The organism is Paenibacillus auburnensis (assembly GCF_927798115.1).
GTDB classification, from domain to species: Bacteria; Bacillota; Bacilli; order Paenibacillales; family Paenibacillaceae; genus Paenibacillus_AQ; species Paenibacillus_AQ auburnensis.
On the sequence record NZ_CAKMMG010000001.1, the window covers coordinates 1384118 to 1499460 of the forward strand.

121 protein-coding genes, 1 tRNA gene and 1 pseudogene (1 of these 123 cut by a window edge) are annotated in these 115343 nt (G+C 47.9%); 21 read left to right on the forward strand and 102 right to left on the reverse strand.

Annotated elements, in window-relative coordinates; translation table 11 throughout:
• From fliY to L6H70_RS06450, 25 genes are all read right to left on the reverse strand, one after another.
• Positions 1 to 829: the 5' portion of a flagellar motor switch phosphatase FliY gene (gene fliY / locus L6H70_RS06330; RefSeq protein WP_236331027.1), read on the reverse strand. It extends 482 nt beyond the left edge of the window; only the first 829 of its 1311 coding nucleotides appear in the window; its start codon is at positions 827 to 829; its stop codon lies beyond the left edge, outside the window.
• A complete protein-coding gene (fliM, locus tag L6H70_RS06335) occupies positions 819 to 1817 on the reverse strand; it encodes a flagellar motor switch protein FliM (protein ID WP_206100590.1) in 999 nt (332 codons plus the stop codon). The genes fliY and fliM overlap by 11 nt, the downstream gene beginning before the upstream one ends.
• Positions 1818 to 1856: 39 nt before the next feature.
• Positions 1857 to 2324, reverse strand: coding sequence for a flagellar basal body-associated FliL family protein (locus tag L6H70_RS06340; protein ID WP_054941073.1), 468 nt, complete (start codon positions 2322 to 2324; stop codon positions 1857 to 1859).
• On the reverse strand, positions 2321 to 2545 hold the full coding sequence (locus L6H70_RS06345; RefSeq protein ID WP_206100591.1) for a flagellar FlbD family protein: 225 nt from the start codon (positions 2543 to 2545) through the stop codon (positions 2321 to 2323). Before L6H70_RS06345 ends, L6H70_RS06340 begins: the two co-directional genes overlap by 4 nt.
• 119 nt (positions 2546 to 2664) lie before the next feature.
• The gene (gene flgG / locus L6H70_RS06350; protein ID WP_236331030.1) at positions 2665 to 3483 is read right to left on the reverse strand and encodes a flagellar basal body rod protein FlgG; all 819 of its coding nucleotides are present in this window, start codon (positions 3481 to 3483) and stop codon (positions 2665 to 2667) included.
• 124 nt (positions 3484 to 3607) lie between these two features.
• On the reverse strand, positions 3608 to 3991 hold the full coding sequence (locus tag L6H70_RS06355) for a TIGR02530 family flagellar biosynthesis protein (RefSeq protein ID WP_236331032.1): 384 nt from the start codon (positions 3989 to 3991) through the stop codon (positions 3608 to 3610).
• A complete protein-coding gene (gene flgD, locus L6H70_RS06360; protein ID WP_236331035.1) occupies positions 3988 to 4482 on the reverse strand; it encodes a flagellar hook assembly protein FlgD in 495 nt (164 codons plus the stop codon). Before flgD ends, L6H70_RS06355 begins: the two co-directional genes overlap by 4 nt.
• Positions 4483 to 4508: 26 nt before the next feature.
• A complete protein-coding gene (locus L6H70_RS06365; protein ID WP_236331038.1) occupies positions 4509 to 6017 on the reverse strand; it encodes a flagellar hook-length control protein FliK in 1509 nt (502 codons plus the stop codon).
• Between the two features lie 24 nt (positions 6018 to 6041).
• A complete protein-coding gene (locus L6H70_RS06370) occupies positions 6042 to 6989 on the reverse strand; it encodes a MotE family protein (protein ID WP_236331041.1) in 948 nt (315 codons plus the stop codon).
• Positions 6990 to 7007: 18 nt separating this feature from the next.
• Positions 7008 to 7451, reverse strand: coding sequence for a flagellar export protein FliJ (gene fliJ / locus L6H70_RS06375; protein ID WP_054941080.1), 444 nt, complete (start codon positions 7449 to 7451; stop codon positions 7008 to 7010).
• Positions 7452 to 7457: 6 nt separating this feature from the next.
• Positions 7458 to 8771, reverse strand: a complete 1314-nt coding sequence (fliI, locus tag L6H70_RS06380; RefSeq protein ID WP_054942108.1) for a flagellar protein export ATPase FliI — start codon at positions 8769 to 8771, stop codon at positions 7458 to 7460.
• Positions 8764 to 9612 carry a FliH/SctL family protein gene (locus tag L6H70_RS06385; RefSeq protein ID WP_236331044.1) on the reverse strand — a complete coding sequence of 283 codons (849 nt, stop codon included), beginning with the start codon at positions 9610 to 9612 and terminating at the stop codon, positions 8764 to 8766. The genes fliI and L6H70_RS06385 overlap by 8 nt, the downstream gene beginning before the upstream one ends.
• The gene (gene fliG / locus L6H70_RS06390; RefSeq protein WP_206100600.1) at positions 9605 to 10621 is read right to left on the reverse strand and encodes a flagellar motor switch protein FliG; all 1017 of its coding nucleotides are present in this window, start codon (positions 10619 to 10621) and stop codon (positions 9605 to 9607) included. Before fliG ends, L6H70_RS06385 begins: the two co-directional genes overlap by 8 nt.
• A gap of 4 nt (positions 10622 to 10625) precedes the next feature.
• Entirely contained in the window at positions 10626 to 12215 is a 1590-nt protein-coding gene (gene fliF / locus L6H70_RS06395; RefSeq protein WP_236331047.1) for a flagellar basal-body MS-ring/collar protein FliF, read from the reverse strand.
• Positions 12216 to 12249: 34 nt separating this feature from the next.
• The gene (fliE, locus tag L6H70_RS06400; protein ID WP_423802775.1) at positions 12250 to 12558 is read right to left on the reverse strand and encodes a flagellar hook-basal body complex protein FliE; all 309 of its coding nucleotides are present in this window, start codon (positions 12556 to 12558) and stop codon (positions 12250 to 12252) included.
• Positions 12559 to 12587: 29 nt separating this feature from the next.
• The gene (gene flgC, locus L6H70_RS06405; RefSeq protein ID WP_236331049.1) at positions 12588 to 13040 is read right to left on the reverse strand and encodes a flagellar basal body rod protein FlgC; all 453 of its coding nucleotides are present in this window, start codon (positions 13038 to 13040) and stop codon (positions 12588 to 12590) included.
• Between the two features lie 6 nt (positions 13041 to 13046).
• Entirely contained in the window at positions 13047 to 13454 is a 408-nt protein-coding gene (gene flgB, locus L6H70_RS06410) for a flagellar basal body rod protein FlgB (protein WP_236331052.1), read from the reverse strand.
• 380 nt (positions 13455 to 13834) lie between these two features.
• Entirely contained in the window at positions 13835 to 15235 is a 1401-nt protein-coding gene (gene hslU, locus L6H70_RS06415) for an ATP-dependent protease ATPase subunit HslU (RefSeq protein ID WP_236331054.1), read from the reverse strand.
• Between the two features lie 33 nt (positions 15236 to 15268).
• Positions 15269 to 15811 carry an ATP-dependent protease subunit HslV gene (gene hslV / locus L6H70_RS06420; RefSeq protein ID WP_236331057.1) on the reverse strand — a complete coding sequence of 181 codons (543 nt, stop codon included), beginning with the start codon at positions 15809 to 15811 and terminating at the stop codon, positions 15269 to 15271.
• A 126-nt stretch (positions 15812 to 15937) separates the two neighbouring features.
• Positions 15938 to 17296, reverse strand: a complete 1359-nt coding sequence (trmFO, locus tag L6H70_RS06425; protein ID WP_236331059.1) for an FADH(2)-oxidizing methylenetetrahydrofolate--tRNA-(uracil(54)-C(5))-methyltransferase TrmFO — start codon at positions 17294 to 17296, stop codon at positions 15938 to 15940.
• 23 nt (positions 17297 to 17319) lie between these two features.
• Positions 17320 to 19416: a type I DNA topoisomerase gene (topA, locus tag L6H70_RS06430; protein ID WP_236331063.1), complete on the reverse strand. Its 2097-nt coding sequence runs from the start codon at positions 19414 to 19416 to the stop codon at positions 17320 to 17322.
• 114 nt (positions 19417 to 19530) lie between these two features.
• The gene (gene dprA, locus L6H70_RS06435; protein ID WP_236331066.1) at positions 19531 to 20649 is read right to left on the reverse strand and encodes a DNA-processing protein DprA; all 1119 of its coding nucleotides are present in this window, start codon (positions 20647 to 20649) and stop codon (positions 19531 to 19533) included.
• Positions 20650 to 20875: 226 nt separating this feature from the next.
• Positions 20876 to 21805, reverse strand: a complete 930-nt coding sequence (gene sucD / locus L6H70_RS06440) for a succinate--CoA ligase subunit alpha (protein ID WP_236331069.1) — start codon at positions 21803 to 21805, stop codon at positions 20876 to 20878.
• A 48-nt stretch (positions 21806 to 21853) separates the two neighbouring features.
• Complete coding sequence (gene sucC, locus L6H70_RS06445; protein WP_236331072.1) at positions 21854 to 23011, reverse strand: ADP-forming succinate--CoA ligase subunit beta; 1158 nt, start codon at positions 23009 to 23011, stop codon at positions 21854 to 21856.
• Between the two features lie 349 nt (positions 23012 to 23360).
• A complete protein-coding gene (locus L6H70_RS06450) occupies positions 23361 to 23825 on the reverse strand; it encodes a MarR family winged helix-turn-helix transcriptional regulator (RefSeq protein ID WP_236331075.1) in 465 nt (154 codons plus the stop codon).
• 148 nt (positions 23826 to 23973) lie between these two features.
• Here L6H70_RS06450 and L6H70_RS06455 point away from each other — a divergent pair, with 148 nt between their 5' ends.
• Entirely contained in the window at positions 23974 to 24402 is a 429-nt protein-coding gene (locus L6H70_RS06455; RefSeq protein ID WP_054941094.1) for an organic hydroperoxide resistance protein, read from the forward strand.
• Between the two features lie 149 nt (positions 24403 to 24551).
• Here L6H70_RS06455 and L6H70_RS06460 read toward each other — a convergent pair whose 3' ends face one another.
• The 11 genes from L6H70_RS06460 to L6H70_RS06510 all read right to left on the reverse strand — a co-directional run bounded on the left by L6H70_RS06460 (position 24552) and on the right by L6H70_RS06510 (position 34165).
• Positions 24552 to 26243, reverse strand: a complete 1692-nt coding sequence (locus L6H70_RS06460) for a YifB family Mg chelatase-like AAA ATPase (protein ID WP_236331076.1) — start codon at positions 26241 to 26243, stop codon at positions 24552 to 24554.
• Positions 26244 to 26433: 190 nt separating this feature from the next.
• Entirely contained in the window at positions 26434 to 26943 is a 510-nt protein-coding gene (locus tag L6H70_RS06465; RefSeq protein WP_236331079.1) for a metallophosphoesterase, read from the reverse strand.
• Positions 26944 to 27047: 104 nt separating this feature from the next.
• Complete coding sequence (locus L6H70_RS06470) at positions 27048 to 27461, reverse strand: hypothetical protein (protein ID WP_054941097.1); 414 nt, start codon at positions 27459 to 27461, stop codon at positions 27048 to 27050.
• Between the two features lie 136 nt (positions 27462 to 27597).
• The gene (locus tag L6H70_RS06475) at positions 27598 to 27984 is read right to left on the reverse strand and encodes a YraN family protein (RefSeq protein ID WP_236331081.1); all 387 of its coding nucleotides are present in this window, start codon (positions 27982 to 27984) and stop codon (positions 27598 to 27600) included.
• On the reverse strand, positions 27981 to 28286 hold the full coding sequence (locus L6H70_RS06480; protein WP_236331083.1) for an EscU/YscU/HrcU family type III secretion system export apparatus switch protein: 306 nt from the start codon (positions 28284 to 28286) through the stop codon (positions 27981 to 27983). The genes L6H70_RS06475 and L6H70_RS06480 overlap by 4 nt, the downstream gene beginning before the upstream one ends.
• On the reverse strand, positions 28283 to 30493 hold the full coding sequence (locus L6H70_RS06485; RefSeq protein ID WP_236331086.1) for a DNA ligase: 2211 nt from the start codon (positions 30491 to 30493) through the stop codon (positions 28283 to 28285). The genes L6H70_RS06480 and L6H70_RS06485 overlap by 4 nt, the downstream gene beginning before the upstream one ends.
• Before the next feature lie 334 nt (positions 30494 to 30827).
• Positions 30828 to 31454: a ribonuclease HII gene (locus tag L6H70_RS06490; RefSeq protein ID WP_082451855.1), complete on the reverse strand. Its 627-nt coding sequence runs from the start codon at positions 31452 to 31454 to the stop codon at positions 30828 to 30830.
• Positions 31455 to 31634: 180 nt separating this feature from the next.
• On the reverse strand, positions 31635 to 32495 hold the full coding sequence (gene ylqF / locus L6H70_RS06495; protein ID WP_236331089.1) for a ribosome biogenesis GTPase YlqF: 861 nt from the start codon (positions 32493 to 32495) through the stop codon (positions 31635 to 31637).
• Between the two features lie 35 nt (positions 32496 to 32530).
• Complete coding sequence (gene lepB, locus L6H70_RS06500; RefSeq protein ID WP_054941103.1) at positions 32531 to 33151, reverse strand: signal peptidase I; 621 nt, start codon at positions 33149 to 33151, stop codon at positions 32531 to 32533.
• Positions 33152 to 33378: 227 nt separating this feature from the next.
• On the reverse strand, positions 33379 to 33723 hold the full coding sequence (rplS, locus tag L6H70_RS06505) for a 50S ribosomal protein L19 (protein WP_036688590.1): 345 nt from the start codon (positions 33721 to 33723) through the stop codon (positions 33379 to 33381).
• Positions 33724 to 33868: 145 nt separating this feature from the next.
• Positions 33869 to 34165 carry a hypothetical protein gene (locus L6H70_RS06510; RefSeq protein ID WP_236331092.1) on the reverse strand — a complete coding sequence of 99 codons (297 nt, stop codon included), beginning with the start codon at positions 34163 to 34165 and terminating at the stop codon, positions 33869 to 33871.
• Positions 34166 to 34447: 282 nt separating this feature from the next.
• Here L6H70_RS06510 and L6H70_RS06515 point away from each other — a divergent pair, with 282 nt between their 5' ends.
• Positions 34448 to 35449, forward strand: a complete 1002-nt coding sequence (locus L6H70_RS06515) for a hypothetical protein (RefSeq protein WP_236331096.1) — start codon at positions 34448 to 34450, stop codon at positions 35447 to 35449.
• Positions 35450 to 35511: 62 nt separating this feature from the next.
• Here L6H70_RS06515 and L6H70_RS06520 read toward each other — a convergent pair whose 3' ends face one another.
• A complete protein-coding gene (locus tag L6H70_RS06520; RefSeq protein ID WP_206100624.1) occupies positions 35512 to 35760 on the reverse strand; it encodes an LSm family protein in 249 nt (82 codons plus the stop codon).
• Positions 35761 to 36041: 281 nt separating this feature from the next.
• Here L6H70_RS06520 and L6H70_RS06525 point away from each other — a divergent pair, with 281 nt between their 5' ends.
• Positions 36042 to 36230, forward strand: a complete 189-nt coding sequence (locus tag L6H70_RS06525) for a hypothetical protein (RefSeq protein WP_206100626.1) — start codon at positions 36042 to 36044, stop codon at positions 36228 to 36230.
• A gap of 74 nt (positions 36231 to 36304) precedes the next feature.
• Here the strand turns inward: L6H70_RS06525 and L6H70_RS06530 are convergent.
• The 9 genes from L6H70_RS06530 to L6H70_RS06570 all read right to left on the reverse strand — a co-directional run bounded on the left by L6H70_RS06530 (position 36305) and on the right by L6H70_RS06570 (position 43743).
• Positions 36305 to 36378: transfer RNA gene (locus L6H70_RS06530), tRNA-Pro, on the reverse strand.
• An 840-nt stretch (positions 36379 to 37218) separates the two neighbouring features.
• Complete coding sequence (gene trmD, locus L6H70_RS06535) at positions 37219 to 38025, reverse strand: tRNA (guanosine(37)-N1)-methyltransferase TrmD (protein WP_236333173.1); 807 nt, start codon at positions 38023 to 38025, stop codon at positions 37219 to 37221.
• Entirely contained in the window at positions 38025 to 38549 is a 525-nt protein-coding gene (gene rimM / locus L6H70_RS06540; protein ID WP_236331099.1) for a ribosome maturation factor RimM, read from the reverse strand. Before rimM ends, trmD begins: the two co-directional genes overlap by 1 nt.
• Positions 38550 to 38640: 91 nt before the next feature.
• Positions 38641 to 38871: a KH domain-containing protein gene (locus L6H70_RS06545; protein ID WP_019910364.1), complete on the reverse strand. Its 231-nt coding sequence runs from the start codon at positions 38869 to 38871 to the stop codon at positions 38641 to 38643.
• 22 nt (positions 38872 to 38893) lie between these two features.
• Entirely contained in the window at positions 38894 to 39166 is a 273-nt protein-coding gene (gene rpsP, locus L6H70_RS06550; protein WP_054941109.1) for a 30S ribosomal protein S16, read from the reverse strand.
• Positions 39167 to 39608: 442 nt separating this feature from the next.
• The gene (ffh, locus tag L6H70_RS06555; RefSeq protein ID WP_236331102.1) at positions 39609 to 40997 is read right to left on the reverse strand and encodes a signal recognition particle protein; all 1389 of its coding nucleotides are present in this window, start codon (positions 40995 to 40997) and stop codon (positions 39609 to 39611) included.
• A gap of 21 nt (positions 40998 to 41018) precedes the next feature.
• Entirely contained in the window at positions 41019 to 41375 is a 357-nt protein-coding gene (locus L6H70_RS06560; RefSeq protein WP_236331104.1) for a putative DNA-binding protein, read from the reverse strand.
• Positions 41376 to 41522: 147 nt separating this feature from the next.
• On the reverse strand, positions 41523 to 42170 hold the full coding sequence (gene trhA, locus L6H70_RS06565; RefSeq protein WP_236331107.1) for a PAQR family membrane homeostasis protein TrhA: 648 nt from the start codon (positions 42168 to 42170) through the stop codon (positions 41523 to 41525).
• 55 nt (positions 42171 to 42225) lie between these two features.
• Positions 42226 to 43743, reverse strand: a complete 1518-nt coding sequence (locus L6H70_RS06570; RefSeq protein WP_236331110.1) for a carboxypeptidase M32 — start codon at positions 43741 to 43743, stop codon at positions 42226 to 42228.
• 209 nt (positions 43744 to 43952) lie between these two features.
• On the opposite strand from L6H70_RS06570, the gene L6H70_RS06575 reads away from it, so the two are divergent.
• From L6H70_RS06575 to L6H70_RS06595, 5 genes are all read left to right on the forward strand, one after another.
• On the forward strand, positions 43953 to 44372 hold the full coding sequence (locus tag L6H70_RS06575; protein ID WP_236331111.1) for a GNAT family N-acetyltransferase: 420 nt from the start codon (positions 43953 to 43955) through the stop codon (positions 44370 to 44372).
• A gap of 142 nt (positions 44373 to 44514) precedes the next feature.
• On the forward strand, positions 44515 to 44691 hold the full coding sequence (locus L6H70_RS06580) for a hypothetical protein (protein WP_236331115.1): 177 nt from the start codon (positions 44515 to 44517) through the stop codon (positions 44689 to 44691).
• Positions 44692 to 44831: 140 nt separating this feature from the next.
• Positions 44832 to 45410, forward strand: coding sequence for a beta-class carbonic anhydrase (locus L6H70_RS06585; protein ID WP_236331117.1), 579 nt, complete (start codon positions 44832 to 44834; stop codon positions 45408 to 45410).
• Positions 45411 to 45583: 173 nt separating this feature from the next.
• Entirely contained in the window at positions 45584 to 46018 is a 435-nt protein-coding gene (locus tag L6H70_RS06590) for a hypothetical protein (RefSeq protein WP_236331120.1), read from the forward strand.
• A complete protein-coding gene (locus L6H70_RS06595; RefSeq protein ID WP_236331123.1) occupies positions 46018 to 46305 on the forward strand; it encodes a YxcD family protein in 288 nt (95 codons plus the stop codon). Before L6H70_RS06590 ends, L6H70_RS06595 begins: the two co-directional genes overlap by 1 nt.
• A 59-nt stretch (positions 46306 to 46364) precedes the next feature.
• Here L6H70_RS06595 and L6H70_RS06600 read toward each other — a convergent pair whose 3' ends face one another.
• The 3 genes from L6H70_RS06600 to L6H70_RS06610 form a co-directional block, all read right to left on the reverse strand.
• Positions 46365 to 47381, reverse strand: coding sequence for a S66 family peptidase (locus L6H70_RS06600; RefSeq protein WP_236331126.1), 1017 nt, complete (start codon positions 47379 to 47381; stop codon positions 46365 to 46367).
• A 191-nt stretch (positions 47382 to 47572) separates the two neighbouring features.
• Positions 47573 to 47926: a hypothetical protein gene (locus L6H70_RS06605; RefSeq protein WP_236331129.1), complete on the reverse strand. Its 354-nt coding sequence runs from the start codon at positions 47924 to 47926 to the stop codon at positions 47573 to 47575.
• Positions 47927 to 48061: 135 nt separating this feature from the next.
• Positions 48062 to 48901, reverse strand: coding sequence for a DegV family protein (locus L6H70_RS06610; RefSeq protein WP_236331132.1), 840 nt, complete (start codon positions 48899 to 48901; stop codon positions 48062 to 48064).
• 240 nt (positions 48902 to 49141) lie between these two features.
• On the opposite strand from L6H70_RS06610, the gene L6H70_RS06615 reads away from it, so the two are divergent.
• On the forward strand, positions 49142 to 49363 hold the full coding sequence (locus L6H70_RS06615) for a hypothetical protein (RefSeq protein ID WP_236331135.1): 222 nt from the start codon (positions 49142 to 49144) through the stop codon (positions 49361 to 49363).
• 155 nt (positions 49364 to 49518) lie between these two features.
• Here the strand turns inward: L6H70_RS06615 and L6H70_RS06620 are convergent, their stop codons facing one another.
• From L6H70_RS06620 to L6H70_RS06655, 8 genes are all read right to left on the reverse strand, one after another.
• A complete protein-coding gene (locus L6H70_RS06620; protein ID WP_236331137.1) occupies positions 49519 to 50505 on the reverse strand; it encodes an aldo/keto reductase in 987 nt (328 codons plus the stop codon).
• Between the two features lie 133 nt (positions 50506 to 50638).
• Entirely contained in the window at positions 50639 to 52204 is a 1566-nt protein-coding gene (locus tag L6H70_RS06625) for a glycoside hydrolase family 43 protein (RefSeq protein ID WP_423802807.1), read from the reverse strand.
• 292 nt (positions 52205 to 52496) lie between these two features.
• Positions 52497 to 53399: a dienelactone hydrolase family protein gene (locus L6H70_RS06630; protein ID WP_236331143.1), complete on the reverse strand. Its 903-nt coding sequence runs from the start codon at positions 53397 to 53399 to the stop codon at positions 52497 to 52499.
• A 19-nt stretch (positions 53400 to 53418) separates the two neighbouring features.
• Positions 53419 to 54777, reverse strand: coding sequence for a glycoside hydrolase family 28 protein (locus L6H70_RS06635; RefSeq protein ID WP_236331146.1), 1359 nt, complete (start codon positions 54775 to 54777; stop codon positions 53419 to 53421).
• Complete coding sequence (locus L6H70_RS06640) at positions 54761 to 55918, reverse strand: glycoside hydrolase family 88/105 protein (protein WP_236331149.1); 1158 nt, start codon at positions 55916 to 55918, stop codon at positions 54761 to 54763. The genes L6H70_RS06635 and L6H70_RS06640 overlap by 17 nt, the downstream gene beginning before the upstream one ends.
• A 38-nt stretch (positions 55919 to 55956) precedes the next feature.
• Entirely contained in the window at positions 55957 to 56883 is a 927-nt protein-coding gene (locus L6H70_RS06645) for a pectinesterase family protein (RefSeq protein ID WP_236331152.1), read from the reverse strand.
• A 90-nt stretch (positions 56884 to 56973) separates the two neighbouring features.
• Positions 56974 to 58476, reverse strand: coding sequence for an extracellular solute-binding protein (locus tag L6H70_RS06650; RefSeq protein WP_236331155.1), 1503 nt, complete (start codon positions 58474 to 58476; stop codon positions 56974 to 56976).
• A 43-nt stretch (positions 58477 to 58519) separates the two neighbouring features.
• On the reverse strand, positions 58520 to 59377 hold the full coding sequence (locus tag L6H70_RS06655; protein ID WP_236333176.1) for an ABC transporter permease: 858 nt from the start codon (positions 59375 to 59377) through the stop codon (positions 58520 to 58522).
• Positions 59378 to 59760: 383 nt separating this feature from the next.
• On the opposite strand from L6H70_RS06655, the gene L6H70_RS06660 reads away from it, so the two are divergent.
• Positions 59761 to 60645: a carbohydrate ABC transporter permease gene (locus L6H70_RS06660; protein WP_236331156.1), complete on the forward strand. Its 885-nt coding sequence runs from the start codon at positions 59761 to 59763 to the stop codon at positions 60643 to 60645.
• 135 nt (positions 60646 to 60780) lie between these two features.
• Here L6H70_RS06660 and L6H70_RS06665 read toward each other — a convergent pair whose 3' ends face one another.
• From L6H70_RS06665 to L6H70_RS06685, 5 genes are all read right to left on the reverse strand, one after another.
• Positions 60781 to 63027 (reverse strand): AraC family transcriptional regulator, encoded by a 2247-nt coding sequence (locus L6H70_RS06665; RefSeq protein WP_236331159.1) that lies wholly within the window; start codon positions 63025 to 63027, stop codon positions 60781 to 60783.
• A gap of 500 nt (positions 63028 to 63527) precedes the next feature.
• Positions 63528 to 64319, reverse strand: coding sequence for a PHP domain-containing protein (locus L6H70_RS06670; protein WP_236331162.1), 792 nt, complete (start codon positions 64317 to 64319; stop codon positions 63528 to 63530).
• A gap of 28 nt (positions 64320 to 64347) precedes the next feature.
• Complete coding sequence (locus L6H70_RS06675; RefSeq protein ID WP_341482705.1) at positions 64348 to 65184, reverse strand: energy-coupling factor transporter transmembrane component T family protein; 837 nt, start codon at positions 65182 to 65184, stop codon at positions 64348 to 64350.
• A complete protein-coding gene (locus L6H70_RS06680) occupies positions 65168 to 66919 on the reverse strand; it encodes an ABC transporter ATP-binding protein (protein ID WP_236331165.1) in 1752 nt (583 codons plus the stop codon). The genes L6H70_RS06675 and L6H70_RS06680 overlap by 17 nt, the downstream gene beginning before the upstream one ends.
• The gene (locus L6H70_RS06685; protein WP_236331168.1) at positions 66912 to 67796 is read right to left on the reverse strand and encodes a DUF8171 family membrane protein; all 885 of its coding nucleotides are present in this window, start codon (positions 67794 to 67796) and stop codon (positions 66912 to 66914) included. Before L6H70_RS06685 ends, L6H70_RS06680 begins: the two co-directional genes overlap by 8 nt.
• A 181-nt stretch (positions 67797 to 67977) precedes the next feature.
• Here L6H70_RS06685 and L6H70_RS06690 point away from each other — a divergent pair, with 181 nt between their 5' ends.
• Positions 67978 to 68811 carry a MurR/RpiR family transcriptional regulator gene (locus L6H70_RS06690; protein ID WP_236331171.1) on the forward strand — a complete coding sequence of 278 codons (834 nt, stop codon included), beginning with the start codon at positions 67978 to 67980 and terminating at the stop codon, positions 68809 to 68811.
• A 100-nt stretch (positions 68812 to 68911) separates the two neighbouring features.
• Here L6H70_RS06690 and L6H70_RS06695 read toward each other — a convergent pair whose 3' ends face one another.
• Positions 68912 to 69601 carry a metal-dependent hydrolase gene (locus L6H70_RS06695; protein ID WP_236331173.1) on the reverse strand — a complete coding sequence of 230 codons (690 nt, stop codon included), beginning with the start codon at positions 69599 to 69601 and terminating at the stop codon, positions 68912 to 68914.
• A gap of 262 nt (positions 69602 to 69863) precedes the next feature.
• Between L6H70_RS06695 and L6H70_RS06700 the strand changes: the two genes are divergently transcribed.
• On the forward strand, positions 69864 to 70598 hold the full coding sequence (locus L6H70_RS06700; RefSeq protein WP_236333179.1) for a PaaX family transcriptional regulator C-terminal domain-containing protein: 735 nt from the start codon (positions 69864 to 69866) through the stop codon (positions 70596 to 70598).
• A 77-nt stretch (positions 70599 to 70675) separates the two neighbouring features.
• Here L6H70_RS06700 and L6H70_RS06705 read toward each other — a convergent pair whose 3' ends face one another.
• The 11 genes from L6H70_RS06705 to L6H70_RS06745 form a co-directional block, all read right to left on the reverse strand.
• A complete protein-coding gene (locus L6H70_RS06705) occupies positions 70676 to 72787 on the reverse strand; it encodes a thioredoxin domain-containing protein (protein WP_423802808.1) in 2112 nt (703 codons plus the stop codon).
• Positions 72788 to 73080: 293 nt separating this feature from the next.
• The gene (locus L6H70_RS06710) at positions 73081 to 73755 is read right to left on the reverse strand and encodes a DUF1648 domain-containing protein (RefSeq protein ID WP_236331179.1); all 675 of its coding nucleotides are present in this window, start codon (positions 73753 to 73755) and stop codon (positions 73081 to 73083) included.
• Positions 73756 to 74619: 864 nt separating this feature from the next.
• The gene (locus L6H70_RS06715; RefSeq protein WP_236331183.1) at positions 74620 to 74922 is read right to left on the reverse strand and encodes a hypothetical protein; all 303 of its coding nucleotides are present in this window, start codon (positions 74920 to 74922) and stop codon (positions 74620 to 74622) included.
• A 51-nt stretch (positions 74923 to 74973) separates the two neighbouring features.
• Positions 74974 to 75672 carry a hypothetical protein gene (locus L6H70_RS06720; RefSeq protein ID WP_236331186.1) on the reverse strand — a complete coding sequence of 233 codons (699 nt, stop codon included), beginning with the start codon at positions 75670 to 75672 and terminating at the stop codon, positions 74974 to 74976.
• A 144-nt stretch (positions 75673 to 75816) separates the two neighbouring features.
• On the reverse strand, positions 75817 to 76143 hold the full coding sequence (locus L6H70_RS06725; protein ID WP_236331189.1) for a hypothetical protein: 327 nt from the start codon (positions 76141 to 76143) through the stop codon (positions 75817 to 75819).
• A gap of 47 nt (positions 76144 to 76190) precedes the next feature.
• Complete coding sequence (locus tag L6H70_RS28895; protein WP_423802776.1) at positions 76191 to 76421, reverse strand: DUF4435 domain-containing protein; 231 nt, start codon at positions 76419 to 76421, stop codon at positions 76191 to 76193.
• Positions 76366 to 76500: a hypothetical protein gene (locus L6H70_RS28680; protein WP_279306738.1), complete on the reverse strand. Its 135-nt coding sequence runs from the start codon at positions 76498 to 76500 to the stop codon at positions 76366 to 76368. Before L6H70_RS28680 ends, L6H70_RS28895 begins: the two co-directional genes overlap by 56 nt.
• A 183-nt stretch (positions 76501 to 76683) precedes the next feature.
• Positions 76684 to 77097 (reverse strand): DUF4279 domain-containing protein, encoded by a 414-nt coding sequence (locus L6H70_RS06730; RefSeq protein WP_236331190.1) that lies wholly within the window; start codon positions 77095 to 77097, stop codon positions 76684 to 76686.
• 136 nt (positions 77098 to 77233) lie between these two features.
• Complete coding sequence (locus L6H70_RS06735; RefSeq protein WP_236331193.1) at positions 77234 to 77569, reverse strand: hypothetical protein; 336 nt, start codon at positions 77567 to 77569, stop codon at positions 77234 to 77236.
• Positions 77570 to 77611: 42 nt separating this feature from the next.
• A complete protein-coding gene (locus L6H70_RS06740; RefSeq protein ID WP_236331196.1) occupies positions 77612 to 77920 on the reverse strand; it encodes a lysozyme inhibitor LprI family protein in 309 nt (102 codons plus the stop codon).
• 6 nt (positions 77921 to 77926) lie between these two features.
• Positions 77927 to 78262, reverse strand: coding sequence for a hypothetical protein (locus L6H70_RS06745; RefSeq protein WP_236331199.1), 336 nt, complete (start codon positions 78260 to 78262; stop codon positions 77927 to 77929).
• Positions 78263 to 78440: 178 nt separating this feature from the next.
• Between L6H70_RS06745 and L6H70_RS06750 the strand changes: the two genes are divergently transcribed.
• Positions 78441 to 79160 carry a class I SAM-dependent methyltransferase gene (locus L6H70_RS06750; protein WP_236331202.1) on the forward strand — a complete coding sequence of 240 codons (720 nt, stop codon included), beginning with the start codon at positions 78441 to 78443 and terminating at the stop codon, positions 79158 to 79160.
• An 85-nt stretch (positions 79161 to 79245) separates the two neighbouring features.
• Here L6H70_RS06750 and L6H70_RS06755 read toward each other — a convergent pair whose 3' ends face one another.
• Complete coding sequence (locus L6H70_RS06755) at positions 79246 to 79347, reverse strand: YjcZ family sporulation protein (RefSeq protein WP_236331204.1); 102 nt, start codon at positions 79345 to 79347, stop codon at positions 79246 to 79248.
• A gap of 203 nt (positions 79348 to 79550) precedes the next feature.
• Here L6H70_RS06755 and L6H70_RS06760 point away from each other — a divergent pair, with 203 nt between their 5' ends.
• On the forward strand, positions 79551 to 80252 hold the full coding sequence (locus tag L6H70_RS06760; protein ID WP_236331207.1) for a VCBS repeat-containing protein: 702 nt from the start codon (positions 79551 to 79553) through the stop codon (positions 80250 to 80252).
• 189 nt (positions 80253 to 80441) lie between these two features.
• On the opposite strand, the gene L6H70_RS06765 is transcribed toward L6H70_RS06760, so the two are convergent.
• The gene (locus L6H70_RS06765; protein WP_236331209.1) at positions 80442 to 80996 is read right to left on the reverse strand and encodes a GNAT family N-acetyltransferase; all 555 of its coding nucleotides are present in this window, start codon (positions 80994 to 80996) and stop codon (positions 80442 to 80444) included.
• Positions 80997 to 81295: 299 nt separating this feature from the next.
• Between L6H70_RS06765 and L6H70_RS06770 the strand changes: the two genes are divergently transcribed.
• Entirely contained in the window at positions 81296 to 83182 is a 1887-nt protein-coding gene (locus L6H70_RS06770) for a PAS domain S-box protein (RefSeq protein WP_236331212.1), read from the forward strand.
• A gap of 144 nt (positions 83183 to 83326) precedes the next feature.
• Positions 83327 to 83785 (forward strand): hypothetical protein, encoded by a 459-nt coding sequence (locus L6H70_RS06775; RefSeq protein ID WP_236331215.1) that lies wholly within the window; start codon positions 83327 to 83329, stop codon positions 83783 to 83785.
• A 107-nt stretch (positions 83786 to 83892) separates the two neighbouring features.
• On the opposite strand, the gene L6H70_RS06780 is transcribed toward L6H70_RS06775, so the two are convergent.
• The 4 genes from L6H70_RS06780 to L6H70_RS06795 form a co-directional block, all read right to left on the reverse strand.
• Complete coding sequence (locus L6H70_RS06780) at positions 83893 to 85266, reverse strand: WD40 repeat domain-containing protein (RefSeq protein WP_236331219.1); 1374 nt, start codon at positions 85264 to 85266, stop codon at positions 83893 to 83895.
• A 220-nt stretch (positions 85267 to 85486) separates the two neighbouring features.
• A complete protein-coding gene (locus L6H70_RS06785) occupies positions 85487 to 85945 on the reverse strand; it encodes an OsmC family protein (protein WP_236333181.1) in 459 nt (152 codons plus the stop codon).
• 70 nt (positions 85946 to 86015) lie between these two features.
• Complete coding sequence (locus tag L6H70_RS06790; protein WP_236331222.1) at positions 86016 to 86465, reverse strand: oxidoreductase; 450 nt, start codon at positions 86463 to 86465, stop codon at positions 86016 to 86018.
• Between the two features lie 33 nt (positions 86466 to 86498).
• Complete coding sequence (locus L6H70_RS06795) at positions 86499 to 87998, reverse strand: serine hydrolase domain-containing protein (RefSeq protein WP_236331225.1); 1500 nt, start codon at positions 87996 to 87998, stop codon at positions 86499 to 86501.
• Between the two features lie 290 nt (positions 87999 to 88288).
• Here L6H70_RS06795 and L6H70_RS06800 point away from each other — a divergent pair, with 290 nt between their 5' ends.
• A complete protein-coding gene (locus L6H70_RS06800; RefSeq protein WP_236331228.1) occupies positions 88289 to 88804 on the forward strand; it encodes a GNAT family N-acetyltransferase in 516 nt (171 codons plus the stop codon).
• Between the two features lie 33 nt (positions 88805 to 88837).
• Here the strand turns inward: L6H70_RS06800 and L6H70_RS06805 are convergent.
• From L6H70_RS06805 to L6H70_RS06835, 7 genes and pseudogenes are all read right to left on the reverse strand, one after another.
• Positions 88838 to 89180: pseudogene (locus tag L6H70_RS06805) on the reverse strand (DUF2691 family protein).
• A 40-nt stretch (positions 89181 to 89220) separates the two neighbouring features.
• Positions 89221 to 89604: a hypothetical protein gene (locus tag L6H70_RS06810; protein WP_236331229.1), complete on the reverse strand. Its 384-nt coding sequence runs from the start codon at positions 89602 to 89604 to the stop codon at positions 89221 to 89223.
• Positions 89605 to 89628: 24 nt separating this feature from the next.
• Positions 89629 to 90642 (reverse strand): phosphotransferase enzyme family protein, encoded by a 1014-nt coding sequence (locus tag L6H70_RS06815; protein ID WP_236331234.1) that lies wholly within the window; start codon positions 90640 to 90642, stop codon positions 89629 to 89631.
• Positions 90643 to 90662: 20 nt separating this feature from the next.
• Positions 90663 to 91499 carry a type II pantothenate kinase gene (gene coaW / locus L6H70_RS06820; protein ID WP_341482736.1) on the reverse strand — a complete coding sequence of 279 codons (837 nt, stop codon included), beginning with the start codon at positions 91497 to 91499 and terminating at the stop codon, positions 90663 to 90665.
• A 5-nt stretch (positions 91500 to 91504) separates the two neighbouring features.
• On the reverse strand, positions 91505 to 91984 hold the full coding sequence (locus L6H70_RS06825; protein ID WP_236331237.1) for a DinB family protein: 480 nt from the start codon (positions 91982 to 91984) through the stop codon (positions 91505 to 91507).
• A gap of 4 nt (positions 91985 to 91988) precedes the next feature.
• Entirely contained in the window at positions 91989 to 92630 is a 642-nt protein-coding gene (locus tag L6H70_RS06830; protein ID WP_236331240.1) for a hypothetical protein, read from the reverse strand.
• Between the two features lie 20 nt (positions 92631 to 92650).
• Complete coding sequence (locus L6H70_RS06835; RefSeq protein ID WP_236331243.1) at positions 92651 to 93271, reverse strand: HAD family hydrolase; 621 nt, start codon at positions 93269 to 93271, stop codon at positions 92651 to 92653.
• 150 nt (positions 93272 to 93421) lie between these two features.
• On the opposite strand from L6H70_RS06835, the gene L6H70_RS06840 reads away from it, so the two are divergent.
• Complete coding sequence (locus tag L6H70_RS06840) at positions 93422 to 94213, forward strand: hypothetical protein (RefSeq protein ID WP_236331245.1); 792 nt, start codon at positions 93422 to 93424, stop codon at positions 94211 to 94213.
• Positions 94214 to 94291: 78 nt separating this feature from the next.
• Here the strand turns inward: L6H70_RS06840 and L6H70_RS06845 are convergent, their stop codons facing one another.
• Together L6H70_RS06845 and L6H70_RS06850 are read right to left on the reverse strand one after the other, a co-directional pair.
• The gene (locus L6H70_RS06845; protein WP_236331249.1) at positions 94292 to 95848 is read right to left on the reverse strand and encodes an ABC-F family ATP-binding cassette domain-containing protein; all 1557 of its coding nucleotides are present in this window, start codon (positions 95846 to 95848) and stop codon (positions 94292 to 94294) included.
• A 281-nt stretch (positions 95849 to 96129) separates the two neighbouring features.
• A complete protein-coding gene (locus L6H70_RS06850; RefSeq protein ID WP_236331251.1) occupies positions 96130 to 97164 on the reverse strand; it encodes a zinc-binding alcohol dehydrogenase family protein in 1035 nt (344 codons plus the stop codon).
• A gap of 504 nt (positions 97165 to 97668) precedes the next feature.
• Here L6H70_RS06850 and L6H70_RS06855 point away from each other — a divergent pair.
• Together L6H70_RS06855 and L6H70_RS06860 are read left to right on the forward strand one after the other, a co-directional pair.
• Positions 97669 to 99135 (forward strand): glycoside hydrolase family 5 protein, encoded by a 1467-nt coding sequence (locus L6H70_RS06855; RefSeq protein ID WP_236331254.1) that lies wholly within the window; start codon positions 97669 to 97671, stop codon positions 99133 to 99135.
• Between the two features lie 321 nt (positions 99136 to 99456).
• On the forward strand, positions 99457 to 101322 hold the full coding sequence (locus L6H70_RS06860) for an LTA synthase family protein (RefSeq protein WP_236331257.1): 1866 nt from the start codon (positions 99457 to 99459) through the stop codon (positions 101320 to 101322).
• Between the two features lie 221 nt (positions 101323 to 101543).
• Here L6H70_RS06860 and L6H70_RS06865 read toward each other — a convergent pair whose 3' ends face one another.
• The 4 genes from L6H70_RS06865 to L6H70_RS06880 form a co-directional block, all read right to left on the reverse strand.
• Positions 101544 to 102350 carry a hypothetical protein gene (locus L6H70_RS06865; protein ID WP_236331261.1) on the reverse strand — a complete coding sequence of 269 codons (807 nt, stop codon included), beginning with the start codon at positions 102348 to 102350 and terminating at the stop codon, positions 101544 to 101546.
• Positions 102351 to 102658: 308 nt separating this feature from the next.
• On the reverse strand, positions 102659 to 104224 hold the full coding sequence (locus L6H70_RS06870) for a DNA-binding protein (RefSeq protein ID WP_236331264.1): 1566 nt from the start codon (positions 104222 to 104224) through the stop codon (positions 102659 to 102661).
• 202 nt (positions 104225 to 104426) lie between these two features.
• A complete protein-coding gene (locus L6H70_RS06875; protein WP_236331266.1) occupies positions 104427 to 104804 on the reverse strand; it encodes an iron chaperone in 378 nt (125 codons plus the stop codon).
• Between the two features lie 144 nt (positions 104805 to 104948).
• Positions 104949 to 105488 (reverse strand): GNAT family N-acetyltransferase, encoded by a 540-nt coding sequence (locus tag L6H70_RS06880; RefSeq protein WP_236331269.1) that lies wholly within the window; start codon positions 105486 to 105488, stop codon positions 104949 to 104951.
• A gap of 86 nt (positions 105489 to 105574) precedes the next feature.
• On the opposite strand from L6H70_RS06880, the gene L6H70_RS06885 reads away from it, so the two are divergent.
• The gene (locus L6H70_RS06885; protein ID WP_236331271.1) at positions 105575 to 106441 is read left to right on the forward strand and encodes a hypothetical protein; all 867 of its coding nucleotides are present in this window, start codon (positions 105575 to 105577) and stop codon (positions 106439 to 106441) included.
• Positions 106442 to 106452: 11 nt separating this feature from the next.
• Here the strand turns inward: L6H70_RS06885 and L6H70_RS06890 are convergent, their stop codons facing one another.
• The 9 genes from L6H70_RS06890 to L6H70_RS06930 form a co-directional block, all read right to left on the reverse strand.
• Complete coding sequence (locus L6H70_RS06890; protein ID WP_054941180.1) at positions 106453 to 106701, reverse strand: hypothetical protein; 249 nt, start codon at positions 106699 to 106701, stop codon at positions 106453 to 106455.
• Between the two features lie 347 nt (positions 106702 to 107048).
• Positions 107049 to 108005, reverse strand: a complete 957-nt coding sequence (locus L6H70_RS06895; protein WP_236331273.1) for an ABC transporter ATP-binding protein — start codon at positions 108003 to 108005, stop codon at positions 107049 to 107051.
• On the reverse strand, positions 107995 to 108984 hold the full coding sequence (locus L6H70_RS06900) for an ABC transporter ATP-binding protein (RefSeq protein ID WP_236331275.1): 990 nt from the start codon (positions 108982 to 108984) through the stop codon (positions 107995 to 107997). Before L6H70_RS06900 ends, L6H70_RS06895 begins: the two co-directional genes overlap by 11 nt.
• A 1-nt stretch (position 108985) precedes the next feature.
• Positions 108986 to 109885: an ABC transporter permease gene (locus L6H70_RS06905; protein ID WP_236331277.1), complete on the reverse strand. Its 900-nt coding sequence runs from the start codon at positions 109883 to 109885 to the stop codon at positions 108986 to 108988.
• 41 nt (positions 109886 to 109926) lie between these two features.
• Positions 109927 to 110889 carry an ABC transporter permease gene (locus L6H70_RS06910; protein ID WP_236331279.1) on the reverse strand — a complete coding sequence of 321 codons (963 nt, stop codon included), beginning with the start codon at positions 110887 to 110889 and terminating at the stop codon, positions 109927 to 109929.
• Between the two features lie 74 nt (positions 110890 to 110963).
• Positions 110964 to 113117: a peptide ABC transporter substrate-binding protein gene (locus tag L6H70_RS06915; RefSeq protein ID WP_236331281.1), complete on the reverse strand. Its 2154-nt coding sequence runs from the start codon at positions 113115 to 113117 to the stop codon at positions 110964 to 110966.
• A 501-nt stretch (positions 113118 to 113618) separates the two neighbouring features.
• Positions 113619 to 114332 (reverse strand): AAA family ATPase, encoded by a 714-nt coding sequence (locus L6H70_RS06920; RefSeq protein WP_236331283.1) that lies wholly within the window; start codon positions 114330 to 114332, stop codon positions 113619 to 113621.
• Positions 114333 to 114375: 43 nt separating this feature from the next.
• A complete protein-coding gene (locus tag L6H70_RS06925) occupies positions 114376 to 115059 on the reverse strand; it encodes a hypothetical protein (protein ID WP_236331285.1) in 684 nt (227 codons plus the stop codon).
• Complete coding sequence (locus tag L6H70_RS06930) at positions 115056 to 115325, reverse strand: hypothetical protein (RefSeq protein ID WP_236331287.1); 270 nt, start codon at positions 115323 to 115325, stop codon at positions 115056 to 115058. The genes L6H70_RS06925 and L6H70_RS06930 overlap by 4 nt, the downstream gene beginning before the upstream one ends.
• Positions 115326 to 115343 lie beyond the last annotated feature (18 nt).

A 115343-nucleotide genomic window follows, 5' to 3' on the forward strand; every position in this document is an offset into this window, starting at 1 on the left:
GCGGATATTGCGGCGGATAACCGCCGGGCTGAGGCGGTGCCTGCTGCGCAGGAGGAGCTGCCGGGGCAGGCTCTGGAGCGGATGGTGCGGATGGTGCCGCTGCAGGCTCTGCAGTCTGCGTTGCTGCCGTCTCTGTGTCTGCCTGGCTGACATCTCCGATGAGCATCGTAACCATATCTTTGGCGAACTGGACTGGCAAGAGCTGCATGATCGTAGAATCTATCAGCTCTCCAATTTTCAGGCGGAATGAGATTTGAATCAGGGTTTCATCATTCGGAAGGCTGCCTACACCTTCACCACTGGACATATTTAGAATATCGATACCAGGGGGCGAGATATTGACAAACCGGTTAAAGATCGTAGACATGGAGGTAGCGGATGAGCCCATCATTTGATTCATCGCTTCCTGCACGGCGCTGATATGAATTTCATTCAGCTCTTCATCCTTAGGGTCACCTTCACCGCCCAGCATTAAATCGGCGATGACCTGTGCATCCCTAATTTTGATGACCAGGGAATTAATCCCCTGAAAACCGTCTACGTACTGTACGTGTACTGCAACGTGCGGTTTAGGAAAAGCTTCCTCAAATTCACCCCGGGTAATAATCGATACCTTAGGGGTAGTTATATCTACCTTCTTGCCAAGCAACGTGGAAAGTGCCGTTGCTGCACTGCCAAATGTAATATTACCGATTTCTCCTAAGGCATCCTGCTCAAACGGGGTTAAGAAGTCCTCTACCGTCTTCTCCTGTGGGGCTAAGGATCCTTCCGCAGATTGTCTGAGAAGAGCATCGATTTCTTCCTGGGATAAATAATCTTTACTCGTCAAACTCTTCAACTCCTTCACTGACAATCTCGTCTATTTGCACAGCCACACGATCTTTTATCATCCCTGGACTTCCGACAAATTTCAGCTTGTCCCCTACCTTGATAGACAATCCTGTATCGACAGTCTTGTTGAGAGATATTACGTCGCCGACACTAAGCCCGAGAAATTCAGCAATGGATAACCTCGATTCGCCTAGTTCCGCCACAATTGGCAACTGTGCCCTATTAACTCTAGATCTAATAGCTTCTAACTCAACCTCATCACGGACCTTTTTCTCAGAAACAAACCATTGATGAACGGATAGCCTTGTCATGATCGGCTCCAGAACAACGTGAGGTATACAAAGATTGATCATCCCGGTGGTATCGCCAATTTTGGTGCTTAATGAAATCAAGGCAATAGTCTCATTGGGTGACACAATCTGCATAAACTGCGGATTCGTCTCCAAGGCTTCCATCCGGGGATTAATGTCCAGCACGGTCTTCCAGGCTTCCTGCAGACTTTCAAAACATCTGCTGAAGATCCTTTCCATAATGGTTGTTTCAATTTCGGTCAGTGCACTGATTTTGCTTGGGGCAGTTCCAAACCCGCCAAGCATTCTGTCCAGCATTGCAAAGGCAATATTCGGATGCACTTCCATAACCATCCGGCCTTCAAGCGGTTCGGCTTCAAAAATATTCAATATCGTCATTTTCGGAATGGAGCGGATAAACTCATCATAAGGGAGCTGCTCTACTTGAACGACATTTATCTGCACGAAGGTGCGCAATTGGGCCGAAAAGTACGTCGTAAGATAGCGGGCAAAGTTATCATGAATCCGTGTAAGGCTGCGGATATGATCCTTAGAGAAACGTACGGCCCGTTTGAAATCATAGGAGCGGATTTTTTTCTGGGTTTCTTCTTTTTTAAGATCGTCGGCATCCATTTCACCGGATGAAAGTGCAGCGAGCAGAGCATCAATTTCGTTTTGTGATAGTACATCAACCAATTTTATCACCCCCCCAACAAGGAATTATCCTTACAGCAGCTAAATAGAAGTCATGATGAAGTTAGTTACTTCAATCTGGGTCAGCTTGCCTTCAGTCAAGGTCTTGTTAATCAGATTTACCAGTTTGCTGCTCAGCTGATCCTTGCCGTTCGCCCCGTTAAGTTCCTCTGGCTTGGTATCGGCAAGCGTCTTAATAATCAGCGGCTTAATCTTGATGTCCTTGATCTTTTCGAATTCCTCCTTGGACTTAACAGCATCCAGCTGGAACGCGAAATTTATTAAAACGATATAATCGGGGTCGGCAAGATTAGTTTTGATGTCGGTGATTTCCGTCGTCAGCTCAACGATTTCATCAGCGCTAAGACTTTTGGCTTCCACATTCTGGACAGCCGCATTCACATCATTCGTATCGCTTGGAAAAATCTTATCCATTAGTAAAAATGCGGCAACTACAATAAGTGTAATCGCCAGTAAAATCGTAATGAGCCACGGCAGCATCTTTTTCATGAAAGCTCCTCCATTGATTGGACTTTAATGGTGGCAGCATATGTGCCTATGTCCCTGTTATAATCCCGAATCTTACTGATTACCTCATCGGCTTTTTCAAGCACGATCAATCTTTTGCCTGTTACAAGTGTTATATAAGTATCTGGACTTTCTTCCACCATTTCTACGAGCAGGGCATTAAGCCACATGGGCGCCCCGTTCAATCTTGTTACCGAAATCATAACAGGCCTCCTTACAATAAATAGGGGGAGGAGCTCCCCCCCATGACTTGGCAATAACGATTCCGTCAAAAGGCGAAACGTTATTCTTATACAGCTTGTTTGTAATAATGGTCAGAAAATTAACGCTTCAGATTAACAACTTCCTGCAGCACTTCATCGGAAGTTGTAATAATCCGTGAATTCGCCTGGAAGCCACGCTGGGAAACGATCATTTCGGTGAACTCGCCGGTCAAATCAACATTTGACATTTCCAGCTGCCCCGCCACAATAGCCCCTGTACCAACTTCTGTATTGTTGGCTGTTGTAGGTGTAAGTTCGCCATCAGCATTGGCATTGAGCGTCATGCGGAAAAGGTTGCCGCCGATTTTCTCAAGGCCCTGCGGGTTGCTTACTTTAGCTACAGCGATTTGTGCACCGGCTTCAGTCGTGCCATCTGCCATAGTCTGTACAATGGTGCCGTTGCTGGAAATCGAGAATGCTGTTACATCCTCACCCAACTGAATGGATTCACCATCAGCATTCAGTACATGCAGTCCGTCAGAGGTGATAAGGTTGCGGCTTGCATCCATGTGAAAGTCCCCGGCACGGGTCAGGAAAGGTGTTTCCTGATCATCTGAAAGCTTAACCAGAAAGAACCCGTCACCGTCAATCCGCAGGTCAGTTGGATTGTTTGTGGTCATTGCACTTCCCGCCATATGCAAGGTATCCACAGAACCGATACTTACACCGAGGCCGATTTGTTTAGCATTCACCCCGCCTTGTCCGCCATCCACCGGTGCAGAAACACCGGATACGGTCTGGCTCATAATGTCTTTGAACATTACACGGCCGGATTTGAAACCGATCGTATTCACGTTAGCAATGTTGTTACCGATAACATCCAGCTTCGTTTGGAAACCGCGCATACCTGAAACTCCTGAATACATTGATCTTAACATTGTTAAAAGCCCTCCCAGATTGTAGAGTCCAAGACTCTTCATTTAGTATTAAAAATTGTTCTTTGAGCTATGGCCGCGTCAGTCGGTCGGCGGTCATTCCGGCTCTCCGGTTAGGACCGGCCGGTTAAGAAATAATAACTGCACTATCAATTTGCGTAAACACATTGTCCTTCATCGAACTTCCATCCATTGCTGTCACTACTGTGCGGTTTGGCACACTTACAATTAAGGCCATGTCCTTCAATAAAATCAAAGATTCCTTACTGCCTTTGGCTGCCGCCTTGTCCACTGCGGACGAAATCTGATCCAACTGGCTGCTTCCAAGTTCTATTCCCCGTTGCTCCAGGCGTTTGGCTGCGTGATTGCTGAACTTAAGCATATTCTTTTGCAGCACACTCTCGAATGACGCTTCTGCAGTAGCAGTATTTTTAACTGCCTGTGTTCTTTGCAGCACTTGTGGATGAACACTTGCGGGATATAACTGGCCTATAGTCAGCCGATCGCTCATGTCGTCACCCCGCTCTCCCCACCATCTGAAGATGTCTCACTGTCACTGACGATGTCAGCTTTAGGAGCAGCATTTTGAATCTGTGTAATATCAGTCAATGCAATACGTTCACTACCTACTACAGCATATTGCACACCACTACTCACTACGATTGACTCGACATTGCCGGTCTTCGGCTGCTCTGTTGCAGCATCTGTCCAAGTGATATCCTTACCGATCAAACCGGATACAGAACCCAGGGACTGATTCAACGCTGTCAGTTGGGTCGAAATGTTCATCAGCTGTTCAACTGATGAGAATTGAGCCATCTGAGCAATGAATTCCTTGTCCTCCATCGGCTGCATGGGATCCTGATTCTGCAGCTGGGTGATCAGTATTTTCAGGAACTGGTCTTTGCCTAGAGTAGAGTTGCCCGTAGTTTTGGATGTTGCTGAATTATTAGAGACGTAATTCCATTGTTCACTGTTTGATACTGGATTTGTCGTTGCCATTTCATTTCACCTCGCTTTTCATAGAGCTAAGCCTTGGCTGAGAAACTTCCTTCTTGGTTTGGATCGTTCTGTTTGGTCTCTGCAACCCAGTCCTTCCATTCACCATTCAGTTCTGCTGCAAGTACCGCATCTCCGACTTCTTCACGGCGTTCCTTGGAACGACCGCCCTGCTGGCCACTCGAACCCGGCTGCCTTCCTTGCTGTCCATTAAACTGTGAGAATAGCGGTGTATTATTCTGTGTAACTTCCAGCTTCTCTACTTGAATTCCCTGGGACTGAAGCGCTGCCCGCAATTGACTCATCTGCTGCTCCAGCATATCCTTGGCGCCGGAATGCGCAGTATTGAATTGAGCAATCAGATTACCGTTTTGCATCGTAATTTTAACATCGACTTGTCCCAGATTTTCCGGAAACAAAGTGATGGTTGCTTCTGCTACTCCGCCTTTTTTGACGATTTCCAGCTTACCGGTAATAAAAGTATCCATCTGCTGTGCAAATTGGCTAACCGGCACCGGAGCTGATTCAGCCTTCAATGGTGCTGTAAGACCGTCTCTAATCGACAATTGACCGGCTGTCACAATATCATGACCTTCTTCCGCTGCTTTCACTTCGGGAAGCGGCTCTTCTATGGAAGCAGATTTCAGTGCTTCTGCAGCGCCTGCTGTTTTGGTCACCTGTGTGCCAATTACAACTGTACTCACTTCTTCAACTGCCGTTGCAGCAGTAGCAGCTGTTTCTGCTTGGTTTTTTGTAGTTACAGTTGAAGGTTTAACAAGCACCGGGACTGTGGTATCAGTGGCTTTCGGATTAATACTGCCTTCTGTTCCGGCCTGTTTAGCCGAAGCTGATGGGATATCCGTAGTATTTGTTCCTTTAACCTTCACTTTATTGTTCTCAGGAGTTACTACCTCAGCCATTATGGCCGAGAACTGGTTGAGAAGTTCAGCCCCTTTAACGGCTGGGGCTTCATTTCCCTTTGCTGCCGCATCCTTAATCAGGCTGACGAGACTGTTAAGCTCATCCTGAACGGCAAAACGTATCGTCTCAGGGTTCTGGGCAAGCGGCGACAACACTACACCTGCATCCGTATTGCCTTCACTCCCACCGGATTCTGCTGTGGCATTACTGCCAGACAACAGAGCTGAAACTTGAAACAGCCATCCTTGCAAAGCTGCCAGCAAAGCAGGATCAGCACTAATGTTTTCATCCAGCTTTTCAACATCTTCAGTAAGACCTTTTAATAGATCTGCACTTTGGACGTTTGCAGCATCGCCTGTTTCTTCACCTGTAGTCTGCACAGCGTTCATCAACCCCTGAAGCAGCGAAGCCAGATTGCCAAGCAGCGGGGTCCCAGTACCCTTTGGTATGCTTCCTCCCATGGTTTGAACAAGCGTCTGTGCAAAAGGCATTGCTGTTGCCCCTCCACCTGCAGCCGCCGCAGTTCCAGCCGCAGCTGTTGTTCCGCCAGCCGTCGTAGATGTCCCATTTGTCGGTACCATATTTCCGCCGGATAATGATGATAAAACTAAACTCATCTATTTTTCACCTCCTCTCAAGTCTTATTTACCGCCCATTAGACGATTTACAATTTTGGCACTCAGCGTACTATCGTTTTTGGTGATTTCACCCAATATTGAAGATCTCACACTATCACTAACCGTATTCAGAATCGTGATTACCTTATCCGGGCTGATCGTGTACATCGAACCTAATAGAGTAGCAGCATCAGCAGCAGGCATCGTGGTAAAGGTCTGACTGAGTTCATCTTGATTCAAGTTGCCGGCAGTTGATGTTGCAGGTGTATCTGTCTGCGTCTGCTTGAGTCTCGATTGAAGGGCTGCAATAGCCATATCGGTAGAATTCGTCGTTTCTTTTAGCTTTACCGACACTTCAGCAGCCTTTTTAGGATCCATTTTTTCGAGGATTGCCGTTTTGCTGGTGTTATTCATTGCACTGAAAATCTGCACCATTTCATCGGCAGTTAAGTTCTCCATAATCGGTGCCGCTTTGGAAGCCTTCATTCCCGCGTAAAGCTTGGCTAACTCGGTCACTTTCTCCTGATATGGATCCACTGTTTCTTCAGTGCTCGCAGTCGCTGCCGCTGCCTCTTCTGTCATGGTGTCAATCTGCTTCTGTAGCGCTTCTAATCGTGTTTTCTGTGCAGTTTTGTCTTCATTAGCCTGCTTTAGCTGGGCTTCCTGTGCAGCAAGCTGGGCCTTCAGCTCTTTAATCGTTGATTCTGAGCTTGCAGCCTGTTCTTCGCTCTGCGCGGCTTCATTATCTGAGGATTCACTGGCCGGATCAGCAACCGGATCAGGAATCCACTTATCCACGACTGGAATCTTATTTGCGATTTCCAGGACGTTGTTACGGATGTCCATATTAAAAAGAGTCAGTAATACACCAAGCAGTACGAGTGTAAATATGATAGGTATCATCAGAAATAAAAAACGCTCGAATTTGCCTGCTGACTCTTCATTTTCAAGTTCCATATCATTTTTAGCCACTAGCGGAAACCTCCCGGGTTAGAGGGATTTCATCGCGAAGCGGACGGTAGCCATCTCATCCAGTTCGTTTTGTTCCCGTAAAATCATATTCTGCTGAAAGATCGTCTGTGCTTTGTCTTTGGCCTTCAGCCAAACCTTCTCATCCAATACTTTTGTGCTGAGATGGTCCTGCTTATGCTGAACTTCCTGATGCGCGCGTTTGATGTCCGAGTGTTTGCGGGCGATACAGTGGTCCAAATGCTCCAAATAATTCTGCATCTCAATGATTTTAGCCATTGGCGTTTTTTGCTCCGCCGCACTTTGCAGCGACAGCATCAGCGAATTCCGCTGATCCAGCAATTCATCAAGGCTTTTCTCCTGGGCTTGCAGTTCTCCGAGCGCGCTTGAGAGCATCCACTCTGCCTGTGTTTTCTCGTTGCCTTTCAAGTCCACAACTTTTTGAAAAGTATAATGGAACCTCATTGCCAATCAACTCCTCGAGAACTGTGAAATTAAAGCTTGCTGAACTTCTGCCAGGGTTACTTTCTCGTTCACTTTTTGCTTCGTGAAATCCCATATGCTGTCAATGTAGTGCATGGACTCATCGATCTGAGCATTGGAACCGCGCTGATAGGCTCCGATATTTATCAAGTCTTCCGAATCCTTGTATACCGCCATAAGCCTCTTTACATTCTCAGCAGCCGCAATCTGCTCCTCGGGAGCAATATCCTTCATTACACGGCTGATGCTGGCAAGCACATCAATCGCCGGGAAATGGCCTTTGTTGGCAATATTACGGTTTAGCACAATATGCCCGTCCAAAATCCCCCGCACAGCATCGGCGATCGGCTCATTCATATCATCACCGTCAACCAGTACTGTATAGAATGCGGTAATGGAGCCCGTTGGCCCGGTTCCTGCCCTTTCAAGCAGCTTAGGCAAACTAGCAAACACGGATGGTGTGTAACCTCTCATTGCTGGCGGTTCTCCAACTGCAAGTCCAACCTCACGCTGCGCCATTGCATAACGTGTGACAGAATCCATCATCAGCATGACGTTCAAGCCCCGGTCACGGAAATACTCTGCTATCGTTGTAGCTATCAGCGCACCCTTGATCCGGATTAATGCCGGCTGGTCTGACGTTGCGACAACGACTACGGAACGCTGCAGGCCTTCTGGCCCCAAATCACGTTCGATAAAATCCAGAACCTCTCTGCCACGTTCACCAATCAGCGCAATGACATTGACATCTGCAGAAGTATTTCGGGCAATCATTCCCATCAGGGTACTTTTGCCGACCCCAGATCCCGCAAAGATCCCAACCCGCTGTCCCTTGCCGATTGTCAGGAGTCCGTCTATTGCCCTGACTCCAATACTGATAGGCTCGTGTACACGAGGGCGGTTTAATGGATTAGAAGGGATATTAAAGGTTGAGCTGTGCGGCATCCGCGCGGGAATGAGTGATCCGTCCAGCGGCTGGCCCAATCCGTCCAGCACCTTGCCCAGCAATTCTGAACCCACCTGAACACTTAACGGTTTACCAGTGCCCACCACATCGCAGCCCGGCCCTATCGCCTGCAGTTCACCCAGCGGCATCAGCAGTACCTTGTTGTCCCGAAAACCTACCACTTCAGCCTGGAGCGGCTTATTGCCTTTTGCCGGATAGATATAACACACATCTCCAATGCTGGCATCCGGCCCTTCTGACTCTACCATCAGTCCGATAACCTGAGTAACCTTCCCGTTGATTCTAACCGGGTCGAAATTACGCAGTTGTTCTTTATATCGTCTACTGTCAAGCATCGCCTTCCCCTTTTCTGTGCTCCTCGGTGTCCAATGCGATTCTTACCAGCTCTTTTTTGATTTCAGCAAGCTGGGTATCGATCCGGGCATCAATACTGCCAAAGGAAGAACGGATCACGCAACCCAGATCTTTGACTGTCGAATCGGGCAGGATTTGCAGCTCTGCCTGGGAGTCCACCGCTAGTGACAGTTCCTCTCTCGCCGAGTTAACAAAGGCGAACTGAGCTGGTGAAACGCACAAGGAGATTAATCCCTGCTCCCTTTTACGTGCCAGATTCTTACGAATCAGATCCATAGCAAACTGCGGTTCTACAGTCAACTGCTTGTCCACGATTTTTTCTGCGATTCCACAGCTTAACTCCACTAGAAAAGGTTCAGCTTCCTGAATTATTACATCTCTCGCCCGGTAAGCTTCCTGAAGCACATTCCGTGCCTCTTCCATCATCTCGGCCATTTTTTGAGCCATATCATGTTCTGCCTGTGTCAGACCTTCCTGGTATCCTTGCTGGAACGCTTCGGATTTGACGGCCTCGATCAGATGCTCATCCTGCTCTCTGCGCTGCCGCCACCATTCCTCTGCTTCCGTCCGTGCCGATTCCACAATATTCTCAGCTTCCAGCGATGCGTTCCTGACCTGACCTTCAGCGAATTCCTGGGCATCCTTCAGCATTTGCCTGCGGGTTTGCTCTGCCTCTTCACGGGCGGGATCATGATAATGAACCTCACCTGCCGCATCTTCTACAGCAGGCTCTTCAGCAAGGCCGGCATGCTGCCTGGCCTGCTCCAACCGTTTAAGCACATCTACCGGAACATATTGGGAGTGTTTAATCAGCCTAGACAATTATGTCATCTCCTCCACCACGGGCGATGATAATTTCACCTGATTCTTCAAGTCTGCGGATCGTGCCTACAATACGTGTCTGAGCCTCTTCAACATCACGCAGCCGGACAGGGCCCATATATTCCATTTCTTCGCGGAAGGTTTCGGCCATCCGTTTGGACATGTTGCGGAAAATAACATCCCGTACTTCCTCGCTTGCAACCTTGAGTGCCAGCTGCAGATCCGCATTTTCGATATCCTTGATAATGCGCTGAATCGAACGGTTGTCCACATTGACAATATCCTCGAACACGAACATCCGTTTTTTGATTTCTTCGGCCAGCTCCGGATCCTGAATTTCCAGGGAATCCAAAATCGTTCGTTCTGTTCCACGGTCTACCCCGTTCAAGATCTGAACAATAGACTCGATACCGCCGGCATTGGTGTAATCCTGCGTAACCGTTGCAGAAAGCTTTTGCTCCAGTACACGCTCAATTTGTGTAACAACCTCTGGTGAGGTGCTATCCATAATCGCGATTCTTCTGGCAACCTCAGCCTGCTTTTCCTGTGGCAAAGAAGACAGGATCGTGGCCGCTTGTTCAAATTGCAAATAAGATAAAACGAGTGCAATTGTCTGTACATTTTCATTCTGAATGAAGTTTAAGATCTGATTAGGATCAGCCTTACGGGCAAAGTCAAAGGGTCTAACCTGCAGCGTTGCCGTCAGCCGGTTGATAACTTCAAGTGCTTTGGCTGAGCCAAGAGCTTTCTCCAGAATCTCCTTGGCGTAGTTGATACCGCCTTGCGAGATATACTCCTGAGCGAGACATATCTGGTGAAATTCGGACATAATCGACTCTTTTTCTACACTGTCCACCTTGCGGACATTGGCAATTTCCAGAGTGAGCTGTTCAATTTCCTCGTCTCTTAGATGTTTGAATATTTGCGCCGATACCTCGGGCCCTAGTGTGATAAGCAGGATTGCCGCCTTTTGGCGGCCGCTGAGACCCTGCTGGCTAGCTTTTGCCATTAGTTCACCTCTGTTCGTCTGCAAGCCATGTGCGCAGCAGATTTACGAATTCATCCGGCTTCTTCTTCGCCAGACTTTCCAGTTGCTTGCGAACCTGACTTTCATTCGTCACGCTCTCCAAGTTAATGGATGGGAACTCGGTAGGAACCTGCAGCGGAATATCTTCTTCCACTTCTTCTTCTTCCTTCTTCTTGCGGCTCCGGTAAATAACGAATCCGCCACCCGCACCGATCAGCAGCGCCCCTGCTGCAATCGCCCAAATCATCCATGTTGCAAGTCCGCCGGAACCGGCAGCCGCTTCATTGCTTCCGAATTGTTGCGAGTATACCGAAACTTTTTTAGTTAGATCAGCGTCTGTATAAGTGACTCCTGAATCTGCCAATGAAGCTCGTACGATATTAACCAGAATGTTCTGAATTGCCGATGAAGTTGCAGCATCTAAAGTTGTTTGTCCGGTAGGTGGTTCAACAGCAACATTTATGGTTAAATCTTTAACAGTATATGGGCTCGCGATAATATCCTTGGTGATCCGGTTCACTTCGTAGTTCCTGGTTTCCGAAGATTCTTCAGAAGTAGAGGTGCCTGTATCTGTTCCAGAAGGATAACCCGAGACATCTTGCGATCCTGTACCCGCAACTCCCCCGGTAGTGTTTCCTTGACCCGAATAGGTGTTGCTGATAATTTGTGAACTAATTTCAATTCCTTTCATATTCTCCGTATCCACCGGTGTGACTAGATCTTCCTTCCGATTTTCCTTATCAAAATTCAGCTTAGAGAAGACCAGAACATCCACCTTATCGGGACCAGTGAGTGTACTAAGAAATTGTTTTACATCCTTTTTGACTTCTTCTTCAAATTTTTTCTGAAGAGTAAAGTTTTCTTCCACCTGGCTGGAAACCCCGGTTTGTCCGCCTCTGGCGCTCGGCATCAATTCGACCTCGTTATTGGCGATCGTAATGTTATCAACCGGCAAATTCGGCACAGCGGTCTTTACAAGATTGAAGTATCCGTCAATATTATCTTGTGAAGGTCTAAATCCCGGATTAAATGTGAGCACCACGGAAGCGGAAGCCTGTTCTTGATCCTCCTGAGAAGCGAAAACCGTCTCTTTTGGAAGATTGATCAGCACCTTGGCATCCTTGATCCCTTGCATCCGTCTCATCAATTGTTCTACTTCACCATTCAATGCATTGTTATATTTGACATTGAACTCACTATCTGTCGTACCGATCATGGACGAGGATTCATCAAAGATTTTGTATCCGATAGAGCCTCCCTGCACGATCCCCTGTGAACCGATATCCACCTTAATACGGGCTGCCTCTGTGCTTGGTACTGAGATGCTTTTGCCATCCGGGCTCAATCGATAAGAAATCCCAGCGGAATCCAGGTAAGTCATGACACCTGCTGAATCTGTACTATCCAGATCTTGAAAGGCTACCTCGTATTCCGTCTTCGAAAGCTGCATGGTCAAAACTACGATTATTATTATGATGATAAACAGGGTAGAGAAAAATAATATTTTCTGTTTACCGCTGAATCTGTTCCAATACTGGGTTAACTTCTCCCTGTACTGGGCAAATCTTTCATTCACAGTGTCACCCCATCCGAAACTAAGCTAGGATTATTTAGATCTGAGTTCTCATAATTTCCTGATAGGCTTCAATCACTTTGTTCCGGACTTGTGTAGTCAGCTGCAAACTCAGCAATGCCTGTTGCGAAGAAATCATCGCCTCATCGATATTGACTTCTCCTAATACAAATTTATTACTCATATCCTTGGCTTGTTGTTCCTGGCCAGCCACCTGATTCAAAGCATCTTCCAGATAAGATCCGAAGCTTTGTTTGGAACCGGTTACTTTCCCAGACTCGACGGCTGCAGATTTCATAGCAAGCGGTTGGATAGCCTGTGTCCCGATAGTTAAATTTTGTATCAACGATTACCCTCCTAAAATGTCAGTTCATCTTAATGTCCGATTTCTAGCGCTTTGCTGACCATTGCTTTTGATGCGTTTAGCATCGTAACATTCGCTTCATAAGAACGGGAGGCGGACAGCATATCCACCATTTCTTTTGTCAGATCCACGTTGGGCATATATACATATCCGTTGACATCCGCATCCGGGTGACTTGGATTGTAGACTGGCTTCAGTGGTGAAGAATCCTCAATGATTGACTGAACTTTAACTCCTTCACTACCGTTCTCACTACCCATTTTCGAATTCAAAATATTCGAGAAACTGTTATTTTTCTCTGTCTCCAGCACTACAAGCTTGCGCCGGTACGGAACGGCCTTACCATCCACGACAGAGGCTCTTGTTGTCTCAGCGTTGGCAATGTTAGAGGAAATCACGTCCATTCTGAGCCGCTGGGCAGTTAAGGCTGAGGCGCTTATTCCAAAGCTGCTACCAAAATTCACTATTGCTTACCCCCCTTGAATAACTGTGCGCATCATCGTGATTTGACTGTTCAACTGCTGGACATAAGAGTTATACCTGAGCTGGTTCTCAGCACTGAGCGCCATCTCCCGGTCCATATCCACATTATTGTCGTTGTTATTCATCGAAGTTGTTTCATCTGTGCTAACGACCGCAGACGGCACAGCAGACACATTACCGAATTGGAAGTGGCGAGAATCCGTTACCTTCGCACCGAGCGTCGGCTTCAGTCCACTTTCCTGTGCGGCAAGCACACTTTCAAAAGAAACGTCTGAACGTTTAAATCCGGGTGTGTCGGCATTTGCTACGTTATTGGCTAAAACACTTTGTCGCTTGTTGGCGGCATCAAGGCCTCCCTGTAATCGTTGAAAACTGACACTATTCAGCAAACCCATGGAAATCCCCCTTCCAAAGCTATCATAATGAAAAGAATTCCACAACTTCCTTACGAACTCCTGCTTGATTCGACAAAAAAGGCTAATTTATTTGCTATTTTTTTCAAACTAGGGTCGAAAGGTGTCGACGGATGATTCTATTGGCAATCTCATATACTTTGATTCTCGTAGAATTTGTATATTATTACAATAAGAAATAAGCCCTATCTTTTCTGAAAAGAGAGGGCTTAAAGCATGGTTTTTCAATTTTTTGACATTCTAATGCCATAATATGCATTTATTTAACAATTTATTACATGATTTATTCTATTTCAGGGATTTTTATGCACATCACTAATTCTAAATACCTAAATTTAATGGAATTTCCGAAGACCACCGTTTTACAGAATATATTGGCTTAAATCCCGATCCTGCGCGATTCCTGACAGTTTTTCGCGAACATATTCGGGTGTTATCACCATGGTCTCCAGAGTCAACTCAGGGGCCTCAAAGGAAAGATCTTCCAGTAGCTTCTCAAGAATGGTATGAAGACGCCGGGCACCGATGTTCTCCATATTCTGATTCACTGATGCAGCAATTTTGGCAATTTCCTGAATTGCTTCCTTCTGAAACTGAATTTCAATATTCTCTGTCTTCAGTAAGTTGACATATTGCTTCGTCAGCGCATTCTCGGGTTCTGTCAGAATGGATACAAAGTCCTCCAGTGTAAGACTGCTCAGCTCCACACGGATCGGGAAGCGCCCCTGAAGCTCAGGGATGAGGTCAGAAGGCTTAGCAATATGGAAAGCTCCGGCTGCCATGAAAAGCACGTAGTCGGTCTTCACAGGGCCGTATTTGGTCATCACAGTAGAACCTTCTACGATTGGCAGAATATCACGCTGTACCCCTTCACGGGAGACATCCGGTCCGGAACCTTTACCTTGGCTGGCTACTTTATCGATCTCATCAATAAAAATGATGCCGGACTGTTCTGCACGGGTTATTGATTCCTGAATAACATCATCCATATCAATCAGTTTGGCAGCCTCATCCTGAATAAGCACCTTACGGGCTTCCTTAATCGGAAGCTTACGCTTCTTAGTCCGCTTAGGCAGCAGATTTCCGAACATTTCCTGCATGTTCATCCCCATCTGATCATTACCCTGGCCGGCAAACATATCGAGCATGGTTGGAGCCGTATCTTCAACATCGATTTCAATAATGTCTTCTTCCAGCTGACCTGCCAGCAGCTTGAATTTGATATTGCGGCGGCGTTCACTCAGGCTTCCGTCCTCTGCTTCTTCCTTGCTGTCCTCGGAACTTGCGTTGTTCCCTCCGAAGATCATCTCAAAAGGATTGCGCTGCGATTTGTTCTTCGAAGACGATGGGGCCAAAATCGAGACGATACGTTCATTAGCAAGCTCTTCTGCCCGATCTTTCACTTTCTCGGTCCGTTCCAGCTTGACCATACGGATTGAAGTTTCCACCAGATCGCGAACCATGGACTCCACGTCCCGGCCCACATATCCAACCTCGGTAAATTTGGTAGCCTCAACTTTGATGAACGGTGCATTAACCAGCTTAGCCAGACGCCGGGCTATCTCCGTCTTTCCTACACCGGTTGGACCAATCATCAGAATGTTTTTGGGAACAACTTCATCACGCAGCTCCTCCGGGAGCAGACTGCGCCGGTAACGGTTACGCAGAGCAACTGCTACCGATTTTTTGGCCTGCTTCTGGCCTACGATATATTTATCAAGTTCAGCGACGATTTGACGGGGTGTGAGCGATTGATTCACCATTGCGACTTCCTCCCTCTTTCTGTGGCACCGTGCCTACAATTGTTCAACAATAATATTGGAATTGGTATACACACAAATCTCCGAAGCAATCTGCAGCGCTTCTTTGGCAATTTCTGCGGCACTGAGGTCAGGAGCATGGCGCTTGAGCGCGCGTCCCGAGGCCAGGGCAAAGTTGCCTCCGGAGCCGATGGCCAGTACATCATCATCCGGCTCAATGATTTCGCCGTTGCCCGAGATCAGCAGCATACCTTCCCTGTCCATCACGATCATCAGCGCCTCCAGCTTGCGCAGGATGCGGTCCTGGCGCCAGTCCTTAGCCAGTTCTACTGCGGCCCGCTGAAGATTGCCGTGATGCTCCTCAAGCTTACCTTCAAATTTCTCAAACAAAGTAATCGCATCGGCTACGGAACCTGCAAAACCGGCGATTACTTGTCCTCTGTACAGGCGGCGGACTTTTTTGGCCGTCGTCTTCATGATAACGCTCTCGCCAAAAGTAACCTGTCCATCGCCCGCTATCGCAGCATGGCCCTTATGTCTAACCGCACAAATTGTAGTTGCATGAAAGCTGGGTAACATAAATTTAGCAACCTCCTAGAATAAACTTACTTCTTATTAATATGAATTTTAAGAATGTGGTGTGGTAAGCAGCACCCTTAAATTCATGCTGTATAAATCATAAGCTTATGCTGTGTAAACTTCAAATTATGACGGGTTGGGTTCCGCTGGCTCCGGTTCTTTGTAAGCAAGCCCTGTTCGGGCCGCGAATTCCGCGATACTGTCGAGCGCCCGGTAGGCGAGCAGTTCATTCTTTTCTTTTTTGCTGCGGATCTTCTTCTCAAGCTTCGGAAGCAGTCCGAAGTTAGCATTCATCGGCTGGAAATGCTCCGGATCGGCGGAAGTAATATATGCCGGCATACTGCCCAGCACACTATCTTCCGGGAATACGATGCCTTCTTCACCAAGCGCAGCTCTGGCTGCATTGATTCCCGCAATCAGTCCGGATGCCGCAGACTCCACATAGCCTTCAACGCCGGTCATCTGTCCGGCGAAGAATAATCTTTCCCGGCCCTTCATCTGATAAGTAGGGTGCAGCAGCTTGGGAGAATTAATAAATGTATTACGGTGCATTACGCCATAACGGACGTACTCCGCATTCTCAAGACCCGGAATCAGTGAGAATACCCGCTTTTGTTCACCCCATTTAAGGTGAGTCTGAAAGCCAACCAGGTTATAAAGCGTTCCGGCAGCATTGTCCTGGCGCAGCTGAACGACAGCGTAAGGCAGCTTCCCCGTATGTGGATTCATAAGTCCCACCGGTTTCATAGGCCCGAACAACGCTGTCTGCTTGCCACGCTTCATCATAATTTCAATCGGCATGCAGCCTTCGAAGTAAATCTCTTTCTCAAAATCTTTGAGCGCAGCAGTTTCAGCCGAAATCAGCGCATCATAAAAACGGTCAAATTCCTCTTCGGTCATCGGGCAGTTCAGGTAAGCTGCTTCTCCCTTGTCGTACCGGGAAGCCAAATATACCTTACTCATGTCGATAGTATCCTTCTCCACAATCGGTGCTGCAGCATCATAGAAGTAGAAGTATTCTTCACCCAATAAAGCCTTTATCTCATCAGATAATGCCGGAGAAGTCAGAGGTCCTGTCGCGATGACAACAATCCCATCCTCCGGTATATGCGTAAGTTCTTCATTTATGACTTCTACAAGCGGATGTTCGTGCAAGGTCCGGGTGATCTCACCAGAGAAACCGTCCCGGTCAACAGCAAGTGCCCCGCCCGCAGGAACTGCATGACGGTCAGCTGCGCCAAGGACAAGCGAGTTCAGCCGCCGCATCTCTTCCTTTAATACGCCCACTGCATTTCCCAGCCCATTTGCCCGGAGCGAATTACTGCATACCAGTTCGGCAAATTGATCAGTGTGATGAGCAGGTGTTTTTACTGCGGGTCTCATTTCATATAATCTGACCGGTACCCCGCTTGAGGCAATTTGCCAGGCAGCCTCGCTGCCGGCGAGGCCCGCTCCTATTACTGTTACTTTAGCTGTTTCTGTCAATTTCCTTTCCTCCTGAAAACTATTTATTCTGCTAATTCTTCGCCCTCAAGTACAGCCTCAGTGTGATCGCAAGAAGTACATTGCAGCTTCGTGCCTTGCTTGTTGCGCTTCTCCACCATCCAAGAGCCGCAAACTGGACATGGTTTAAGGGAAGGACGATCCCAGGAGACGAAGTCGCAGCCAGGGTACTGATCACAGCCATAGAACACGCGTCCTTTCTTGCTGCGACGCTCGACGACCTTACCTTCATGACACTTCGGACAACTGACTCCGATGTCCTTCACAATCGGCTTCGTATTGCGGCAGTCGGGGAATCCTGAGCAGGCCAGGAACTTCCCGAACCGTCCTAGCTTATAAACCATCGGCTTTCCGCATTTCTCGCAAAGCTCGTCGGAGACCTCGTCTTCAATCTCAATCTCTTTCATTTCCTCTTCGGCATACACCAGGCGCTTCTCAAAGGATTCGTAAAATCCGGCCAGAACTTTTACCCAATCCTCCGCACCTTCTTCCACATGGTCAAGATCCCCTTCCATGTGCGCTGTAAATTCCACATCGAGAATTTCCGGGAAGAATTCTTCCATTTGCTCTATAATCAGCTCGCCGAGCTCCGTAGGCATAAACTTCTTCTCTTCAATCGCCACATAACCGCGTTTCTGGATCGTCTCCAGCGTAGGGGCATACGTACTCGGGCGGCCAATACCCAGCTCTTCCAGTGTTTTGACCAGACGTGCTTCCGTATACCGTGGCGGCGGCTGGGTGAAATGCTGCTTAGGCTCAATGTCCTGCTTCACCAAGTCGTCTCCGGCTTTCAGCGGCGGCAAAAATTTCTCTTCGTCTGTCGTCCCGTCATCATTACCTTCCACATACACCTTCATAAATCCAGGGAAAGAAACTTTGGAGCCGACAGCTCTGAAGATCGCAGTTCCTGCTGTTATATCCACGGAGAGTGTATCAAGTAGTGCAGAGGACATTTGGCTGGAGACGAACCGCTCCCAGATCAGTTTATATAAGCGGAATTGATCACGGCTCATGAACTCTTTGACCATCTCAGGTTCGCGCAGTGCCGAGGTTGGACGAATCGCTTCATGCGCATCCTGCGCTCCTGCAGCTTTCTTGGAATACTGGCGGGGGGATTCCGGAATAAACTTTTCACCGTACTTGGCCAGAATCAGTTCCTTCGCTTCTTCCTGAGCGGTAGCGGAAAGACGAGTGGAGTCGGTACGCATGTAGGTGATCAAACCGACCGTGCCTTCCTTGCCAAGCTCTACGCCTTCATACAGCTGCTGAGCCACAGACATGGTTTTGGCAGCACGAAAGCCCAGCTTGCGGGCCGCTTCCTGCTGAAGTGAGCTTGTGGTAAACGGTGCCGAAGGATGTCGCTGTCTTTCCTTCTCCTTCACTTCGCGCACCTTGAAATCAGCATTCTTAATGGCTTCCAGTACTTCCTGAACATCGCTTTCCCGGCCCAGCTCTTTCTTTTCACCATTCAGCTTGTGAAACTTGGCTTCAAAGACGGAATCCCGGATGCCTAGTTTTGCGGTAATACTCCAATATTCAGTCGGTTCAAACGCGGAGATTTCATTCTCGCGGTCCATGATAATCTTAACGGCAACCGATTGTACCCGGCCGGCCGACAAGCCCTTTTTGACTTTCTTCCATAATAGTGGACTGATTTTATAACCGACAAGCCGGTCCAGAATCCGCCGGGCCTGCTGCGCGTTAACCAAATCCATATTAATTTTGCGGGGGGTCTTAAAAGCATCCTTTACAGCCTGCTTCGTGATCTCGTTAAAAACAACCCGGCACTCCTCTGTGTTATCCAAATCTAGCGCATGCGCCAGATGCCAGGCAATGGCTTCACCTTCGCGGTCCGGGTCAGCCGCCAGATAGACTTTTTTCACTTTTTTTCTGGCATCTTTAAGTTCCTTGAGAATCGATCCCTTACCGCGAATCGTGATATATTTGGGACTGAAGTCATTCTCTACCTCGACGCCAATCTGACTCTTCGGCAGATCTCTGATATGTCCCATAGAAGCCTTTACAATATATTTACTGCCTAGATATTTGCCGATTGTCTTCGCTTTTGCCGGCGATTCGACAATGACTAATGTATCTGCCATAGGTTGTTCCTCCTAAAAGTATTGTGAGCATTTGCTTCCTTGAAATAGACATCGTTCAATTGCTCCGAAGCATACACCCTTCTTGCGAATACGCTTAACTCTGTTCCTTCTATATTAAATTACCTTATAAATTGCACCCGGCAATTGTGTTACCACTTTTTTTATGATTAAAGATAACAGAACTGAATGCAAATGTCCAAAATCCCACCTTGTTCTAAACAGCAGCTCATCCAGACTAAACGGGCCTTGATGCAGTATATGGTATAGGTGAGACTCCTCACTTGTCAATTTCTTTTCGGTCAGCCCATTACCATTCCCCTGCTCAAAAAGGGTGTTTCCGCTCTCTCTGTCAGCCTTTACAGGTATAAAAGAAATATATTCTTCTACAATATCTTCTGCAGAGGTTACAAGTTTTGCACCTTGTTTGATCAGGTCAAGCGCTCCGCGGCTTTTGGGAGAAGTAACCGGTCCGGGAACCGCAAACACATCCCTTCCTGCTTCCAGGGCAGCATCAGCCGTGATTAAGGAACCGCTGCGGGAGTCAGCTTCGACAACCAGCGTTCCTAAAGTAAGACCGGCGATAATCCGGTTGCGCTGCGGGAACAGGCCCGGATGACTCGGAGTGCCTAACGGATACTCACTGAGCACCAGCCCTTTTTGTGAAATCTCCCGCTCCAGCTCCCTGTTCTCGGGGGGATAGACTTTATCCAGTCCAGTAGCAACAACAGCGACTGTAATTCCGCCGCAGGCTAATGCCGCTTCATGACACACGCTGTCGATTCCCCGGGCCAGTCCGCTGACTACCGCAAGCCCGGCCGTACTCAGCTGCTCCGAGAGCATCTCTCCTACTTTACGTCCATAGGCAGTAGGCACACGTGTACCCACCATCGCTATTGCAGGACGGGAAGCATATTCCAGAGACCCGCGGTAATAAAGCACCCAGGGCGGCTGCGCTGTTTCCTTCAGCAAAGGAGGGTATTGCTCATCCAGAACAGTCACCATGGCTACTCCGCTTTCTTCCATTAAATGACGGCGTTTATGAATCCATTCCGCATCAAACGATTCAGCCAGCCGCTGTGCAATTTTTGCCGGTAATCCGGCCTTTTGCCATTCTTCCGGACTGCAGACAAACGCTTGCTCCGTCAAAAACCCTGCCTGGCGAATTCTGTCGATGCTTTTCCAGCCGATCCCCTCCACTTCATTCAGTCCAAATAATAAGTCACGTGTTTCCATATGTATTCTCTCCCTTAGGATGGAAGGGTCAGCCTTCCCTATTTTGTGGTACTTGCGTTAAAAATGCAAGTTACTGCTGCGAAGCTGGTTCCCTGGCACCAGAACTATACGCAAAAAAGCAACCTTTCCCCTGTTGCACAGGAATAAAAGGTTGCTTACCTATAACAAATTATACACTATGGCTGATCCCAGCACAGTGACTTTTAATAGAAGAATTATTTCAAGCTTAATGTGTTGTAAAAGCACCCAGAATGCCGCGTTCCTCAAGCACACTCACAAGCGTTGAGCCCATTTCAGCCGGTGTCGGTGCGACTTTAATTCCGCAGGATTCCAGAACGGCAATTTTTTCGCTGGCAGTCCCTTTCCCTCCGGAGATAATAGCCCCGGCATGACCCATACGTTTGCCTGGAGGGGCGGTAACGCCGCCGATGAATCCGACCACAGGCTTTGTCATGTTCTCTTTAATCCAGAGTGCAGCTTCTTCTTCAGCCGTACCGCCGATTTCACCGATCATGATGACAGCCTTCGTATCCGGATCATCGTTAAACAGCTTCAGAATGTCAATGAACTCCGACCCTTTGACCGGATCACCGCCTATTCCGACTGCCGAAGACTGTCCGATTCCGCGTTCTGTCAGCTGATGCACCGCTTCGTAAGTAAGAGTTCCGCTGCGGGAAACCACGCCTACATATCCGGGGGTATGAATGTAGCCCGGCATAATGCCGATCTTACACTCTCCCGGTGTGATCACTCCCGGGCAGTTAGGCCCGATCAGGACCGTAGACTTGCCCTCCATATAACGTGACACTTTTACCATATCCAGTACCGGTATACCTTCAGTAATACAGATGACGAGCTCCATCTCCGCATCCACAGCCTCCATGATAGAGTCAGCGGCAAAAGCCGGAGGTACATAAATCACGCTGGCGGTTGCCCCGGTTGCGGCTTTGGCGGCGACTACCGTATCAAAAACAGGTAGACTGACCTCCTTGCCGTTCTCCAGCGTAATTGTAACAGAGGTTCCACCTTTGCCCGGTGTCACTCCGCCAACCATCTGTGTGCCATAATCCAGCGCACCTTTGGTATGGAACAGGCCCGTCGAGCCTGTAATCCCCTGTGTGATGACTTTCGTATTTTTATCTACAAGAATGCTCATCGTTTTGGTCACATCCCTACTTAGTTTGTCGAATACGAGATACTTGCGTTACACAAGAGATACAATCTTACGGGCACCGTCGGCCATGGAATCTGCAGCAACGATATTCAGTCCTGAACCGGCGAGGATCTGTTTACCCAGCGCCACATTGGTTCCTTCAAGACGCACAACGAGCGGCTTAGTCAGACCAAGCTGCCGGGCTGCTTCTACCACACCTGTAGCAATGACGTCACAGCGCATAATTCCGCCAAAAATATTAACAAAAATACCGTTCACTTTATCGTCAGACAAAATTATTTTGAAGGCTTCAGTAACCTTCTCGGTCGTCGCACCGCCCCCTACATCCAGGAAGTTGGCCGGTTCGCCGCCGTAATATTTGATAATATCCATGGTTGCCATCGCTAGTCCCGCACCATTAACCATACAGCCGATATTGCCGTCCAGGGCAATATAGCTTAGATCATATTTGGAAGCTTCAATTTCCTTCTCGTCCTCTTCATCCAGGTCGCGGAGTTCTTGAATATCCTTATGGCGGAACAAGGCATTGGAGTCAAAGTTGAGCTTGGCATCGAGCGCCATCACATTGCCGTCAGCTGTAACTACCAGCGGGTTAATCTCAGCGATGGAGCAATCTTTATCCACAAAAGCCAAATAGAGCGCTTGCATGAACTTGACCGCTTTATTCACCAATTCTGTCGGAATAGCAATGCTGTACGCCAGTTTGCGTGCCTGGAATGTCTGCAGTCCTACGGCCGGATCGATAATTTCTTTGAAAATCTTCTCCGGATGAGTTGCAGCCACCTCTTCAATTTCAGTGCCGCCCTCTTCAGAGGCCATCATAACTACACGGCCGGAACTGCGGTCTACCACGATTCCAATGTAATACTCCTTAACAATCTGACAGCCCTCTTCAATGAGCAGCCGTTTCACCACTTTGCCCTCAGGTCCGGTCTGATGGGTAACCAATGTCTTGCCAAGAATCTCTCCGGCATAGGAGCGAACCTCGTCAAGCGATTTGGCAACCTTAACCCCTCCTGCTTTACCGCGTCCGCCTGCATGAATCTGCGCTTTAACTACCACCACCGGTGTGCCGAGTGATGATGCAGCTTCTACCGCTTCCTCCACTGTATAAGCTACTTTTCCGTTCGGTACGGCAACGCCGTACTTCTTAAGTACTTCTTTTCCCTGATACTCGTGGATATTCATACCGGAAGCCTCCTAAAGTGTTGCGGTGGCCTGTGCAGGCAGCCTGCAGCCAAACCGCATTCCGTTTTGATACTCCAAAGCCGGGTCCAGACCGGTAATCATATATAAATATTCCGGTACAAGCAAGAATCCAGCCGAATTCCAAAGAAAACGGCGGGCTCTCTGCCTGAGACATACGGCGTAATACAGATTTGCATCTCTATCTACCTATATGCCATAAAAGGAAACCCAGAATATTGTAACATGATTCAAAAGGGCTTACCTTAAAATCTTTCACTATTTATACATATATTTTCGCTTGATTTCATGCCGGAATGCGAACGATTACATTGACATAATGTTTCTAAAGCTATTTAGTCGCAGCGGTATTCGCTTCATGAACACGGGCAAGCAGGCTTTTGAACTGGCCCAGCAGATTTACAAACTCATCAGCTGAGAGCATCGTCCCTTCCGCCATCTTTCCAGGAATGCAGACTGCTTCACTCTGCAGCGCCCAGCCCTTGTCTGTAAGCGAGATGAGTACCTTCCGTTCATCCTGCAAGGAGCGTTCACGGAGGATAAGGCCCGCAGCCTGCAGCCGTTTCAACAGCGGAGTCAGCGTCCCTGAATCCAAAAAGAGGGCTTCTCCAAGCTCCTTAACTGTACACTGCTGTTTCTCCCACAGCACAATCATCACCAGATACTGTGAATAGGTAAGGCCAATCTTATCCAGGTGAGGCTGATACAGCTTCGTAAATTCACGCGAACAGGCATAAATAGTGAAACAAAGTTGATTCTCAAGCATCAGCTCAGGGGATGTGGTTGTTTTTTGCATATCTTCTTCACCTGCCTTTGTGACATTATTTTATCACAATTCATCCGAAATATCATGTTAATAGCAAAAAATATATTGACTATTATTAATATTGTGTTAAATTAAATTGTGTACAATACATTTCATAAACGAACGGGAGCGATTTATAATGATGACAATTCAACAAAAAATGTATGAAACTACAGTTAAAGCGGTTGGCGGAAGAAACGGATACATCGAATCAGAAAGCCCTAAACTCAACCTGACAATCAGCACTCCACGCGAAATGGGCGGAGCCGGCGGAGAAGGCACCAACCCTGAGCAGCTATTTGCAGCCGGATACTCCGCTTGCTTTGACAGCGCCCTGAATATGGTTGCCCGGATGGGTAAAGTGAAAATTGAAGGCAGTGAAGTAACTGCTACTGTGAGCTTCGGCAAAGTTGAAGACGGCGGCTTCGGCATCGCAGTCAAGCTTGATATTCTAGTCAAAGGTGTGGACCGTGAAACAGCCGCTAAGCTCGTTGAAGCTGCACATGGAGCTTGCCCTTACTCCCGCGCTACCCGCGGAAATATCGAAGTTGAACTGAACGTACTGTAACTCATTAAAATAGAACGGCAACTCAAAACAATCTCAGTATGAGAACGAACAAGCCGTCCGGAGCAGCTCCGGACGGCTTGTTTCATATGCACGTTTATGCAGCAAATAATGGGAGATATATATAATGAAGAAAAAGATTCACCTTTCATTCACTCCTCCGTAAATACCTGCCGGTCCAGATTCCGGTACTGCACGGCTTCTGCCAGATGAGCTGAACTTATAGCAGAGGCTCCAGCCAGATCAGCGATGGTACGGGCCAGCTTAATTATCCGGTCATGTGCGCGCATGCTTAGACCGAGACTTTCCAGAATTCCATGCAGCAGCTGGCTGCTTTCTTTATTCAAATAGGCATAGCGGCGTAGCGCTGCTCCGGAAAGCTCGCTGTTCCACGAAATCGGCAGGTCCTTGTAACGTTCAGCTTGAATCAGCTGGGCCCGGCTCACCTCAGCACGCATCTCAGCCGATGACATCGAAGGCCCCTGCTCAATCCATTCTTTAGGGCGGGGCACGTCCACCTGCATATCAATACGATCCAGCAGCGGGCCAGAGATTTTGGCCCGGTACTGGGCAATCCTGGCCGGGCTGCAGGTGCATCTCTGATGGGTTCCCCCGTTGCCTAAATAACCGCAGCTGCAAGGATTCATCGAACAAGCTAGCAAGAATTGCGCAGGGAATGTAAATGCTGCACGGGCACGGCTGATTGTGACGAGTCCATCTTCCAGCGGCTGCCGTAATACTTCCAGCACATTGCGGGAGAATTCCGGCAGTTCATCAAGAAACAGAATGCCGCGGTGTGCCAAGCTCACTTCCCCGGGCTTCGGAATGCCTCCCCCTCCGATGAGACCGGCTCCCGAAATCGTGTGATGTGGTGAACGGAACGGCCTGCTGCGCAAAAGACCGCTATGGGCATCCTTTAGCTTACCGGCTGCACTGAAGATTTTGGTGACCTCCAGTGATTCACTGTCACTTAAGCTTGGAAGAATTCCCGGCAGACGCTTGATCAGCATCGTCTTGCCTGTCCCGGGAGGGCCCATCAGAACGATGTTGTGCATGCCTGCTGCCGCAATCGTCAGCGCCCGCTTCACATGATTCTGACCCAGTACATCGCTGTAATCCTCTTTCATCAAACCGTCCGCAGCCGGGTTAACCTCAACATCCGAATATCTCGGTATGTATTTCAAATGTTCCAGATCTTCCGCTAATACCGGGGGCTTGTCCTGTACTGCAGTGCCGGAACCGACAATTACCGGAAACGGAAGTATAGGCTGCTGGGAAGCAGTATTTGACAATGATGCTAAGTGTTGCCCATCCTCAGAAGCATCAACTCCCCCCGTTGCCTCTCCCTTCTGCTTCAGCTCCTGCAGATGTTCCGCAGCATACACGTTCATGCCGCTAATCAGCGCAGCCTCGGCCGCATTGCCTCGGGGCACAAGCACCGCCTGAAAACCTGCGCGGCGTGCAGCCTCAACCATTGGCAATACACCAGTGACGGGTCTAAGACTGCCGTCCAGTGCCAATTCGCCGATCAGCAGCATTTTGGCGGCTGCCGGCATTATCAGCTGGGCACTGGTCGTCAGAATTCCAAGTGCAATAGCCAGATCGAAAGCCGATCCCTCCTTACGCAAATCCGCAGGAGCCAGATTGATCGTGACCCGCTGCTGGGGATAGCGGTAGCCGCAATTTTTGACAGCAGCCCTCACCCTTTCGACAGCTTCGCGAATGGCCGAGTCGGGTAATCCAATGATGTTCGTCAGTGGTAACCCGTTGGCCAGATCAATTTCGACCCCAATCATAACACCTTCAATTCCATACAGGCAGGCACTGTGCATTTTTCCGTACATAACAAAAAACACCTCTTTTCCTGAAATACGCTCACGTTCAAGCGCTATAACATCAAGAAAAAGGGTGCTTCCTCAATTTCCACAATATTAATAACAGTATACAAATGATCCTGTATTATATTCAAGTATCGATAAAGGGAAAATCAGCCGGACATAATTGCGCAATTATGCAAATCCTGTTTTATTGCAGCTATCCCTCTTCATTGCCCACAACCGCATCCCGGATTTGCGCAAACGACAGCGGTTTATAGCCCCAGTGCTCCACACAAATGTTGAAATGGTTTTTGCCTTCGTATTTCTGGCCATGGATATGACCGTGCACATTTACGTAAGGCATATGCTTGTTCATATACATAGGTTCATGGGAGAGCATGAAAAATTCCTTATAGATCAGCGGATACTCACTGACCTCATCAAAACCCGCCTCGAGCCACCAGCTCCTGCCCCGTCCGCGGTCGTGATTGCCGAGGATAAGTATTTTGCGGCCGTTCAGGCTGCTGACAATCTTCCGCGTCGCTTCAAGGCCCAAAAAAGAGAAGTCTCCAAGATGGAATACGGTATCCCCGTCATCCACCACGGAATTCCAGGTCTCAATCATTACTTTATCCATCTCTTGCACATTAATGAAGGGGCGCGACTCAAAATCAATAATCAGTTCATGCCCGAAATGGTGGTCCGAAGTAAAATAGACATTAGACATCTCCTGCACACCTTTCTATACAGAAAGCTTTATTCTGCCGCAACTTTCATAATTACGAAATCCCACAAACCAATCCCCCAACATGAAAAAAGGAGGGCCGCTGATTATTTTTGCCAGTCGCGTTTGCTGGACCGCTGATGAACATCCAGATGAATCAATTCGGCCAAAGGCGGTATCTCCTCATGCTCAACCAGCCATTTGCGCATTTCCTTAATTGCTTCGACTTGACCATTTCCTTTATCCCGCCAGGTCAGCAGTTCGATCACTCTGATAACCAGTGACATCAGGCTGCTGTGGCTGCTTTGGCTTTTTTCCGCCCTGATTTTTTGGATCAGCGCCTCGTTTTCCCAGTCAATCAATATCTCTTCAGCTATAGCCGGCCTCATGACCGTAAAGCTCTTATTGCAATTGCTGCAGCAAATGACCGCCAAGGGCTCCGCACCCAAATCCACATCGATCTTCTGTTCGCAATGTTGGCAAGCAAAGCTTACCTGTATATTAACCGGTTGATTACTCACGGGGACAGCCTCCTCTGGTAGCATTAAAATGACACAATAATGTTTACCCATTTCCTTGGAGAAATGACCCATGCATGCAGTCTGTGTAAGGCCGGGCATTCGTTGCCCATCCGGAAACGGCTTATCACTAAACTTCTTAAAAGGCCTCACGAATGTGCCGGAGTCCGGCAATGCTCAAATCCTCATTCAGCTGGACGCTGATCACATCGAAGGATATTCTCCGGTCCTCCTGACCCTTCATATGCAAATAGACCTCTGCCGTGTTGCGTACCTGGCGGATTTTGCGAATATCCACCGATTCCTCCGGCGTTCCCTGCAGCGGACTGCCGCTACGGCTCCGCACCTCAATAAATACAAGGGCGTCCCCGTGCTCAGCTATCAGGTCCAGTTCACCGCTGCGGCAGCGCCAGTTAGCCTCCAGAATAACATAACCCTGAGAGGACAAATACAAGGCTGCCGCTTGTTCCGCAGCCGCCCCTTTAAGCTTGCGGCTGAAACGCTGACCATTGTAGGATTCCCTCACTTCAGTCTCCGTTCCCCGGCAGAACGGTCGCTTTGATAGATAAAGCTGAGTATTTCGGCCACGAGATTATAGAGCTCCGGCGGAATTTGCTGATTCAGATCCAGCTGGGACAGCACCTCTACGAGTGCAGCATCCTCCTGTACAGCTACTCCATTCTCTTTGGCTTTCTGCAGAATCAGATCCGCGACCACACCCTGGCCTTTAGCGACAACTACCGGAGCTTCGGTTTTCCCTGGGGTATATTTCAAGGCAACAGCCTTTTTCATACTGTAGGTAAGCTCTTCATTACTCTCTTCACTCATATGCGGTAATCGACTCCTTTATAGGAATCCGGAACGTAATCGGCCAGCTTCGCCGCAGTTTGAGCGGATGCGGATGCCGAATCCGCTTCCGGTAACGGCTCTGTCCGCAGGCTCGACAGCTGGTAACCGATGGACTCCACTGCCGCCGCCACATCATCCCGCCGTTCTTCCAGCAGCTCAAGTACCCACGGATCATTGTTATGCAGCTTCAGGCTAACGATCCGGTCCACAACCTGAACGTCGACCATTATCTGGCCCAACTGCTTCATGTCGAGATCAAACCAGAGCCGGCAATTCGCCGCATCCAGTTCCCCCTTGCGGCCCCGCCGCGACTGAATATGAACAGATGCCGTCTCTTGCCCGTCTGCACCCCGCAGCGGCAGAAACAGTGTCACCTGTGCGAAAGGCGCCGTGCGGTCCGTATTCAGCAGCAGCTGCTGGCCCGTTAGCTGTTGGATCAGCTGGCCCGCGGCTTCCTTGACCGCGGGCGGGGCGTCGCTGCTGCCCATCACCTGCAGCAGCACACCCTTCAGCGTATCGGCGGCATCCGCCCCGCCGATAGCTGGCTGCAGCGCCGCGGCCGTAGGCGCTGCCGCGGTGCGCACGTCCGCGGCTGCCGGCGCGCCGCCGCGGACCGCCTGCTGCTCGTGCTCCGCACCGAGCAGCTTCAGTACCCGCCCTACCCAAGACTCCGTGTCTTGGGCAGGGGCGGGTGCCCCTCCCGGCTGCTGCGCAGACGCAGCCGGGTTATCCCCGCGCGGCGCACCAGCCGCGGGGGCCTGCTCTTGCCCCGCCGCTCCAGGCGGGGCGTTACCGGCTGCAGGCTGGGCGGGTGCCCCAGCCTGCTCTGTGAGCTGCGGCAGCGTGCCGCGCAGCTCAGTGAGGACGCCCTGCAGCTTTGCGAGCAGGGCACCCCCGGTGGGCTCCGCAGCCACCGGCCTTGCAGCACCCCCCATTGCTTCGGGATCTGCCCCCTTCACTGCATTACCATCAGCTTCCGTAGGCGCCGGATTGCCGGCAACTCTTGCAGCATCTGCAGCCCCCGGCTTGGCAGCAGTTCCTGCTGCCTCTGATCCGGTGCTCCCCGCCGCATTCCCTTGGAGCCCTGCAGCGGAGGGCGTTCTTGCCGTATCTGCAGTTCCTGGCTTAGCGACAGTCCCCGCTCCCTCGGCTTCAGCACTTCCCGCGATATTCGCTTGAGCACCTGCAGCAACAGTCCCGGCTACCGGCTGTTCTTTACCAGTGCCTGTTTTGGAAAGTGCACCGCCACCGGCGGATTCCCCTTCAGACGGCACTCCGCTTGCTACAGCACCTTCCGGCTCCTGATCGCCTGTTCTTATCCCTGCTGCTCCGGCAGCCTGCTCAGATTTCCCTGCGGAAGCCCGATGCAACTCTGCGTGTTGTGCAGCTGGTTTCGTGTCAACCGCAGCCTCATCTGTCACGGCAGCATTAACATTACCTTTGCCTGCTGCCAAGCGGACATCTTCCGCTTTATTCCCGGAAGCAGGCTCGACCGCCGCTCCGGCACTTGCAGCAACTCCAGCACCACTAGTCGTGGCCTGCTTATCCGGACGAGTGATAGTATTGCCGCCGCTGCTGTTGTCTTCCTCCTGTTGAACCCATGCTCCAAGCTCTGTTTCGAGTTTGGCCAGCAGCTCATGCAGCTTCGGTCCAAAAACGGCCTGCTGAATCCCCTTCACACTCTCCGCCGTAACCGGAAGGCCACGTTTAACCGAGATGACGGCAGACTCCAGCCATTCTGAAGTCGGAACGCCCTGCGGCTTAGCATTCATTACAGCATCCAGCTTTGCAGCTGTCTCTTTGGTCAGCGGCAGTCCCCCTGACAGTATCGCCCGAATAATTTCCTTCCCTGCCTTGGAGTCCGTGAGACCGAGTGACTCCAGGGCTTCACCCATCATTTGCGGGGATGACAGTGTAGCATCACTAAGGGAGACCGGCTTTAGGACCGGCAGCCCACCCTCGCCGGGAGGTGCAACCTGCAGCGTCATCGTCTGTCCGGGCTGCAGCGGAGTTTCCAGCTCAGCACGGACCGATGTGCCCTGAATTTGTACTACCGCCTCTTTACCGGTATCCGATACGCTGAGGACGAGACCACGGACAACCTGGCCTTCCTTCAGTTCCAGCGCTTTAGCTTCACCAGGCTTACTGTCTCCAAGCAGACCACGAATTAAAGATCCGATATTCATGCCGTTACCCTCCCTTCCTACTCTATATAGATTGACTTATGATTTTCTATTTGGGATTGGCCGTGACTACAGAGAATGTTTGGACTTCCAGCCGCTGTTGTCGTAAGAATTTCTTGATTTTACCCGCTATCAGCGGTAGAAATCCGAAGACTGTTTATGCTTTCGATGCTAGCTTTCCTTCGGAAAGTTTTCAGGCGGACGCTAACGCTCTACAGTTCCAAAATTCCCTTCCGCCACCTTTCCCCAAATTGTATATTTTCAAGTCATACTATATAACTGTTTTTCTTAATCATTATATCGACATTCTTGCACTTTTTATGAAAGAGGTATCATTCTAAAATAAAGTCTGCTGTTCAGCCAGGATTCTTCCGATGAAGCTGCGCCGGTGCAATGGTGTTGGCCCGAGTGATATAATCTGCTCCCGGTGCAGCTTAGTCGCATAGCCTTTATGTATTTTAATCCCGTAGCCAGGATATAATTCCTCCCACAAGCCTTCACATAACCGGTCACGGGTCACTTTTGCAACAATGGAAGCCGCTGCAATAGACTGGCTGTTGGCATCCCCTTTGATAATCGCCTGCTGGGGCTGCGGAAGATCAATTTTCTCGGCATCAATCAGCAAATAATCCGGGGTATGGGCAAGTCCCTCAACCGCTTTTTTCATCGCCAGGCGTGAGGCCTGCTTAATATTTATTTCATCTATAACCGTAGACTCTACATGGCCGACACAGACTGCCAGCGCCTGCTCCATAATGATCTCATACAAGGCATCCCGCTTCTTGGCGGTCAGCTTCTTGGAATCGTCCACACCGTCAATAATCAGGCCTTCCGGCAAAATCACCGCCGCAGCAACCACATCACCAAACAGGCAGCCTCTGCCCACCTCATCTACACCGGCAATCCGGCGGTAGGATTGCTCCCAGCCCGCTTTTTCAAATTTCAGCATATCAATCGTACTCATTATTTCTCCACCGCCATATCAATTTATCAGGTCATCTACTAGCCAGCTTATCACAAGAAGACTTCCGGAGGCATCCCTCTTTTTAATTATAAACCCAGCTTTCCAACGGGCGGATCCTGTATGAAAACACAAAAAAGCCACCCAAACTCTTGGATGGCTCCAATCCGATAATCTCCGTACTTAAGGCGTTTCCAGTGTAAACGTCCCTAGTTTGCCTGCACGCAGCTCATGCAACAGGGTCCGGGAAGCCTTCTCCAGGTCCACACGCCCGCCACTGATCAGACAACCGCGCTTGCGCCCTACCGCTTCCATGACCGCCACAATTTCATCCGGATTCTCCAGATCTTCGGGCAGCTTCTCTATTCCAAAACGCTCCTGGAACCGTGAGCCGTAATCCTTGACCAGATATTTCACCGCGTAAAAGGCGATATCCTCAATATTAAGAACTTCTTCCTTAATCGCACCGGTTATCGCCAGACGGTAGCCTACTTCCTGGTCCTCAAATTTCGGCCACAAAATACCGGGAGTATCCAGAAGCTCCAGATTTCCGCCCGTCTTAATCCATTGCTGGCCTTTGGTGACACCAGGACGATCCCCGGTGATAGCAATGTTCCGGCCCGCCATCCGGTTGATCAGCGTTGACTTACCCACATTCGGAATACCCACGATCAAAGCCCGGCTCGCCCGTGGATTCATTCCCTTGGCGATTTGCCGGTCAATTTTCTCCTTGAGCAGCAGCTTAACCTGCTCTGGAATCTCCTTGATACCGGTTCCGGTAGACGCATCTACAGGATGGGCAACATGGCCTTCTGCTCTAAAGTATGCCAGCCATTTGCGCGTCGCCTCAGGATCTGCCAGATCGCTTTTATTGAGAATAATCAGTCGTGGCTTATCCCGCAAAATATCGTCAATCATCGGATTGCGGCTGGAAAGCGGCAGACGGGAATCGAGCAGTTCTATTGCAACATCAATCAGCTTCAGCTTGTCCTCGATTTGCCGTCTAGCCTTCGTCATATGACCGGGAAACCATTGAATGGCCATTGCCGTCACCTCCTTTGACTTTCTGTCAGCTTATTTTAATGATTAATTACAGTAATATCTTTGACCGGCCAGAAGATCAGATCGGCACGGCCGACAATATCCCCCAGCGGCACATAGCCGATCATCCGGCTGTCCGTACTGTCTGAGCGGTTATCTCCCATTACAAATACATGTCCTTCCGGTACAGTACCGTCCGGCAATTCTTCATTCGGGAAATCCTTGTTATTATAGAGAGCATTGTTATTATGCGCTGCATCAATCGCACCCTGAATATACGTTTCGTCTACAGGTTCGCCGTTAACAGTTACGACATCCCCTTCCACTTTCACCGTGTCTCCAGCTACTGCAATGACCCGCTTAATAAAATCTCTGCCTTCCGATGGCACATGGAATACAATAACCTCACCCCGCTGCGGAGAGCGGATGTCATACAAAATCTCATTCACAATTACCCGTTCACCGGTGTGGAAATTCGGCTGCATGGATGGTCCATCGACAATAAACGGCTTAAACAAAAGCCAGCGTATCAAGATTACCAGAACCAATGCAATGGCTATCGCCTTTATCCATTCAAGCACTTCATTTTTCTGCTTTCGAGGGTTCTGGCCGCCTGGTTCCACAGTCTCGCCTTGTCCCTGCTGTAAATCCTGCTGCATAGTTCACCGTCCTCTCTTTATGTTACTCTCACTATACAACCACTATACAACAAAAAAACTCCTGCCAAAAACTCCTCCACGAATTACTCCTTCAGGAGGCCTTTTCGGAAGAAGCTGATCCTAAGGCATATATGTTTAAGTTCAATGTTTGCATCACAAAAAGAAACGGTACTGTCTGCAAGAAAAAAGAAAAGGGCTTGAATTCAAGCCCCTTCTTTGTCACTATTCTAGCGACGGATTTCTTTAATTCTTGCAGCTTTACCGCGAAGTTCACGAAGATAGTACAGCTTCGCACGACGAACTTTACCACGACGAGCCACTTCGATTTTCTCGAGCTTAGGCGAGTTGATTGGGAAAGTTCTTTCCACACCAACACCGTAAGAAATTTTACGAACTGTAAAAGTCTCACTGATTCCACCGCCGCGACGTTTGATTACAACGCCTTCGAACAACTGGATCCGTTCACGAGTTCCTTCGATAACTTTTACATGCACCTTCAAAGTATCACCTGGACGAAAACTAGGGATATCTTTACGAAGTTGCTCTTGCGTAATTGCTTGTAGGATATTCATTTAGGACTTCCTCCTTCCGTACAGGTGTTCTTGCCTCTTCCGGAGAGACCTTTGCTCTCCCTCATTATCCGCAGCGGACCACCGTATTCCACACAACAGAAATAATAGTATCATAAAAGATAGGCAATTACAACATAATTTTTGATTATAACGGCATCATATCCCGTTTTTTCGCCTTTGCCTTACAGTCCTTGCATAGTCCGACAACGCTTCCATTGTCCTGGGCATAAAATATCAGCTTCCCGTTCTTCTTCTTGCAGGAGGAGCAAGGCTGCTCAACAGTGCTTTGCTTTGCTTTACGATGTCTGTCCATTGATATTACGTTGCTGGCAGTACCCGTTCCCGGACTTTTGGGCTTGCTGCTACGGCTCCGGGATACAAAAGAAACAGCAATAATAACTAACACTACCATCAGAACTGCTGCATATACCATTTGGCTCATCGCTCCCTTGACCTCTCACAGTCAAAAATAGTAAATAGACCGCACTTAAATGATGACTGAGTGACGGTCTGTTCCCGCTGCCAAGCTCAAGCTCCGCTGCATAAGACAGCTAATCTTTAGCCCATTTTACCATACATACGGATCAAATTACAGTGACACCGGGCATCCTGGACTATAGTCCAGCAGAGGAACCCGACTGCAGCCTGTTCTTCAATTATTTACCATAATATATACTATTGATACTACATAGGCAGACAAGAATTTTTGTAGGAGGTAATATTGTTGAGAAAAAAACATAGCACAGCAATAATCGCGGCAGTCACCGTCTTCTCGTTGGTGCTGCTGGCCGGCTGCAGGGAGCTTCCCGGCAAGGAGGCTGCTGATAATCAGCTTGAGGAGAGCTTTTCTGGTGATAACGGCACTCCCTTTCTGGAATCACTTAATCTCGGACTCAGTGAGGCTGCAGAAAGTGTAAGCCAAGACATCGAGGAAGCTGCCGGTAATGTACAGGAAGCTGCTGGCAGTGTACAGGAAGCCGTCCAGGAAGCTGCAGCAGAGGTAGCGGACCAGATTAATGAGAGCGGACTAAGACAAGATCTTACAGTGTCATTGAAGAGCGGGGATTCAACAGAGCTTATTCTGGATAATGCGGTCGGCAAAATCGAAGTCGTCTCGGTTGAAGGAGATACCGTACATGTATCAGCATCTGTTATCGCACATAACCCGGTGACCAAAGAAGTTGACCAGAAGATTCTGGATAATGCCGAGGTTTCAATCGAGAGCAGCAGCGGCAAGCTTATGGTATCCGCTCATCCCAAGGACAGTCCCAAGAAAGACCTGTGGACCTGGGCGCAAAAGAAATACAAGCATTCCGATTTCAGCATCAACTATGTAATTGAAGTTCCGGCGGGCATCACCAGATATGAGATAAATAATAATGTTGGTTCGGTTCAACTGAGTAGCCTCCAGGGCACCTTCAAGATTATCAGCGATGTCGGAACAATTTCTCTCCAGGATGTTCAAATTACCGGCAAGTCCATTGTTCAAACGGATACCGGTAGCATCTCTCTTGGACTAGGCAGTATGACCAGCAGCAGCAGCCTTACAGCCAGCAGTGACGTAGGCGCTATAAAAACAACACTGACCAGCGGTCTTAAATGCACCGTGAAGGCTTCAAGTGAGCTTGGCGCGATTAGCGGTGTATCCAAAGGCAAACAGGACTATAATGGAGGCGGACCGCTGCTCGCCCTCTCTACTGAGATCGGCGCCATTACCGTCCGGTAATAGAAAAACATTCAATAAAGCGGGCTATCCCAATTCAACTTGGGAAAGCCCGTTTTTTTCATTTAGATTAGCGCGATTGCCAGCAGTGTAAACAGACTCAAGGTTAGAATTTCGCTGCCGTATCCGTAGTACCCGCCATAATAGCTTCCAGGATAAAAAGCAGATGTCTTCATCCGGCCGTTTCCTTTGGTTTTCAGATACACGTTATTTCTGTCAACGTCGACAACAATTCCCTCATACCGCTTTCCATCTGTAGTCATAATCCGCACCCTTTTGTTTTTACAGTGCAGACAGTTGTAATAAGCTTCCACCAGACTATCCCTCCTCCTTCGTTTGTGTATTTTATGAGGTCCGTGATAAAGCGGCAACGGCAAGGGTACAGGGATGCAGAACCTGGGCTTAATAATTTTCGGCATACTTCATGGTGAATTTTTTGTGAATTTACTGCGCCATGTGAAATTATTGTGAAATAAAGTACTTGTGAACAAAGTGTGTCTTTTTCTGAAGAAAAGGTTTATAATGAACTCAAAGAATAAAAACGTTTTCGGGCTTGTTTATCAACCAATATAACTAATATGAGGAGGCAGCAATCATGAGCACAGCAAGCAGACGATTTATGAATGAAGGGGTCCTTCGCATCGCCATATTCATCATGTTCGCGTCCCTCACCTACTCGGTACGTCACTATACCTGGGCAATTGTAGCGCTTCTGGCCGTAGGAACGTATTCGCTGGTTACCGGCCTCTTCCAGCTCAAACGCAGCAGGGATACGGTAGAATAACCAACCATTTCAAACGTCAAAAACCGCTTTCCGCAAGGATTCCAGAATCCTGCAGAAAGCGGTTTTTTTGGTTATCGGAGTAACAGGATTTGAACCTGCGACCTCACCCACCCCAAGGGTGCGCGCTACCAGGCTGCGCTATACCCCGACGGTATGTATTACCTATCTATATTTATATATACTCCAGAAAATGCTTACATTCAAGCGGAAATTTATTTAAAACTATGTAAGATGAACTTAAGAATGGTGAAGTAGAGTTGCTCTGATGCCAGATGTATATGGCTTTACAGCAACTCATATGTAGCATTCTTAAGTTCACATTTTATATTATTTAATTTTTATAGATTTTCGGGAAAGGCTGTGCTATACTCTTGGCACAAGGAAAGGAGGTGCGTTCACATCAAGCATGACATGCTGAACGTATCCCTTACCCGGACCAACGGCTGAACCTAAGCCTTGGTGGCGCGGGATACGGATCAAAGTAATAAAAAGCGCCTCGGGTAGAGAGACCGTCTTCGGACGGTCTTTTTTATGTCTTCAGCTATACATATGCACAAAAAAACTTTAAAGCTGCACCCGGCCGGGTACCTCTTTAAAGTTTCTTTGTGCCATCCTATAGTAAGTTACGATTTACGATTAGTATAAAACTCGATGATATCGTTAACGGTGCGGAGCGGCTCCGCTTCCTTGTGGACAGTGTCCACGTCTGGCTTGAGTTGTTCATGCGTATTCGTAGTCACTTGTGTTCATTCCTTTCGATTGTTGAGCTCGCTGCGTCTAAGTTGAGAGTGTTTTTGCGGCACCTCTATTCATTACCCTAAAATAAGGATACCAACGCACATTTGCTCGTATTTTTTTGTGATGTTTCTGTGTCTAGCTTTTTCTCTTCTGAGATTTATATAACCATTTGGACATAACAAAAAACGCCTCCTCAACGTAATATACGTTAAAAAGACGTTAGATATGACAACTCCTAATAAAATTAGGCTCAAGGCTGTCCCAGCTGCTCTCTGAGTATATCGAGCGTCTTCCGGTCCTTCGCCGTAAGCCCGGCGGTATCCAGCAGATCCGGTCTGCGCTCCAGCGTACGCTTAAGCGCCTGCTCGCGCCGCCAAAGCTCGATATTGGCATGATGTCCGCTCAGCAGGATATCCGGCACCTTCCAGCCGCGGAATTCCGCAGGACGCGTATAATGCGGATACTCCAAGAGGCCTGTACTGAAGGAATCCGTGATGGCTGAGGTCTCATTTCCGAGCGCTCCCGGCTGCAGCCGGACCACCGAATCAATAACGGTCAGCGCAGGGAGCTCTCCGCCGGTCAGTACATAATCCCCGATGGACAGTTCGTCTGTCACCAGATGCTCTCTGATGCGCTCATCATAGCCTTCATAATGACCGCAGATAAAGATGAGATGCTCCTCCCGGGCCAATTCCTCAGCGATCTGCTGGTTATAGGTCTGCCCTTGCGGGCACATCAGGATAATCCGCGGCTTCACCGGAGTAGCTGTAGAAGGTTCCCCTACTATTTCAGAATCCGGGCCCTTCGGACTGTTCTCTTCCTGCACACTCTCCAGAACATGCTCCACCGCTGCAAATATCGGATCCGGCTTCAGCACCATGCCCCCGCCTCCGCCATACGGCGTATCGTCGACAGTATTATGCTTGTTGCCTGAGAAGTCGCGGAAATTGACCGCGTTCAGTGAGACAATTCCTTTTTCACGCGCTTTGCCAAGAATGCTTGTGCTAAATACACCCTCACACATATCCGGGAAGAGCGTCAGCACATCAATTCTCATCATGGCAGCAGCCCTTCCATCAGGTGAACGGTGATCTTTTTGGCGGCGATATCCACATCCAGTACGACATCATTGATCACCGGAATCAGAATGTCCTGGCCCTTCGCGGGTTTCACTACCCAGACATCATTCGCCCCCGGCTGCAGGATATCTGTAATTGTACCTAACGGCTTGCTACTGTCTTCATCTGTGTAGACTTCACAGCCGACAATGTGATGGAAGTAATATTCGTTCTCCGGAAGCTCCACCAGATCGTCGCCGGGAACCTTAAGCAGGCTGCCTTTGTACTTCTCAATCTGATTAATATTGGTGTATCCCTTCAGCTTGGCAATAAACATCCCCTTATGCTCTCTCGCTGATTCTACAATCACCTCGAATTTCGGGCTGCCGTCTGCCGGGATAACCAGCAGCTTTTTACCGGGTGCGAACCTCACGTCCGGAAAATCGGTAGCCGACAAGATTTTGATCTCCCCGCGAATGCCGTGCGTATTGACCAGCCTGCCTACCGTAAGTTCTTCCGCCATTTTACCCACTCCTTTATCTATTCACTTCTCTATATTTGAACCAAAAAGGAGCCGGGATATACTATCCCTAGCCCCTCATTGTGCGCATCGATTAAGATAAAATATCTACGGTCACGCGTTTATCGCTCTTGACTGCTGCGGATGTAACTACTGTGCGAAGTGCTTTGGCGATCCGCCCCTGCTTGCCAATGACCTTACCGACATCATCAGGATGTACAGAGAGCTCATAAACAATCAGGTGATCCTTCTCCACAGTCCGCACCGTTACATCTTCTGGATGATCCACTAAAGCCTTAGCAATAACTCCAACTAATTCTTCCATAGAGGACCCTCGCAATCAGTCATTATTTCTGTTGCTTCGACTCATGGAACTTCTTCATCACGCCTGCTTTGGAAAGCAAGTTGCGGACGGTATCAGATGCTTGTGCACCTGTTTGAAGCCATTTAAGAGCTTTTTCCTCATCGATCTTAACTACTGCCGGTTGTTCAATCGGATTATAGTAACCGATTTCCTCGATAAAACGACCGTCACGAGGGGACCGGGAATCGGAAACCACTACACGGTAGAAAGGCGCTTTATGTGCACCCATTCTTTTCAAACGAATACGTACTGCCACGAAATTCACCTCCTTAAAAAAGTATCGAAATATTGGGAAGAAGTTTATCTAAACCTTTTTTCGATCCCTCCCAAACCCTCCCTTCCAAGGGAGGGCCCCAAGGGCTGCGCCCTCTGGACACCCGCTTAAGTGCAACTGGCGTAGGTGTTCAGACTGGCGGGATCTTGGGATGATGGAGCAGGATCGCTTTCCGTCCCTGACGGGACCCGCTTAACAACGGGCGGTATCTGGGAACCGGGTTTTACACAAACTTCTAAGATCAAAAGATGATTAAATCAAAAGATTGAAATCAAAAGACTAAAACGTCTTGATCATCTGATGTTGTACTATGTCTGATCTAATGAAACATTAAGATCAATAGATAAACCGTCTCGATCATCTGATGTTGTACTATGTCTGATCTATGGGCAAACCTTTAAAGGATAAGGACAAAAGCAGTAGATCAACGGAAAGGGAATTTCATGCCGCCTTTACCGCCCAGACTCTTAAGCTGCTTCATGGCGTTTTTCTTGCCGCCCTTGCCTCCGCCGCCCATCATGCCGGAGAACTGCTTCATCATCTTGCGCATCTCATCGAATTGCTTGATCAGGCGGTTGACCTCGGCGACGTTCGTTCCGCTGCCGGCAGCAATACGCTTGCGGCGGTTGTGGTTAATGATTTCGGGCTGGGCTTTCTCGGCTTTGGTCATGGAATGAACAATCGCCTCGACGCGGCCCATCTGCTTGTCATCAACCTTCAGGTCCTTCACGCCCTTGGCTTTGTTCATGCCAGGCAGCATATCGAGAATCTGGTCGATTGGGCCAAGCTTCTTAACCTGATCCATCTGCTCCAGGAAATCGTCGAACGTAAACTCCGCATTGCGCATCTTACGTTCCATTTCCTTCGCTTTTTCGGTATCGATGTTGGCTTGAGCCTTCTCGATCAAGGAGAGCATGTCGCCCATACCAAGAATTCGCGAAGCCATCCGCTCCGGATGGAACGGCTCCAGCGCGTCGATCTTCTCGCCCAGAGCAGCGAATTTGATCGGGCAGCCGGTTACGGCCTTGACGGACAACGCCGCACCACCGCGGGTATCGCCATCGAGCTTCGTCAGCACAACACCGGTAAGCTCAAGCTGCTTGTTGAAGCTGTCGGCTACGTTGACGGCATCCTGACCGGTCATAGCATCGACTACAAGCAGTACTTCATCCGGATTAACAACCGTGTGGATTTGCTTCAGCTCATCCATCAGCGCTTCATCAATATGCAGGCGGCCTGCAGTATCGATGATGACATAATCCAGATTATTGTCCTTCGCATGCTGGACAGCTTGTCTGGCAATCTCTACCGGACTAACCTGATCCCCCAATGCGAATACAGGAACCTTAATCTGTTCGCCCAGCACCTGCAGCTGCTTGATCGCAGCCGGACGGTATATATCGCCGGCTACGAGCAGCGGGCGGTGATTGCCCTTCTGCAGCAGCTTGGCTAGCTTGCCTGAAGTGGTCGTCTTACCGGCCCCTTGCAGACCCGCCATCATAATCACGGTTGGCGGCTTGTTCGACTTGGCCAGCTTCGCCTGGCTTCCGCCCATCAGCTCGGTCAGTTCCTTATTAACGATGTCGATGATAACCATGCCGGGAGTAAAGCTGTCCATTACTTCCTTGCCAATGGACTTCTCCTTCACCTTGGACACGAAGTCCTTGACTACTTTGAAGTTAACATCGGCTTCCAGAAGCGCCAGCCGCACTTCGCGCATGGCTTCGTTTACGTCATCTTCGGATACTTTACCTTTGCCGCGCAGCTTGCTGAACACATTCTGCAATCTTCCGCTTAAACCTTCAAATGCCATATGCGGCTGTCTCCCTTCATGCTACTCTAACCTCTGCAGACGATCCACGAGCTCCGTGAACCGCTGATTATATTGCTCAGGCAGCATTCCATTATCCGGCAGTCTGCGCAGTTCTTCTAAATATCGGTTACGGTCTTCATGTTTGGCTAATAGGCCAAGTTTCTCTTCATAATTCTCCAGCACCTGCTCGGCACGTTTGATATGCTCATACACGGCCTGCCGGCTGATTGCAAATTCCGCAGCGATCTCTCCCAGGGAGAAATCATCGTGGAAATAATATTTCAGAAACGTTTGCTGTTTATCAGTAAGCAGCCGTTCATAGAATGCGAATAACAGGTTGATCCGGTTCGTTTTCTCGAGCCTATTCTCCTGACTCATTAAGGGCACTCCCTTCGTCAAGGAAAAACACTTTACAGCTTCACAACGTCCCTTATGATACCGAAAACAAAGAAAGATGTCAAGCCTTTTTGCTTGTCATCTTTTTTTGTATGCAAAATGCATCATTTAGAGGCTATTTCACTGCAGTTAGCGGATCGGCAGCAGGTAAATCAGGACTGCGAAGAAGTGAGTCACACTGCCCGCAAGCACGAACAAATGCCAGACTGCATGATGGAACGGAAAGCCTCTCCATACATAAAAGACTGTCCCGAGCGTATACAAGATCCCCCCGGCCATAAGCAGCGTCATGCCGCCTCCGGCCACAGACGCCGAGAGCGGATTCCAGGCGATAACGATCAGCCAGCCCATGGTGATGTAAAAGATCGTAGACATGAACAGAAATTTTTTGACGAAGAAAGCCTTGAACAGCACTCCGAACATTGCCACTCCCCAAACGATGCCGAATAAGCTCCATCCCAGTGTTCCACGGATCGCCACCAGCAGGAACGGCGTATAGGTGCCGGCAATAAACAGATAAATCGAAGAATGGTCAAAGAATTCGAACAAATCCTTAGCTTTGCCCTCCCGCAGACTATGCACCAGTGTGGAATTGAGATACAGAAGCAGCATTGTTGTCCCGTAAATGGAGAAGCTGACCACATGCCAGGCCGTTCCCTTCAGACTGGCAAAAACAACGAGCAGGACAAGCGCAGCTACACTCAGTACCGTACCGATACCATGCGTAATTGCATTCGCCACCTCTTCCCTGCGGCTGTAAGTATAAGTATTTGCCATCACAAAAATCCTTCCGTTTGCGTTTCCTTCTATTATAACGTGTTTGGCAGCCGGATTACAGTTTGTAGAGCTCTGTATATTTCGCTTCCAGATAATCGGCCAGATAATCCGGGTTCAGCGGCTCGCCGGTTACCTGCTCTATAATTTGCGAAGGGGTCAGACTTTTGCCGAAGCGGTAGATTTTATCCGTCAGCCATTCCTTAATCGGCAGCAGATTACCTTCAGCAATCAGGCTGTCGAACTCCGGAAGCTCTTTGCGGAGCGTATTCAGAATCTGTGCCGCATACATATTCCCCAGGGAGTAGGAAGCAAAATAACCGAAGTCGCCCCCGGACCAGTGAACATCCTGCAGTACGCCCAGCGCATTGGAAGGCGGGGTGATGCCCAGGTATTCCTGATATTTGGCATTCCAGACCTTAGGCAGATCCTTAACCTCAAGGCCTTCATTGAAAATAAGCTTTTCGATCTCATAACGGACAATGATGTGCAGGTTATACGTTAGCTCGTCGGCTTCTATCCGGATAAACGAATTGGCTACACTGTTGATCGCGCGGTAAAACTGCTCTACTTCAACATTCGCCAGCTGCTCAGGGAAATACTGCTGTAGATCACCATAGTAACGCTGCCAGAAAGCACGGCTGCGGCCAATCATATTCTCCCAAAGTCTCGACTGGGATTCATGGATTCCCATGGAGGTGCCGGTAGCAAGCGGTGTACCAACCAGATCCTTGCTGATATTTTGCTCATACAGGGCGTGCCCGCCTTCATGCAGTGAGCTGAAAATTGCGCTCGTTACATTATCGAGCAAATAATTGGTCGTGATACGCACATCGCCCGGATTGAGTCCGGTAGCGAACGGATGCACACTTTCATCAAGGCGTCCTGCCTCAAAGTCATAACCCATCTGCTCCAGCACGAACAGGCCGAATTTCTCCTGCTGCTCTTTGGCGTAGATTTGGCTCAGGAATTCGGTATCCGGCTTGTTAGGTGAAGCACTAATCGCCTCTACGAGCGGCACAAGACGGGCGCGGAGGCGGCCGAAGATTTCATCTACTTTGGCAACAGTCAAATCGGGCTCGTACATATCAAGCAGCGTATCATAGCGGGTATCCTTGACACCCCAGTAATCAATAAATTCCTGTTTGAAGGCGACAATCTTGCTTAAGTAAGGCTCAAAGGAAGCAAAATCATCGTTTTCCTTGGCTTCTTCCCACATGCTCTCGGAATGGGCTGCCAGAACGGAGTACTCTTCGAATTTTTTGGATGGAATGCTCTTGCTGCGTTCATATTCCTTGAGGCAGTCTTTAACGATTTTGTTCTGGGCATCACTCAACTGGTTCGCAACGTCAGGACGGCTGAAAAATTTAGTAAACTCGCCCATCTCCGGCGAGGTCTCCAGTCTGAATAGTTCTCCGGAGAGCATACCGATCGTTCCCGAGCGGACCTCTACGCCCTTTCGCGGGGCACCTGTGCGCAAATCCCAATGAAGGAGTCCGATAGCTTCGTTATAGCCGCTGATTTTGGATAAGAGCTCCTGAAATTTCTCCCATTCTTCTTTTACTGCTTGTTCCATTCCTATGCACCTGCTTTCTCTGTTTTGCTGACTCCTCTTGATGATACTTTTTTAGATCAGTATAATCAACCGCGCCGGGTACCTGGAGCAGCTTGCAATGTCTTTCCAACCAGATGACACAAAAATCAACCTGTCGTGGTACTGGACTCCAGATTTACAGAGGGCTATAGTAATGCTAATTTTGGAAAGCACTAAAAGGAGTGAAGGAAATGATCAGACACGCACGGGTTGAAGATTGGAAAGGAATATCTGAATTGTTAGATCAGCTGGGCTACCCTAATACCGAGTCCTTTATTAAAGAAAATATAGAAAGGCTCCTAGCTCATCCCGATGAAGTGCTGATGGTTTATGAAGATGAAGGACGAGTGGCTGCCTGCATTTCGTTACATTTTATTCCCCAGTTAGCTCTTATAGGGGATATTGCCTGCATAAGCTATCTTATCGTTGATGAATCCATAAGAGGTAAAGGTATCGGGCAAAAAATTGAAGAGTACGCCAGCAGGGTTGCTAAACAAAGGAACTGCGACAGAATTCAGGTTCATTGTCATTCCCGCAGAACTGACGCGCACCGCTATTATGACCGGCAGGGCTTTTCTGAGTCTCCAAAATATTTTTCAAAGATGTTATAACGATCAGCATTATGAAGAAGAACTGAATATTCGGGGATATTGACGTGTGTTAATTATAATCCGTATAATCATTTCAAAGCATTCAGCTTCAAATTTGAAATATATCATCTAATCACTCATACTCAAGGAGCGTGAACAGAACATGAACATTCAAGTTACGCCGCTGGCAGAGAGGAAGCTGACGGAGAGGAAGCTGACGGAGAGGCTTGGCGGGAAGCCTGGTTTTTTTAAACTCTTGTTTGATACTGAGAGCTGCGGCTGCGATGGAATCAATGTTTCGGATCGCCAGTTCATTTACGCCCGGCAGCAGGAAGTTTGATGTGAAACATCAGCCCGTTAGACCTTACGTACATACGTAAAGGCTCAATAATTTTATAAGGGTACGCTTTTGAAGCGATTTGCTGTACCAAGTACGCTTAAAAAGATACACACAAAAAACCTTTGGGAGGAAGAATGATCATGACTCAAATATCGGATATTTTGAATTTTAATAAGAACTTTGTAGAGAAGAAAAAATATGAAGCCTATCTGACCAGCCGCTTTCCGGATAAAAAAATGATCATCATCACGTGTATGGATACGCGGCTGGTAGAGCTTTTGCCGAAAGCGATGAATTTCAAAAATGGTGATGTCAAAATCATCAAAAACGCTGGTGCGATCATCTCCCAGCCTTTCGGATCGGTTATGCGCAGCGTAATGGTTGCCCTATACGAACTGGATGCGGATGAAGTGGTTGTGGTCGGTCACTATGAATGCGGTATGGCTTCACTGAATGCGGACAAAATGATCAATTCGATCAAAGAACGCGGTGTTTCCGAAGAGGTGCTGTCCACGCTGGAGAACTCAGGAATTAAACTAACCAAATGGCTGCGCGGGTTTGACAATGTGGAAGAAGGGGTAATTCAGACTGTGGAGCTGATTAAGCGCCATCCCTTACTCCCCCCAAACATTCCTGTACATGGCATGATCATTGATCCGGCTACCGGAGCGCTTGAACTTGTCTCGGACGGGTATGTGGAGAACAAGGCAACTCTCTGAAACTGCTGTTTGCGTGGACCCAGTCCACGCACTTTTTTTTGTCTAAACTGACTTCCTCAGACTATTAACTTGTAATAATTTTAATTAAAATTGAAACCTCCTAGGGCATACTACGTATTACTGAGCAGAACCACAAAATTTCAAGACAACCTTTAGGAGGGTACTTGTACTAAATGAAATCCATGAAACGTGTAATGATGATCGTAATGGCCTTTACCCTGTTCTTTGCTGTTACCGTTCCCGATTTCGCAGATGCGAGACGCGGAGGGTTCAAATCCGGAAGCCGCGGCTTTACCACGACTCCCAAGAAATCAACTACGGACAACGTGAAAAAAAGTGATAGCACCAAAGGCACTACGGCAGGAACTGCCGGTTCCACTGCAAAACGGGGATTCTTCAGCGGCGGGAGCTTAATGAAGGGGCTAATGATCGGCGGACTCGCCGGCTTCCTCTTCGGCAGCATGTTCGCCGGAATGGGCGCCTTCGGTAATATTATCGGATTCCTAATTAATATGCTCGCCATCTACCTTGTAGTGGTGCTGATCATGTCCTTCTTCCGCCGCAGAAGAGAAAGACGCAGATTTGAAGAAAGGAACAGCCGCTACTAATGCCAACTACCGTTCTTAGTATGGATGAAATCATCAATGCTATCTGCCTGCATATGGCTGAGCGCAAAGCGGTACATGTCCAGGACGTACAGGTGGAGCTTAGCTGGGAGGAAGATACCGGCTATACCGCCGAAGTCTGGATCCAGGGGCGAAGCCAGTATCTTGTAGAGTCCAATATGATCGAAGCTATTCTACGCTACATGCATAGTGAATACGGTATCCGCGCCTACCGTGAAGATGTGCGGCTGGACCTGGATGAGGAAATCACCGCTATTGTGAATACGTAATATCACCGCAAGTACACCAAAGAGACAGCCCGCCGGGCTGTCTCTTTGCTCTATTTTCACTATTCGCGGAAATATTGCTTAAGGTTACCTTGGCCGTTCATTACCTCTACCTCGGCATAGGCACCATTAATCAGCGTCATCTGCGGAGGGACATGTCCGAAATCCATCTCATAAATGACCGGCAGCTGCAGCTCCTCCGAAAGATCACGGTAGAGATCCTCTGCCGTATAATTATCAACCGGCTGATTGCCTCCGCTGCGCCCAAACAGAATTCCGGAACAGTTATCGAACCAGCCTGCATATCTCATTTGAACAAGTGATCTGCGGACATCCACGGCATTCAGCTCACAGTTTTCCAGATACCAGAGTATAGGCTCCCCATGAATAATCTCCTCATTGAAACGCTTAACATCGCCGTATGGCGTCCCGATGATATGCCTGATAATATCTATGCATCCGCCGAGCAAGCGCCCTGTGAGCGCTTCGTCCTTTCCTGATACCGTCTTCCATCCGGTCTTGGTATTCAAATGAAAAATATAAGGCGAAGGTCCGTCTGGCTCCCCTTTTCCCTGATGCTTCTGTGAAGAATGCTGGAGAATGGAGCCGCCGGAAGGCGTAGCGAGCACCTTTTGCCACATCGCTGTGGTCTCGTCCGTCCGTTGCCCTCGCAAATCGCCGAAGCTGGGTCCATGCGCGGTTGCTATACCCGTTCTTAAGGTAATGGTGAGCAGCAGCAGGCTGATATCAGAAAATCCTAGAATCCACTTTCCCTGCACCTGGTCAAAATCAATGAACTCCAGCATTTCAATCAGCAGCTCCCCGCCCCATGGCGGAATGATCAGGTCGACGGATTCATCCTGCATCATCTGATTGAATTCCATCCCCCGCTCTTTGCCCGGCGCAGACTTCGCTTTGCCCTTCTTATAGACCGTCTGACCGAGAATGACCTGATAACCTCTTTCTTGCATCCGGGCAACTGCCTCTTCAAAAATATCCTTAGACAATTCATCTACTCCAAAAGACGATGCAGTCACGCCGATTGCCGCTCCTGGTTTGAGCACCGGGTATGTAATCATTCGGAACCTCCTTCGGCTGATTTAGCTTTTCTTCCCAGTTTAACATCTTGCGGGTCTTACCAGAAGCGAGGAGTTCAAGGCGGACGGCTGCACCCTTTACAAACACAAACAGACATGACCGGTCATGGGGCATACAGCCGCTGAACCGGTTCATGTCTGTTTTTTTCTGATAGGTCTGTAACGTCAGCTCATTAGACCAAAGAAATGGCGAGCAGTTCGAACAGCACCAGCGGAAGAATAGCGTTGTTGTTAATCGGTGCCGGGTATGGATATCCCGTTCCCGGATACGGATGGTAGTACGGATTATAAAACCCGCGTGCCGGCTCGGCATTCACTGTAATCATCAGGTACATATGTTTGCTGTCCATGCCGGCAATGATGCCCTCATGCATCATTCCGTCAATAGTCTGCACCTTCACTTTGTGGTTTAAGTATGGCTTGCAGGAATGGTGCAGGGATTCGCGCACACCGTGCAAATGCTGGACAACCGCTGGATCAGCTTGATAAATCACCGTTGATGGCTGACCCGTATTATATGTCGGCATAAGGTTTGACCTCCGTAAATGGATTTGCTCCATTCTATGCAGGTGCCTATATGATAGTGTCTAATCGCCCAAAAAAACCGTACAACGGCTGGTGGCCAGGTACTGTTGGAGATGATTATATAGGGTGGCAGCAGCCTAAAAAGCCACTCCGATCCCGCCTTCACCGGCATAAGTGCCCATCACCGAGCCCATGCTGGAGAAAACAATCTCTTTGAAGGGATGCTTTTCAAGAATCCGTCCTTTGATTTCCAGCGCCAGCTTCTCGCAATTACTGTGCACGATGGCAATGGCCGCTTTCTCGTAATCGAATGTCTTCTCATCCAGCTTGGCCAGCAGATGATTCAGCGCCTTTGGCAGCCCGCGTGTTTTTTCCACGACCTCAACGATACCCTCGTCGCTGATTTTGAGCAGCAGCTTAATGTTCAGCACGGATGCTACGGCACCCGACAAACGGTTCAGCCTTCCGCCTTTAATGACATTTTCCAGTGTATCCAGCGTGAAGTATGCCGTCGTTTCCTGGATTTGGGTAAGCACCATTTCCTTTAGTTCTGCCATACTGCTGCAAGTGAGCGATAATCTCGCCGCCGTTGCCACAATAAGTGACAGGCCTCCGGAGAATCTCTTCGAATCTATAATTTCAATTGCGTTAGGAAATCCTTCTTCTTCATACATTTCCTTGGCAATCATTGCGGTCTGATAAGTACTGCTGATATTGGAGGACATGCAGATAACCATGATATCTGTACCTGCTTCCACTTCTTTGAACTTTTCGAGGAAACTCTGCGGACTTGGACTAGCCGTGGTCGGCAGCTCCTTGGAGTTAACCATTTTAGCATAAAAATCTTTGGTAGACGTGTTCTCAGGCATTAGCTCATCCCCGAAATGAACCGGCAGATGTACGATCGTAACACCATACTTCTCAACATACTCAAGGGGTAAATCGGAACCGCTATCCGTAATAATCTTGATGGGCATCAGGGTACTCTCCTTTCAATTCTATACCATTATAGGCAGGGGTACAGGATATCAATAGTACACTTTATAACTTGTCAAAAAATCGTTTTTATGCTTTCACAACTAAAAAAGGTATATTCCCCTTTTTCTCCCTATTTCACACGAGTTATACACTTAATTACCCGGTTTAACTGCTTCTTTCATCACTTTCCTTATTGTGATATGGTTGATAAATCAGCATATAGAAATGGAGTGTAACGTGTGGGCAAGAACAGAGTATGGAACAAGGGCAAGCATAACGGTGGGGGTCTGGCCAAGCGGAGTAATCCGGAAAAGGGCTCCGCAGAGGCGGAGACCTCTACCGCAAAAATCGAGGAACCGGCTAATCCGCGGATCGATACTGTAAAACCGATGAACCGCAGCAACTGGGTCGTTCGTCCTGCCAGAGTGTCGCCGAAAGATAACGAGAATAAAAAGCAATAGTTCATAGCGTCAAGGTAGTCTCTGACAAGCCATTAACGGCTGATCGATGTACCCTTGGCCGCCATTTTGTCAAACATGCAAAGCAGCGCTCCTCCAGAACAGGGGGAGCGCTGCTTTGCATGTTTTGCTCGATTGTCTAACGTGTGCCTGCTCAATTACAGGCTTACACTTTTCATCCCCTGCTCCGGATAGCGGGTTCCGGCAGCAGCCCCCTTCGGAGCAACTTCGTCAATCCGCTGCAGATCCGCTTCACTCAGCACGATATCGAGTGCCCCAACGTTCTCTTCCAGATACTTCGTCCGCTTGGTTCCGGGAATCGGCACAATATCCTCCCCTTGGGCAAGCAGCCAGGCTAATGCCAGCTGGGACGGCTGAACCTCCTGTTCTGCAGCAATCTGTTTGATCCGCTCTACAAGCTCCAGGTTCTTGTTGAAATTGTCGCCCTGGAAACGCGGGGAATTCCGGCGGTAATCATCCTCTGCCAGGTCTTCGAACGAACGGATCTGTCCGGTGAGGAAGCCTCTTCCGAGCGGGCTGTAAGGCACGAAGCCGATTCCGAGCTCACGACATACGGGCAGGATTTCATCCTCAACATCCCGGCTCCAGAGCGAATATTCTGTCTGCAGCGCGGACACGGGATGCACACTATGTGCCCGGCGGATCGTTCCCGCTCCGGCTTCAGATAAGCCGATGTAGCGGATTTTACCTGCTTGTACTAAATCCGCCATAGCGCCGACAGTTTCTTCAATGGGTGTGTTCGGATCTACCCTGTGCTGGTAATAGAGGTCAATATGATCGACGCCCAGCCGGCGGAGACTGGCATCACAGGCAGACTTCACGTAATCCGGACGGCCGTTGATCCCGAGCATTCTTCCGTCCGCACTGCGCACGTTGCCAAACTTGGTAGCAATAATCACATCGTTACGGCGGCCTTTGATTGCTTTGCCGACAAGCTCTTCATTTTTGCCCACACCGTACATGTCTGCAGTATCCAGGAAGGTAACGCCCAAATCAAAGGCGCGGTAGATCGTGCGGATCGACTCCTGATCATCCCGCCCGCTGTAGAAATCGGACATGCCCATACAGCCTAGTCCAAGCGCCGATACCTGCAGCCCTTCACGGCCTAACATTCTCGTGTTCATCTTCAATTCCGCCTCTCCTAAAGGAATAAACTAATAATTAACTTCTCAATTATTCACATTACTCCGCCAATCCGCAAAAAGCAAAAAGGATGACCGGCGCTCCCACCGTTCATCCCGCTGCTATTCTTATGTTCTATTGATCTTTGCCTTCATACCGGAAACTGGAGAAATCGGCGTAGCTACCGGCGAATTGCCCCATGTCATGCGCTGCAATGCCGATGAAATTACCGGTAAACCCGCCGGAGAGGAAGCCGAGCTCCTGCTTCGAGTACAGAGCAATCCACTCCGCTTCGTCACCGGTACGATAGTAGAATTGCCCGGCAGCGCCTTCAGCCGATACAGCCAGATGAACCGGCTTATCTCCGGTAAGCGGGATAGCTTCGGGTTCATAGCTGAAGCTGTCCGCAGCGCATTTCATCAGCCGCAGCACCCGGCCTTGCTCCTGCTCGTAGGTTACATAGGCATAGAGATAATTCTCGTCATTTAAGTACAGCATCAGTCCGGCCATCTGCAGATAATTGCCCGGCTGATACTCAAGCGTAGTCTCCGCGCGGAAATGAATATCACGCTGGCGGATTGCCAGGATATGATGCCTGAACAGGCTTTGCACCGACTCTCCTGCAGTGATCCGGAGATAACCGGGTCGCTCTTTCAACGAGCACCAGCTGTCGTCTGCGAGAATCCGCAGTGTATTCCATTCTTTCTTCAGCTGCGGACCGTCAAAGCTATCTTCAAATAACATGCTGCGGACCGGTCTATTTAGGGAATGTACTCCCTCCGGTGCCGGAATCTCCAGCTGCGGCTCATTACCGCCGGCACTTAGACGCAGCCAGCCCTCTTCGTCCCAATACACCTGCTGCAACGCAGTCTCACGCCCCAGAATGGCATATTTCCCGTCCACCGGACGGGTGCAGAGGTGAGCCATATACCACTGCCCGCCCGGCGTCTGCACCAGGCTGCCGTGCCCGGCACACTGCAGCGACAGTTCAGGATTATTCCGTGAGGTGAGCATCGGATTACGAGGATCTACTTCATAAGGGCCGGCAAGCTCCTTCGAACGGGCAACGGTTACCGCATGACCTGAACCCGTTCCGCCTTCAGCGGTGATCAGGTAGTAGTAGCCGTTTCGCTTGTAAATATGCGGCGCCTCGGTCTTCTTCAGCGGTGTACAGTCGAACAGCTTGAGCGGCTGGCCGATCAGCTTCTGCTCCGCAGGGTCATACTCCTGCATTACAATACCGCTGGATTTATTACCTTCCAGAATGCGGTAATCCCATAGTGCATTCAGCAGCCATTTGCGACCGTCTCGATCATGGAACAGGGAAGGATCGAAGCCGCTGCTGTTCAGATAGACCGGCTCCGACCACGGGCCCTCCACAGATGGTGCCGTCATCAGATAATTGTGGCAGTCCTTGAACGGTCGTTTGGTACTTTTAACATCCGTATACAGCAGGTAGAACAGATTATCATGATAGCTGAGCTGCGGCGCCCAGATGCTGCCGTTCTTCGGATTCCCCTTCAGATCAACCTGTGAGGTCAGAATATCTGTACAATGTTCCCACTCTGCCAGATTGCCGGACTGGTATACCCGGATTCCAGGCAGCCACTCAAACGATGAGACAGCGATATAATAGGTCTCCCCAACACGCAGGATACACGGGTCCGGATTAAATCCGGGCAAGACGGGATTTCTGATCATAGCAGTCATTCAACTGGCCACCCTTCTAAATTTTTTGTGCGTATGGTGAACGATCTAAGTGGAATTTCTCCACTTCATTATCTCTCAAGCACCAGCATCAAGGGGTTAGTTGGAAAATCTCCGCTTAAATGTTCCGCTTTCACTTCCAGATCCGGATTTGGATCAAAATAAATGGAGAAAATCCATTTAAACCGTAAATATCAGGATAAATGCTGAAATTAGGTGGACGAAATCAAACTATATGATTGGGGCTTCAACAGGTCCCACCACATTCAAGGCTTCACCAGCTTCCTTAAAGATGAGCCGCCAAAAAAGACTGCCAGGCCACACGCATTTCCAGTGTCTCCATATGGCCTCCGGTAGCCGTAACATTCTGCCAATGCTCTGGATGCCCGGACTTCCGGTAAGCTTCGGCTAGGCCGTCCGCAAGCAGGCTGACCCCCTCGGCCGGACACATCCGGTCGCTCCTGCCGTTCAAGCTCATCCGCGCCCGCGGAACAATCCGCTGCTGAATGTCCAGGGTCGTATAATACTTAAGTAATCCGGGCACGTAGGAGTAGAAGCCGTGATGATCCAGTCCGCGTTTAGTAATCAAAGTCTGGGCATCTACCTGCCCGCAGATATCCACCGTTACCTTGATCCGTTCATCCAGTGCAGCCAGCCACCAGGCCATAAGGCCGCCCATGGACATGCCGACCGTTCCGATTCTGGAAGCATCGACATCGGCGCGGGAACACATATAATCCAGCATCCGGCGGTTGTCATAGAGCATCATGCCCCACAGGACCTTCCCCTGCCAGAGCATTTCCTTCACCAGCTCGCTTTCACTCTTGCCGCCGCGCTCATTGAAGCCCCACATGTCAATGCAGCAGACCGCGTATCCCCTATCCGTAAGCGTCTTGGCGAACGAAGGCTGCTGCAGATAAGGGCTGCTGCGGATTAATTCCTTGCGGCCATTCGTGTAATCCCCGCCATGCGAGTGATTGAACAGCACAAGCGGAAAGGGGCCATCCCCTGCAAGCGGCTTCGCAACAGAAGCCGGTACCCGCTCTATGCCATTCAAATCGAGCAGCAGGGATTCCAGGCGGTAGCCTTCATGAACCTCCTGCTTCAGCAGCACCGCTTCAACCGGTCCAGGCCCAGACTCAGGCAGATCACCAAGCAGAGCTTCTAAGGGTACTTTTTCACCAGACATATAAGCCACCATCCTATCCTTATACATTCAGATCAGCCGAGGAGAGTGTTACCCGTTCCACCAGGTGCTCCGGCTTGCGTGTATTCCGGGACTGGCAGTGAATAAGCTCCACCTCGTCCCCGTTCTCAATATAAAAAGCCGGGCCTTCATGATTCTCTACCGTAACCTGTTGAAACCTCACATCCCGCACATTGCCGAGGTAAAAGCCGCGGTTCTTCATACTCTCCATGCCGGTCATCATATCCGGGTGACCCGGCACCGCGTTCTCCGCCATGGAAATGTCCACGTTGCTGAAAGTAATCTCGGAGACATACTGCTCTGCCAGGCCGTACAAAAAGCCGGCAGAAGCGTGTACGTTCCGTGCCGTAATATTGGCAAAATGTATCCTCCGGAAGCAAGGTGTCTCTTCGGTGACCGGGTACGGGTTCTTATCCCAGACGTACTTCTCTTTGCCGCGAGGCCCGCAGAAATAATACAGATTCATCGTAAACGGACAGAGTACTTGGTCCATCACAATATTGGAGATACGTATGTCTTCGATGATCCCTCCCCGGCCACGCCGGGACTTCATGCGGATGCCGCGGTCGGTCTCTTTGAAGATGCAGTTGCTGATCACAACATTGCGGATATCTCCGCTCATCTCGCTGCCAAGCACCACACCGCCATGTCCGTGGGCCATGGTGCAGTTCGTAATCGTAATATTTTCACAGGGAATTCGTTCCGCTGTATCCTCGGTTCCGGCCTTAATGGCAATGCAGTCATCCCCGACGTCAATGCTGCAGTTGCTGATACGCACACCCGAGCAGGACTCCGGATTGATGCCGTCTGTGTTCGGAGAATCAGCCGGATTCAGGATCGAAACATTGTCGACCGTAATATTACTGCACTCTATAGGATTAACCGTCCAGCTGGGCGAGTTCTGCAGGGAAACATCTTGGATGGTTACCCGTGAACAGCGGTCGAAGCTGATCAGCTTGGGACGCGGGTATTCCAGCTCCTGGCGGCGGTTCCGGAACACATCCCACCATGGCCCGCCGTTACCTTCAAGCGTTCCGCTGCCGGTGATAGAGATATTGACGAGGTCTCTGCCATAAATACAGGAAGCATAGACCTGCTGCCTCACACCTTCCCATCTGGACTCTACAACCGGATAATCAGCCGGATCGGTACTGAAAGAGAGGATCGCGCCGGGACTTAAGTTCAGCTCAATATTGCTCTCCAGCAGAATCGCGCCGCTCAGATACCGCCCTGCCGGAATATACACGGTCCCGCCTCCGGCTAGGCTTGCCGCTGTAATTGCCTCTCGAATGGCTGACGTTGCCGGTATTCCGCTGTCCCGCTGCGCTCCAAAGTCAACAATATTATATACCTGCTGCATGTGATCCTCCCTTTTCCGCAGTGAGCTGCCCTGCTCTTAAATGTTCATACTCACCGCATGCCTGCAGAAACGCCCCCAGCCCCTTTTGGTCATTGGTAATAATCGGCTCACTGATATAGTAGGCATAAGTTCCGTCCCGTTTATCGGCACCGCCCAGCCCGGCGACCTGGCAGTTTTTGTTCAGGTTAACCCAGCCTTCCTTGGTCTCCAGTACAAACTCCGTAATAAGTCCTTCATAAGCACGGTCCAGTACAACGTTCCAGCCCGCATCCAGGAGGCCTAAACGGATACCTTTGCCGATTGCATACACGATCATGCTGGAAGCCGATGCTTCCAGGTAGTTGCCTTTACGCTCTCCGAGATTGACGACCTGATACCACACACCGGCTTCGGCATCCTGGAATTTCTCCAGTGCAGTTAAAGTATCCCGCAGAATGCGTACTAGTTCAGCATAGTCTGCATGGTCCTCCGGCAGCATCTCCAGCACATCCACCAGCGCCATCAGGTACCACCCCATCGAGCGGCCCCAGAAATTCGCTGACAGGCCCGTCTCCGGATTGCACCACGGCTGCACCTTCTGTTCATCCCAGGCATGAAACAGCAGCCCGGTTGCATGATCTTTGGTATGCTTTTCGCACACAATGAACTGCTTCGTTACATCCGTAAGCGACCCGCCCTCTTCAAAAGCCAGCAGATACTGCAAATAGAACGGAGAGCCCATATATAAACCGTCCAGCCAAATCTGATACGGATAGATGCTCTTATGCCAGAACGCCCCCTCGCTTGTCCGGGGATGAGTGCGGAGCTGCTCCCGCAGGGAATCTGCCGCAAGCCTGTATTTCTCAAGGCTCGTCTCCGCATACAGGGTGAACAGCAATTTGCCGTTATTGATATGGTCGATATTGTATTCGTCCTGGCGGTATCCGCGGATGCTGCCGTCCTCCTGAATGAAGTAATTCATATTGTCAGCGATATAGTCGAAGTATTTACGGTCGCCTGTCTGCTTCCACAGCAGCTCAAACCCTTTCAAGACCACTCCGTAATCATATGACCATTTCCCGTTGTAGCCTTTATCCTGATACAGCCTCGGCAGACGCTCCATGATCGACTCCGCCGTTCTGACAGCCCACTGCTTCCCCATCTGCTAACCTCCTAAATATAGTGAAAATAGTAAAATCCTCAGCGCGTCCAGTCCGTATCTCCGCCAAAAACAGCCTCCAGCGTGAACCGCCCGGCCTCATGCTCCTGCAGCTGCTTAGACCAGGAGACACGGACATCCGTGTCCGCACCGGGTCCGTCATTGCCATACTCGGCATAATGTACCGTATGATTCACACTGGGCTTGCCCCAGTCGTCCCAGCCCTCACGGCGGATATGCCCGCCCATCCGGCAATCCAAAAACACCGTCCGGGCATAGTCGCGCCATGGTCTTCCCAGATACACACTATTTGCAGCCGCATCACTGACCAGCCGGCAACGGTGAAATACAAAACCCGCCTCTTTATCCGCTGGCGTAGCGGCTGCGGTTATATAGCCGTTGACTTCCTTTTGCACATTCAGACTGATGATTTCACATTCCTCAAAATACGCCGTTGCCGAGCCAAAAATAAAATCAATATCACCGGCAATCCGGCAATGCTCAAAATAATTACGTCCGCTTCTGTTCTGCTTCTCTTCCTTCGGCTTCGCCAGATACAGCGTATCCTGGGCCGCCAGGAACGAACAATTCTTAAACACTGCTTTGTCGGCATCGACATAAAGCGCCACCGCCTGGCCTACCTTGGCACTCTCCCCGGCTGTATTCTCAAAAATTATATTTTCCACCCGGATGTTGTCACCGGTAATGTAAGTGCTGCATGAGGCAAAGGTGCCCATCGGCACTCCGTCACTGCCCGGCTTCGTCGCATAATCGTCATACACCAGTCTAACCTCACCTACACCATACAGCCGCAAGTCCGGTTTAGGAATCCGGAGCTTCTCCTTATACACTCCCGATTCAATGAACAGAACCGTTTCCTCCGCAGCCCCCTCCGGGATGCTGTCAATTGCAGCTTGAACAGAGGTGAAGTCTCCTCCGCCACTTTTACTGACCCATATCGTTCTCATCTCATCACTTCGCCTCCAGGCACACATACCGCTTTTCCGTCAAAACGAACCCACCTGAGAAGGGTGGGCCCGCCTGTACAAACGTAATGCTTACTTCTGGGTCAGCTTATAGGCCGCTTCGTACTCTTCCGTAATTTTGGTACCACCCGAATCCTTCCAGGTCTGTACCGCCTTCTTGAAGTCCGCTTCGTTCGCTTGTCCCATAATGTATTTGAACGTTGCATCAGTGATGATCTTCGCCAGCTCGGTTCCTTGTTCATTGTTCGTGGCTGAGTCCAGCGGAACGGTAGGATCAAGAACGGCAAACTTGTCATTTTCGCGGATCAGCTCATTTGCCAGCTGCTTCTCAGGGTTGGCATCCTTAAGCGTATATGCAATTTCGCTTGGTCTGCTGGAGGAGAAAGGCTGAACATCGGCCTGCCATAGCTCGGTATTCAGAACCTTATAAGCGCCGTTCTCATCATATTCATAGTGCGTGCCTTCAATACCGCCGGTCATCAGCATAAATGCCTCTTCATCGATCAGGTCATTGACGAATTGCAGCAGCCGTTTCAGCTCCGCTTCGGTTTTGACTTCCGATTTCGGGAATGCCATCAGACCTCCGACCCCGCTGCCTTCTGACCAGATGTGATACTGTCCGTCACCGTTTGATATTTTGTTAACCGGCACGAGTTCAAGACCTTCCTGCAGATCCTGCGCCAGCGTTCTCAGGCTGGAGATATCGACCATACCGGTGTAAATCCCGGTTTTGCCCTGGGCGAACTGCTGCTGCTGGTCGGTTTTGGCGGTAACAGCAAAGTCCTGGGCCAAGTATCCGTTTTCATATAGCTTTTTGGAAAAATTCATCGTATCCATATATTCCTGAGTATCAAATTCCGGTGTGAACTTGCCGCTGTCATCCACTTTCCAGCCGTTCGGTGTGCCGAAGTAGGAACTGAGCGTTTTGAAGCTGCTGTATCTCAGGTCAGATCTGTCGCCGAAGCCGGTCGTATCGTCAATGCCGTTACCGTCCGGGTCATCCTCTGTGAAGGCACGGGCAATTTCATATACCTCATCCAGCGTGGTCGGGACCGGCAGCCCCAGCTTATCCAGCCAGTCTTTGCGGAAAATGAAGCCGGAGCGCGCCAGATTCTTCTGGAATGGAACCCCGTACAGCACCCCTTCGATAGAAGCCGCAGCCCGGATTTCCGGAGCGATTTTGGCCAGATTGTCGTAGTCGTCGATATAAGGGCCGACATCCCAGAACAAACCCGATTTCAGGGAGCTTCTCACCGAGGAGTTCGTCATCATGGTCAAGGTTACGATATCGGCAAGCTCGCCGGAAGCCAGCGCTGTAGTGATCCGCTCTTCCTTGGACGCGTCGGGCACCCAGTTGAAGGTGAGCTTCGTATTGGTGTATTCCTCAAGCAGCTTCTTAATAGTGTCTGTAGGAGGTGAAGCCGTGTGCAGGATATTCAGCCAGGTTATCTCCAGGGGCTTAGATTCATCCGCTACAGCAGCATTCTTAGCCGTTTCTTTATCTCCGCCACATCCCGATAACACTGTGGTAAGTAAGGTAACACTTGCAAGTAGACTGACCCATCTTTTTGTCATAACACTTCTCCTTTGAATAAGTTAGTAGATTCGTAGACACTGCCTAATATACGCCATCTTCGCCCATCTTCTTAGCCAGCCTGTTGGAGGCCATAACCAGGATGAGACCGACCACACCTTTGAACAGCCCTACCGTGGTGCTGAAGCTTAATTGTCCGTTCTTCAAGCCCGCCGTATAAATGTAGGTGTCAAAAATTTCGGCTACTTCGCGGTTAAGCGAGTTGAGCAGCAGATACATATGTTCAAAGCCAAGATCCAGCGTGCTGCCGATTTTGAGAATCAGCAGGGTAATGATGACTGGACGGATGGCCGGCAGTGTCACATGCCATGTTTTGCGCAGACGGGCAGCGCCGTCCATTTCCGCAGCTTCATATAGCTGAGGGTCAACTACGGTAATGGCAGCCAGATAAATGATGGTGGACCAGCCGAGCTCTTTCCAGATGATCTGCCCGATATAGATCGTGCGCAGCCATTCCGGTGAGGTCAGGAAGCTGATTTTTTTGCCGCCGAGACTGGCGATTAATTCATTAATGACGCCGCCGTCCACAGTCAGGAATACATAGGTAATCGAAACGATGATAACCCATGACATGAAGTGGGGGATGTAGACAATCGTCTGAATCCAGTTTTTCAGGTGGCGGTTCCTAAGCTCATTCAACATTAACGCCACGATAATCGGCAGCGGGAAGAAAAGCACAATGTTCATAGCGAACAATATCAGTGTGTTGCGCAGCAGCATCATAAAGGTAGGTTCGGTGAACAGCCGGATGAAATGCTTGAACCCGACCCAATCGCTGCCCGTGATTCCGAGGAACGGCTGATAATCCTGAAACGCAATCACCAGCCCACCCATGGGCATGTACTTAAATACGATGAAATACAGCAGCCCGGGCAATATCATCAGATATAAGAGCTTGTATTTCTTTACTGCAGTCAGGACCGCTGCGCTTTTCCTCTTTTCCAGGTGCAGATTTGCTGGTGCGGTGATACTTGAAACTTTCACTTGTCAGCCTCCTTTGGTCATTCGGGGATTACGTCCTCTAGACTAAGGAATTCCAGAGATTACGTATATAATCATTATGTGATTAACATGTCCCGGACCCTTTTGGCTGCAGTGTTTGCGCTTTCTTGACCTCCTGTGATGATTACAGCCGAAGATAATGATTATGTGCTGATTCAGGCCTTTTCCAGGTCTGCACAGTGAACACCTCATGCCCGGATTATATACGTAATTTGGCCCTCTTGTTACGATTGAGAGGTAACCGATTACGAGGAGGATATGAAATGAACCACAGCACACGAAGAAAAGAATCGCTCGGCAGCCGCGTATTTTCGATTGCGAACGCCACCCTATTGATTCTGATCGCTCTTGCCTGTCTCTTACCTTTTGTAAACATTATCGCCAGCTCCTTCGCGACCACCCAGGAAGTGATTGCGAAAAAATTCATTCTGTTCCCGACTACCTTTTCACTGGACGCCTACCGCTATATCCTATCAACTCCGACGATCTTTAAAGGTCTGGGCGTGTCCATAAGTGTCACCATTGTGGGTACGATTGTAAGTATGATCCTGACCGCACTGATGGCCTATGGCTTGTCCAGAAGGTATCTGCCGCTCCGCAACACCATTAACTTCATTGTCGTGTTCTCCATGCTGTTCAGCGGCGGGATGATCCCTACCTTTCTCGTTGTCAAATCAGTCGGGCTTATCAACTCCTACTGGTCCCTGGTTTTCCCGGTAGCGATCAATGCCTTCAATATGATTATCATGCGTAACTTCTTCCAGGCACTACCGGACAGTCTGGAGGAATCAGCCAAGATTGACGGAAGCAATGACTTTGGAATTTTCCTGAAAATCATGCTGCCGCTGGCCCTGCCGTCCATTGCGACCATCTCCCTGTTCTATGCCGTAGCGTACTGGAACACGTACATGAACGCCATTCTCTACATTAATGATTCGGTAAAATGGCCGATTCAGGTGCTGCTCCGCCAGATTGTTATCGTCTCCAGCGGGATGCAGGCTGAGGGAACATCCGTCGATATTGTGCCGCCGGCGCAGACGATCAAAATGGCAGTCATTGTCGTTGCCACGGTGCCTATGCTGATCGCCTATCCTTTCGTCCAGAAGCACTTCACCAAGGGTGCCCTGATGGGAGCTGTAAAGGGTTAGGACCTTTGCACACATTAGTTCAATGTATATAGTTATAAAGAAACGGTATCGCCTTAACCTAAGGACGGTACCGTTTCTTTTGTATCTGGCTGCCCGGTGAAACTGTGCTGATCATTTTGCCTGCTGCAATTTATTTTATGCCCCCTGCTGCAGCTTGCGGTAAGTGCCCGGTGTCACCTGTTCTTTCTTACGGAAGGAGCGGATGAAATTCTGCGGGTTATGATACTGCAGACGCTCGGCAATCTCTTTGATCGTCATATCTGTCTCCGAAAGCCACTTCTTCGCCATCTCCAGCCGGTAGTTCATCAGATACTCACTGAACGCTGTTCCGTATTCTTTTTTGAAGATGCTGCTCAGATAATTCGGATTATAATGCAGCCGCTCGCCGATGCTCTCCAGCGTAAGCTCGCAGTCATATTCGGCAGCAACGATGGCGGTGATTTTATCGGACAGGCAGCGGAATTGCTTGCTCATCTTCTCTTTCATGGTATAGGTCATCGGATAGATAACCTCCTGGACCAGCAGGCGTTCGATCTCTTCCGGATTGCGGATATCCAGTACCCGGTGGTACAGCTTATTGTTGTCCTGGGTCAGCAGGACCTGGATGCCCAGATGCTGCTCCAGCTGAATCAGGTTGTTCACCAGACGCACCAGCATGACCTCAAAGTTCAGCGTGCTTTTGTTCTTGCCGATCAGCTGGGCCAGGAAAGGATAGAGCGCCTCGGCAACCTGCTCCTTATCCCCCAGGCGGATGGCGTTGAACAGCTGTGATTCCAGTTCCGCCGGATAGTGGAGCAAGACCGGACCGGAAACGACCATGGAGATATCTTCATAAAAGATGATCGATTCCTTGCCGAGATTCAGACGCTGATGCAGCGCCTGTTTGCCCATCTCACAGGCCTCCTTGCTCTCCAGCAAATCTGTATAAGACTTGCTGATGCCGATGCTGATCGGGACCTTGAGATAATTCCTCACCGCCTTCAGCAGTGCAGTCGCATAATCCAGCAGCTCTTTGTTCAGCTCCTGCTCGCTCTGCTCCCGGAAGGTTAGGATCGTAGCCTGGGTATCATCATTCAGAATGATGGGCAGCATCCGCATCTGCTTCGGAATGACTTCCTCTACCATTTTGTTGATCGCCAGCAGCAAGATGTCCCTATTCGTGGTCCCTTGCTCACCCAGGCTGTCCAGCTGAATCAGCATTGCGGCATACTTCCCGGTCCCGTTAGGCGCATAACCAAACCGTTGCAGGTTCTTTTCCAGCACCTCCGGGGTGACTCGGCCCCTGAACAGGTTAAGAATCAGCTGGGTCTCCAGCTGCGGCATTTCCGCTTCAATCAAGCTCTCAAGCGACTGCTTCTCTGAAAGAATGGTATCGATGGAATGCATAATGTACTCGATCTCATTCTTGGCGGTATCCGCCTGAGGGACGATGGACAGGCTCCGCTTAATCTGCTGGATAGGCTTCGTAAAATATAGCGCGATTAAATAAGCTACAATCCATATCAGGAGAATCGACAGCAGCCCCAGGGCATACAGTCCGTACTTTGTCATTTTGAGCGTGCCGGCAATCTCGTCCTGGTCTAGCACCGTGAGATAAATCCAGTTATTATAGGAGGACTTGGCATACAGCAGCTGAAGGGGACGCGTGTCCCCTGCCTCCAGCTTGACTTTGCCATTCTCTTCGCCGGAGGCAATCGTTCCGCTGAGCTCCTGGAACTGCCCGGCAGTCAGACTTTCCGCTCCCGGCCCGGATTGATACAGCAGCTCTCCTGATTTATTGAGGATATAGACCTGTGAGCTCTCCTCGGTCTTGATAATGTTATCCAGCGTATATTTCGAAATATCGGATAACGCGATCGCCTGCTTTTTACTGGAGAACACCGGAAGCGTGTTGACGAAGCGGATGCCATTGTCGGTCTTGATCCAGAACAAGCTCTGATCCTGATTGTCGATATACTTCTCACGCAGCTGCTCCACATCCGCCTCAGTCAGGCTGGTTAGCCGCTCATTCATGATCTGCCAGTTCTGTTCCAGACTGATCAGGGAATATTCCGTGCCCTCCGCAGTCATGGAAGCGATATAATTCAGCTGCGAATTGACGTTACGGTAAGCCACAAAGTCTTGAATGGTTATCGGATTCGTAACCACCTCCTGAAAGGAGCTCGTTGTACTATAGGTGTTGAAAGCGTACTCAATACTCTGGATCTTATGCTCCAGGTTGTTCTTAATCTGCTCAATATAGCTTTGTTTGCTGCTTGAGAACTGACTGTCTACGGATTGGATCGTACTGATATAGATATAGCTGCCGAAGCTGGCAACCAGCCCTACACCAAGGATGAGGATCGGAATAAAAATCCCGTAAAACATTCTTCCTTTTCTCATAGCGTTGCCCCTTTAGTTTATACTCCATGCTAATAATTATAGCGCTTTCATAGTGTGGATTCCATGATTTTTTTAACGTGTGCATCAAATTACACCTCCCATATCCTGTCTGCCTGCTCTTATTGGTAACGTTAACAATCGAGGCCTATGCTTCTCTTAATCGGGAATGACGCCTTATCAATATTGGCTTCATCCGATCAAGAAAATTGCAGTTCATCACTTAAAGACTCCAGAATTCCCATTAAATCCAGCGACTGCTTGCTCTTTACTAATGAAGACTTATAGAATTCAGACAAATTTATTGTTAACGTGTTCTCTCTTAATAGACAAGCGTAAAATTCGTATATATCAGCCAATTCATCCATTATATTATTATATAGACGTTATATAACAATCGTTTCCTAAGTCTATAAAAAGCAGCAAAGCCGCGGCTTCTCCTGTTATCGGAGAACCGCGGCTTCATCTATAAGTCAGCTTCAGGATACCAGAATATCAATCTTCTAGGCGCTATACTCCGCTTCCTCGTCCCTTGATGGAGCCTCGCCGTGCATCTGCTTGAGCAGCTTCTTCATCATAATCGAGCCTTTCACCTTCGTGTGCAGGCAGGGTGAGACTTCGATCGAATATTGTCTCCGGTTTATCGCTGCTCTCAATTCCTCTACAGTGGAGCATTCCAGCTCCAACCGGTTCACGACACTGCCGTATTGCAGGCATTGGTGGCTGTCACTGCCGGCAATGACAGGAACCCCAAGTCTATGGGCAAACGGCTCAATCAGTGCCCGGTAAGTGTCTGCCCCCTGCATATAAATATCTTTAGCATTCAGATCAAAAGCGTCCAGCCGGGCCAGCAGCTGCGGATCCAGATGGTGCAGGGGCGTAGAGGTACGGAACGGATGGGCACCGATTTTCCATAAACCGTAGCGGTCCGCAAGATCCAGCAGCTCCTCAAAAGGGATGAACTCCCCTTCCCGTGTGTGTCCCTCCAGCGCGGAACGGACAGACAGGATGTCCTCCTTCAGCCCGATCAGCAGAATATGGCCGGTCTCGGAAATATCCACTTCCATCCCGGGAAAAATGCGGAGGCCATCCGCCTCATAATAGTGGCCGTTGTAGGGGTAGAGCCTATCCAGTGTCTCATACATTCCGAAGAAATTCGATGTATTGAAATGCTCGGTCAGCGCCAGTGCCTGCAGCCCGTTCGCCACAGCCTCGCTGACCATTTGGCGGAAATATTCTACGGAGAAATCGGATTTTTTCGACAGCTTGCCATGGGTGTGCAGATCTATATTCATAAGCGGAGACACTCCTTAGTTCCTTGGATTAGTAGATTAGATTGGGAAACACGGTTCCCAAAGGAAACAGCAAGCCGACATATACAGCGGAGAATGCGGCGAACAGCCAGTCTCTGCGCTGCATCACCAGGTAGGACAGGCGCAGCTTTTTGACCTGCGGATTATTGACCGCATAGGTGTAGCCTCTGGTCTCAAGCGCTTCTACGGTGGTCCGCGAGCGTTTGGCCGTATTCAGCATCAGCGGATAAAAGACTAGCACGAGAATCCGCAAATAATAGGCAGCGGTACGCATATAGAGGAATCCGTGCTTGAGCGGCCTTTGGCCTCTAAGCCTGAACGAGAGCAGGATCTGATGAAATTCCTCCAGCAGCGTAGGCAGAATGCGGTATCCGTAAGACAGGCTGAAGGCAAAAGCATCCGGGACACCCAGTGCGGACAGTCCGTCGCTAAGCCGTTCGGGGTCGAGACTGGAAAAGACGGTAATGCTCGCCAGTGAAATAACGGAGAGCTTGAGCGTAAGCGTCAGCATCGGCAGCAGCGATTCCGCCCCTCCCCCAAAAAAGAGCGACAGCAGAAACATCCAGCCAATCTGGCTGACCAGACCCAGACAGAGGATAAACACAATGTAGGGGCTGACCCGTGAGAGTACCGTAGTTACCACCATAAATACAAACATGCCAAGCAGAATGGTCCGGTTATACACAAACCATGGGGTTACAGCAAAGAACAAATACCAGATCAGCAGCATCCGCGGATCAAGCCTGCCGAGAAAAGTACTGCTGCTGTTATAGGCTGTGCCCAGCAGCTCCAGCTTGATCTGCTCCACCGATATGCGGTTCAGCGCCCGTTTAACGGCTTCCACCATGTACAAGCTCCTCCTTCCTCCATTCGGATCGGGCAACGAACTCCTCCAGGCTGCAGCAGATCTGCGGCAGCTCCAGCAGCCGGCTCATTTCCATCAGCTGGGTTTCAGCCAGTCCGGCACGCCGCAGCAGCTGCCCGTCGGAGAAGATTTCTTCCTTGTTGCCGTCGGCAAGGATTCTCCCTTCACTCATGACGATAATCCGGCTGGCCCATTCGGCCACCAGCGCCATATCGTGTGTCGCAATGACAACCGTCTCCACGTGACCGCGCAGAGCCTGCAGCACCCGGGTCATCTCCTGCTTCGTTGATATGTCCAGATTGGCCGTTGGCTCATCCAGCAGCATGACTACCGGACGGACAGCAGCGCCAATCGCCAGCGACACCCGGCGCTGCTGCCCTCCGCTGAGCAGCCGGGCATCCCGCCCGGCCAGCTCCTGGAGGCGGAAGGCCTCCAGCATAGCCTCTACTCTTTCGTCCTTATCCTTTAGCCCTCTGGCCTTCAGATAATAAGCGATCTCTCCGCGGACCGAATCATCGATGAACATATCCTCAGGGTTCTGGAATACGTAAGAAGCGATGCCTGCCAGCCGTTCCGGCGGCAGGCCGTTGACGGTGATCCCCTTAACCTTCACCGTGCCACCGGTAGGAGCGGTAATTCCGGCAATCAGCTTCATGAGCGAGGATTTGCCTGCCCCGTTATTGCCGATCAGCGCCACACGCTCCCCGGAGAACAGCTCCAGGCTGATTCCGTTCAGCACCGGATGAAGCGTTTTGTGGATCGTCCGGTAAGACAGCCGGATATGCTCCATTTCTACAACCGGCTTCACCTCAGATGGAGTAGAATGTAAGTCCTTTATCTGTGGCTGCGCCAACGTTTCCTGGATATCCGACAGAGACAAGCGGCGCGTGAAGCAGCGCTGTCCCTCCTCGCTGCTCAGCGGATATACAGCTGCAGTCTGTCGGTCCGGCTGCAGCAGCCAAGCTGCCCGGGTGACATCGGGCGGATAGATGCTGAGGCTCAGCAGCTCGTCTACTGAGCTTAGTGCTTCGCGCACCGGCTTCTGCCAGCGCAGCCTCCCCGCATCCATCAGCACCACCGTGCGGCAGTACTCCGCAATGAACTCGGCATGATGCTCGATGACGACAACCGTCTTGCCGTGCTGCTCGTTCAGCCGGCGCAGAATGTCATAAATCTGCCGGGCATGCTGCGGATCAAGCTGGGCCACCGGCTCGTCGATGACAAGAATGTCCGGGTCCATGGCCAGCGCTCCGGCTAATGCCAGCAGATGCTTCTGCCCTCCGCTAAGCTGCCAGATAAATTCACGGCCCATGCCGTGAAGCCCTGTCAGCTCCAGTGCCCGCATTCCCCGTTCCCGGTAATCAAGCAGCCCGTAATTCAGCGGTGTAAAGCACACATCATCCATCACCGTCGGACGAACCAGCTGATTCTCAAAGTCCTGGTAGACATAGCCGATATGCCTGGACAGCTCGCTGACGCTTTTCCCCTCCGCAGACTCTCCGAGCAGCATAACTTCCCCCTCGAAATCGCCGGTGTAGTAATGCGGGATCAGACCGTTGAAGCATTTGCACAGCGTCGATTTGCCCGAGCCGTTGCTACCGATGACCGCGACGAAATCCCCCTTCTTGAGGCTGAAGGATACCTCCTGCAGCACCGGCACCTCTGCGCCGGGATAGGTGAAGGATACATTCTTCAGTTCCAGTGCCACCTTATCCATCCAGCTGCCCCGCTTCCTGCCGCCTGCGCGAGGCACGGCGCAGGGTGAAGACGATAGCCAGTGCCGCAATCAGCGCCGCAGCCAGCATACTGACCCAGATCAGACTGGCTTCATGGGATTCTGCTCCCGGCAGCTCGAACTCGCCGATACTCCAGCCCGATTCCGACAGCAGCTCTGCGCCAAGGGCTACAAGGGCAAGTACAATTCCGCCGCCCAGCAGCTTAGGAGACAGCCGGTTTCCGCCGCCTGATGCATACTGCATATTCCGTTCGCGCGGCTTCATGCCAAGCAGCGGCTCGATTTTGCCATACAGGCGCGGCACCAGATACATGGTCGGAAGCAGCGCGAACAGTATACCCGAAAACAGCACATCGTTCAGGAATCCGACACCCTCGATAATCACAATACTTTCCGCCAGGCCTTTAACTGCTTCGAGTTCCTCCACACCGACCCACACCTTAACAATGTCGATCACAGAGCTGCAGAACTGGTGAATCGCTACCCCGCTGATCGCCGCAATCCCGACCTGTCTGCGGTTCTTCGGATCGGATACCATCCGGCCAGCGATATACATTGCCAGTGAGAAGGTTATGAATTTCTCCAGCTCCCCCAGCCCGCCAAACTGGCCCAGCATCAGTTCGCCGAAGATGACTTCGCCGACCGCCGCCCCCACGGCAGCATACAGCGGATGAAACAACATGCACAGCGTCAGCGGAATGAAAGCGAAATACTCAACCGACAGCTCAACCGGCCCCAGCTGCACACTCGGGATCAGCTCCGTGAACATGTTGGACAATCCGTAGAGTGACATGGACAGCACAAAAATCATCATTTTCTGCGACTGGGTAAGGGTGTAGCGCGTTTTCAAGGTACTCATTACTTCGTAGCCCCCTTCAGGAATTTAACTTAAGTATAGGGAGAGCATGTCAGGGCAGCTTTTTCCGTTTGTTAAGAGGGTGTAATCTTTTTTCCATGATTTTTAACGCTGTAAAAATATTTACATCATACTGGCAGGCTATAGTGGAGAAGCATCATTATGTTCAGGAGGTCAACAGCCTATGTACAAGGATTGGAACCGCCGGCCATTCTCGCCGAACCAGCGGGTCATTGCCGATTTTATTCAAAAAAACGAGCTGCGCGTCCTCTATATGACCGAGCAGGAAATGGCTGACGAGCTGCATATAAGCATCGCTTCAGTGTCACGGTTCTGGAAAGCGGCGGGCTACCGGCATGCCAAGGATTTCAAAAACAGCCTGCGCTTCCGTTTCGAATCCACCCCTTCAGAGAAAATGCGCGATGCCATGCAGCGGACCGGCGGCAGCTCCCTGCCGCAAATGCTGCTGGAGGTTGCTTCCCATCACCTGCAGGAAACCAGCCGCTATCTGAATGAAACGCTGCTGCAGCGCGCAGTGGAAGCTTTATCCAGCGCGAAGCATATTTACATCTATAGCCCCGGCCCCTGCGTGGGTCTTGCTGAGCTGATGGCCTACCGGATGGCCAGATATGGTCTCAACCTGAAACGGATGGCGCCAAGCGGCCATGAGCTCATGGAAGCCCTAATGCATGCCGGCAAAAAAGATGTCGTGCTGGTGTTCGGTTTTGTCCAGCTTTTGCCGGAGACGGAGGTCATTCTCGACTATGCACGCGAAGCGGGCTATCTCGTCATCCTGATTACCGACAGGCTGGTCTATCCCCGCTCGCAGGATGCCGATATTGTGCTCTACGCAGGGCGCGGTGAGGTGTGGGAATTTCATTCGATGGTCGGACCGACCTATATCATCGAGAACCTGATTCTCGGCGTGGGTCTCCTCAACAAGGACAGCAGTCTGCGCAAGCTCGAGAAGCTTCAGAAACTGCGGGCACAGTATGGTAGTAAGCTCCCCCGGAGCTGATCATAATTACAGCAAAAAGACGCCTAACGCAGGATTTCCTGTCCTGACGTAGGCGTCTTTCTTTAAACTTATCTCTGTGTTCATTCACATATGCTGAAGCTTACAGTTCCAAACTTGCTCCATATTCCAGCGCAATTCCTTTAATCCCTTCCTGGCCCAGGGCGTCAACAAAGCTGGCCACATCCTGGCGGATTGGCGGGAAAGTGTTGTAATGAACAGGGAGCACCTGCTTGGCGTTCAGCCATTTGGCAGCAATCAGCGCATGCTCCGGCCCCATCGTGAAATGTCCGCCCATTGGAAGAATGGCCAGGTCGATGTTATACAGCTCGCCGAACATTTTCATGTCACTGAACAGCCCGGTGTCTCCCGCATGCAGAACGGTCTTGCCTTCCGCTTCAATAATAAATCCGGCAGGCATACCGCCGTAAATGATCTGCTGCTGGTCATTCAGTGTTATACCGCTGGTGTGGAACGCATGAATCATCGTCGCCTTAGCGAATCCGAGATCCACCGTCCCCCCGATGTTCATCCCGATCGTCTGCGCACCCTTCCACCCGATATAAGCAGCCAGTTCGACGGTAGCAACCACCGGAACATTATTGCTGATCGCAATCGGCGCCGCATCCAGAATGTGATCCATATGCGAGTGAGTCAGCAGTACCGCATCTGTCTTGATGTCCTCAGGCTTCGTTACCGCAGCCGGGTTGCCGCTAATAAAGGGATCGATAATCAGCGACTTGCCGCCTACCTCAATCTGTACACAGGAATGGCCGTGGAAAATGATCTTCATTCGTTATCTCTCCCTTTCTTCTCATGAATAATGGACTTACCGTGCAAAGGCATAAAGTTTACGTTACAATGACAGGGTGAGTATTGTGATATCCGCTGCAGTCCTGTAGGCATTCAACAATGGATTTCATCAATATACTTATTTTTATCACGAACGTATACTTTTATAATATATTGAACATCACTTCCTGTCAAGAGAGGCGTGAGGACTATTGCTGTCCGTTGAAAAAACTATGCTCTTCCTACTGTCCCGTGTGGACCAGATGGGCGCCCAGCAATTCGTGGAAATCTACGAACAAAGAGGGTATACCTCTACCTATATCCGAAACAGCTTGTCCCGCCTGAAAAAAGAGGGCTACATCGCCTCACCTGCCCGTTCCTTATATCAAATCACGGATAATGGACGCTCCTACATCAAATCCATTAACAGCAAACCTGCCCGTTATCATCAAAAGTGGGACCACACCTGGGATGTCGTCATGCTGGAAGTGCCTGAGCACGAACGCAAAAAGCGCGATGCCTTTCGTGCGGCGATTCTGCAGCTTGGCTTCGGACTGCTATATAACAGCGTCTACATCTCTCCTTGGAATTATCGCCAGGAAGTGACAGAGTATATTCAGAGTCTGGGGCTTACAGACAACGTATCCATCCTTCGCGGAGAGTTCGCAGAGGGCTCGATTACCCCGGCCAAAGCCTGGACCATCTGGCAGCTCGACAAAGTGGAAGCAGTGTATCAGGAGAAATGGCGCTGGTCGCAGACCGAGTTCGTTCCTCTTGTAGACGAGGCTGTACGCGACGGGCAGGCATTACGCCTGTTTCTGCTGTACCTGGAAATCGGCGAAACCCTGAGCGGACTGTTTATGGTTGACCCCTCGCTGCCGGATGAACTGCTGCCTGCGGACTGGTCCGGTAAAACCGTTCTCGCTGAGCTACAGGCACAATCGCGCAGACTCGCCGAGGCGATCCCCCGTGATTCCTTCTATGCGCTGTTCACATAGCAATTTCTATACTAGTTATCACCATACACAAGAAAAAAAGGGGCAGCCTCTCTCAGGCTGTCCCTTCTATATTTATTCTAGTCTTGCCGCATGCCCGTAGCCAGCAGCTCCTTAACCGCTTCGAGACTGCTAAGTGGTGCACGGCAGGCAAAATTCCGGCATTCATACGCCGTTGCCCGGCCATCCACCGCCGGTTTATCAGCCAGATGAGGCAGCAGGCGATGCAAAGTCTCACCTTCAATGCCGGACCAGTTAACGATCAGTGAAGCATCCGGCAGGTAGGCCTGCTGAACCTGAGCCAGCATTCCATGCAGCGCCGGATCCTCCGGCTTCCCGGACAGCACCCATTCACGGCCGCCGGAGATCAGCGCCAGATGGGCCTGCAGATACATCGCATATCCCGGCGGATATTCTGCAGCCGCAGAGGCCAGTACCTGTGCGGTTCGCTCGGCAACCGCCTTCAGCTCCACATCCTGCGAGATCACCGACAGCTTCAGCAGCTGCTTCGCCGCCACCGAATTCCCGGACGGAAGCGCTCCGTCATACAACTCCTTGGAGCGGATCGGCAGCTCTTCGCCGTCGCGGCCGGTGAAGAAGAAACCGCCGCCTTCCTCGTCGATGAACAGCTCAAGCAGCCCATCCTTAAGCTGCAAAGCCCGCTCCAGGTGCACAGCCTGACCTGTAGCTTCATACAGCTCAGTCAATCCCCAGATCAGGAAGGCATAATCATCCACATACGCCGGAATCGCAGATTCCCCGTCACGGTAGCGGGCCAGCAGCCGGCCATCCTCACGGCGGCGGAGGTTGTCCCAGATGAAGTCTGCCGCCGCTGCTGCAGCTTTGGCGTACTCCGGTTTCTGCAGCGCTTTGGCCCCTTTGGCCAGCGCCGCGATCATCAGGCCGTTCCAGGAGGTCAGCACTTTATCATCCTTGGACGGATGAATCCGCTGCTCCCGGTAAGCGAACAGCTTCTCACGCCATTCCTCCATCCGCGTCTTCAGGCCAAGCGGATTCATGCCCGTACGTTCTGCCATATCCTCCGGCAGCTCTTGCAGCAGATTCGGAATATTGGCTCCCTCAAAATTGCCTTCAGGCGTAATTCCGTACACATGGCAGTAGGAATGCATATCCTCCAGACCCAGCGCTTCCTCAATCTGTTCGCGGGTGAAGACATAGAACTTCCCTTCCACCCCTTCGGAATCCGCATCCTCAGCACAATAAAATGCACCCTCCGGTGAAGTCATATCCCGCCGTACATACGTAAAGATCTGCTCGGCAATCTCCGCATACAGCGGCTTCCCGGTAATCTGGAAAGCTTCCAGATAGGCGATGGCCAGCAGCGCGTTATCATAGAGCATTTTCTCAAAATGTGGCACCAGCCACTCCCGGTCTGTGGAGTAACGGGAGAACCCGAACCCTACGTGGTCATACATCCCGCCGCGGTACATCGCATCCAGCGTCTTCTCCACCATCCGCAGCGCTTCCGGCTGCTGGTAGGCCTGGCTGTACGCCAGCAGGAACGACAGGTTATGCGGCGATGGGAACTTCGGCGCATTGCCGAACCCGCCGTATTCCTCGTCGAACTGGCGTCTGTACAGCTCAAAAGCCTCATGCAGCAGCTCTTCGCCCGGCGCAGCACCGCCGCTTACACCGGCAAGCTGCGCATTCTTGCGGTCCAGCGACTGGAGATCCGCCAGCAGCTCGTCACCGAGCTTACTCAGCGCATCGCCATCCTGCTCCCACTTCGCATGGATCTGCCCCAGCACATCCATCAGCCCGATCCGCCCGAACATCTGCCGTTTCGGGAAATACGTCCCTGCATAGAACGGCTTCTTATCCGGTGTCAGCAGCACAGTCAGCGGCCACCCGCCGCTCCCGGTCAGTGCCTGACACACCGACATATACAGCGCATCAATATCCGGCCGCTCCTCGCGGTCGACCTTGATTGCAATATAGTTATCATTAAGTAGCTGCGCGACCTCCGCATCCTCGAAGGATTCGCGCTCCATTACGTGACACCAATGACAAGTTGAATAGCCGACTGAAAGGAAAATCGGCTTGTTCTCGGACTGCGCCTTGGCAAAGGCCTCGTCTCCCCATGGATACCAGTCCACGGGATTGTGGGCGTGCTGCAATAAATATGGGGACTTTTCGTTTATCAATCGGTTAGGCTGTTTGCCTTCTTTAATCTCCATTTATGTAGCCTCCTTATGCGGAATGTGCCATTGTTAGTATTACCCGTTGAATGGCAAAAAGACACCAACAAGGGCTAGTGCCTCGGTTTACCCTTTCTCTTTATCTTTGCAGGTTGAAGATATTGTTTTTCACCTTCATTCATATAAATCGTTTTTTTATCGTATCGGTTCGCTTATGTTCGAGTCAAATAACGGTGAATACTAACCTCTAAGCCTTGTTACCACAACTAACAGTACAATAATTCCGAGCAAAATCAGCCAGCTTACTGGGTGACCGAAATTTAACCTTAACGGTTCGGATCAGTAGGTTGAACCTGCTGCTTCACTCTGCGAATACTCCAATTCTCAAATGTGAACAAAAGTGTTATGAATACTTGTATTATCGTAGTCATAAACACAAAACTATAAGATTTATCTGCATAGCGGTCAACGTTCCAACTGCTGTTGTAATGGATCGGAATCTGATCAGGAATCTGATCGTAGTTGAGTAGCACAGTTACAATACTAACAATAATAATTAAAACATGAATGAGGAACCAATTATTAGACAAGCCAATGTTTCTTTTCCGAAAACCAGTGTCCACTGCCATGATTGATGGTTCCTGAGCAATCGGCAGCATAGGTAGTAAACTTTTCATTTTGAAATGATAGCTAATGTTTATGACTAGGGAGATTACGACCATGGCGAGAGAATAAGTGACAATGATCCAACTTTGTTGCTTGGAATGTTCATCACCGTATATTAGGCAGAGGATACACAAAATGAATAAGATGGTATGCAAGGTGGCACTAATCTTAGCATATGACTCCCGCATCTGACGCAGAGGCTCACTGTGGAATTGTACAGCGCTGATGGTGACCCCAAAACTAATCGTCTCTCTTGTTAAATAAGGCATGCCTACCATGAGTACAATGGTAGGTACAAATACAAAGATCATTATTATAACAGGCATTATCGTCATATCATTCGCCTCCTCTTATACATAAGTGTGTATTCGGAAACTATATAACCCTTATATCATCGGCGATTCATCACTGTGCCTTTTTGCGTATGATTAACCTATTAACTTAGGATAGGTAATCGACTTGAACATAAATTTAATTATAATCGATTTCAGTGAGTACATGGGTGAAATTAACATTTATCCAGACCTTTTGTTACGCAGAGCTACTCATCTGACAACTGAATTATGGCAAGTACTTTAAGCAATAGAAAAAGGAGCCCTTTTACAGGCTCCTTCGACGGTGTTTGATCGTTCGAGTATCTTTAAAAGTCACACTTCACATCATTAGAAATACTTGGGCACCGCTAGTTCACTTTCCGTTTTAAAGGAATGCTACTAGGCGTGTGTGTTCAGAGATGCTCTGCGACACAACCCCTCGCTTTCAATTGACTTAGTGATTAGTTAAATTCCTCTTGTAGCCCTAGCACCGAATGGTCCAACGGAACCACACCTCTCTTCACACCGTCAAAAATATCTTGCACAGATTTCAAGCTTCTTATACATCGTATGCTCAAACAATTTTAAATCGGGATCGTTAAATATTACCATATTATTCCAAATAAATGAATGTCTATAACCACACTTTGTTGTCCGTTAATAAAGGAAAGTAACCTTAAATTGGGTTGTACTGTCATGCGGTGTTTTGATAAATAAAAAAATAAAATTCCCCGTTAGTTCAACGACTTCACACTCTTTATGATGCGGTTCACCGTAATATATCTAAGCACAAAGTACAGTTTGACCACAAAATATACATCAGTATAAAGACGTAGCCACTCCTGTAATGGAGTGGTTTCTTAGTATAGAACCTCCATATTATTGTTACTCCATAAGTACAAAGGCATTCTCTATCCCCATCATATCCTTAAGCGTTTTACCTAATGCGTAATGGTTTGGTTTGTCCTTTTTTATTACACAGATAATATTCCCTGCTTCACCTTCTGACAGGTTAGTAAGTTGCAAGTAGTCGTCATTTGCATAGATGTATGATACTAGATAATCATAGTAGTCAGCTATCTCACCCTTAACATTCAATCCAACATTGAAAAGCCTTACTTTTGTTCCTGCCCATATTTTATAATCATCTTCAATGTTTGCTAAAGGAATCCACTTAGTTGCTTCCATTAAACATACCATCCTTACTTTTAAGTAGTAATGGATGAAATCCATGTTTTTTCATTTACTATCTTCCAATGAATATTCAACTACTACCCAAGGAAGCCACAGAACTGGCTCAGTACCTTCTATTTCATCATTAGTGTATTGAGCCAATTGTTCAGCTTCTTTAAGACTTCTAATGAAACCATTTTCATTCAGAGAGAATGAAAATTTTTCTTTGTATTCTTCAAATAAATGATTGCATATGTAAGAATGGAATGTTCCATATTCATAACCTAATATTTCATAGCCTAAAGTCAAGCCATTCATTTCAAGAATCTTCTTTTGGGATATGTTATATTCAACTCCATAAAAGAATCCTTCTTCTCCAAAATCACTTTTCAAATGGTCTAACATACCAGTAGGCAATCCAATACCAATTAACTTAATATTTTTTGTATCGTTCAGGTACTTATGATAAAACTCCTTTGCTTTATCTAAGTTGGTGAACACATGAGGGAAACCTAATGATTTAATATCAAATTCCTGTTCTACCCACTTTTCCATGTAAGTGAAAATGTCCTGACTTAAATTTAACTGCTTCATGTACTCTTTTTTCTTCGATTCTGATTTATTCCAACACAAACCAATGTCTGGGAAATTATCACAAATGCAGTTACTTGCTGATAGCACCACTTCTGGAATTATATTTTCATCCATATATTCAGCCCTTTTCATGGGCTTAACCAAATAGTACCCTCCCAAAAGATAATCCAAGATGTATCCCCCTTACATAAAATCGCTCTTTTATTTTGTCTACCCTATCGAAAGGATAGTGTTTACATGTTGGACAATAATAGCGATCAACGATTACTTTGTTGTTATTTTGTAATCTTATACTCTATATAAGACAATAGTTTACTAAGTTATTGAAGGGGTATACTTTTTCATTTCGCCAGCTAATTTCTCATTTCTCCCATTTTTTATTTTTCTGATTACTAGGTGACGAAAACCTCCAGGAGTCATCCCTAAATCTTTTTCAACTAATCGAGAAAGACTTTTTCTATTATAGTATTTTAAGGTCTTTGAATAACTGAATTCTTGAAGAATTTCTGAAAATAATTTATCATTTTCATCATAAATAGCATCAATATCTATTTCACTAGTTAAAACTAGCATAGCTTGTTTTAATGCATCTTTCCCTTTTGCTTTTGTATTAAATTGATTTATTCTAAAATCAATTTCCATAGCACTTCGACTTGAAACTTGAGTTTCAAATTCAGTCTGTAAACTTTTTAAAACTCAACTTTAATGGCAGGAAATATATCGCTCACATTTAATTCTAATATTTTTGCCACCTCACTTATTACCTCTTCAACAATTATCAAATTCTCTATTTCGGCCACTTCTAATGCATAGATTCCAGATTCACTTAATGCAGAAAGTTCCTCGTCAGTTTTATAATCTCGATCAATTAATGTATTCCTTATCAGTAATATCAATGTCGTGGTATTTTTTAAAGTCATCTGCAAGCTGTTTTTTTGCTTGTTTTGCTTTGTTGTCTTTAAGTAACTTCTCTAATTTTCTTTTTCTATCATTAGTCATAACATCACCCTACTATTCCTTTATCCTTTCTCTTTTGTTTTCGCTTTGTAAGTTCGATAAGTTTACTTTCAGTTTATTCTGGAAACGAAGTTTTAACATACAAAGTGTTATTAAAGCATCTTTTCTATTTTATCGTCCATCATCTTAACCCCTTAAATGAATCAAATAATGGTGGCTACGTAATCATTCGTTTTCAGCTTCTCCATTAGAAAGGACGTGCACTTCAAATCTTATATTTAAGTCTGCCATTACCCTTAGCACATTAGGCTTCAACTCAAATCCCATCTGTCCCAACCTAGACCGCGTACTAAAGAATATATATACTTCATGTTTCATGGAGATTCTTTTAATATACTTTTCTGAGGGCATTAAATCGTTAAGAAAAGAATCCAATGCAGTATCAAAATGTCTATCGCCAAACTTAACCTTATAAGACCAGTAATCATCTTTCATAACCTGCTTTGATGTGATTGGTTCGCCTTTTCTTTTTATCTTTACAGGTTGAAGATTAATATTTGTAGTAATTTCTTCAAAATTCAAACTACTACCTCTGATAACTAAAGAAATAAAACCTTCCAAATTGGTTTTCACATCCATTCATACTTATCAATTATATTTAATCGTATCGATTCACTTAAGTTCAAGTCAAGGATGTAATGATCTCTTTTACAACTGCCTTCAATACATACTGCATTGACATATTAATTAATCCTTTAACGATAAAATTCTGTTCTCATTCGTCCATGTTATGCCCGACACATATATCAAATATATCTTCAAACTCATCTTTGAGTATCAAATGTTCAACCACTTCTTCAATACGTTTGCGACTAGATTCATCCACTAGTAACATATCACTACCCCAGAAATACTTTCCTTGTAAGCACTCTCCAGTTTGTTGGTTCTTTTCAGAGAGAGACTGTATGTTCTTGTATGTAAAAAATGAAGCAACCCACCTTGAACCGTCTTCAAATGTAACTATTGTATCAGTGTTATCATCATATATGTTCCATTCTCCTTCAGCCCATTGTTCGGCTTCAATCCAAATGGAGTATTCCGTGTTTTTCACTCAAATCGCCCTTCTTTCGAACCTTTGATCCAGACTCCAACTCTATTTAATGCTTTGGTATAAAAACTCAACTTCACCATCTAGCAAATATCGATATTCAAATAATTGCATTGTTCTTTCCCTAATTCTCTCCTTTATAACTGTGTCTAAGCTTACCAATCCTTGTGTTCCAAGGTAACTATTATTAATAAATGTCTTCTCTACAAATTCTGTTTCCCTTAAGTGATACTGTAACCATTCTTTCTGCGATTCAATTAGTGCTTCTTTTGGTTCTCTATCCAACTTAGAAAGAAGCTTTTTATATATTTGATTCAACTCCTTATCCCAAATCTCTGTATATTTGCTTTCCATCGCCCTCTATCCAAATGTTGAAAACTCTTTGGAATTTTGAAATTCATTAAATTCCACTTCATAATCATGATCTATAGGATTTTGAAGCATTTCCTCATAAAATTCCCCAGTCAAATCATAGTTCCCAATGCTCATGGATAACACTTCAGTGTTAGAAGGATCTGATCGATCTTCAGTTATTTCTTTCAATTCTGTTCCATTACCTGTACTCACTACATCAGGAGGCAGTTCAGAATTCATTATTGATTTAGTTTCGCTGTTAAAGGTAGTCGATTGACTAATATTTTGACAAGATGAAAACACTATCATAATAAAAAATAACAAGAGTATCTTACCTTTCATAAATTATCTCCTTATATATTATCTATAATATTTACCGGTAATGGTGAATAACGTAATTTGACCTTTGACAATTCCATTGGCGAAGGCATCTTAAAATCAAAAAAATCCGACCCTGGGTGCAAAGTTAATCTTCTTACATACTATAAGATAAAACCTGCGGTGAAAGGAAATTTAATACATGGAATATTTCGATATGCTGGCCAAATTAGGTATTGGTAATGCTCATCCTGGAGGATTTTCTGCAACATTAAAGCAATTCGAACAATATCCCCTACCCGCTAAATCCAGAATTCTAGAAGTGGGGTGCGGCACAGGCAGAACATCTTGTTATTTGGCAGCTCAGGGACATGATGTAGTAGGGATAGATATTCGCCCAGATATGATTGCAAAAGCAAAAGTGCGGGCTGAAACAGAGAAACTAACTTTGAGATTCTTGGAAGGAGACGCAATTTCACTGCCTTTTCCTGACGAATCATTTGATGTCATTCTGGTCGAATCTGTATCCATATTCACGGACACCGGAAAGGCATTATCGGAATACTACAGGGTTCTGCGGTCTGGAGGCCAACTTTTTGACAGGGAAATGATCCAAAGAAAACCCATGCCCCCTGAAATCAGTCAAGAAATTACAGAGTTTTATCACGTTGATAAGCTATGGGACATTAAGGATTGGTCAGCCTTAGTACAAACAATTGGATTTATTCGTTCACAGATAGAGGGTCCCTTCATGTTTCCTAAATCAAGTGTGGATCTGATTGAGCAACCGGATAATCATCAACAAATCGATGCAGGTTCCTTTCTCGACCACTCCATGTGGGAAGTAATCAGTAAGTACAACAGTATAATGGACAGTTATACAGAATATATCGGATATATTCTTGTGATTGGAACTAAATAAATCGCTCACCATCCTACAAAAAAAGAACAAGAGCCTAGCAGTATAGGCTCATGTTCTTGCTTAATACGCTTTACTGGTCTTGGTACTAAACAAAGAAACCAGCAGACAAAATGATTACCAACAAAATATAAAGAACCAAAATCGCAGCCGTAGAAGTAAATCCGTAACCAGCTTCAGGACATCCCATTGATTTCCCCTCCTCTTTGCTTTCCTAACACATGATATGCGCCTTCCTTTCTGAGTGTATGGATTATAACCCAATTACATGGAGGAATATAAATGTATAATTGCAGCCGGCAAATGATTAACCTTGGGACTCCGTTCCAATATTCAAACCAAATATACCGGGACCGAGGGTATGGTAGCCCGACTCTTTCCAGAAACATCACTTTGCTGGATATTAAGCAGGCCGATGTAAATGGGGACAAAACAATAGATAACATTTATTTATACGGTAATAAACCAGATGGAACTGGAGACTTTGCTGATCAAATCACACTTGTGATCCAAGATGGGCAGTCTAACCAAACTACAACGGTATATCTTCAATACAATGCTGGATATAATGCCAGACTTTTTCTGGGGGATTTTTCTAAGGACGGCGTAGCGGATATTTTAATAAGTATTGATTCCGGCGGAAGTGGCGGATATGGCATATTCTATATGTACTCCTTTAAGGATAACAACCTGCAGGAGATGTTTAATGTTGAAAAATACAACACTGTATATAAATTTAATGTAAACTATGAGGATTTTTACAAGGTAAGCGTTGGGAGCCCCCAATTTAACGTGCTATTCACTATCGACATTAGCTACAAGGGCAACGAATATTTATCACAATATTACAACGAAGATGGCAAACTAAAACAACCCGTAAAAGGTGAGGTTCTTGCTTTAGGCGCGTTATACCCCATTGTTACAAACGTAAAAAGTAATAGTTATGATTTACTTGCTGTGCAACGTATTATCGGCACTACTAATTCGGATACATTAGGGTACGTAGAAAACCTTTTGACATGGGGTGGCAGCGGATTTATTTCATCAAGATTGTCCGTAGCCATACTTGGCTCTAATTTAATTTCTCATTATTGAGCAATCTTATCGGTTGCCGTTCACCGTAATGTATTTAAGCACAAAGTAAGATTTAACCATAAGATATACATCAGTTTATAAAGACAAAACCACACCTAACAATGGTGTGGTTTCTTTGGATAGAACCTTCATATTATTGCTATTCTAAAATCGTGCATCATTCTGATATGTAAGTTCACTTTCAGTTTATTACTTAATATATTTAATTAGACTTACTCGCGTTATTTCATCCCAAATAGGCCCACGTCTTACTTCTTTGTATCCTAACTTTAGGTTTAGATCAATTACATGTTGATTACTTTCCTCAGTATGGGTATATACCAGGTTTACTTTATGTCTTCTGGCTTCATCTTCAACAAATCTCTTTAATTGCGTTCCATATCCATGTCTGCGGTAACCGGAATCAATCCATAATTGAAAAATTTCTAGAAACCTTCCATCTTCCTGAAAAATTTCTCGATCAAGTTCATGATAAATTGTCTTCCATGGATATTCCTTATCCCTGCAAGATATGCAATACATAATAGTACCTATTCTTTGTTTCGTTTCTATGTTCTCTAAAATAAGTGCTCCTCTATCTTTATCATCAATAAATGTCTTTATTTTATCGTAATGTGCTTCTAACTCAGTCTTAGTTAGTTTTTGTTCTTCTAACTGAGTTATACCCTCGTCAAGTAAATCAACGTATATTAAAAATTCAAGATCTTCTATATTTGCTTTTCGTTTTCTTATACTATGCTTCATTGAACTACCTACCCTTATTAGTTTTTATTGTATTGCGGGGATTTCTTATAATACGGCTAAAACGGCTCAACGAACTATAGTTCTATCATACTATTAAATGTAAGAACATGCTTACTAATCCCCATACTTGGATTGAAGTAATCTGCAATTATTTGGATTGTTTCGGCAAGCAATAACTGGGTAAATAAAACTGAAGTTACATTCATTTAATATTCAAATTTATCTATCTATATTGATATGACCTTCAATTAGGAGGTCTATTTTTTCGTGAAAACATTACTTACCCAATGGAGGTCGCCATGCATCGCGTTAATCTAAACCAGGCTCAATTCTACCAACAAGTGTTTGATCATGCTTCATTCGGGATTGCACTTATTACACCAGACGGTATGATTTTGTCAGTAAACTCCGCCATGGAACGAATCTTTGGCTATTCCAAAGCAGAGTTTGACGGCATGAGGTTAGAAGACCTCTCCCCCGATAAGGATACTATCAGAAATATTAGCGATCTAAAGGCACTCATGGGTGATAAAACGGAAGTACAGCTCGAAAAGCAGTTCCTCACAAGGATGGATGACGACATGTGGGGATTGCTGTCCCTCAAGCTTTTCACCGATGAGGCGGATCAACCGACGTATTACATCTGCCAAATCATTGAAATCACTAAGCAAAAGGAATCCGAGCAACGCCTTCAGGAATCCGTTGAGCGGTACACGTCACTTAAAAAATACAACCACGACAGCGTCATCTCTTTTGGCCTAAACGGCCGGATTATTAACGCCAACAGTATGTCGGAAAAGATAACAGGTTACTCCATTGAGTCTGAACTGATCGGTATGGAGCTTGCAGAGCTAATCGGACAGGAGAATGTCCAGAACATTCTGGATCGGGCGCTGTACGATAATTCGGTTGAGCAGCACATAAACACTCTTATCGCCAAAGACGGCGAAGTCATCGAAGTGCTTACCAGTATTGCACCAATTTTTGTGAACAATCAAAATATCGGGTTCTATCTCATATGCAAGGACATCTCCGAGCAGAAACAGTTGTTGCTTGCGAAGGAGACCGCCGAATCCACGAACAAAGCTAAAAGTGAGTTTCTAGCCATGATGAGCCATGAAATTCGCACCCCCATGAACGGGGTCGTCGGTATGACGGATATTCTGCTTGACCATACGGAGCTTAATGAAGAACAACGGGGCTATGTGGAGATCATCCGCAAAAGCGGGGATACTCTGCTCAATATTATCAACGACATCCTTGATCTCTCTAAGATTGAGGCAGGACGAACAGAACTACAAGAAGATACATTCGAACTGCGCAGATGCATTAATGAGAGCTTCGCCGTCATTTCTCTGAGAGCCGAACAAAATCACTTGGAGCTCTCCAGCACGATAAATCACGGTGTTCCTGACTACATTTACGGTGACGCCGAACGTTTAAAACAAGTGCTCATAAACCTGCTCGGCAATGCCGTAAAATTCACGTCCAAGGGAAGCATATCGGTAAAGGTAAAGCTTGGAGAGCAGGATCCATCCCTGTTGGTATTTACGCTAACCGATACGGGCATTGGGATTGAACCCGCACAGCTCAACAAAATATTCGAGCCGTTTGCACAGATAGACAGTTTTATGGCGCGTAGACACGAAGGCACTGGCCTTGGGCTTGCCATCAGCCGCAGAATTATCGGAATGATGGGCGGTGAGATTTACGCTGAGAGTGACGGTAAGAGTGGCTCGTCATTTACTTTTACCATCAGGCTCAAGGAAACAGTAGCACCTCAGACACAAGAGATTCACCTGCAAAAGCGCCATACGATACGAGAGGCGAGCATTTTAATTGCTGAAGACAACCATATCAACCAGCTAGTGTTGACCAAAACACTTGAGAAAATGGGGCACCAGGTTACTACCGTCACAAACGGCATAGACGCGGTTCAAGCAACGCAGAGTAAGCATTTTGATCTCATTTTAATGGACTTGCACATGCCGATTATGAACGGCTTCGATGCAATGAGGTTGATTAAAGAGGAGCTCAAGGAGAACAGCCCGCCCATCATTGCGGTCACAGCCAATGCTTTGAAGGGCGACCGGGAAAAGTGCCTTACGGAAGGAATGGATGAATATATCAGTAAGCCTATAAAGCGTGACGTTGTCCAAAAGCTATTAAACCAGTTTGTAAAGTAAACTTCCTTTTGGAAAGATCGTGCGCTGTAACACCGCATCCATCATCCAAAAAGTTGTTTTCCCAAATTGTCCTGGTATATACTGGATATGATTCTGTGTGAGGTTTGTCACAACAATAGTTCATTACAGAAACGGAGTGAACACATGATTCATAATCACTGGAAAATCGGTAAACTGATTCTTATGACGACTGCGCTGGCCTGGGTCCTCGGGGCATGTTCTGACAAGGATTCCGCCGCAACTAAAGAACCGGAGAATCAAGCAGCAGCTGTTCAGGTTGAGGAAACAGAAAGACCGGAGTACTTGCCAAAAGACTTTCCACTCCCGGATGATGCTGAAATAACCACCTCCCACTCGGAGCAAAACGACGGCAAAAAGTCGGTTCTTTTAATTTTTAAATCCCAAGAAAAACTCGACAAGCTGGCAGGAACTTATAAACAATATTTTGAGGAACAAGGGATCACAGATGCATCGGAAACCATTGACGAGAAAAACCTCATTCTTCAAGGAGATACAGATGCTGAAAGCTGGTCACTGATTGGTGGTACGTTGTCCACGCAGGAAGACACTGTAGAGCTGACCTTAACCTGGTCTGAGTTGTGATTTGTTAGAAAATACCATGAAGCGATCTTGAAAAAGAGCTGTTAAGCAGCTTTTTCAAGATCGCTTTTCTTAGGGAATGGAAGAAATAGTGGATTCAGCTGTACCCTCTAAAGGAATGACAGCCGTCCGCCCATTTGACGGATATGGTTCTCGTCGGCCCACAGGATAAAATAATTGTAGAACGTATCACCGATTTGGACCGGGCGGGGGTATCTCACGATGAGGGCGGCCTGCCGGTTCATCTCCGCGGGTTGGTCTGACGAGGGAAAAATGAAGCAAGCCTCCCGATTTTGTATCGTCATCATCACAATCCTAGGAGAAGAGCCGTATGGCATCAATGGATGAAAAGCTTCGGAGTTGCATACATCGCCAATCCGGTCGCCTGCTGAAATCGCGGATACCTGAAAAAAACCGTCAGGCCCCATGTACCTCTCATCGCTGACCCGGTGCCAGTATGCGGGATATGGAAAGGATACTCTATACACGGAGTTTGTGTAGATGTTTTCCGGAACCCTTCTGACGCGGGGGGACCACTGCAGTGAAGTAATCCGGTCGCCGCTGAGGACATTCACCGGTTTCTGCTTCCTGAGATCAACAATCCAGAGCTGACTTGCACTTTCTACATCTGAGCATCCCGATAAATACGCGATTTTGTCACCGTCCGGCGACCAGCTGACGGGAGTGGCGAAACAGCTGGAGACCGACAGTGTCCTTTGATTTTTCCCGGTTCGGCTATCGATTTGGATGAGAGAATAATAATTCGGCTCCTGATAGGCGGTTGCACTGTAGGCGATACTCCGGGAGTCAGGGGACCATGCTGGAAAATAATTTTTGGCGAGCGGTCCGCCTTCCAGCGTATAGATGGTGCCGGTGGCCAGATTCACCGTCGAAATTATGGAGATGCTTGCACCGGGGAATGTATAAAGTGCAAACGTTCCGTCCGGGGAAATACGAACGTTATGGAGCGGTCCATCCGTATTTTGCGTGATTTGTCTCCGGTTTGTGCCATCGGTCCCGATGCGGATGAGCTGGGTGTTGCCGCTGGAATCCGGAGCCGCGAACAGAAGCTCTCTACCCGAAGGGAACCATTGGACATCGCTGGCGCCTGGCTCCGTGATCGTACTGCTGTTATGAGAGAACGTATTATAGATGACGATTCTCCCGTTTTTGACATACGTGAGAAACCGGCTATCCGGGGACCAGTCCAGCAGGGTGTATTGTTCTACTTGGTCAATCCGGGCAACAGTGAGCGTAAGGGTATCCAGCAGGTGAACCACGTTGTTAGTGCCTATGAAAGCAATTCTCCTGCTGTCCGGAGACCAATAGGGAATGGAAAATTCCGCACCAAGCCCCTGTGTAAGTTGAAAATCAAAGCCGTCTTGCGGCCGGTACAGCCAAATGTCGAACGTTCCGCCACGGTCTGACGTGTAGGCGATCCATCCTTGAACGGGATTATGAGAAACAGCTTGCACAGCCAACATCCTCTCCTGAATCATTTATACTTCAAATGTATTCAGTGGGGGGCGTTTAGGCGACAGCCCGTGACAGGTGTTTATACGACCTCCGGTATCAGCGGAATTTGGGGATTACGTATACATCTTCGCAGTTCCAGCCATGTTTCAAGTGGAGTCGCCGAAGGATAGACCAATCGGCTTGTTTTCCGATTGAGCTTTGGCATAAGCTTGGGCGGTATTGAGTGCATCACACCGCGTCAAGCCCTGCTGTTACTATCGTAGGCAGTGTTTCTATGGTGACATTACCCGCTACAGCTCTCGAAATCATACAGGACTTCTCAGCCATATGTGCCAGCCGTTCGGCCTTCGCAAGTTCTGCTTCGGTTGCATCCGCTTTGAGTACAATCCGTGGTTTGTGCATGATCCGTTCGTACGTAAACACGTTATTGGTAACATCCACAATCGCTTCAGACTCCATAGTCAAATCCTGAGGGGTAATATCGGAACGCTCAAGCATTGCTGCCAGCGTAATCAGATAACAGGTGGATGCGGCCCCCAGAAGCATTTCGTCAGGATTGGTACCTGTTCCCGGTCCCCCCATCTCCTGCGGAATTGAAATTGTCGTTTTTAGCCCGCCTACATCAATATGCCCTTCACTGTTACGCCCGCCATTCCAAACTGCTTTTAGATGAAAAGGATGTTTCAACTCACTCATTCCTCCCGTTTCTCTCGGGTACGCACCCGGATATAATATAAAGATTGTTCATTTTATCTTATCACAGTGCTTCTCCCGCTGCTCCTAACGTACCATTTATTACACTTTTATAGTTTTCCCATTCGAAATAAAAGGGACCTATAGGTATACGTTTATTGTCAGGCTCCAGCTTGAAATCCTTCCATATAACCACATCGGCTTCCCTGTCAATTTTAACTGAGATAAAACCGCATTCTTCATCACCGCACCAGGGGCAGACTAATATTGGATATCTGTAGTACAGATACTCATGGGGTTGCTTCATTAAGAAATAGTCGATTATAAGCCGCTGATGATCTGCACTCCCCCATCCCAGGGAAGGAACCATATCATATTTCTTGAGCTTTTGGTAAAGTGAATTCCCGTCAATAATCAGATCTGCAAACTCAGTGTTTTTATTTCCGTCTTGAGCAGGATCGAATTCATCATATCGCTTCGCTGGCTTAGTATGTAACTGATTTATGGTAGCCATAGTTTCTCCTTATTCGTTTAGTTTTTTTCATCACTACCGCTTCCTAAACGCCGTCATTCTTTTCAGATTCAAAACCATCGACAACACGCAGCTAATCGTGGCCAGGCCCATCCAAGCAAAAATAGAATACGACATCCACACCCTAATCATATAGTAATTGTAGTGAATCAGATAAGGCCAGATCAATATCAATACGAGGAGCAGCAGTCTAATGCTCAGATGGATGCCCGCTCCAATTCTTTTCCTGCGTCTTGACCGTTCATTGAGTAAGCTTAAGCTTGGACTGTCCCCTCTCATCAGTTTCAATGCCTTAAGAATTACGATAATGGCTGCCAGCAGGACTAAGAACGAAAACACCCAATCCGTTAAGATGCTGCTATCATCATATTTGAAAGGTTTCATCGGATTACCGTTCATGTTGTCGTATATGTTCTGTGCAATCAGCGACGGGGCGGTTGAATTCAGATTAGCCAGTACAAATACGGCTTCGTGCTGTTCCAGATCGATAATAACCTGTGAGGAAAAATTCGGATTCATCCCGATGTGGCTGATCAGCCGCTTCTCCGGATCGTTATTCCACCCGTAGGCATAGTACAAATCCTCAGCTTCATATCCGGCAGTCTGCAAGTTGGCCTCATGAGATTGCTCTATCGCTTGTTTCAGCTTATCCGGTACATTTCCTATCCCCAACTGGGCATTAAGCCAGTGCTCCAAATCCTTAAGATTCGTCACCAAATAACCTGCAGCCATATTCCCGTAATATCTGGGAGCATCATATTCTAAGCTTTTGCCGAAAAATACACGGTAACCCTTACTAAGCTGATCCGGCTTCGTCTCCAGGCCTGTTGAAAAATAGCTGTCTGTCATGCCCAGCGGAATCAGAATATTCTGAGTTACATAATCCTGATAGCTTGAACCTGTAACTTGTTCGATAATCCTCGCCAGAATATCATAATTAATGGTTGCATACTGATATTCTGTTCCCGGGTATGTATCCAAGGCAATGTCTGAAACCTTATGTATGGTTTGTTTAAGGGTGTCTGCTGTAGTCCCTTCGGGAATTAACTTTATCGTCCACGATGGAATCCCGCTAGTATGAGCCATCAGCTGGTTAATTGAGATATCCGCTTTCCCCCCTCTATAGGTAGGGACAAATTCAGGAAGATAATCGGAGACATAATCGGAGTACGCTAGCTTTCCCTCTTCTTCCAGCAAAATGACAGCCAGAGCCGTAAAGGCCTTAGTAGTAGATCCCAATTCGAAGAGCGATTCACTGGTAACTTGCTGTTGCCTATCAACATCTGAATAACCATATACCTTATAATCTGTTTTTCCCTGCTTGGATGTTACCAGAGCTACTCCAGGAGTCGCTGTTTTGGCCATGATCGTCTCCACCATTTCATCGGCACTCCCATATTTCCCTGCTGTAAATAAAATTCCAAGCTGATGCCAACAAACAACCGTAGGGATAATTACGATCAGCAAGACAACACTTATTAGTACCGTCTTATTTCTTCTAAGTAATTTCTTCATAAGCTTTCTCCCCGTTTTTTAGTGTCAATTCATATTCACCTTCTTATCTAATAAGACGTTCCATTCTTTCACTTCCCTGCGACAATAGACCGGAACCGTTGGGCCCGGGTGATACATTGTTCTTCACAACAAAAAAAACCCCCGGAGTTTCCCCCAGAAGCTTGGCCGAACGGTATACCTTCAACTTCAGCAGTATTGATCGAAGAATTATCATAGACAGGGTTCACTCAACAAAACATAATAGTTGTATCAATACGCTAATCTCAGAAGAAAGGGGATTGTTCTCCCGTATGCGCTTATCAGAACCTTTTCAAACGGAACGACTGCAATTCCGCTTGCTGAATTTAGATGATACCGATGCAGTCTTTAGACAATTCTCCGACCCGGATATGTGCAGATATTTCAGTGAACCTCCCTGTGATCTGGAAGAAGCCAAGGAAATCATTGCCCATTACAACAATCCAGAGGGAGCAGATCATCTGCGTTACGGAATGTTCGATAAAGAAACGGGGGCATTTATTGGCACATGCGGCTATCACTATTGGGATCATAACCTTAAACAAGTGGAGGTCGGTTATGATATCTGGAAGGATTATTGGAGACAGGGCTATATGTCGGAAGCATTACCAGCACTCCTGAAAATCTGCTTTGAGCATCTTGGCGTTGATTGTATTTATATCCTTACCCATCCACAGAATCATGCATCTATAGCAAGTGTCGCAAAGTTTGGTTTTGAAGCCTGTGAACCCTGCAGGAAAGTTGATGAAGAACCACAGATTTGTATGAAATTGATAAGAACTACTTAGCGAACCCTAGATTTCACCGTTATTTCAAGCATACTACCACACAGATAACCTTGTTCTATAATCATTATCGTCGGTAGTATACTCTACGTCACTGAATCCTAGAGAAAGTGCATTGTGATATAAGTCCGCCAGTTTCTCCTGATCCTTACAATAAATCGTGATATAGGTACAGTCGACCACCAACAGTACGAATTGACAGTCACTTGTTAAATACTCTTCGTACGTACGAACATCTATTACCTTTTTATCCTTCGGATAAGCCTTGAGATCGGCAAAAATGACGTAAATGAAATGCTGCCACATCCAAGGGCTTTAAGATCTCCCCAAGAATTCGTCCGTGCTCATTCGGAATCTCGAAAGTAATTCCCCTTTTCATTCTCAACCTTCCTTCTTAGTTTCATAGGCTTGACCTCGTATTATCCAATCGCCACGATCAGACTCGTTATGAGCATTAGCACTGCTACCGGAGCCCATATTCTTCTCTCCCAGACACTTCTTGTAATGAGATTCAGGATTGTAGAAAGCACTGAAAAAGCAACAACAAACCATATCGCCACGTTTGCAAATCCGCTCCAGCCAGGAAGGATACTCCCCGCTTGACTGAGCACGATAACTGCCAGAAAGGCTAATATGACGATCTGAATCAGGCAGGCTACACGCATTGGAACCGGAAGCTTACCGGGATATTTCCCGCCCATCGCATACTCACCCCACGGGATGCCGACAGCCAAAGCTGCCTGAAAAAGGATTACAATAGCAATCAGTATTGAAAACAGTATTGATGAAATGAATAGGATCATGATTTCCTTCCCCGCCTTCGAGTCCTACCACACATTAACAATAGGAACGTTATTCTCTAATCTGTCTCTGCTTTCTCTGATCCAATCCTTGAACCATTGATTATCTGATGCACTGAATGTCTCATCACCGTCAAAATTCCGAAATGCCCCGATGTATACAATTAATTCCCGCAGCTTGAGGAACACAGGGATTTGCTTTAGCCAATAATCATCTAATGTATTCTCCTTACTGTATCCTTTCATGAAATAATGCATAAACCGGAGAGCTTGTTCTTCACGGTTTGCTCTGCCCTCTTCCCCTCCATACACGTAGACCAGATAATAGATCTGAATAGCAATATCCTCAACAAACCAGCTGTATTGCGCCTCATCAAAATCAAATAACGTAATCCCGGCCTGCTCACTCACATGAAAATTCCCAAAACCCATATCACCATGAATAAGTCCGTAGGAGTCTTTATCCATAGGCATTTTATTGAGGGTATCAATGATGCTGTAATAACTTTTCTTTACACGATCATGTGAGGCAGGCAGAATGTCTATGTTCTGTAAATAATAATTCAAATTCCAATCATGTCTTCTTAAATCAGTGTCCTGCATATTATAAAGCTTGGAGAGCGCATGCATCTTACCTGTGATCTGGCCCAGTTGTTCATAGATAGCGTTATCTTTCAGGCACTCCGGATAGGGAATCTTAATTCCCTGAGCTTTTTCAAAACATACCGCAATAAAAGACATCTCCGGTGCTTCTATAACCTCAGCCCAAACATGATTGACCGAAAGGATAGGTAGAGACGCAGAGATTCCGTTTCTAGCCAGATACATAATCCATTCTAGCTCTGCTTTTACCAGATTAGCCGAACGATGTTTTTCCGGAGTAACTCTTAATATGTATGATCTGCCATTTTGCTGATATTCGTATACAAAATTCTGAAACCCGCCAAGGTAAGACAACTCTTCCTTATTGAGTCCGTAGCGGTTCGCTGCAATGTCTATAACAGGATGTGTATTCAATATGTTCTTAATGGCATTCTCCACTTGATACTCCTCCATCCAACTTACTCTATCGATAATAGCGCCCCAATTGCACCACTGTACTCCCCATTCTTCAAAATTAATGGATGTGCCCCGCGTAATATCGTGTAGTCGGCAACAACCTTCTCAAGCGCTTCGTTTCCTATAAAAGATGAACCAATATAAACAATCGTCGATAGCCCATGCTGCATAGCAGCGTGCACACTCACTGTGGTGACCGTTTCTCCGACCAATCCGATTACGGAGGCCAGGTAGTCAGGTGTTTCGATGCCGGATGAAGTTCCGGTGATGTTGCCGAAATTACTGGCTGTCAAATCGCCGGAAATAGGCGGCTCTGAGCCTTCATATATATGACTGACCTTCAAGTCCACTCTGTCCCGTACACCTTGCGGCGCCAGCCGGACAATATCATCATAGTCACTGACTTCTGTCAGCAGTCTGGACAAACCAAGCAGGGTCCCACCCCCGACACCCGTACCGCCGATCCGAAAATGGCTGTCTGGCTTTACGATATGAACGGAAGTTCCAGTCCCAACATTGGTCAATACAAATTCTTGAGGCATGTCTTCTGTTTCCCGCAGTAAATAAACAACCCCTTTGCAGGTGGCTTCGAACTCGGCTATTTTCAAAATGCTCTGCTGCAGGAGTTTCTGAAGCACTTCACTTTTACCTCCGGTCACACAAAACCTGGCAGCGGGGAATTTTTTTTGCAACCAAGAGACGGTAAAAGGCATTTGACTGGACGGGAACTTGACCAGCTCAACCTTCCCATGATTCAGATAAGCAATTTTAATAAGTGTGCCTCCGGCATCTATACCTACTTTTGTTACAACTGTCAGAGCTATCCCTCCTAGATGAATTCATATTAAAACCTGAAAAGCCCTCTGCCAATCAAGTTTGCAGTAACCGGCTCTTTCCCTATTTCCCGTGACCAGATAGACAATTGCCCGATGTGGTGGATCTCATGGGCGATCACATGCCGCAGAACTTCACCGAATGGATGGGCTTCCTGTGTTCCATCATCCAAGATATCCATCATAATGCGGTCTTCAAGACTGTCGTCCCATGCATAGACAAATGGAGCTACTTCCGTGTGGCAGCGGGCAGAGAAATCCTTGATTTGCTGCAGACTGGCGACCTCCTCGAACGAAGGGATATCAATAAGTCTCTCTTGAATTCCACCGCAGATCCAGCCATATTCGACAGCTACAATATGATAGAGTGTGGGAAGAATGTATCCTATACCACCTATGCGTTGTTTCATCAGCTCTTCCCGGCTTACTGTTTCACACCAGTCGAACCAGTCATTGCGGACTTGCCAGTTGTATTCGAATAGTTTGATCATTAGTTTAGCCTCCTGGATTATTTTTGCTTATCATCCTCACACCAACAAATACAAACCACAACACGGAAGCAACCTGACAAACAAAAAACACTATACTTCCGGTGAGCCACGGGAAAGCCCCGATAAGATCCAGTAACGCGGTCACAAATCCGACAATAGCCACAGGCTTGCCGAGTACACTTTTTCTAATAACTAGACTCAATAGGATAGTTGCTATGCACAATATGATCGCTACTGTGTGCATGCCTCCATAATAGATACTGAGAACCAGCCTATAGATATCCGGTGAAAGCTCAATATCATAGACGGGATAGACCAGCCGCCCCAGTATGCTGTCGAGGATGATGTAGACCGGGACCGTCACTGCCAGCAGACCGCATCCCAGCAGCGCTTTGAGCTTATCCACCTTCACCAATATCCGGTATAATCCGGCAATGGAAGGAATCAGCATTAAAGCGGCAAAAATCAGCAGCTCATCCGCCATCGAAATATTGAACTTCCACTCCTCCAGCCAGTTCATCAGCTCAGTATCCGACAGCGGTGGGTTAGGCACAGGGAGAAGAAACAGAGACACACCCAGGAAAAGAATTCCCGAAAGAATAAAGGCAATTCCGCCAAATTTAACAATTCCGATGTTTGATTTCATGGTTTCAGCTCGATTCGGGGTTAGTTAAACAATTCTACCAGATCTTTTAAACGATTAATCGTAAAATCCGCTCGGCTGACCGACCCGAATCCATAGCTTGCAAAGACGAAAGGAATTCCGGCAAACGCAGCCGCCTTCTGATCTCCTTCCGTATCCCCCACATAAACCGGGTTCGTTAAGTTGTTTCTTTGCATGATCAGCTTAATATTCTCCCCCTTGGAAAGCCCGGTTCTACCCGGATTCTCAAAGTCTGTGAAATACTTATCCAATTGGTGATACTTATAAAAAGCTTCAATATATCCTGCCTGGCAATTGCTTACGATGAATAGCTTATATTTTGAGGATAATGTCTGGAGCACGGCCTCCAGCTCTTCATATAACCTTCCGCCTTGCTCGGCAAGGTACTGGCACTCCATTGCACAACATTCACTTAATATCTTTTCTTGGATGTGCTCCTCTAAATTAGGGAACAGTTTTCTGCCAACCTCTGCAACTTGGAGTCCCATAATTCCTTTTAAATCATCCTTAGTGATTTCATTGCCGATCTCTGTGTAGCTGCTTAATACGGAATTCCAGCCCACCACTACTACTTCCGTAGAGTCCCAGAGTGTTCCATCCAAATCAAAAATAATGCTATCCATGTAAGCCCCGCCTTTGGTTGGTAAAATAGTTATCGCTCACATTCCTCTTTCACAAATATGATATCATTTCCAGCCTTCCTTTTGCAGTGCTGGTATAATTGGGGGGATATGCAAATTACCCAGAAGGGGTTGAGTCCAATCCGAACTACAATGCAGGCAGCGGGCGCGATTCTTGCGCTGAGCTTGCTGCTAGGCTGCAGCAGTCAAAAAGCACCCCTCTCTGTTGCTGCAACGGTTGAAGCAGCTCCGTCAACATCACCAACTACAACTCCTTCTGTTTCATCTGCCGCGATGGACCCGGCAAAGATTCCAGCAAATACAGAAGGTATCACCAGCCAATTTCCACTGGAGGGTCTGGCCAGTTCAGTGATTATAGATTCTGTCAATGATGCTCAGACGATTCGGGCGAGAACAGTAGCGGGGCAAGGCGAGCTGCTGATGATCTCCAGCGGTCCTGAAGAGCGGGGACATCTGAATGTATCCAGCAATTACGGTCTGGAAGGTGACCAGACTTATCAGGCGGATTACTCCATCGTGTACCGGAAAGGAAACCAAGATCAGGAATTGTTCAAGCTGCCTGCTTTTCTTTTCGTGCAGCCGACAGACCGTGTTTTGGATTTTGCAAAGGTAAGCTTTAATGAGGCAGATATATACCTGCTAACTCCCCAGTACAAGTCCGGACATGGACTGGCCGGTTATGCCTTTGCTATCGACAAACGGAGCGGAGAGGCATTTCCGTTATCCTTCGTACAGGACGGTATTGTACAAGATACGCTTGTCTACGCCGAACTGCAGCCGGCACCAGTCAACGATCATGAACAGTTGGTCGTATTCACTCCGGTTGGAGCTGGGGGCGAACCGGAACTGGAGCCAAGGGTATACACATTGGATCTGGTCAACCATCAATTTGTCGCCCGCCAATCTAAATCAGAAGGTCTTTAAATTGATTCAACGCATCCCCTCGAGTCTGCTAAACATACAAAAAAGGCTGCCTCATAGAGGCAGCCCGGTTATAGCGGTTTAGAATACTTTCGTTGTCCACGATTCGCAGTTCCACGTATCGGTTACGATATCACGGTAAAATTCAGGTTCATGGGAGATCAGCAGAATGCTGCCCTTATATGCTTTGAGGGCACGCTGAAGCTCTTCTTTGGCGTCTACATCAAGGTGGTTCGTCGGCTCATCCAGTACAAGCAGATTCGTCTCACGGTTGATCAGCTTGCAGAGGCGGACTTTGGCTTTTTCGCCACCGCTTAACACTGCGATCTTGCTCTCGATATGCTTCGTCGTCAGACCGCATTTGGCAAGCGCTGCGCGGATTTCAAACTGGGTGAAGGACGGGAATTCGTTCCAGATCTCTTCGATACAGGTGTTGTAATTCGCTTCCTTCATTTCCTGCTCGAAGTAGCCGATTTCCAGCAAGTCGCCGAGTCTGGCCGAACCGGAGATCGTCGGGATCTGGCCGAGAATGCTGCGCAGCAATGTGGTTTTACCGATACCGTTGGCACCGACAAGAGCAATCTTTTGTCCACGTTCCATGCTCAGATCCAGAGGTCTGGACAGGGGTGAATCGTAGCCGATGACGAGATCCTTGGTCTCAAATACCATTTTGCCGGAAGTCCGGGCCGGTTTGAAGTTGAATTGCGGCTTCGGTTTTTCCTTGGCGAGCTCGATCACTTCCATTTTGTCGAGCTTCTTCTGACGGGACATTGCCATATTTCGTGTTGCCACACTGGCTTTGTTCCGGGCTACGAAGTCCTTCAGATCCGAGATTTCCTGCTGCTGGCGTTTAAAAGCAGATTCAAGCTGCTGTTTCTTCGCCTCATATACCTGCTGGAAATAATCATAATCGCCCACATAACGCGAAAGAGACTGGTTCTCCATGTGGTAGATCAGGTTGATAACACTGTTCAGGAACGGAATATCATGTGAGATCAGGATGAAGGCATTCTCATATTCCTGCAAATAACGCTTCAGCCATACGATGTGCTGCTCGTCCAGATAGTTGGTAGGCTCATCCAGCAGCAAAATATCCGGTTTCTCCAGCAGCAGTTTTGCCAACAGCACCTTGGTCCGCTGACCGCCGCTGAGATCATTAACATCCTTATCCAGACCGATGTCCGTAAGTCCCAGACCGCGGGCGGTTTCATCGATTTTGGCGTCGATCATGTAAAAGTCCTGGTTCGTCAGTGTGTCCTGAATCGTACCGACATCCTCCAGCAGCTGCTCCAGCTCCTCCGGAGTGACGTCGCCCATTCTTCCGTACATGTCATTCATTTCTTGTTCCATATCGAACAGATATTGGAATGCTCCCCGAAGCACATCCCGGATCGACTGTCCCTTAGTCAGCACAGCATGCTGGTCCAGATAACCTACCCGCATACGTTTAGCCCATTCAATTTTACCTTCGTCAGGCTGAAGCTTGGACGTGATGATATTCATGAAGGTAGACTTCCCTTCACCATTCGCACCGATCAGACCAATATGTTCACCCTTCAGCAGGCGGAAAGATACATCAGTGAAAATAGCACGGTCACCAAAGCCGTGACTCAGCTTCTCTACATTTAATATGCTCATGAATTTAACACCTTTTCCTTTACAAAGTATACTCGTCATATTATAAAGGTTTTGGCTCCGCAACTCCATACAGATTACAAAAGAAATGATCTTTTTTCTTTGATCTTCAGACCAGGTTATTGCCTGACGAAAAAAGCACACAAAAACTGCCGGGAATTTCCCGGCAGTTCTCTAATCTATTTACAGTAAAATTTGTGCCAACACATCATTAAGTGTATCTGCCATAGTCGGATGCGTGAAGATCGTATCCCTCAGCACCGTGTACGGCTGATTAAGATGGTTTATTCGAAGCGTTCCAGCACCACTTTGCCAACGGTACGGCCCGATTCCAGCATGGCATGTGCCTTACGCAGGTTCGCGGCGTTGATCGGTTCCAGCTTATCGGTCGTAGTGGTGCGAATTACGCCTTCGTCAACGAGCCGGGCCACCTCATTCAGCAGCTTATGCTGCTCAATCATATCCGGAGTCCCGAACATGGAACGGGTGAACATGAGCTCCCAGACAAACGTGACGCTTTTGTCCTTGAGCAGGGTCAGATTAAGCAGTTCATCTGTCTCGACTATCGAGCAGATTTTCCCTTGCGGTGCGATAACAGCGGCCATGCTCTTCCAGTGCTTCTCCGTACTGTTCAGGCAAAAGATATAATCCACCTGAGCAAATCCGGCAGCCTGTAGCTGTGGCAGAAACTCCTCAAAATGATTGATCACATGATCGGCTCCCAATCCTTTTGCCCACTGGGCTGATTCCGGACGGGATGCCGTACCAATAACGGTCAGTCCTGCATGTTTGGCAAGCTGAATGGCGATTGAACCGACACCGCCTGCTGCTCCGATGATCAGAAGCGTTTTGCCGGCATTATCATCCTTGCCCTTAGAAATCCCCAGCCGGTCAAACAATCCTTCCCAAGCCGTAATGGACGTTAATGGAAGTGCAGCAGCCTCAGCATAAGACAGTGTCGCCGGTTTCGAACCGACGATCCGTTCATCCACCAGATGATACTCACTGTTTCCACCCGCACGCTTAATGCTGCCTGCATAGTAGACCTCGTCACCAAGACGGAATAATGTGCAATCCTCTCCCACCTGTTCCACTACACCTGCAACGTCCCATCCAAGCACTCTAGGAGCTTCCTCTATCCGGCTTTTTGGGGAGCGTACTTTGACATCTACCGGATTTACAGAAATGGCTTTAACCTTTACCAGAATGTCTTTGCCTGTTGCGACCGGCTTCTCGAGCTCCACATCAATCAGGCTCTCCGCATCATCGATTGGCAAGTATTTGATTAGACCTACTGCTTTCATAGTTTGTTTGGTCATGGGTTCGCATCTCCTTATCGTAACTGTAATGTACTTAAAATTAGTTAGTACAGTAAGTATAGTTTATACATACACTTCCGTTAATAACGCACATTAATGTGAGATAGTATCATTTTGTATACTGATCTCTATACCAACAATTCATTCATCTCACATCCAACTGACTCTTCCGGTTTCTCACTCGTATTATTACTAACTTTATGATAATTAAAATAATTTTTTAGCATTACATATTGAATTTTTTTATTTTATTAGCTGATATCTATCTTCCCGCGCACAAAAAATGATAATAAGTACCTTTTTTAGGTAAAATGCATAAAATAATTATACGTAATTTAAATAACAAAATGCTAATATAAAACCAACTATTAGAACTAATCAATCGTTTGAAAGCGCAACCAAGTATGTCACCCTCATTCAATAAAACTTCAGGAGGTGAACCGCTAGGCATTATTTACAACCTATGAGGGTCTACATAAATACAATTCCCGGGGTGGTTTTTTGGTGATTATACGCAAGTGGTCAAGAGCAATAGCGATACTTCTTCTGGTATTCTCCTTAATTGGACAGGCTCCTAAAAATGCGCATGCTGCCAGCGGATTTTATGTAAGCGGAACCAAACTAATGGATTCTACTGGACAACCTTTTGTTATGCGCGGAGTCAATCATGCGCATACATGGTACAAGGATCAGCTCTCCACAGCGATTCCTGCAATTGCTAAGACGGGTGCTAACACGGTCCGAATCGTATTATCAAATGGTTCTAAATGGTCCCTTGATGATATGAATGCGGTTAATAGTATTCTCAGCCTCTGTAAGCAAAACAAGCTGATCGCCGTTCTAGAGGTGCATGATGCCACAGGAAGCGACAGTCTCACGGATTTGAACACTGCCGTAAATTACTGGATTAGCATCAAAAATGCGCTTATCGGCAAGGAAGACAGCGTGATCATCAATATCGCCAACGAGTGGTATGGCACATGGGATGGGGCAAATTGGGCCAATGGCTATAAGCAGGCAATCCCGAAGCTTCGCAGCGCCGGTCTGAATCATACGCTGATAGTAGACTCGGCAGGCTGGGGGCAATATCCGTCTTCTATTGTCAATTACGGAACTGAGGTGCTAAATGCAGATCCGTTAAAAAACACAATGTTCTCTATTCACATGTATGAATATGCCGGCGGGAATGCAAGCACTGTCAAATCAAATATTGACAATGTGCTGAATAAGAATCTGGCATTGATTATTGGTGAGTTTGGCGGACAGCACACTAATGGCGATGTAGATGAAGACACCATTATGAGCTATTCCAAGGAAAAGGGCGTTGGCTGGTTGGCCTGGTCCTGGAAGGGGAACAGCAGTGATCTGGCCTATCTGGATATGGCAAATGATTGGTCAGGCAGCTCACTTACCCCTTTCGGCAATACTGTTGTAAACGGAAGCAACGGTATTAAGGCTACCTCCGTCTTATCCGGGATTTTTGGAGGCGGAAACACAAACCCTGGTTCCGGAAACACCTCGACCATGTATGATTTCGAATCAGGAACTATGAGCTGGGCCGGCAGCAATATTACAGGCGGCCCGTGGACAACCAGCGAATGGAAGTCTACCGGAACCTATTCTCTCAAGGCAGATGTGAACTTATCCTCCAACTCCAAACACAGCCTGTATATTGCCGCTAGTCAAAATCTTTTGGGAAAAACCAGTCTCAAAGCAACCGTAAAACATGCAGCCTGGGGCAGCTTCGGCAATGGCATCTCTGCCGTTCTGTATGTGAAGACCGGTTCGGGCTGGACGTGGTACGAGAGCGGAACTACGCCGATCAATTCGGCCAGCGGTACCGCTTTGACCCTGTCGCTCAGCAGCATTCCGAACTTGAATGATGTCAGAGAGATAGGGGTCGAGTTCCGGGCTTCTTCGGGCAGCAGCGGCCAATCTGCCATTTATGTGGATAGCATAACTGTTCAATAACCTTTTAAGCAGTTAAATATCAATAAGGAATAGATTAGGCTCATGTCACTGACATGGGCCTTTCAAGTGCCTGCCTTCGGGCCGCCTCTGAAGTCCCGGTATGGAGAAGTATTCCCCGCTGCTTGTCTTCCGCCTTAAGATCCGTAGTTTTCCTCCGGCAATCCATTCAGCATCTTCCTCTGCTGGCACCTCTTGTCCATTAATTGTTCATCTTTACTTCATATGCATTTTCATCATTTTCGGGTAATCTTATGTAGTTGATTTTGAAAGCTCCGGTGTAATAGAATGAATAAATTAAATAGAAAAGGATGCGCATAACCAATGCGATTGAAGGAACCGCGTACACTCAGTAAAAGATCCATATTATTCTTCTCCATTATCATGCTTGCAAAAAGCTATTTTGCCTGGTACTACTTGTTCGAGGACGGCCCGACCTGGAGTACATTGTTCAAAGAAATCCCCTTTGTCCTTATCATATTCTGTCTGATCGAGTGGTTCGCCACGAAACGGAAGATTGCTATCTACATGCTCGTTAATCTGTTAATTACCGTTCTATTCTTTTCCCTGATAGTCTACCATAATCACTTCGGGATTATCGCCACTTCACAAGTGATCGGTCAGGCGAAACAGGTGGGAGCAGTCAAAAAGAGTATATTTGCAGTCATTCATCCGCAGTATATGCTGATTTTCCTGGATATCATTATTATCAGCCTCATTATGCTAAGCCGGAAGAAAGCGCTGGCCTGGAAAAAAGCCATGTCGCGCCAGAGCAACCGCAAGGTAGTCGCAGTCCTGTTCTGTATCTCCCTGGTAATCTGCATGATGAATATCTTCCCTAACAAAGCGAGTATGAATGAGATGGTCCAGGCTGAGCAAATGGGGATCCTGAATTATGAAGCCTATGCCCTGCTTGCAAATCAGGAGGAAGAGGTCATCGACAGCGCCCAGATTACCCAATCGGTGATCGATCAGACCAAAGGTATTCAGGCCCAGACCAGTCCTATACTGCATGGAGCCGCCAAAGGCAAGAATCTGATTATCATTCAGATGGAATCCTTTCAGAACTTCTTAATCCATTTGTCGATAGACGGACACGAAATCACACCGAACATGAATAACCTGGCGGACAGCAGTATCTATTTCCCGCGCTTCTTCCAGCAGGTTGGTCAAGGCAACACCTCTGATGCGGAATTCATCGTAAATACTTCCTTTTATGTTCCGCCGGATGGTCCGGCAACCGAAATATACGCTCCCAAAGAGCTGCCAAGCCTACCGAAACTGCTGCAGGCTCAAGGCTATGATACCGCAACCTTCCATACGAACGAAGTTGATTTCTGGAACCGCGGTGAGCTCTATCGTGCACTTGGTTTTAACCGTTATTATGACAAAGCCTTTTTCGGGGAAGACGACACCATTTTTTATGGTTCTTCTGATGAAGTCCTCTATTCGAAGACCTCATCTGAGCTGGCCCGGATGAATGAACGCAGTGAACCTTTTTATTCCCATGTCATCTCAATGTCTTCCCATAACCCCTTCTCTATTCCGGAGAACAAGTATCAGATGACGTTGCCGGAACGATATGAAGGTACCTTTGTGGGTGATTATATTCGTGCCCAAAACTACGCGGATTACGCGCTGGGACAGTTTATTGCCGAACTCAAGGAGAATGGGGTCTGGGACGACAGCCTGATCGTGCTGTACGGAGATCATCGCGGACTGCCTATCTTCTCGCTGAAGGAAGAGGATAACGTTTTGCTTGAGGAAATTCTCGGGCATGAATATAACGAACGTGATCTGATTAATATTCCATTAATTATCTCCTCTGCCGGAGTTCCGGTTCCAAGCGTACAGAATCAATTAGGCGGACAGGTGGATATTTTACCGACAGTAGCGAATTTGCTGGGTGTGTCTGTGGAGGATCATATTCATTTTGGACAGGATTTATTAAACCAGACGTCCTACAATCTGCTGCCTCAGCGTTATTATCTGCCAACCGGATCATTTGTAAATAACGAAGAGCTGTTCTTATCCGGCAGCGGGTACGAGGACGGCCAGCATTACACGCTGTCTGGTGACGGCAACAAGCCGCTTCTTTCCACTGAGGATGAGTTTGAACGTGCACTGAAGCTCCTTCAGCTCTCCGACAGCTATGTGTCGCAATTACCCGATAGGGAAGTTCAGGAATAAGGCAACTTAGCATTACTTTTAGCAAAAAAAGCTGTAAATAAAAACACGGAGCGCTTAATCATTCGGGCTCCGTGTTTTTTTATATTTCATCGAGTCCTTAAGCTTCCGCAATGACTTTCCGTTACTCTAGCTCACAGAACCCCATGCGTGATCTTCCAGCATGGCGCCTCTACCAGATGAGGGGTTCAATATCAGCATTCAAACATTCAATAATAACTTACCTAACCTAACGTTGTCCTTCTCCTAATGTTTATAATTAAACAACCTAAGATTACTGAGGCGCTGTCAATAAAAGTTCTAATCCCCATGTCTACAATATCTACTTTTAAAACAAGCGGCAGAAAGAAGTTGAAAAACAATAAGTTAATTCCAAACATAATTCCACCAAATATAAAAGACTTTTTAACCGCATTTTCTGTCAAAATGGTGTGATTTAAAAAATCATACATAAGTCCAATGATAATTCCAGCACAGATGACCCAGATAAGGGTTTTCACTTGGGCCTGTTCAAACATAGAATAAATATGAAAAACTCTGTATTCAATTATTCTGCCAACAATAAAAAACAAGGTGATAATTGCAACGTTAGAGATAGATTGGATACTTAAGTGATGCTTTTTCTCTGGTGAATTGTGCGATATAAATCTCCCCGTCATTAATCCTAAAATAATAAGAACCATACTGTCTGCCAAGGGATAAGTAAATAAATCAATTGCAGAACCATGCGGCAACGGTTCTACTAAAAAAACGGTCCAGACGACAGAGTAGATTAACCCTGTTTTTAAACCTTTCGAATGGCTACTTCCGCCCATTCCTGTATGTATTAGGCGAAAAATAAGAGTAATTGCAATGAAAGCTAAGGTACCATAAATCATAAAAGCTATTGGTAAAGTACCATTCATTACAAATTCACTTTGTTGCAATACCGTTTGATCGGATGATGGAATTAATAGTTGCAGCACTGAACGTATTAGGATAGCTACAAAACTGATTACCACCACTATTACAGATGTTTTTTTACCAGTCATCTCCTCACTCCCTTTGGAAGAAGTATATATGAATAACCTCGTCACCCATATGACATTTCACTTAGTTGTTAATAAGGGAACTCGAAAGATTGATCTAGGCAAGTTTCCCAGAGTAGGCAATCAGAATATCGGTCAAAAAACGTTGAGGCGTCGAGTACTTCCTCTTCTTGGTGAGTAAACTTCAGTCGCTCTTGCAATAGTAGATATCACTCAACTTCATATGTAACTTCAGATTTTTTATCGTTGCGTCCCTATTCACAAAAAAGCAGCCGGGAAATACCCGGCTGCTCTCAGGGTTACAGGAAGCATCACTCGACCGGTACGTTCGCAATCGTCACCGCCTCTGTATATTTGGCCGTACTGTTCAATCGCAAACGCATACTGGCCGCGCCGGTTATGTTCGGATTGATGGACAAGGTTAACGTTTTAGAGGCAACACCATTAGAATCAGCCGTAAGCGAGAAAGCCGAACTGTAGCCATAGGAAGACGGCCAGGAACCATCGCTGTTCTTGATCTTTGCAACCTGCGTTCCCGAGCCATTATAGATGCCGAGGCTGTAGCCGGAAGTCGTTGAGTTGGCTGTCAAACCTGAAAGGATTACTTTCACCTGGAATTCATATTGATTGGGAAGTGTCGCCTGATGTTCAAATACATAAGCCGGGTTGGTGGTTGATGGTGCAGCCACACCATAAGAACCGCTTTTAAATGTAGAAGGGTCATACCATTTGTATCCGGAAGCCGGAGTTGCCCAAGGCTCTGCCACCGGCTGGGTGGAGTTAGCGGGTAATTCCCAGCTGGACAGCGTAGTGGCTGTATCCAAGGTAAGCCCGGGTACCGAGGAAAGTGAGGTATAGCTTTCCTTCGTTGCTAGCCAGTTGACCATGTTGAGCAGGAGAGTTGCATCGTCTTCTTCTGCATAGCCGTCATAGGTGGTCTTGGTACCGCCGGTCTCTTCCTTCTTGTATTTAGGTGAAGCATCTTCTACCGCCGAGGAATCCCCGATAAATGCTGCTTTGCCTGCGCTTACCTTGGCCACAGCAACAAACGGCCCTTCCGCTACTCCGCCGCCGTTATATACCCCGGCATCCACTGCGCTCGACCAAGCCGTAGTAGTCGTCGGCACATAGACGATTCCTTTCGCTTTGGCCGGATTGGTAATAGCAAGCGTTGAACCGGCGTGAACGGCAACCGTGGATACTCCGCTTGTAATATTGAAGGCTTGGGACGGTGCCACAATGTTGTTGGCTACGACATCACCGAGTGCGTTGTAGCGGAATCTCACCCCAAAGTTAGTGGACAGCCAATCCGAACTGGCAACACCAGACATGGCGGACGAAGCAGCTTCCTCTGTACTCATGCCAAGTGCAGGATTGCTCCAGGCCCCCCGCCGGTAGCCGTTAAAAACCTCTGAGGCGTCCCAACGGTTTTTGTTCCGGTCCGCATTGTAATGATCGCTGATAAAGAAAATACTCCCGCCGGCGTTTACATAGCTGAGCAACGCCGCCTGCTCGGATGTCTTGTAAGGAATGTTAGCTTCCGGAATCACAAATACGTCGTAGCCGGACAGATCCGCCAATGTAATCGCAGTGCTCTTACGCAATTCCTTCACATAATAGCCAGCACCCGCCAAACCGCCAGCAAAATCGGAAAAGGCACCATCGATGACCCAATCCGCTGCGCCCGCGGTCTGGGCATGCGTATTATCGAATAGAACTTTCTTGCCGTTTGCAGCAGCAGGGGTGATACTGGGAGCCGGATCGGACGGACCCTCAGCATTGACCTTCAGGGACGGGATTCCTAAAGCCGCAGCCAGAACAGCGGCAATGGCCAGACTCGTCCAGGTTTTGCGCAGACGCGGGAAGCTATGAAGCATTAACATTCCTCCACTCTATTCTTAGGATATGACCAATGGCGGTCGCAACTAGAATAGCATAGGAGAATATGGAAAAGGATATAATTTTACTATTTTTACAATTTTAATATATATTTGTGAAAGACGCACAACACATTAACATACTGTTGATCTAAATCGGTCTCAGTCATGACAGGAAAAACACTTGAGCGTGTATCCGCCTTTACTTGGAACTCCGCCAAAAAGTTGAACAATCAGCTTTATCCTCAATATTGAATTCGATCATTTCCTTCAGCAAGGAATAATCCACCGGTTTCTCCCAGCGGATGCGCACCAGCTGTTTCGTGTGATCATAGCCGGCCTGCACAATTTTATCAGAGAAATGATTAATCCCTGCCAGTTCAGGGGCAACCGCCATATGCTGTTTGGCTACGCTAAAGCCAATAATATACGTGCCGTGATCGGTAAACATGGGCTGATTCCAGGCAATTTTGGGTGTCAAGCCGGGAAATGAATCAGCTACCCAAACCAACACTTCTTCCACGCGAGCCAGATGTTCCGGATGATCAATCTTCGCTAAATATTCTGCAAAAACTTCCATGTCGTTCCTCCTCAAGGAATATGGGTTTTAATCCTTTTTCTGATTCCAATCTACTACTACTATCTATGTCCATGTCTACGTCTACGTCTTCCAAGGTTCAATCCATTTTGCATTCCTACTCATGAGCTTCGGCATCTATTCAGGTCAGCCCTTGTACTCATGTTCAAGAATCGAATACAGGTAGGAGTCATGCCATCCGCCCTTATGCCACATATGTTCACGCAAATGGCCCTCGTAAACCATTCCGATCTTTTGCATCACTTTCGCAGAACCGATATTGTCTGGGCGGCAGGTCGCGTAAATCCGGTGCAATCCAAACTCCCGGAAACCGAGCTTGAGCAAAGCCTCCGCCGCCTCACTTGTATAGCCCTGCTTCCAGAAAAGCGGATTGAAACAATATCCGATCTCCCCCTGCTTCGGGTCACTGAGATGAAGTCCGCATCCGCCCAGCAACTGATTCGTAGCTTTCAGTACGACTGCGAATTCAAACCCCAAGCGGGGAGATTGCTTTTGCATATCTATAGTCTGGTTAAGATAATCTCTTGTCTCCGCTTCTGAGTTCGGGCCCCAGATCATATATTTGGCCACTAACGGATTGGATGCATAGGCATGCACTTCTTCCAGATCCTCAGGCATGAATTCCCTAATGATTAACCGGTTCGTCTCGAGCTGGAAAGTGTTCATCTATAGCCCCCTTTTCTTGTAAGAAACCCAGTCTTCCATTATTCTAGTAGTCAATAGATCGCGTATGGCACAGGAGGATTTGCTGAATGGACAAAAAAACGCTGGCTGCATTAAAGAAGCTGTACCGTTATGACAATTCCGGGTATGATGCAGAGCGCGGCGTCAGTCTATACCGGTTGGAGAGCTTAAGCCTTGAAGAGCGCAGGCTACTTACGCAATATGGATGGGAAGCAAATGAACTGGAATGGATCACCCATGATGAAGGGAACCGGAAGCTGATGGCCCTTCAATCGGATGAGCGGTTGTCATGGTCAGGGATAACTGGAGCGTTCATAGCGGGTGTTGGCGGAAGCTTCCCCAGAGGCATTTCTCCCCTGATGAGCTATCACAGGATGCTGCAGATGAAGGAACATGAATACGTTCAAGCAAAGCACTTCATTTGCTGCAAAACCTGCGGATTTCATAAAGACCAGTGGGAGAATGTATCTTACATCCGCTATACCCTCCACCTAGGCAATGTATACGGCAGCAGCACTACCGGAGCATACGCCGATTTAACGGAGATCGCGGAGTTGCTGGAGCACAGCCCTATTGTACCGGCAGCAGCAGATATTGAGCTTTTCAGACAGCTCATTAAAAGCCTTGATTCAGCACCGTCTGATGAAACTCCCGGTCAATTTGAGAAGCGGCTGACCTCCTCCCGCCTGATAAAAGGTACTGCGGGTACGCGCCGGGGGATTCTGCAATCGCTTGCTGTGCTTGGTGTGCTGCCGAATCAGATCTTGACGCTTACTCCCGGTCACTGGACGAATACAGAAGAAATGTTAAATGGAGAGCTTCATTTGAACAATACCCGGGGACGCTCCGATATGGAGATGCCATGGGCCGGCTGGCAGGGTAAGCTTGGTGTCAATACAGCAGTTCTGGACCAGTTGTTCGGAGAGTTCCTCTGATGTTCCTCAGGTTAATTTAGTTCCTTGCTCTTAATGGTAAAGCCGCGGACCTTCATCCACTTCCCGGCAACGGATTCATCGACGGTTCCTGTTTTGGTTCTCACGCAAAATTTATGTGACGTCCCTCTGTCAAAGCCGGATGCCTCATAGAGCAAATCGTCACCCGCCTGCCCCTTAAAATATACCTGCTTCAGGCCAAGCCGGCTTAGCAGTTCCTGCTTTACACTTTCAATATACATGCGTGAATATTCTTTAGACATTGTTGTTTTTTCCTCCTGCAGTGTTCATTCTCTTGTCCATTATACCATTCTCTTGTGGGAGGTGATTTAATCGAACTCGAGAATTTCTATTATGGGATTGAAAGTGACTGCAGAGAATCTTTGGACTTCCGGCCGCTGTTATGTTTGGATTTCTTTATTTAATCGCTGAGCACGGTTGAAATCCAAACATAAAGGCGGACGCTATCGCTCCTACAGTTCCAAACTTCTCTTCCGCCACTTTTCCCTTATTGTATATTTTCAAGTTCCATTTATATAGTGGGCTAGCAGCAAAAAGCAACAGTCCTCCACGATCTGGAGGACTGCTGCTATATTGAGAATGTATTTACCTATTCAACCAGATGGCATGTTGCAAAATGGCCTTCGGCTACCTTCCTCTGTTCCGGCTTTACCACCTTGCAGGTATCCAAAGCATAAGGACAGCGGGGATGAAAGGTACAGCCGCCGGGAGGGTTAAGTGGTGAAGGGATCTCCCCTTGAATCGATAACATCTCTTGTTTATTTTCCGGCTTATCCGGGATTTTCAGAATCGAATTAAGCAGTACTTGAGTATATGGATGGGTTGGCGTCTTGAATAATTCATCTGCCGGAGCCTGCTCAACGACCTCACCCAAATAAAGAACAGCAATATCGTCGCTTAAATACTCGACAACCGCCAGATTATGAGAGATGAAGATATACGTAAGATTGAACTCTTCCTGTAAATCGCGCAGCAGCTGAATAACCTGAACCTGAATGGACACGTCCAATGCCGAGACGGGTTCATCACAAATTATCAGCTTCGGATTCAGCGACAGCGCTCGGGCGATGCCGACCCGCTGCAATTGCCCGCCGGACAATTCATGCGGATATGCATACTGAACTTCATCCGGCAGACCTACTCGCTCCAGCAGCTCCACCGCCCGTTCCCGCCGGCTACCCTTTGTTCCTATTTTATGGATAGCCATTGCATCTTCAATGGCCTCCCCTACAGTCATCCTCGGATTGAGACTCGCCTTGGGATCTTGAAATATAATCTGCATATTCCGGCGCAATTCACGCAGCTTTTTCTTTTTGATACTGGATAGGTCATTTCCCTCAAAAAGAATTTTACCCTTGTCAGATTCCAGCAAACGCAGGACCATCCGTCCCAGTGTTGATTTTCCCGATCCGCTCTCCCCGACAAGCCCCAGCGTTTTTCCGGCTTCCAGGGTGAAGGATACATTCTCAATAGCATGCAGCTTCTTGCCTTGTACGCGAAAGGTTTTGGAGACATTCTCTACCTGCAAGAGTGGACTAGACGGCATAGGAAGCAACCTCCTCGGCATGATGACAGGCAATTTGATGATCTATGCCAAATGTACGGAGCTCAGGCACCTCATGGTGGCACCGCTCCGTTTTGTAGGTGCAGCGTTCGGCAAACGGGCAGCCGGCAGGAGTCTCGGTAAGCGTCTTTGCTGACTTCGGAATGGAAATAATCTCTTTTCCCTTATGGCCAACCTCAATAATGGAGCGTTTTAGCCCGATGGAATACGGATGTGTCGCCTCGCGGATGAACTGATCCGTGGTTGCCATCTCCATGATTTTCCCGCCGTACATTACAATGATTTTGTCGCAAAAGTTGGTGGCGAGGCCAAAGTCATGCGTTACCATAACTACGCTCATCCCGTGTTTTCTGCGCAGGTCCTGCAGCAATGCGAGAATTTGCATCTGTACCGTAACGTCAAGCGCTGTAGTTGGTTCGTCGGCAATCAGGAGCTGCGGTTCACAGGCCAGTGCGATAGCGATCATGATCCGCTGGCGCATCCCGCCGGAGAATTCATGCGGATAATTTTTAAATCTGGATTTTGGATCAGGGATTCCCATTTCATGGAGTAGTTGAATCGTCCGTTCAAAAGCTTCCCTGCGGCCTGCATATTGATGCGTCAGCATGGCCTCCATAATCTGATCCCCAATGCGCATTACCGGATTCAAGCTGGTCATCGGATCCTGAAACACAACGCCGATATCGCGCCCGCGGATATCCTCTAACTGTCTCGGCCGTAATTTGAGTAAATCCTTCCCCAGAAAATTAGCCGTTCCTGAAGTGATTTTTCCATTTTCACGGAGCAGTCCGATGGAAGACATCAAGGTGACGGATTTACCGGATCCGCTCTCGCCGACGATCCCCAATGATTCATTGGCATGAATCGCAAAACTGACACCATTAACGGCAAAAACTTCATCCTCACTTCTGGAGAATTTCACATGAAGGTTATCTATAGAGAGTAGCGGTTGTTCTTGCATGTCAATTTCCCCCTTTCGGACTGAACGCTTCCTGAAGCCCGTCTGCAACAAACAGAAAAGCCAGCAGTGTCAGGGCAAAGATGCCCGCCGGAAAGTATAACAGCCACGGAAAGCCGAGAATATTGTCGCTGGCTTGGGCAATCATATTCCCGAACGAAGGGATTGGCGGCTGAAGCCCCATGCCAAAGATGCTCAAACCTGCAATCTGTGTGAGATCGCCGGGGATTCCGAACGCAAGGGCAACCCCCATGCTGCCAATGACATTCGGCAACATATAGCGTCTGGCGATATGTGCCTGGGAAGCCCCCAGGGCTCTTGCCGCTTCCACCATTTCACCATCCCTCATCCCCAGAACAAGACTGCGGATCAGTCTGGCATAACCCGCCCAGCCTGGAATACCAATAGCAAGAATCAGCGAAGTATATCCGCGGCCTAACAGAATAACCAGAATCAGGGCAAAAAGAAATCCCGGCAGCGTCATCATGAAATCCACAGCACGCATAATAATCATATCTGCGATCCCGCCGCGCAAGCCTGCCCATAGGCCCAGGATAATTCCAATCACGAAGCTGACTACTGTTGCTCCAAAAGCAATAATAAGTGCACTGCGTACACTGTACAGAATTTGGCTGAACATATCATGCCCGACATTATCGGTACCAAAGATATGCTGCCATGAGGGTCCTTGGTTAATCGCCAAAAAATCTCCGCTGCGGTAGTCATAAGGGGCTACATAAGGTCCAATAATCCCGGCAATCAAAAAAAGTACAACCCAGACCATGCCGATAACTGCAAGCTTATGGTTTTTGAAGCGTTTCCATCCCTGATAGAATGGAGACCGATGAAAGGTTCTTTTCTTTACGACAGCATCTGATTTCTTTATTACAGCTGAGCTTGCCAATTGCCCGCTCCCCCTCCTAAGATCGTATGCATTCCATTGGTTTATAATTTGACCCGGGGGTCAATCAAGGCATAAACGATATCTACCAATAAATTGATGACCATAATCATGGAACCGAGCAAAAAGACTGAAGTGATCGCTAGCGGATAGTCGAAACTGGTGAACGCTGACTGCATCACCTGTCCGAGCCCCGGAATGGCAAAAATCTGCTCTACCCATATTGTTCCCATGACCGTAAATGCAAACTGGGGTCCAATGACGGTAATCATCGCAGTCAGTGAATTCTTAACACCATGCTTGAAAACCATCGGCCAGTATTTCACACCTTTGGCTTTGGCCGTCCGGATATAATCCAGCCTCAAGGTTTCGATTAGGCTTCCCCGCATGTATCTGGCCACCACACCAATGTTCCCCGCAGCCAGACAGATCACCGGAAGAATAACATCCTTCCATGTCCCCCAGCCCGTTACGGGCAATATCCCTTGAAAAACAACCCCGAACAGCAGAACCATAATTACCGCCAGTACAAACGCAGGGATGGCTTGACCCGCGAGTGAGATCGAACTCACTACATAATCAATCCATGTATTCCGTTTCAATGCGGCAATAATGCCGAGCGGAACACCAATAATTACGGACAGGAGCACTGAACCTAAAGCCAGCAGCGAACTGATCGGTAAAGACTGCTTCAGCTGATCCGAAATTTTCAAGGAAGGATTCTGCATCGAATTTCCGAAATTGAAGGTTAATTCATGCCATATATATTTCAGGACCTGGCGCCAAAGCGGCAAATTCAAGCCATACCGGCTTTCGAATTGTTCCATGATTTTATGATAAAGAACAGGGTTTTGCCCTTGCAGCGGAGCAAGTACGGTAGCCATGATATTACTGTTCATGAATCCGCCTGGCGAGTAGTACATCATAATATAACTGACTGTGATGACCAGCATCAATGTGATTATAATTTGAACGATTCGCTTTAACACAAACTTTGCTACAGTCATTCCCGCGCCTCCCTTACCGGTCAGAGGGCACCGGAAGAGGTGCCCCTGATTGGTGACTATTAAATTTCTGGTGACTATTTTACCGATAAGAAGTGCAGTCCGTAGAAGTTACCCCATGCCCAAGGATTCGATTGCACACCCGTAATACCCGGCTTCACCAGGAAGAACTGCTGCTGATAGAACAGCGGGATGGCGTAGGCATTGTCTATCAGGTTATTGATAACTTTAGCAGCGAATGGTGCTGCATCTTCAACTGTCAATGCATTGACGAACTCTGCCTGCCACATTCTTAGGTCTCTTAAATCATCCGACTGGGTTTTGTTATAGTACACCTGTACATCCAGCGCATTCTGATTCAGCTTTCCGCCCGGTGCATTCGGGGCAATGAAGCTCCATGCACTTACAAAAGCGGCATGCTTCTCATCATTTGTCTTCGCTTTCTTCCATACATCCACAATCTGTTGCCACTGTTCGGCAGCCGTTGGTACTCCCTTCGGCTTCAGATAAGGCTGCCACTCGGCAGGCTGCTTCGCCGTCCAATCTTCCAAGAAGGCGATGTCTTCTTTGGCCGCCTGTTCAAGCTTAGCCCAATCGCTCCATTCCACGCCAACCTTCGCGTCATTAGGATCTCCGTATTGTTCAATAGCAGGTTTATAGTAGACTTCTTTGCTCCAATTCACGAAATTCTGGGTAGCTTCAAGCGGTGCATCCAGTGTACCGATGGAATACAGCTGCTGTGTTGCACCCATATCCAGACTTCCCGGTTCACTCCAGTTCGTTGCCCCGGAAGCCAGGATGAATCCTGGTTCGGCATCCGCTTGCGGGCCGTTATATTGATAGGCATTGAACTGGGTTTCATTCAACTGTTTGATTTCCGTTGTAATTCCGAGCCCCTGCTGCAATTCCTGACCAAGCGCCAGGGCAATGGATTCCCCTTGCGGATCCACTTGCTTAACACCAATATAAAGAATCAGCTTCGGCAACCCTTTGCCGCCTTCAAATCCGGCATCCTTGAGCATCTGTTTAGCTCCATCCAGATCCTCTTCAATTCCCTTTTCCAGCTTTTCCGTCGGCCAGCCTGGTGATGCGAACACATTGGTTACTCCGCCCATACCATTCAGAACCGATTCTACAATCGGTTTACGCTGGAGTGCTTTGGCAATCGCCTGACGGACTTCCTTCTTGTCGTACGGGGATTCCTTGGTCGGGTTGGACCATTCCAGGTACTTGATGGCATAATTTGGTGCTGTGAACAGCTCTGAATTCAGATCATGTGACTTCACATATTGCAAATCCGACGTAGTCTGCACCAGCGCTACCTCAGTTTTACCAGCCATGTAATCTTCTACCGGCACGGTTGTGGCCGGGAGTACATGGATCGTTTCCACATTCCCGCGGTTCAGCTGATCCTTCACACCCACATAATTGGGATTGCTTACCATTACAAGCTCTCCGTTAGGTGTGAACGATTTAACCATATACGGACCGTTACTTACGAAGTTCTCTGGGGCAAACCAGTCACTCGGGTGCGCGTCAACAACCTTTGGATTCATCGGCATCGCCCCGGCCAGCACCAGATCACCCAAGATGGCATGAGGCAGCGTAGTGGTAATTTGCAAGGTATAATCATCAATTACTTTGAGTCCGACTTCTTCTTTACTTACCGACCCAGCGTGATAAGCGTAAGAGTTCTTTACAAAATTAAGTACGCTAAGCCACAGCTGTGCGGTCGTATTCTTAGGATCCAGCTGGTACATGTAGGAATAATAAAAATCATTGGCAGTAACCGGATCACCGTTAGACCATTTGGCATCCTTTCGGAGGGTAAACGTCCAGGTCGTTTTATCCTCAGAAACTGTATATCCTGTAGCAATCTTAGGGACGATTTCATTTTTTTGATTGTACCCATACAGACCTTCGAGCAGAGTACCTTGTTCAACAAGAATCTGCCCCTGCCACTGCGTCGGATCCAGTGTAGGCATCTTCGGATTGAAAATAGTCACCGAGCTTCCTGCTTTAATCTCAGGATCAGAAGCGCTTTCATTTTTAGGAGCGGATTCTCCTGAATTATTCTTCGTGTTAGACGCACTATTGGTACTGGCCGGCTTGTTCCCATCATTGCCGCTGCCACTATTGCCGTTGGCATTATTTGAGTTGTTGTTGCATGCAGTCACCGAAAGCATAGCAAATGACAGAATAAGCGCGAGAATAGCATTCTTCTTTTTCATCCTCAAGCGTTCCCCCTTAAATATGTTCCTCAAAATAAACCTAACACGTTATCAATTAGTTATCATTTGTACTATCAATATGATACTTCCAGCTACTCACCTCCTAAATTAAAACCAAACACAACTTGACAATAATAACACAAAACCTAACATTTATTCCCGTATATCACTTATGTAACCGCTTCAATTGTAATTTTATTACTGTTTCATGTCAAGAAAAAAATGGAATTCAATTTTTGTTAGTATAACTATTCATGATAATTTTAGACTAACAAAATTTACGATTTCGTGAAAATCCCTTCATTTTCATAATATTTATTATTATCAAATTCGTAAAAATCCGATAATTCTCTCTCCCTAATCTTATACGGGAGCAGATCCCGTCTAAGTTCCGGGCGATATCCGCATAAAAAAGCCGCGCTATGCGCGGCTTCTGCTTACAGTAAATTCACCCTATAACCCATCTATTATTGATATGAGATCAGGCTCCTAATAACGAACCTATTCATCACTGAATAGCTCCCTCAATACCGCCTTACGGTTTTCGAGAAACCGTCTGGTTAGAATGTAATGCAGTGTGTCTTCGTACTGAATCTCCCCGACAGGCTGGCTGTCAAAGTTCAGGATTTGGGCATCCGGATAGCCAAGGAGAATCGGGGAGTGCGTTGCGATGATAAACTGGGCTTCTTGATCCAGATCCTTAATGATTCGGAGCAATGACAATTGCCGGGCTGGTGATAGCGCAGCTTCGGGTTCATCCAGCAGATAGATCGCCTTTTTTCCGAAACGGTGCTTAAAAAGCGACAAAAACGCCTCACCATGGGACTGTTCATGTAATGACTGCCCCCCATAATACCTCAAGCTGGAAGGCATCGTATCGATATGTGAAGCAAAGTGGTAAAAGGTCTCCGCCCTGAGAAAAAAGCCGTCGGTCACCTTGGGCAGCCAGGATAATCGCACGTGATCTCCGAGCGCCGAGTGCGAAGCATCTACCTCGTAAGTATTGTTCCTGCCTCCGCCTGCCGTATTAAATCCGCACTGATAAGCGACTGCCTCGAGCAGTGTGGACTTTCCTGAGCCGTTTTCGCCAACCAGAAAGGTAACATTCGTCTTGAATTCAAGACGGTGCAGATTTTTCAGGGCTGATATGGTAAATGGATAGCGGGAACGATCCGTATCCTTTTTCGGTAGAATCTCCACACTTCGCAGGAACATATAATCATCTCCAAACCTATGTTATGAAAAAGCAAAGACCCGGTTACTTCACATCTACAGCTTCATAGAACAGTACATCATTCTCTACGTAGAGAAGCCCCTCCTGTTTAAGGTCCATCGATTGAATATCCTTTTTTGAGGGGTACTTCTGCAGAGCTTTATAGACATCTTCTTTATTCTGCTTATTAACAATCTGATAAACGACGATTTTATTTTTTCCTTTCTCCAAAATCAAATCATAGGTGCGGAAGCTCGCTTGTATTGAATCACGAACGGGCTGCTCTATCTTACCTTGAGGAGAATACTCAGTCATTGTATTTAAATCCATCCAGGAGATCACTGAGCGATGGATACCGGACCCGAAAGAATAAGCATACACGAGATCCATGGTGCCGTCATTATTGATATCGTAAGGCACAACACTGGTTACCCCATTGGCACCGAACCCAATTCCCAGCACTGCAGCCTTTCCATCAGCGACAACAAAGGTCTCTAAGCTGCTGCTGTCTTTAAAAATCTGGTGTTTGGTCTCTGACCAGACCTCTGGAGGTGTAATCTCATTCAGCTCACTAACCAGACTGACTTTCTGCTGACCCAGCAACTCCTGAATAATTGTTTCAGCTTCCTTAACGGACAGCTTTTCGGACTTGGAATCACATGCGGTAAACAGCAGGATTACCGACAGTAAACACACACCGAATTCGGCAAATTTGCGGTTGCTGTTCATGTCCGGACCTTCTTAATGTCTTTATTGAACCAATGAACATACCCGCAGCGGTCGCAGGTCAATATATTCGCTGAACGGTTAGCGAAATCCAGATTCAAGAAACTTAGTAAAGCGGTGTTCAACTGCGCATTGCCATGATCGAATCTATCATATTGACAGTGCACGCAGATCACACGCAGGCCATTCACCTGATAGGGGGCTGCAGCTGTTAACTCTTTTATATTTTTGGAAAAAATCTTAAAGAACCGCTTTGCTCCGTTTGCCATTTCTGGAGCCTCCTTTTG

Coding starts and splice junctions, on each gene's coding strand:
- L6H70_RS06340 (WP_054941073.1), bottom strand. CDS start 2,324: ATGAAAAAGATGCTGCCGTGGCTCATTACGATTTTACTGGCGATTACA.
- L6H70_RS06345 (WP_206100591.1), bottom strand. CDS start 2,545: ATGATTTCGGTAACAAGATTGAACGGGGCGCCCATGTGGCTTAATGCC.
- flgG (WP_236331030.1), bottom strand. CDS start 3,483: ATGTTAAGATCAATGTATTCAGGAGTTTCAGGTATGCGCGGTTTCCAA.
- L6H70_RS06355 (WP_236331032.1), bottom strand. CDS start 3,991: ATGAGCGATCGGCTGACTATAGGCCAGTTATATCCCGCAAGTGTTCAT.
- flgD (WP_236331035.1), bottom strand. CDS start 4,482: ATGGCAACGACAAATCCAGTATCAAACAGTGAACAATGGAATTACGTC.
- L6H70_RS06365 (WP_236331038.1), bottom strand. CDS start 6,017: ATGAGTTTAGTTTTATCATCATTATCCGGCGGAAATATGGTACCGACA.
- fliJ (WP_054941080.1), bottom strand. CDS start 7,451: ATGAGGTTCCATTATACTTTTCAAAAAGTTGTGGACTTGAAAGGCAAC.
- fliI (WP_054942108.1), bottom strand. CDS start 8,771: ATGCTTGACAGTAGACGATATAAAGAACAACTGCGTAATTTCGACCCG.
- fliG (WP_206100600.1), bottom strand. CDS start 10,621: ATGGCAAAAGCTAGCCAGCAGGGTCTCAGCGGCCGCCAAAAGGCGGCA.
- flgB (WP_236331052.1), bottom strand. CDS start 13,454: ATGGGTTTGCTGAATAGTGTCAGTTTTCAACGATTACAGGGAGGCCTT.
- hslU (WP_236331054.1), bottom strand. CDS start 15,235: ATGGTGAATCAATCGCTCACACCCCGTCAAATCGTCGCTGAACTTGAT.
- hslV (WP_236331057.1), bottom strand. CDS start 15,811: ATGTTACCCAGCTTTCATGCAACTACAATTTGTGCGGTTAGACATAAG.
- topA (WP_236331063.1), bottom strand. CDS start 19,416: ATGGCAGATACATTAGTCATTGTCGAATCGCCGGCAAAAGCGAAGACA.
- dprA (WP_236331066.1), bottom strand. CDS start 20,649: ATGGAAACACGTGACTTATTATTTGGACTGAATGAAGTGGAGGGGATC.
- sucD (WP_236331069.1), bottom strand. CDS start 21,805: ATGAGCATTCTTGTAGATAAAAATACGAAAGTCATCACACAGGGGATT.
- sucC (WP_236331072.1), bottom strand. CDS start 23,011: ATGAATATCCACGAGTATCAGGGAAAAGAAGTACTTAAGAAGTACGGC.
- L6H70_RS06450 (WP_236331075.1), bottom strand. CDS start 23,825: ATGCAAAAAACAACCACATCCCCTGAGCTGATGCTTGAGAATCAACTT.
- L6H70_RS06455 (WP_054941094.1), top strand. CDS start 23,974: ATGATGACAATTCAACAAAAAATGTATGAAACTACAGTTAAAGCGGTT.
- L6H70_RS06460 (WP_236331076.1), bottom strand. CDS start 26,243: ATGTACGGAAAAATGCACAGTGCCTGCCTGTATGGAATTGAAGGTGTT.
- L6H70_RS06465 (WP_236331079.1), bottom strand. CDS start 26,943: ATGTCTAATGTCTATTTTACTTCGGACCACCATTTCGGGCATGAACTG.
- L6H70_RS06480 (WP_236331083.1), bottom strand. CDS start 28,286: ATGAGTGAAGAGAGTAATGAAGAGCTTACCTACAGTATGAAAAAGGCT.
- L6H70_RS06485 (WP_236331086.1), bottom strand. CDS start 30,493: ATGAATATCGGATCTTTAATTCGTGGTCTGCTTGGAGACAGTAAGCCT.
- L6H70_RS06490 (WP_082451855.1), bottom strand. CDS start 31,454: ATGAGTACGATTGATATGCTGAAATTTGAAAAAGCGGGCTGGGAGCAA.
- ylqF (WP_236331089.1), bottom strand. CDS start 32,495: ATGGCCATTCAATGGTTTCCCGGTCATATGACGAAGGCTAGACGGCAA.
- lepB (WP_054941103.1), bottom strand. CDS start 33,151: ATGCAGCAGGATTTACAGCAGGGACAAGGCGAGACTGTGGAACCAGGC.
- rplS (WP_036688590.1), bottom strand. CDS start 33,723: ATGAATATCCTACAAGCAATTACGCAAGAGCAACTTCGTAAAGATATC.
- L6H70_RS06510 (WP_236331092.1), bottom strand. CDS start 34,165: ATGAGCCAAATGGTATATGCAGCAGTTCTGATGGTAGTGTTAGTTATT.
- L6H70_RS06525 (WP_206100626.1), top strand. CDS start 36,042: ATGAGCACAGCAAGCAGACGATTTATGAATGAAGGGGTCCTTCGCATC.
- trmD (WP_236333173.1), bottom strand. CDS start 38,025: ATGAGAATTGATGTGCTGACGCTCTTCCCGGATATGTGTGAGGGTGTA.
- rimM (WP_236331099.1), bottom strand. CDS start 38,549: ATGGCGGAAGAACTTACGGTAGGCAGGCTGGTCAATACGCACGGCATT.
- L6H70_RS06545 (WP_019910364.1), bottom strand. CDS start 38,871: ATGGAAGAATTAGTTGGAGTTATTGCTAAGGCTTTAGTGGATCATCCA.
- ffh (WP_236331102.1), bottom strand. CDS start 40,997: ATGGCATTTGAAGGTTTAAGCGGAAGATTGCAGAATGTGTTCAGCAAG.
- L6H70_RS06560 (WP_236331104.1), bottom strand. CDS start 41,375: ATGAGTCAGGAGAATAGGCTCGAGAAAACGAACCGGATCAACCTGTTA.
- trhA (WP_236331107.1), bottom strand. CDS start 42,170: ATGGCAAATACTTATACTTACAGCCGCAGGGAAGAGGTGGCGAATGCA.
- L6H70_RS06570 (WP_236331110.1), bottom strand. CDS start 43,743: ATGGAACAAGCAGTAAAAGAAGAATGGGAGAAATTTCAGGAGCTCTTA.
- L6H70_RS06575 (WP_236331111.1), top strand. CDS start 43,953: ATGATCAGACACGCACGGGTTGAAGATTGGAAAGGAATATCTGAATTG.
- L6H70_RS06580 (WP_236331115.1), top strand. CDS start 44,515: ATGAACATTCAAGTTACGCCGCTGGCAGAGAGGAAGCTGACGGAGAGG.
- L6H70_RS06585 (WP_236331117.1), top strand. CDS start 44,832: ATGACTCAAATATCGGATATTTTGAATTTTAATAAGAACTTTGTAGAG.
- L6H70_RS06590 (WP_236331120.1), top strand. CDS start 45,584: ATGAAATCCATGAAACGTGTAATGATGATCGTAATGGCCTTTACCCTG.
- L6H70_RS06595 (WP_236331123.1), top strand. CDS start 46,018: ATGCCAACTACCGTTCTTAGTATGGATGAAATCATCAATGCTATCTGC.
- L6H70_RS06600 (WP_236331126.1), bottom strand. CDS start 47,381: ATGATTACATACCCGGTGCTCAAACCAGGAGCGGCAATCGGCGTGACT.
- L6H70_RS06605 (WP_236331129.1), bottom strand. CDS start 47,926: ATGCCGACATATAATACGGGTCAGCCATCAACGGTGATTTATCAAGCT.
- L6H70_RS06610 (WP_236331132.1), bottom strand. CDS start 48,901: ATGCCCATCAAGATTATTACGGATAGCGGTTCCGATTTACCCCTTGAG.
- L6H70_RS06620 (WP_236331137.1), bottom strand. CDS start 50,505: ATGAACACGAGAATGTTAGGCCGTGAAGGGCTGCAGGTATCGGCGCTT.
- L6H70_RS06625 (WP_423802807.1), bottom strand. CDS start 52,204: ATGATCAGAAATCCCGTCTTGCCCGGATTTAATCCGGACCCGTGTATC.
- L6H70_RS06630 (WP_236331143.1), bottom strand. CDS start 53,399: ATGTCTGGTGAAAAAGTACCCTTAGAAGCTCTGCTTGGTGATCTGCCT.
- L6H70_RS06635 (WP_236331146.1), bottom strand. CDS start 54,777: ATGCAGCAGGTATATAATATTGTTGACTTTGGAGCGCAGCGGGACAGC.
- L6H70_RS06640 (WP_236331149.1), bottom strand. CDS start 55,918: ATGGGGAAGCAGTGGGCTGTCAGAACGGCGGAGTCGATCATGGAGCGT.
- L6H70_RS06645 (WP_236331152.1), bottom strand. CDS start 56,883: ATGAGAACGATATGGGTCAGTAAAAGTGGCGGAGGAGACTTCACCTCT.
- L6H70_RS06650 (WP_236331155.1), bottom strand. CDS start 58,476: ATGACAAAAAGATGGGTCAGTCTACTTGCAAGTGTTACCTTACTTACC.
- L6H70_RS06655 (WP_236333176.1), bottom strand. CDS start 59,377: ATGATATTGCCCGGGCTGCTGTATTTCATCGTATTTAAGTACATGCCC.
- L6H70_RS06660 (WP_236331156.1), top strand. CDS start 59,761: ATGAACCACAGCACACGAAGAAAAGAATCGCTCGGCAGCCGCGTATTT.
- L6H70_RS06665 (WP_236331159.1), bottom strand. CDS start 63,027: ATGAGAAAAGGAAGAATGTTTTACGGGATTTTTATTCCGATCCTCATC.
- L6H70_RS06670 (WP_236331162.1), bottom strand. CDS start 64,319: ATGAATATAGATCTGCACACCCATGGCAAGCTGTCGAAAAAATCCGAT.
- L6H70_RS06675 (WP_341482705.1), bottom strand. CDS start 65,184: ATGGTGGAAGCCGTTAAACGGGCGCTGAACCGCATATCGGTGGAGCAG.
- L6H70_RS06680 (WP_236331165.1), bottom strand. CDS start 66,919: ATGGATAAGGTGGCACTGGAACTGAAGAATGTATCCTTCACCTATCCC.
- L6H70_RS06685 (WP_236331168.1), bottom strand. CDS start 67,796: ATGAGTACCTTGAAAACGCGCTACACCCTTACCCAGTCGCAGAAAATG.
- L6H70_RS06690 (WP_236331171.1), top strand. CDS start 67,978: ATGTACAAGGATTGGAACCGCCGGCCATTCTCGCCGAACCAGCGGGTC.
- L6H70_RS06695 (WP_236331173.1), bottom strand. CDS start 69,601: ATGAAGATCATTTTCCACGGCCATTCCTGTGTACAGATTGAGGTAGGC.
- L6H70_RS06700 (WP_236333179.1), top strand. CDS start 69,864: ATGGGCGCCCAGCAATTCGTGGAAATCTACGAACAAAGAGGGTATACC.
- L6H70_RS06710 (WP_236331179.1), bottom strand. CDS start 73,755: ATGACGATAATGCCTGTTATAATAATGATCTTTGTATTTGTACCTACC.
- L6H70_RS06715 (WP_236331183.1), bottom strand. CDS start 74,922: ATGGAAGCAACTAAGTGGATTCCTTTAGCAAACATTGAAGATGATTAT.
- L6H70_RS06725 (WP_236331189.1), bottom strand. CDS start 76,143: ATGGAAATTGATTTTAGAATAAATCAATTTAATACAAAAGCAAAAGGG.
- L6H70_RS28895 (WP_423802776.1), bottom strand. CDS start 76,421: ATGACTTTAAAAAATACCACGACATTGATATTACTGATAAGGAATACA.
- L6H70_RS28680 (WP_279306738.1), bottom strand. CDS start 76,500: ATGACTAATGATAGAAAAAGAAAATTAGAGAAGTTACTTAAAGACAAC.
- L6H70_RS06730 (WP_236331190.1), bottom strand. CDS start 77,097: ATGGATGTGAAAACCAATTTGGAAGGTTTTATTTCTTTAGTTATCAGA.
- L6H70_RS06740 (WP_236331196.1), bottom strand. CDS start 77,920: ATGGAAAGCAAATATACAGAGATTTGGGATAAGGAGTTGAATCAAATA.
- L6H70_RS06745 (WP_236331199.1), bottom strand. CDS start 78,262: ATGAAAGGTAAGATACTCTTGTTATTTTTTATTATGATAGTGTTTTCA.
- L6H70_RS06750 (WP_236331202.1), top strand. CDS start 78,441: ATGGAATATTTCGATATGCTGGCCAAATTAGGTATTGGTAATGCTCAT.
- L6H70_RS06755 (WP_236331204.1), bottom strand. CDS start 79,347: ATGGGATGTCCTGAAGCTGGTTACGGATTTACTTCTACGGCTGCGATT.
- L6H70_RS06765 (WP_236331209.1), bottom strand. CDS start 80,996: ATGAAGCATAGTATAAGAAAACGAAAAGCAAATATAGAAGATCTTGAA.
- L6H70_RS06770 (WP_236331212.1), top strand. CDS start 81,296: ATGCATCGCGTTAATCTAAACCAGGCTCAATTCTACCAACAAGTGTTT.
- L6H70_RS06775 (WP_236331215.1), top strand. CDS start 83,327: ATGATTCATAATCACTGGAAAATCGGTAAACTGATTCTTATGACGACT.
- L6H70_RS06780 (WP_236331219.1), bottom strand. CDS start 85,266: ATGTTGGCTGTGCAAGCTGTTTCTCATAATCCCGTTCAAGGATGGATC.
- L6H70_RS06790 (WP_236331222.1), bottom strand. CDS start 86,465: ATGGCTACCATAAATCAGTTACATACTAAGCCAGCGAAGCGATATGAT.
- L6H70_RS06795 (WP_236331225.1), bottom strand. CDS start 87,998: ATGAAGAAATTACTTAGAAGAAATAAGACGGTACTAATAAGTGTTGTC.
- L6H70_RS06800 (WP_236331228.1), top strand. CDS start 88,289: ATGCGCTTATCAGAACCTTTTCAAACGGAACGACTGCAATTCCGCTTG.
- L6H70_RS06810 (WP_236331229.1), bottom strand. CDS start 89,604: ATGATCCTATTCATTTCATCAATACTGTTTTCAATACTGATTGCTATT.
- L6H70_RS06825 (WP_236331237.1), bottom strand. CDS start 91,984: ATGATCAAACTATTCGAATACAACTGGCAAGTCCGCAATGACTGGTTC.
- L6H70_RS06830 (WP_236331240.1), bottom strand. CDS start 92,630: ATGAAATCAAACATCGGAATTGTTAAATTTGGCGGAATTGCCTTTATT.
- L6H70_RS06835 (WP_236331243.1), bottom strand. CDS start 93,271: ATGGATAGCATTATTTTTGATTTGGATGGAACACTCTGGGACTCTACG.
- L6H70_RS06840 (WP_236331245.1), top strand. CDS start 93,422: ATGCAGGCAGCGGGCGCGATTCTTGCGCTGAGCTTGCTGCTAGGCTGC.
- L6H70_RS06845 (WP_236331249.1), bottom strand. CDS start 95,848: ATGAGCATATTAAATGTAGAGAAGCTGAGTCACGGCTTTGGTGACCGT.
- L6H70_RS06850 (WP_236331251.1), bottom strand. CDS start 97,164: ATGACCAAACAAACTATGAAAGCAGTAGGTCTAATCAAATACTTGCCA.
- L6H70_RS06860 (WP_236331257.1), top strand. CDS start 99,457: ATGCGATTGAAGGAACCGCGTACACTCAGTAAAAGATCCATATTATTC.
- L6H70_RS06865 (WP_236331261.1), bottom strand. CDS start 102,350: ATGACTGGTAAAAAAACATCTGTAATAGTGGTGGTAATCAGTTTTGTA.
- L6H70_RS06870 (WP_236331264.1), bottom strand. CDS start 104,224: ATGCTTCATAGCTTCCCGCGTCTGCGCAAAACCTGGACGAGTCTGGCC.
- L6H70_RS06875 (WP_236331266.1), bottom strand. CDS start 104,804: ATGGAAGTTTTTGCAGAATATTTAGCGAAGATTGATCATCCGGAACAT.
- L6H70_RS06880 (WP_236331269.1), bottom strand. CDS start 105,488: ATGAACACTTTCCAGCTCGAGACGAACCGGTTAATCATTAGGGAATTC.
- L6H70_RS06885 (WP_236331271.1), top strand. CDS start 105,575: ATGGACAAAAAAACGCTGGCTGCATTAAAGAAGCTGTACCGTTATGAC.
- L6H70_RS06890 (WP_054941180.1), bottom strand. CDS start 106,701: ATGTCTAAAGAATATTCACGCATGTATATTGAAAGTGTAAAGCAGGAA.
- L6H70_RS06895 (WP_236331273.1), bottom strand. CDS start 108,005: ATGCCGTCTAGTCCACTCTTGCAGGTAGAGAATGTCTCCAAAACCTTT.
- L6H70_RS06900 (WP_236331275.1), bottom strand. CDS start 108,984: ATGCAAGAACAACCGCTACTCTCTATAGATAACCTTCATGTGAAATTC.
- L6H70_RS06910 (WP_236331279.1), bottom strand. CDS start 110,889: ATGACTGTAGCAAAGTTTGTGTTAAAGCGAATCGTTCAAATTATAATC.
- L6H70_RS06915 (WP_236331281.1), bottom strand. CDS start 113,117: ATGAAAAAGAAGAATGCTATTCTCGCGCTTATTCTGTCATTTGCTATG.
- L6H70_RS06920 (WP_236331283.1), bottom strand. CDS start 114,332: ATGTTCCTGCGAAGTGTGGAGATTCTACCGAAAAAGGATACGGATCGT.
- L6H70_RS06925 (WP_236331285.1), bottom strand. CDS start 115,059: ATGAACAGCAACCGCAAATTTGCCGAATTCGGTGTGTGTTTACTGTCG.
- L6H70_RS06930 (WP_236331287.1), bottom strand. CDS start 115,325: ATGGCAAACGGAGCAAAGCGGTTCTTTAAGATTTTTTCCAAAAATATA.